Here is a 115,343-nt window from a genome sequence, read left to right as displayed (position 1 = left end):
AGTCGCGCCAGAATAAGTTGCGTTACAGGTGTAATAATGCGTGCGAGAACCTCGGTCAATAAAGACCAGACCGCCGCATGGCGCGCCTTCTCATTGATATTGCCAATCCCCGGTGTAACCATCAATCCGCCCTATAGACGCTTCCTGTCTTTGGCCGTCTGGACATGCTAGTAGACGGTAGTCCTTATTTCACCCTGCTGGGGACGGCTCGGCGCGCAACCTCTGCGTCTCGCATGGTGGAACTTATCGCAGTTGCCGGGAAGCCGTGAGCTAATTCTACTGCCGCAATTAGTTGCGAGCCACCTAAACGTCGCCAGCTCCGGCGCGGTATTCCTGGAACCAGTCAATAAAATTGCGAACGCCCTCGGCTAGTGGTGTGACGTTCAATTGCCCTATTAACTCCCGCAGTAATGTGGCGTCTGCGAAAGTCTCGACCATGTCACCGTCTTGCATTGGCATAAAGTTCATTTGTGCTTTGATAGCCAACGCCTCTTCGATTTCAGAAATAAAATCCATCAACCCCGTGGGTTTTCCGCCGGCTATGTTTACCGTCCGAAATGGAGCGACCGGGCTTACCGAATCAAACTTCCCTACGGCAAGTCCTGCAGTCGGAGGATGATCAATAAGCCTCTCAATAGCCCCCACCAGATCATCGATGTATGTGAAGTCTCGGCGCATCTTACCGTTCCCGTAAACGTCGATGGGCTTGCCTGCAAGCATCGCCTCAACGAACTTGAAGAGTGCCATGTCGGGACGGCCCCAAGGTCCGTATACCGTGAAAAAGCGAAATGCCGTCGTCGGCAGCCGATAAAGAGAAGAATACGAGTGCGCTAAAGCCTCTGTTGCTTTTTTGGTTGCTGCATATAGGGACACCGGCGAGTCGGTGCGGTCCACTTCAGCAAACGGAACATGCTGATTGCCGCCATACACAGATGATGTCGAGGCGATCAAGAGATGCGAGGTACGCGTGACCTTGGCAGCTTCAAGAACTGAGAATGTGCCGTCGACGTTGGAACTTAGATAAGCAGTCGGTTGCTCGATGCTGTAGCGCACACCCGCCTGAGCGGCCAGATGAATGATGACATCGGGCCTAAACTTTGTCGCCTGTTGAATAAATTCGTCGCGGGCCTCGAGCATCAGGTCGATGTGCGTATAGGAGCTCGTTCGGCCGAGCTGAGCGAGTCGACGCTTCTTCAGGTTGATGTCGTAGTAGTCCGTCATCCCATCAACCCCTAGGACGACGGCGCCCGCCGCGAGCATTCGCCTCGCGACATGGAAACCAATAAAACCTGCATCACCAGTCACTAATACGCGCGGCGCCATTGTTGCCCCCTTCAACTGCGGACGTCACGGGACACAGCTACTTGCTGTAGGCCCTCACCCGTGTTCGCGAAATGCCCGAAGCCCTGCCCATTCATCTAGCAAATCGCTCGCCTACGCCCCGCTCCTCAGCGAGTGAGCCCTTAGACGGTCGCTTCTTAAAGTCTTCCGCCAGCGTTCCCTTCTTCGACTCGATCTCGTTCCGCTGATTCGACACCAACTTGGGCGTGTCGCTGCCGTAGTAGGAGTAGCTGTAATCGTACGACGACCTGCCGCGAATTGGCATCATGGTGAAGACGGCTCCAAGAAGTGGTGCACCGACACTTTGTAGATTGTCGACCGCATGTGCCAACTGGTCTCGCTTCGTCTGTCCGTGCCTCGTCATGATCAACACCCCGTCCGCACCGGCAGCCAGTATGGCAGCGTCCGTTACTGCTAGCAGAGGTGTGGAATCGAGGATTACATAGTCAAACTGCGACCTCAGTTCAGACAGCACTCTCCTTGCAGATTGCGAACCCAGAAGTTCGCTCGGATTCGGTGGAATCGCACCCGATGTCAGCACGGTCAATCCAGGAAATCGCGTCTTTTGCAGCGCATCGTCGAGGGACGCCCCTCCGCTAAGCACTGTACTAAACCCGACCGTCCCGACTAGATCCAAATATTTCGCCAACGTGGGACGTCGCATGTCTCCGTCGATAAGCACAACCCTGTGTTCTGCTTCGGCCAGGGCCAAAGCGACATTTATCGCGGTAGTGGACTTACCCTCATGCGGCATTGAACTTGTCACCACAATCACCCGAGGTGGGTTGTCGACTGCAAGGAACTGCAAATTTGTTCTTAGTTTACGGAAAGCCTCTGCAATTGCTGTGTTGTCTCGGTCGAACGCGATTGCTGGTTGCTTGCGGCGCTCCTTGTCCATTGGTATAGCGCCGACCAGACTTACACCCGCAACCTGTTCAATCGTTTCTGGGCTGGTGACGGTGTTATCCAGCATATCTCTTACTACGGCAAGCCCCACTCCCAGCAGGACACCTAGACCCATCCCAATGGCAATGTTGCGTGGGACTTTCGGGACCACCGGACTCTCAGGTACCGTCGCCCGCTGTTCGACGACGACACGAACATCCGGCGCAGATGCTTTGTCTGGAGCTTCCAGTTCGCTGACCATTGCGACGAACTCGTCGGACAGAGCATTTGCGATATCCCGCGCCCTTACGGCGGATTGGTCAAGAACTTGGACATCTATCAGGACAGTATTCGGCTTTGCCTCCGCTTTTATCTTACTTTGCAGCTCGCTCGACTCCATATTTAAACCAAGTTTGTCGATTGTCCGTTGAGCGAGCGTTGCACCCGTGATCAGCTCTGCATACGAGATCACTCGCTGCTGCGAAAGATTGCTGCCTTGGTATAGATCGGACAGCGAAGATCCCGGCCTTGTCGACACGAAAAGCCGCGTTGACGCTTGATACAGGGGCGTAGTCAACAGCGATAGAATGACAGCTGCCAAAGTCGCCAGAACTATAGTAGCGCTGACAACAATCCAGCGCGCCCTTATAAGTTTCACAAAGTCTTGCAGTTTCACAACTGCCCCTCTCGTGAAGGCCTCGACAGGCTCTGCGGATCACTCGTCTGCCAAGCGCTCAATTCGACTAACCCGCACATGCAGGCACCAGCACCTTCGGATTGACGGTGTCGACCATTGGCTGAGTCAGCACTGTGGGCGCTCCCGGCCGAACAGGCTCCGACAACTGGAAGCTGACGTCAGCCGGTTGCCCTGGCGGAATGATGACTTGAACTTCGAAAACTGGATGGCCACGTTCCAACCCAATAATTGCCGGCACACGTTGTCCGTTCAAGATCGCCGCCGACAACTTCGCGTCCTTAGTTGCGTACAAACGCACCGAAGTGATGTTCGTTCCCCGCGGCACGGCAATCTGAACATCTGGCGAAAGTCCAGCCATCGCAGCCACATAGTCCGGCAGTGGCTCATTAGGCACGGTGTTCGCCAATTTGACAGTAACGGTAGAAGCTCTCGTGTCGCCCTGACAAGGATCTGCCGCATATTCGATTTGCGATCGCAGATAGTAGTCCAGCTTATTACCGCCCAGGTTGTTTATCACCACCGCGGCGAAAGGAGCAGAGTCTTCGGGCATTGTATGCGCGAGCGACGTCTCCTCTAGCAGCTTCTGCTCCGCGGGAACCGCACTCCAAACTGCAATACGCCTTTCACTGACTGCTTTACCCAGCGCGTCCAGTAGTCGTCGCGGCGATTCGACAGGGCCGGTCATCTTTACGACCACCGCATTCGCGATGTCCTGCAGATACTGCTTACGCGCCAGCTGATCCTCTGGAAAACGCTTGTAGGCGGTAGATTCGGTCAGCTCGACCACGTTGTCCTTCGAGATGCGCTCACCATCGGCCAGGGTCACCGGACCGACAGCGCCGAGTATGAAGCTGAGTGCGACCGGGTCGATGGCAATCACTCCGTCGACATTCGTCCCAGTCTCGACAGCCCACATGGACTGCCAAATCTGAGCGGCGTAGGGAAAATGAGGGCTGAGATTACTATTGCGGAAGTCGGTGAAGGCGTTGGCGTAGCCGTACATCTTGTCGTACTCGGGCCCGAGATCGACAGGCGCAATGGCGTCGGCGAGATCGTTGTTCGACGCTAACGTATCGACTGTCGGTTTGCCTTTGTCAAAGCTGATGATGCCAAACCCGCCAAGTAGACCGCCTGTTCCGCGAGCCTCCGCGTTGGTCTGAAAGCCCATGAAATAGGTTCGGGGTCCGTCGGCACCCATCATCGATGGAACCAACTTTGCCGCCAAGGCGGTGTTTTCGAGAACCGATGTTAGGTCACCGATTTGGCTCTGCAGCTGGGATCGCGCATCGCTCATAAGCGATACGTAGCGAGGGTCGGTAATTGCGCTAGCCGCATCGTTCAAACGCCTGGCATCAGCAGCCAGCTTGCTCAGCTGTGGCTCCTGGCCACGCAGCAGATCCACGTCGACCCGACCATCCTTGTACAGCCGATCAGGCGAGAGGGTCACTCCGACATTAGTCGCCGGCTGGAGAACGTCTGCGGCGAGACCGAGCACGACGTCGGTGATCTGCTGCCCTGCCTGGAATGGACTGCCTATCCACGGCAGCGCCGAAACAATGTTCCATGCTGCAGAATGCGTCGCGTCACGCGCAGCTTGTGCACTGGACCGAGCGTCACTCGCGGAGGCAGCCGCAGCCTTCGTATCTGCTTCCAGGAGCTGATCTTTGGCTGCAGTAGCGCTTGCACGAGCCGACTCGAGGTTCGACTTGGCCTGAAACGCTCCGATGGTCACCCAGCAGCCAAGCGCTACAACTACAAGAGCAACGAAAAGCGCGCTCCAAACAAGTAGGCGGCGACGAGGTCGGCCATCATCTTCGCCGGAGCCATCGTCAGCTTCTGCAGAATCATCGGTATGCCGTCCGGGAAAGAAGCGCACTCAGACTGTCCTGTGAATGACCAAGGCCTGCACGTCTTGCGACGGGCAGGCCTCAGTGCGATTGATGATTGGCAAGTCGGACGATCAGCAGCTGCCGCTTGTGACTGTGCCGTAGGGCCCGATTCCAACGGAAGAACCACCGAGGCAGACATCGAAGCTGATGTTATTTGTGATCGCCTGGGCTGAGCGAATCTGCGCGGCGCGTGTGGCCGCGAGCTGTCCGAAGAAGGTGTCGGGATGCGCCGCAGCGTAAGCCTCGAGCCGGCTAGAACGCCTCTCCTGGGAGGCTGCGCTTTGCTTGATGAACACCGAGTACAGCTGCAGCGACGCCGCCGTAACGACGTAAACAGGCCCCTTGGGCTGCAGCGGCAGGTCGGCAAAGCTCGGCGCTGCCGGCAGCTGAATCTGCGGTGCCGCGTTCGCGGCAACCGGTACGAATGCAGCACCAGCCGCAACCGCGGCAGCAGCAACCGTCACCTGGAATTTGGTAGCAATGGTGGTCATTTCCCCCCACTTTCTCGAGTCCCCATCTCGGAACAAGTTGCTGGAAGCATCGCAGACGCCGGGGGTGCTGTCAAACGATCCGGCGATGTTTCTTCACCTTTCTCTGCAATTGCAGAAATACGTCATAACCTGCACGTCGGCATCCTGCGGCTACGCCGCCTCGCTACCCGATCCGGACCGGTTCCGGCCGAGGAATAGGCCCGTACGTAACACCGCAGAAACGTTTGCTGAGAGCGCTGTTTCTAGATGTTTGTCGTGGTCCAACCTTCGATCATGAATTACTGGCAGATGGCTAACAGCGACCATTTGCGCACGGAAGGGGTTGGGGGCTCACAGCGGGCGGGCGATTCCGAGGCGTTCTTAAGGGACTAGTAAGACCCCCGCGCGACTCGCGGGAGCCCCGCCGTTAGCATCAAGAACCATGACGAGCGTGACTGAGCCCTCCGCCGAGCACGAGATCGATATTCACACCACCGCCGGGAAGCTGGCCGATCTGCGCAAGCGCGCCGAAGAGGCACTTCACCCGGTCGGCGAGGAGGCGGTCGAGAAGGTTCACGCCAAAGGCAAGCTCACTGCGCGCGAGCGCATCCTCGCACTGCTCGACGAAGATTCCTTCGTCGAGCTCGATGCGCTGGCCAAGCACCGCAGCAAGAACTTCGGTCTCGACAAGATCCGCCCCACCGGCGACGGCGTGGTGACGGGCTACGGCACCATCGACGGCCGCGATGTCTGTATCTTCAGCCAGGACGCGACCGTGTTCGGCGGCAGCCTCGGCGAGGTCTACGGCGAAAAGATCGTCAAAGTCCAGGAACTCGCGATCAAGACCGGCCGCCCGCTCATCGGCATCAACGACGGGGCCGGCGCGCGCATTCAAGAGGGCGTGGTCTCGCTCGGCCTTTACAGCCGAATCTTCCACAACAACATCAAGGCCTCTGGCGTCATCCCGCAGATCTCGCTGATCATGGGCGCGGCCGCCGGCGGCCACGTGTACTCCCCCGCACTCACCGACTTCGTCATCATGGTCGACCAGACCAGCCAGATGTTCATCACCGGACCCGACGTCATCAAAACCGTCACCGGCGAAGACGTCACCATGGAGGAGCTCGGCGGCGCCCAGACCCACATGTCCAAGTCCGGCACCGTGCACTACGTCGCCTCGGGCGAGCAGGATGCCCTGGATTACGTTCGCGACCTGCTCTCGTACCTGCCGCCCAACAACTATGCCGAGCCGCCGCGCTACCCGGCGCCGCACCCGGGCCCCATCGAGGAGAGCCTCACCGAGGAGGACCTCGAGCTCGACACCTTGATTCCGGATTCGCCGAATCAGCCGTACGACATGCACGAAGTCATCACCCGCATCCTCGACGACGACGAATTCCTCGAAGTCCAAGCCGGTTACGCGCAGAACATCATCGTCGGCTTCGGCCGCATCGACGGCCGGCCCGTCGGCATCGTGGCCAACCAGCCCACCCAGTTCGCGGGCTGCCTGGACATCAACGCCTCGGAGAAGGCCGCCCGCTTCGTGCGGACCTGCGACTGCTTCAACATCCCGATCGTCATGCTCGTCGACGTTCCGGGCTTCTTGCCGGGCACCGGCCAGGAGTACAACGGCATCATCCGCCGCGGCGCGAAGCTGCTCTATGCCTACGGCGAGGCCACCGTCGCCAAGGTCACCGTGATCACCCGCAAGGCCTACGGCGGCGCGTACTGCGTGATGGGGTCCAAGGACATGGGCTGCGATGTCAACGTGGCCTGGCCGACCGCGCAGATCGCGGTGATGGGCGCCTCCGGTGCCGTCGGGTTCGTGAACCGCAAGGAACTCAAGGACGCCGCGCAGAATGGCGAAGATGTCGACGCGTTGCGGCTGGAGCTGCAACAGCAGTACGAGGACACACTCGTCAATCCGTACGTCGCCGCCGAACGGGGTTACGTCGACGCGGTCATCCCGCCCTCGCACACTCGCGGCTACATCGGGACAGCACTGCGGCTGCTCGAGCGCAAGATCACCCAGACGCCGCCGAAGAAGCACGGCAACATTCCGCTGTAGATCGAACCGGTTGCCAGACAAGGAGTTCAGCAGTGGACCATGATGCCGACATCATCGAGGTGTCCGACCCGCGGGACATGACGATCGACAACCCGCCCGCACCCGACCCGCACTTCCAGGTCGTCAAGGGCAACCCCAGCGCCGAGGAGATCGCGGCGCTGGTGACCGTGCTGGCCGGCGCGGGCGGCGCCGGGCATGCCGAGCCGGGCCCACAGGAGCTCAATCCATGGGGCCATCCGATCGACAAGCTGCGCTACGACGTGACCAGCTGGCAGCGCGTCACGCTGCTGGAGCGGATGCACATGCGGCGATGACAACCCGCCTGCGCGAGGGACCGAGATAGTGACGCACCTGGTCCTCGGTTCCGCTTCCAGCGGTCGGCTAGGCGTCCTACGCCAGGCCGGGATTGAACCGCTCGTTGTCGTCTCCGACGTCGACGAGGACGCACTCATCGAGTCGCTTGATCCCGAGACACCGCCCGAAGCGGTGGTACTGAAACTGGCAAATGCCAAGGCGCTCAGTGTGGCCGCAAAGCTGCCAGCGGACGTCGCGGCTGATTGCGTTGTCGTCGGATGCGATTCGATGCTTTACCTGGACGGATCGCTACGCGGAAAGCCTGGCTCCGCCGAGGCGGCGCGTGACCAGTGGTCAGATATGTCCGGCGCTATCGGGCACCTCTTGACTGGGCACACACTGCTTCGCCTCACTGAGGGCGTCATCACCCACACCCAGGGCGAAACCGGCAGCACAACAGTGCATTTCGGGAGACCGTCGAGGGATGAACTCTCCGCTTACCTCGAGACGGGCGAGCCCATCCACGTTGCGGGAGCTTTCACGCTCGACGGATATGGCGGATTCTTCGTAGATCGGATCGAGGGCGACCCGTCGAATGTCATCGGCATCAGCTTGCCACTGATCCGACGGATGATCGCGACGACAGGGGTATCACTCGTCGATCTGTGGGCGAACTAGCACTTTTCGTTGAGGCGCCGCAGCGAGAAGATCACTCGCTTGGTCTTCTGCGAAATGTTCTTACCCGCGCTCGGAGACGTCGCGCACACGGCCCAGTTCGAGTAGTTATACACAACTTGATTGACGCTGCGAGGGACGAACTGGAGGTTGAGTTCGGCGCCACCCGCAGCAGCGTTTACATCGTTGATAGCAGTCTGCAGGATCTCGCCCCTCGTAGTGGGCATGACCCACTGGTCCTCAGCCGCTGCCGCGGGACCCGCGAGCCCCGTCATCGCAACAACCACAGCAGCCGTCGTCGCTCCCGCCGCAATGATGCTATTGCGCATCGTCCACCCCTTTGGTCTCGTCGAAGCCACTAGGACATTAGCCCATCGAGCGCCGCGACGGTGGGCATCGCCTGTGTCACGGGCGTTTTCATAGGCCAACGCTGCTCGAACACTTTGCGGCCGACTCGCAAACAACTAACGTGACGCAGGTCACTTTTGCTTGCTCTATGCACTAGGTGTGAAGATCAGCGATCATTAGCCTCGACCGTCAAAAGTGCGCCGGGGGGCAATCATGGTTACTGCGCTGGACCGTTACCGAGAATCGTCACTGCGTCGGCGTCGCCGTGCAGAACGAGCAAACTATCGTCTTGACGTTCAGGGTTTGCGAGCACTCGCAATCATCGCGGTGTTCGCACGCCATCTCGTCGACTCGCCCCGCGGCGGCACCGTCGGCATCGACGTCTTCTTCGTCGTCTCGGGCTTCTTCGTCACCGACCTACTGCTGCGCACAACCGAGCCCACCGGCTCGGTGCCTCTGGGCCGCTTCTGGCTCGACCGGGCTCGCCGCATCCTGCCCGCCGCGATCGTGGTCGTGCTCGCCACCTTCATCGCGGCGAGCATGCTGCTCCCCGACACCATTCACCAGACCGGCGTCGACGCCCTCTTCTCCCTCGCCTTCCTCGCCAATTGGCACTTCGCTTCTCAGGGCGCCGACGCATCCGCGGCCGTAGACGCCGCCTCGCCGCTTCTGCACTACTGGGGGCTCGCCATCGAGGAGCAGTTCTACCTCGTCTGGCCGCTGCTCATCCTCACGATCACTGCCGTCGTCGCGCGCCGCGCCTGGAGTCGCGAAGGCTGGCTCGGCACCATCGCCGCCGCCACCGGCCTCGTCACTGCCGCATCCCTCGCGTGGGCCACGTACGAGACGGCCGCAGCACCACACTGGGCGTTCTTCAACACCTTCGCCCGCGTCTGGGAACTCGGCGCCGGCGCCCTGCTCGCCACCGCCGTTGGCACGCTCGCCCTGATCCCGATGTGGGTGAAGCCGATCCTCTCGTGGCTCGGCGTGGCGCTGATCGTCGCCGGCATGGTCGTCATCGATCCCGAAGCCGGCGGCTTTCCCGTGCCGTGGGTGCTGCTCCCCGTCGCCGGTACCGTCCTCGTGATCGCCGCCGGCGTCGGCACCGAGCCACTGTTCCAGCCGCTGCTGCGCAACCGCGTCGCCACCTACCTCGGCGACCTCTCCTACGCGCTGTACCTCGTGCACTGGCCCGTCATCGTTCTGCTCGCGACCGCGATGCACACCGACGTCTACTACTACGTGGCCGTGTTGGCGCTGTCGTTCGGGCTCGCGATCGCACTGCATCACTTCGTTGAAGAACCGCTACGCCAGTTCAGCTGGGACGCCGTGCGCCAGGCCCGACAGGACATGAAGCACGGGCTCTTCCACGTCGAGCGTGCCACCAAGGTGGCCGGCGTCGCCGCGCTCGTCCTGATCACGCTGGCCGTGATCGCCTTCGCCGCGCGTCCTGACCGCTTCGAACCGGCGCAGCACGCGCTGCCGTGCTGCGGCCACGTCGGCTAAGCCAGCGCGTCCGCCACCGCCTCCGCGGCCGGTTTCAGCGACAGACCCTTCTGCCGCGCCGTCACGTGCGCCCAGCCCCGCTCGGCCAACCGAGTTCGAGCCTGACTGTCACCGCACAGCGTGCGCAGCAGCTCGGCGAGCCCGGACCGATCCAACGGATTGAAATACTCCGCACCATCGCCACACGTCTCCCGCAGGGCGGGGATATCGGCGGCGATCACCGCCGTGTGCGACGCCATCGCCTCGATCGGCGGCAATCCGGCGCCCTCGTGCAGTGAGGGCATCACCAGCAGGTCCGCACTGGCCACCAGGGCGCGCAGCACGTCGAAGTCCAGCCGGCCCATCACCTCGACCCGATCGCCCAGTGCCGCCGCCAGCGCCGGCACCCGCTCGTCTCCCCCACGCAGCGCCTCACCGCTGCCCGCGATCACCAGCCGGTGCGGGATGTCGCCGGTGACGTCCCCGAACGCCATCAACAGCAGCGGTAAGTTCTTGTGCCACTTGGCGTTCCCCACATAGAGCAGATACGGCTCCGCTACCGGCGAGAGCGCCCGATCGACCGGATCGAACCACTGGTCGTCGACGGGGATCGGCGTCGCCGTCGTGCGTGCCCGCGGCGCGATCGCCGCGAACGTCGCCGACGTCGCCTCCGACGGCGTCAGCACCAGCGTCGCGAACCGGCCGTCCAGCGTGAACATCGCCCGCGCGTATGCGCGCCGTGCCGCACTCTGCCCGCTGATCTCCCGCTCGCGCACGTGCATGGTGTCGTGCACCGTGACGAACAGCCGCATCCCCCGATGCCGCAGCGTCGCGAACGGAAACGGGTAGTGCGGCACCCAGAAGCCGCGCGGCCGCACCTCGTCGAGCGCCCGGCCCCACACCCGCTGCTCCCCCACCGTGTACATCGCGGCCGGCGCCGCCGTGACGATGCGCGCGTGCCACACCTCCGGAACCGCATGATCGTTCACCAAGACCGCCAACGACAGCCCGCGTTCCGCAAACGTCTCCTCCAGGCTCGGCAACAACGTCGCGATGTACGTGCCGATCCCGCTCTGCCGGATGTGCCGTGCGTCGAACAGCAGGTCGACCCGGCGGTCGGTCAAGTCAACCGGCCTTCCAATTCCGGCAGCAGATCAGGATTGGCCCACATCCGCTTCAGCGTCTCGTCGAGCTCCCACTTCGGCGACCAACCGAACAGCTCCTCGATCCGCGAGATGTCGGCACCCAGATACGGCCGGTCCACCGCACGCATCCGGCTCGGATCCTGGCGCACCTCGAAGTCCAAGCCGAGCACCGAGCGCATCCTGTCGACGATGTCGTCCACCGAATACTGCTGTCCGCTACCGAGATTGACGATCTCGACGCCGCCCGGGCCGGGTGTGCTGCCCAGTGCGGCCGCCGCGAAGCCACCCGCAGCGTCCTGGACGTCGATGTAGTCCCGCTTGGGCCAGGTGTTGCCGAGGCTGATCGCCTCCGGATTGTCACGCAACTGCACGACGATCGCGGGCAGCAGGTGCGGATTCGTCTCGCCGGGTCCGATCACGTTGAACAGCCGCACGATCACGCCCGCGATGTCGCGGTTCGCCGCGAACATGTGCACGTAGTCCTCGCCCTGATCCTTGGTGATGCCGTAGATGTCCACCGGCTTCACCACCGACTCGAGTTCCCGATGCGGCGCCTCGTCCGGCTCGTACACCGCGCCGCTGCTGGCGAACACGAACCGCGTGCCCGGGGCGAGCGCCGAGAGCACGTTCACCATGCCGGTCACATTGGTCGCGACCGCGTTGGCCGGATCCGCGTCGCACTCCGGGATGTAGTGGATGGCCGCCAGATGCACGACGACCTCGGGGGCGAAGCGCTCGACGACGGCGGTGACCGCGGCCGCGTCGCGGATGTCGACCCGCTCGAACGCGAAACCGTCGGGCTCGCCGGAGAGCCAGTCCGGCGTGCCGTACCGCAGCAGGTCGGCGACGAGCACCTCGTTGCCGTCCTTGAGCGTCTGTACCAGCTCCTTACCGACGAAACCGGCGCCGCCGGTGACCATGATGCGCATGCCAATTACCCCCGAGTTGTGTCTGCTGAGCGTGCTTTTCGAGCTTTTCCGCGATGTGCGTCCAGTCCAGATCCACCGCGCCGGCGCGACCGGCCTGCGCGTAGCCCTCCCAGCCGGCCTGCGCGTCGAGCAACGCGTCGGCGAACGCGACGGGCGTCTGGCCGCACACGATTCCCGCGCCGTACTGCTTGACGACGTCCTTGCCGCCGTTCTCCGTGAAGTCTGCCGTGACCACGGGCAGGCCGCTGGCCATGGCCTCGGCGATCACCCGGGGGAAGCCTTCGCGCTTGCTCGGCATGCCCAGCACCGACGACGTCGCGAGCAAGTCCAGCTTGCGCGCCTCGTCGACCGACCCCAGCACCTGCACCCGATCGGCCACGGGACTCTGTCTGACGGTTGCCTTCACATCGTCCAGCGACGGACCCGCCCCGGCGATCACGAGGTCGCCGACGAAGCCGCGCTCAGCCGCCAGTCCGAAAGCATCGATGAGCAGCGGCAGATTCTTGTGCGGAGCAAGCCGGCCGACATACAGCACGCCCGAGCGTTCGGCACCCGCAGCCGCGCGGTACCGGGAGGCCTCGATGCCGCTGGGCAGCACCCCACACTCCCGCCCGGACTGCTCGGTGATAGCGGCCGCGACGGCCTCGCCGACCGCGAAGTTCGAGCCGACCAGCTTCGGGAACTGCGCCTGCAATGTGCGCAGCAGTAGATCTTCGCGAATCTCGCACCAATGCAACGCGCTTCGCGGACGCGCCGAGGCCGGCAGCGCCAGCACGTGCATCAACGGCCACTCGTTGAGCAGATAGAAGTCGTGCTCGCCGCGCGCCGCGACGCGCCGGATACCTGCGCTGTACTTCGCGATGTCGGACCAGTTGCGGCGCAGCGCCTTGATCTTCGGCGTCTTGTAGCGGCCCGAGTTCGCTTCCCGGTGCACGGTGACACCGTTGATCACCTCGACGTCGGGGAGGTCGGGCACATGGCCGATGCAGTACACGTCGACGGTGTGGCCCCGGCGCACCAGCGCCTCGCCGAGCTCTTGGAAGAACACCTCCTGGCCACCGACGCTCGGAAAATAGAGCTCGGTCAGGAATGCAAACCGCATCTCCAGCGCCCCCCATGCTCGATCCGTGGCTGGGCAATCTGGGATGCCATGGCCAAATGACGCCTCAACTCCGATGACGTGCGACGAAGGCCATCGTATCGGCTCCCGCCAGTTCACGATGTTCGTTTGCCTGCCGAATACCGGCGTCGCTCCACTACGCTCACGGCCATGGGAGGGGAGCCACCGCGGATCGGCGTCGCGGTCACCACGGTGGGACGCTGGGATGCGCTGCGCGAACTGCTGGCCGACCTGGCCGGCCAGACCCGGCCCGTCGCCGCGGTGGCGATCGCCCATCACGACCCGGCCGGCGCAGCGGCACTCGACGCCGTCGTCGCCGACTTCACCGACACCCTGACCATCCGGACCACCCTCAGCACCCGCGGAATCTCCAACGGCCGCAACGCCGCCGCGGCGCTACTGCCCGACGATGTCGAGTGGCTCTGGTTTCCCAACGACACCAGCCGCGTCGCATCCGATTTCATCGAGCACGTCAGCCGGCACTGCACACCGTCGGCAACCGTGTGCGCGGGCCGACTGCTCGACACCGAGGGCCCGCGCAATCCCCTGCCCGCGCCCGGAACGCCACTGACGAAGCGCAGCGCATGGTTCGCCATCGAACCGGCCACCGTCTTCCGCCGGGATGCCTTCGTCGCCGCCGGCGAATTCGATCCGGGCCGCGGCTCGGGCGCCGAGACGCCGTGGCAGTCAGCCGAGGGACCCGACCTGCTGCTGCGCATGGCCGAACTCGACGGATTCGGCATCGTCTGGGCAGACGACGTCATCGTGCAGGCACAGACGGAGTTCGCCCATCTACCGCCGCAGGAACGTCGCCGCAAACTGCGCAACTACGGTCGTGGTGCCGGAAACCTGTTGCGCACCTGGCACTATCCGCTGTGGTACAAGGCGGCACACCTCGTCGCCGCAGCGCTGATGCCCGTCCGCAACCCGGCGAAGTTCACCCCGCGCGACGGGGTGGCGCTGCTGGTCGGGCGGGCCGAGGGCCTCGCCGGTCGGCCGTTCACCCGCGAGACCGACACCCGTGCCGTCCTGCGCTAGCCGGCTGCTGCTGAGCCTCCTTCTGATGGCCGGACTGGTCACGTCGTGCCAATCGCAGGCCACGCACGTTCCGATCGGGATGACCGTGCACTACCGCGGCGCCGACGCGCAGTCACTGCAGACGCAGTTCGACGCGATGGCCGCCATGAACGTCCGGTGGGTCCGCGTCGACGTCGACTGGTCGGTCATCGAACCCGTTCAGAGTCAACTGGATTGGACATCGGCCGACACCATCGTCGACCGTGCGCTCCAGCGCGGGATGCAGGTGCTGCTCGTACTCGCCTTCGCCCCGCCGTGGACCAAGGGCGAGGCGACCTCCAATCGTGATCGCCCCGCCGATCCGGCGGCCTTCGCCAACTTCGCCCGCGTCGCGGCACAGCGCTACGCCGCCCGCGGCGTGCACAACTGGGAGGTCTGGAACGAACCCAACACCGGGAAGTTCTGGCCGCCCGACCCTGACCCCGCCGAATACGGGCGGGTGTTCCGCGCGGCTGCGGCGGCGGTGCGCCAGGTGGACCCGCGCGCCACCCTGCTGATCGGTGGACTGTCCCCCACCTACGGCAGCCCGGGACCCGATGTCGATCCGACCACCTACCTCGCTCATCTGTACGACGACGGCGCGGCACAACTGGCGGACGGTATCGCCGTGCACCCCTACACGTTTCCGTCACAGCCGATGGACCGCACCCAACGCACGACGGGCGGTTTCCGCGATCTCCCCGCACTGCACGCGCTGATGACCCAGCGCGGTGACGACGCCAAGAAGGTGTGGATCACCGAGTACGGCGCCCCCACCGGAACCGGCCCCAGCGCAGTATCGGAGCAGGATCAGGCCGCGACGCTGCTGCTGGCCCGGCAACAGGTCGCCGCCTGGGACTGGGTGGGCCCGCTCATCTACTACGAACTGGTCGACGGCGGAACCGACGCGAACGAGATCGAAGACAACTTCGGGGTGCTCCGCGCCGACAACAGCCGCAAGCTCGCCGCCATCGCGTTGACCGACACCGCCGACGGATCCGCTTAAGACGGCGTGTTCGAGGTCGGCAGCTTCAACAGCTTGCGCACCATCGGCCGCCGATGTTCGGGCATGCGCTCGACGAGGCGGTTGACCAGTCCCTGATCGATCATCGAGGCCACCGACAGCGTCCGCAGCACCGCGACGTAGACGATGATCGCGGCGGGGATGGAGACGACGAGCGACAGGGCCGCGCCCCACTGTGCGCTGATCACATCGGCGACCGCGGCCGCCGCCACCGCGGCGGCCATGATGGCGCCGAGCACCCGGTACGGCGGCCGGAAGCTCAACTTGACTGTCACGTACCAGGTTTCGAGCAGAACGACGAGCACCTGAGCTATCGCGCGTGACCACGCCGCGCCCATCAGCCCGTACCGCGGAATCAGCACGAAGCCGAGCGCAATGGTGACCACCAGGCCCAGGCCGTTGGAGATCACGAGAAACGCTGTCTTGCCGGTGCTGTACAGCAGATAGAGCGTAGTGACGCCCAGGGCGGAAATGGCGGCAGCGATCAGCAGCACCACCGCCGCGGGTACCGCGCCCCCGTACTCGGCGCCGAAGAGAGCCGGAACCAACACCGGCGCCACCGCGGCAAGACCGAGGCACAGCGGCACGATCACCATCGCGATCAACGCGGTGGTGGTGCGATACAACCGCACCATGTGATCGTGGGCACCCATGCCGTGCTGCTCACTGAACCGCGGCAGCAGCGCAGAGAGCAGCATCGGCGGCAGCTGTACCGCCATCTCGGCGATAGTGACTGCAGCAGCGAACAATCCGACAGCAGTCAACCCGCTGTAGTGCTCGAGGAACACCACCTGCGTGCGGCCGAACACCAGCGTGCCGATGACACCGACCGCCCAACTGCCCAGCGCGAACTTCACGACCTCGCGACGCAGGGTCGGCTCCACTCTGGGCTTCTTGCGCAGCAACCGGTACACCCTGCCGGCCGGCATCAGGCTGCCGGCGATGTAACCCGCCAGCGCACCGGGTATTCCGAACAGCCACGCACCCACGGCGAACGTCGACACCTTGAGCAGCGCCGACACCGCCGACAACTTCGCGACCTCGCCGAACCTCTGCTCACCACGCAGATAGAACAGGTAGAGATCGCCCAGTTTCCAGGTCACGAACCACACGGCCGCGACCCCGATCACCAGACCGGTCGACGTGCCTTCGAGCGCGCCCCTGCCCGGCAGGAGCAGGTAGCCGACGAGCACGATCCCGACCACCGTCATCGCCGAGATCGACACGCGCGTGGTCGCCCCGATCAGGCCCTCGGCCTCCTCCCCACGACCCTCAGCGCGCAGATTCGGGATGAAACGTTGCTGCACGACGTCGATCCCGAGCGAGGCGATCGTCGCCGCGACCGTCACACACCACACGACGTAGGCGAAGACACCGAGCCGCTCCGGACCCAGCAGCCGCGCCACGACCGCATTGCCGACGAAACCCGCCAACGCCACCGCCGCGCCGGATGCGAAGCCCAGCAGCGTGTTCTTGGCGAAGCTCGGCGACATCAGCGCTGCCCGCGGGTCAGACGCTGCGTGCCCAGCCTCACCAGAGATTTCGCCGCGCTGGCCCACGCCAGCGAACCGGGACGGCCGTACCGGACCCCCGCCGCGATCGACCTCGTCACCCCGCGCACCGAACCTGCGCCCAGCGCCGATCCCACCGCCGAGGTCAGCATGTAGTCCCCCCGCACGCGCGGCGACTCACCGCCCAGTTCTCGCACGCCCCAGTCGATGTACTCCGCGCTGCGATCGATTCCCGCCCGCGACACCGAGACCGCCGTCCACACGATGTCGACCAACGGGTCGGGCAACTGGATGACCGGCAGGCGTGGGTACGCGCGCCGCACCTCCATCAGCCACTTGGGGTCGTCGTGAATAGATCCTGCCGCCACCGACAGCGGGACCTTCTGCGTCAACGCCCGCGGGAACACCAGGGTGGAGGTCTGCACCATGTTGAACGCCTGCCGCTCCCGCATCTCGAACAGGTACGGCGCGATCGGTTCGAACGGATCGAGAAGGGTGCGCGGGCCGATGACCGGTTCACCGCCGTCGAGCAGACGCCGGAAACGACACGACAGGACCCACTCGGCATCGGCCGGTGCGGCCGCCAATTGCCGCTCGAGCTTCTCCGGCCGCCACACATCGTCGTCGTCGAGCAGCGCGATGACATCGCCACGTGCCGCCTCGACGCCCAGATGTTTGGCCCGGCTCGGACCCTGTGCGCCCGAAGGCTTGATCACCCGCACCGCGTCCGTGTCCGGCACGTCGGGCACACAGTCGCGGTCCAGCACGACCACGACCTCGGCCGGCGGAACCGTCTGCCGCAGCGCCGATTCCACCGCCTGCCGAAGGCTCGACCGCCCGATCGTCGGAATCACGACACTGACCGCGTCGCCTCGGCGGGTCATGCCGGCTTCCCGAACCGGTTCAGCACCAACACCGCGAAGATCATCCCGCTGATCGGGAACAGCTGCAGATTCGGTAGCAGTGCCCACACCGCCTCGGTCGAGGCGGCCACGAAAAAGGCACCGAGATAACCGAACAACGCGATCTGCCGACTCAGCTGCAGCGTCCGCGCGCCCAGGATCGCGACCACCAGCACCGGCGCCAGCACCGCCAGGCCGATCACCCCCGACTTGACCAGGGTGTCGACCACGAGGTTGTGCCCTGTGCCGACATACGCCCACGCGGCCACGTTGGCGTTGTGCTGTGCATCGATGAGGAACCAGTTGACCCCGAGCCCCACCAGCGGGGACTGCTGCCACTGAGCCAGACTGGCCGCCCACACCGCGGCGCGATCGGTGAAGGCATGCGGATCCCACGGTAGGAACGGCAGAATCAGCATTCCCACCGCGGAGCCGCTGACGAACACCGTCCCCGCGAAGCGGACGTTGATCACCGACCGCACGCGGCAGATGCCCCACCACAGCAGCACCATGACCGCTGCGATCACCGCGGTCCGCGACGCCGAGGCCAGGATCGTGGCCAGCAGCACGGCACCGCAGAACAGCTGCCAGCGGCGGCCGGGGACCAGGGGAACCAGTGAAAACGCCACCGCGCAATACATTCCGAGGACGTTGCCGTGACCGAACGGGCCGGCCAGCTCCCAGCCGGCGACGATCGCCTTCACCGAGACGATGTTGTACATCATGTAGGCCGGGGCGAGCAGTCCCCCGATCAACGAGTAGACCCCGATCCCGGTGGCCAGGATCGGCAGCCACTTCAGCGCCTCGATGGACGCACCGGTCTTCCACAGCGCGATCACGAAGAGGTTGGCCAGCAGGATCTTCGGCCAGTCGGCGGTAGGCGGCAACGACGGGCTGATGACGTACGGCACGTTGACCGCCAACAGCAGAACCAGGACACCCCCGACCGTTCGGTCCGGGCGTCCGCGGGTCAGCAGCACCACCGCCGACGTGTACACCAGCAGCACCGCCGAACCACCCAGCCGCGCCAGGTGTGCCAGCGGAACCTCTGCCGTACCGCCGGATTCCTCCAACGGCGGCAGATCAGGTGAGTGCTTGACGAACACGTGGTTGATCGCCTCCGGAACCACGACGAGCGCGATCGCCAGGATGATCAACCCGGCCAGCGCGTGCCGCTCGAACCGCGGGTACCGGACGGCGTCTCCCGCGACGCCCACTCCGGTAGGCGCGGGCACGAACACGGTGGGGCGCATCGACGGTGTCTGCTTACTTCTGGTGCGTCATGACGACAGCGCCCGTCAGCGGTGCACCCGCCCGCGTCAGCGCAGCGACGGTGCCGGCCAACTGCTTACGCGAACTGGAGCCGTACCGCACGACCAGCAGCACGCCCTCCATGTACGCGCCGACCATCGCCGCGTCCTTCACCGTCCCCGGCGGGGAATCCACCACGACGTAGTCGAAGCGCTCCCCCAGCTCGGCGAAAACCGTTCTCGCCCGCTGGGTTCCGAGGATCTGGGTCGGGTTCACCGTGACATCGCCGGCCGGCAGCGCGGTCACTCCGGAATACTGCGTCTCCTGCAGGGCATCCGACAGCTCCGCTGCACCGGTCAGAACCGTGCTCAGCCCCACCGAACCGGTGATGTCCAGGCTCGCCGCCACCGTGGACTGACGCAGGTCGGCGTCGACGACGACCACCGAATGGCCGGCTTCCCCCAGAGCGACGGCGAGATTGACCACCACGGAGGTCCGGCCTTCCCCGGCGACCGAGCTGGCCACCAGCAGCATTCGCGGACCGGGCGCCACCTCCAGTGACTGCAGATTGGTGCGCAGTTCGCGGAACGCGTCGGCCGCGGTCGGATCATCCTGCTCGACTGCAACGACCGATTGCGCGCCCCGGCCGCCCCTGAGGGGGATCTCACCGATCACCCCGACACCGGTGACGTCCTCCACCGATTCCGGCCGCCGGATCGCAGGATCGAGGCGGTCACGGATCAGGGCGGCCAACAGTCCCAGCAGCAGGCCGACGACGACCGCGACGGCAAGGATGCGCGCCTTCTTCGGCGACACGGGGTGCTCCGGCACACCCGCGCGTTGCTGCACGACGACCTGAGCGTTCGGCCGTGCACCGAGATCCGGTGTCTCCAATGCCGCCGCCATCACGACGAACTCGTCGCACAGAGTGTTCGCGATGTCGCGGGCCCGCGTCGGAGATGGGTCCTGCACCGTGACGTCGATCAGCACCGTGTCCGTCGGCGCGACCGCCGTCACCTCCTTCTGCAACTGCTCGGAGGTCATGTCCAGGCCGAGCTTGTCGATGGTGCGCTGAGCGAGCAACCCACCCTGCAGCAGCTGGGTGTAGGACAGCACGCGGCGCTGGGCGAACAACCCTCCATCGTTGGTCTGCGTGTTCGTGCCATCGGATGTCGTCGAGACGAACAACCGCGTGTAGGCGACATACTGCGGGGTCGCGAGCAACAGGTATGCCACGGCGCCGGCAATCGCGACGACCAGAATGCCGCAAATGATTTTCCAGCGGGTCCGCAGAATCCGAGTGAAGTCGTGGACCGTCAATGGTGACCTTTCAACGCAGCGACCTTTCCTGTGTCCCTCGTTTGCGCATCACCTGGCACACCGGTGGGCTCACGCTATCTCAGTTCCGAAGTTGCCGACGGTGTTACGGCCCCTCTTCGACGACGAATTCACGTCACGAAACGGTGACCCGGCAGCGAATCGATAAACCGTCCACCCCGCTGATGCGCCGGTATAGTCCACCACTGCTGCCATTCCGTCTCTCGAACTGCGGGAAAGAAGAAACGCGTGCGACGACGATCGCCTTCCATGGACACCGCACCATTTGTCCTGTGCCGCGGCACAATTGCTCGGACCTGGAATGGTGTCGCCACAGACGGGATTCGGGAATGAGGGGTGCGCCGCTGCGGCGGATTCTCCTGGCGGCTGTCCTGTGTGTGGCACCAGCAACGACGTTTGCCATCGCCGCACCGCATGCGGTCGCTCAACCCAGCAATACCGCAGACCAAGCGTCAGTGACACTGCCCTGGCGCACGCTCGGAGTCAGCGACGGCCTCTACCTCGGTCCCGACAGCCCCACGACCGTCACGGTGCCGGTTCCCCCGGGACTGCAGGCGGTGCGACTGCAGGGCACCATGCAGGCACCGATGAACGTCGACTCGGGCTTCCTCGAGATCAGCGACGCCAATGGCGTGCTCCTGGCCGACATTCCACTGCCGCCTGCAGCCACTGCCCCGCCGCAGACTCCACTCGACATCGACATCGCGGCCGTGCGCGCGCGCTCCTCGTCGATCTCGCTGACCTTCACCCTGCGCGCCACCGACAACCGCGACGGATTCTGCGGCCCGCTGCAGCAGCTCGCCCTCAGCGGCCTCACCACGGTCTTCACCGGCGCCGAAGCCCCCGCCACGACCGTCGCCACCTTCTTCCCGCCGGTTCTGGAGCGGGTGAGCATCTACACCCCGACCGACGCCAACACCGCCGAACAACAGTCGGTGCTCACCATGGTGTCGACGCTGACGCGGCTCTATCACTCCCAACCGCTGGCCGTCGACGTCATCAGCCAGCCCCGCGGCACGCGACCACCACCGGCCGGGCAGTTCGGCCGCACCGTCGTCGTGGAATCCGGCGGCCGCGCCGGCCTGGCCATCGAAGACCCCGGAACCGACACCGCACGGTTGCGGGTGAGCGGCAACGGCGACGAATTGACCACGCAGGTAGGCCTACTCGTCAATCAGCTGCAGTCGCTGGTGCAGACGCCGTCCGCACGCATCGACCAGGCCGGCGCCACCCCCACCCCCACCGCAGGCAGTGACACGCTGACCTTCGAACAGTTGAAGATCACCGGCAAGACTGACGTGCTGCGCACCGGAACCGTCACTGTCGGCGTCGACCGCTCGGCACTCGGCATCGGACGCGTGGACGCGGCAACCGTGCACCTGCTCGCCGACTACACACCGGTACCCACCGATGACGCGGCCAGCATCATCATCCGGTCCAACGACCGGGTGCTGTACAGGGCCGCCCTCAACGACAGTGGCCGCCTGGACGCGACATTCGACATCCAAGGCAAAGCCCTCACCCAGTACCTCGGGCTGGACATGGCGCTCACCTACACCCCGCACCAGACGTGCGGCCCCCTGATCGCGCCCATCACCTTCCAGGTCGACCCGCGTTCGACGCTGACACTGAAGCGCGGAGGCGTTCCGGCCGGCGGATTCACCTCTCTGCCTTCCGAATTCAGCCCGAGCTTCATGGTCGCCATGGACGGCAGCAGCCCCGGACAGCTGGTCTACGCAGCGCGCACCATCAACGCCATCGCGCGCCTGACCAGTCAGCAGCTGACGCCGCAAGTCGTCGACGTCAAGACCGCCGCAGATTCCCGCTCCGGCGCGCTGATCGTCGCGAAGTCGGCGGCCATCGCCGACACGACGCTCGACCCGCCGGTCGGCGGCGACGCCAACACCGTCGACATCGGCCTCCCCACCGAGCTCCGCGCTGACGTCGCCGACGGGCTCGGCTCGATCCAGGTGTTCGCCGACCAGCCGCGCGATCGCACAGTGGTGCTGATCAGCACCACCAACGACTGGCGGTTGGTGGACCCACTGTTCGACTACATCGAGGGCCAGCCGGGCGGCTGGTCGGCACTGTCCGGCGACGTTCTGGCCGCAGGTGCCGCAGGTGTGCCCACCAACGTCACCGTCCGCGCCGTCGGCGACGACGGATCCGCCCAAGCTCCGAGTACCGGCGAGCAGCCGAAGTGGCTGCACCTGGTGGCCATCGCGGGAGGCCTCGTGGTCGTCGCTGCTCTGATCACCGTGCTCGTGGCGCGCCGTCGCCGCGACAAGGGACGCCCGAGCTGATAAGTATCCTCGGGGAGGGCGATGACCGTCGCTACAACTCGATCATGCGCCACCACCGGACTAGGGGACCGATGACGGACCAGCTCACCGCGGCTGCGGCAGGCGTCGGCCTGGAACCCAGTTTCCAGCAGGTCGTCTCGCTGCCCGACGGAGCCGTTGTCGGCTACGAGGCGCTGGCCCGCTGGCCCGGCATGGACGGGCTCGGCCCGCTCGAGGTGTTCGCCCATGCCAAGCGGACGTGCCAGCTCGACGCACTCGATCGACACTGCATCCACTCTGCCGCCCGCGGCGCTCTCGACGGCGCCTGGCGCCCCGGCATGCTGCTGCTCATCAACTGCGAACCGACCACCTCGAACATCGACATGGAGGTGACCAGCGCGCTGGCCACGGCGGCCTCCGCCTTCGACGTGGTGTTCGAGTTCACCGAGCGCGGACTGCTGACCAACCCGCGGGCGCTCCTCGGCAAAGTCGCTTCGCTGCGCGCTCACGGTTTCAAGATCGCCATGGACGACCTTGGCGCGCATTCGGATTCACTCGCGCTGCTGGACATCATCCAGCCCGAGTTCCTCAAGCTCGACCTCAACCTGGTGCAGCGCCAGCCCGACCGCGTGCAAGCACGGACCATCGCCGGTGTCATCGCCCATCACGAACGCACCGGTGCGGTGATCGTCGCTGAAGGCATCGAAACCGAGGAACACCTCGAGCAGGCCCTGGCCTACGGCGCCACACTCGGCCAGGGGTACCGCTTCGGCCGGCCCGGCGCGCTGACCCACGCCCCTGATGCGTTCATCGGACCATCGCACGCCTCGATCGTTCCGCTGGCCGACGATGCATCGACCTTCGCGTTGGTCCGCGACCGTCTGCGGCCCCGCACGGTGCGTTTCGACACCCTGCACGAGCTGTCGCGGCACATCGAGCGATTGGCCACCACCGCCGAAAGTCCGCCCATGGTGCTGGCCACCGTCCAGGACCAGTCGAAGCTCAGTGACGCGACGATGCGTACCTACACCAAGCTCGCGCGACGGGCGCCGCTGGTCGCGATGTTCGGCGCCAACGTGCCCGACGACCTGGGCAACGGTCTGCGCGGCGTCCACCTCGCCGCCGGCGATCCGCTGGTGCACGAATGGACGATCCTCGTCCTCGGCCCGGACATCGCCGCCGGCCTGATCGCCCGCGAAGTATCACCCCCGGGCACTCCGCAAGCCGACCGCCGCTTCGACATGGTGATCACCTTCGATCGCTCCCTCGTCACCCTGGGCGCCCGCTGCCTCCTGAGCCGCCTCGCCGCCTAGACACACCGCCTCGTCACCCGAAAGACGTTCCCGCGCGGAGGATCTTGGCCCGATACATCGCCGCGTCCGCGTCACGCAGAATGTCCTCGACGGTGCGCTCGTCCTCCGCCGACAGCTCCGTTACTCCCATGCTGACGCTGACCTTGCGAAGCCTGCCACCGAAGTGAATCGGCTTGTCGAACTCGCCATGCATGCGCGCGGTCAGCGCTTCCAACGCCGGACGGTCCAGAGATCCGTACAGCAACACCACGAATTCGTCGCCACTGAGGCGGCCGACGAAATCGTCGTCCCGCACACTGTTCCGCAGTCGCCGCGCGGTTTCGCGCAGTGCCTCATCACCGGCGTGATGGCCCAGATCGTCGTTGATGGCCTTCAGGTTGTCGAGATCGACGAACAGCACCGCCGCCGGTGACCGGGCGTCCGTCGTCACGGCCTGCACGAGCCTGACTTCGATCTGAGCGCGGTTGGGCAGCCCCGTGAGCGGGTCGTGGTGGGCCTGGTAGGTGAGGTCGGCTTTGACATTGTGCTCTTCGGTGATGTCGGCGAACGACACGAGCAGCGCTGAATTCTCCGCATCGTCCGGGTCGAGCAGACAACAGTTGACCGACAGCCACGCACGTGAACCGTCCGCCCGCCCGATTCCCACGACCATGTTCTCCAGCGGCGCGTTGGCGAACATCAGCTTGACGGAGCCCAGTTCGTTGTCGCCGATCTTGACGCCTCGGCGATTGAAGACCGGAAACGTGAGAGCGCCGCTGGTGTAGTCGGCAACCAATCCGTCACTGCCCAACCGCAGGATCCGCCGGGCCGCCGGGTTGATCGACTGGGGTTTTCCACGTCGATCGAGAACGACGACTCCGTCATGCAGGGACCGCACGACCGACTCGAAGTGAACCTCTGCTCGCCGCCGCGCGGTGTAGTCCGAACACAGCACCACGTGACCGTCGCCCATCGGGGTGACCGACAGCCTCACGTTGACCGGGCAGCCGTCGGCGGAGCGGTGCGTGGCGTGCACGACCCCTCCGCCGGCGACGATGCCGGCCAGATCGACATCGCCATCGACAGCTTCGTTGATCGGCAGGCCCAGAGCGCGCTCGGCCGGACGCCGATAGATCGCCGCTGCGGCCGCATTCCAACTGACGACGACTCCGTCCGCCGTCGTGGCGATGATGGCGTCACTGACATGATTCACCAACGCCGCCTGGTAGCGCAGCGTCGCCTCAGCGGCCTTCTGCGCGGTCAGGTCGCGGAAGATGACCTGGTAGGCGGGCTCGCCATCCCAGCTCGTCAACACCGATACCGCTTCTACCTCCAGCGGGCTGCCGTCGAGACGCCGAAGAACGGCTTCTGAGGCCGGTGAGCTGTCGCCTTCCTCGGACAGCGCGAGAATCCGCGTCAGCATCGGGCCGATCGAGTCGGGCTGCACGAAATCAGTGATCGGCCGCCCCACCAATTGCTCGGCGCTGTCCGCCCCGAATCCTCGCGCCCCAGCCGGGTTGACGTAGACCACGCGACCATCGGAATGCACGCACATCGGGTCAGGGCTGACGTCGACCAGCCGCCGGTAACGCTCTTCCGCCGTGTCGACGTGGCGTTCTGAGTTGCCCGTGGCGCTCGATTCCGCCGTTGTACTCACACTCCCCCCGGACAATCCGTTTGCTGCGCAATCACATTCAGCAACTACGGCAGAAGCTGTCACGACGTGCGCTGCTCCTGAGTATGGCCGCGACCTGGCGATTGGGCTAGTGCTCTGCCGCGAATTGGGGGCTAATCAAACCAAGGCCCCGCCGGGGCACGACGACCACAGAGGGGAATCACATGAGTACTGCACATATGGGTATCGCGGGAATCGGGGCTGTCACCGGCTACGGCTGGGGCCGGAAGGCTCTGTGGAACGGGCTGGCCAGCGGGAAGCCCGCCGCCACGCTGTACCCAGGTTTCGGGCCTGGCGAGAACGACGACGCCTGGTTGGCCCGGGTCCCCGACGAGGGCGACCCCCGCGACGGTTTGACCCGCTTCGCCCAGGCGATGCGCGCGGCAGCGCGCGAAGCCATCACCGACGCCCGCCAGCGCGGCTGGACCCCCGGGCCGAGAGTGGGCCTGTTGCACGCCGTCGTGATCGCCGAGGTCGAGGGCTGGCGCGCGTTCTATCTGGAGGATCACGCCAATCGGCGTATCCGCGACTACCTGGCGTTGATGCCGTCGACTCCGGTGTCAATGCTGATGCAGGAGTACGGCTTTCACGGTCCTGCGATGAACGTGTCGGCGATGTGCGCGTCGGGGAATGCCGCGCTCATCACCGCCAAGATGTGGTTGGACACAGGCATGGTCGACGACGTCGTGTTCGTCTCGACCGACCTGTCGCTGACGCCCGAGAATGTCGAGCATTTCGTCCGACTCGGCGTGGGTGTCGTCGACACCGACCCGCTCGACGCTTGCCGTCCGTTCCAGCACGGCAGCCGGGGATTCCCGGCCGGCGAGGCCGCCGTGGCGTTCGTGCTGTCCCGACGAAGTGACGCGCCGTATGTGCACGTGCTGGGCGGCGCGATGACGCACGACGCCTTCCACCTCACCTCGGTGGACCCGTCCCGAAGCGAGGTGGACCGCTGCGTCCTCGACGCGTTGGCGTCCTCCGGGGTCGACGCATCCGATATCGCTTACCTGAACGCGCACGGCCCCGGCACCCAGCAGTGCGACACGGTTGAGGCGGCTGTTCTCGACGAGGTACTCGGCGGCGCCGCCCAGATCTATTCGGTCAAGCCACTGACGGGACACTGCCAAGGCGCGGCGGCCGCCGTCGAGGTCGCCGCCGCGGCGCTGGGTTACGCCGAGGAACAGGTGCCCGCCCCGCCGACCGTCGCGCCCGGCCATCCCCGACTGCTGGACGGCCTCACCCCGATGCTGTCCGGGCTGACCCTGAAAACCTCGCTGGGCATGGGAGGCCACAACGCGGCCGTCGTCCTCGCCCCTGCTGAGTGAGGGTGCCTGCGGCACTCACCGGTAGGCTGTCTGACGTGCCGCTACCGCCTGATCCCAGCCCCGCGCTGCAGTCCTACGCCCACCCCGAACGGCTCGTGACCGCCGACTGGCTGTCGAGCAATCTCGGACGGCCGGGTCTGGCCATCGTCGAATCCGACGAGGACGTACTGCTCTACGACACCGGCCACATCCCCGGTGCGGTGAAGATCGACTGGCACACCGACCTCAACGACCCGAATGTGCGTGACTACATCACCGGCGAGCAGTTCGCCGCGCTGATGGATCGCAAGGGCATCTCCCGCGACGACACCGTGGTGATCTACGGCGACAAGAGCAACTGGTGGGCCGCCTACGCGCTGTGGGTGTTCACGCTGTTCGGCCACCCCGACGTCCGCCTGCTCGACGGCGGCCGCTCGCTGTGGATCAACGACCACCGCGACACCACGCTCGACGTGCCGGACAAGCAGACCACCGGCTACCCCGTCGTCGACCGCAACGACGCCCCCATCCGCGCCTACAAGGACGATGTCCTCGCCGCGCTGGGGAAGGAACCGTTGATCGACGTGCGCTCCCCGCAGGAGTACACCGGCGAGCGCACCCACATGCCCGACTACCCCGAAGAGGGCGCACTGCGCGGCGGCCACATCCCGACCGCGGTGTCCGTGCCGTGGGCCAAGGCCGCCCAGGACAACGGAAAGTTCCGCAGCAGAGCCGAACTCGACGAGCTCTACGGTTTCCTCCCGGCCGACGGGAACACGATCGCCTACTGCCGCATCGGTGAGCGCTCCAGCCACACCTGGTTCGTGCTGACCCATCTGCTCGGCCGCGAAGGTGTGCGCAACTACGACGGTTCGTGGACCGAGTGGGGCAATGCCGTGCGGGTGCCCGTGGCCGTCGGGGAAGAGCCGGGCGACGCACCGTGAGCATGCCTCCGGCGCTGGCCGAGGTGGTCTCCGATTTCGGAGAGGTCGAAGGCCAGGACAAGCTCGCCATGCTGCTGGAGTTCGCGAACGAACTCCCCGAGCTGCCTTCGTCTTTGGAAGAGGCGGCGATGGAACCGGTCCCGGAGTGCCAGTCCCCGCTGTTCCTCCATGTCGACGCTGACGACCGCGATCACGTGCGGCTCTACTTCAGCGCGCCCGCAGAGGCACCCACCACGCGCGGGTTCGCCGCGATCCTCGCCGCGGGCTTGGACGGCCAGTCCGCTGACGACATCCTCGCCGTCCCCGACGACTTCTACACCGACCTCGGCCTCGGCGCTCTGATCAGCCCGCTGCGGCTGCGCGGAATGTCGGCGATGTTGACTCGCATCAAACGCCGGCTTCAGAGCTGATCCCGTTTTATTGTTGATCGGGAAAATAAGCTCGCCGTGAGGGGGTCTGGTGTCAGCAGAGGCGTTGCCGATCCCCTCTGCAGGGCCCCGGTTCGCCGAAGCTGACTACGTGCGGGGGATGACGCGGCTCGCCGACGTCATCCAGCAGCTCTCCCTCGCGCGCACGATGGATGAGGTCCAGCGCATCGTCAGCGCCACCGCCCGAGACATCACCGGCTGCGACGGAGCCACCTTCGTGCTGCGCGAAGAGCACATGTGCTTCTATGCCGACGCGGACGCGATCGCTCCCCTGTGGAAGGGCCGACGCTTCCCGATGCACAGCTGCATCAGCGGATGGACCATGCTGCACAAGCAGGCCGCGGTCATCCCCGACATCTACCTCGACGACCGCATCCCGCACGACGCGTACCGCCCGACCTTCGTCAAGAGCTTGGTCATGGTGCCGGTGCGCCGCCGCGACCCCGTCGGCGCCGTCGGCGCGTACTGGGCCGAGCAGCGCACGCCCACCGAGCACGAAGTGGCGCTGGTGCAGGCGCTCGCCGACGCCACATCGGTGGCGATCGAGAGCGTGAAGATGCACGCCGCCCTGAAGCAGATGACCGCCGAACGGCAGGATTCGGCGCCCGCGGCGCCGTCGGGCATGGACGCGACGTTCGCCGCGGCGTTCGCGAACTCGCCGCTCGGCATGGCCGTCGTCGGGCTCGACGGCAGCTTCCAGCGGCTCAACCGCGAGTTCTGCCGCATCACCGGATATCCCGAGCATGAGCTGATGCGCCTGACGTTCCAGGACATCACGCATCCCGACGATCTCGACATCGACCTTGCCGAGGCGTCGCGACTGCTCGCCGGCGACATCGCGAGCTACCAGATGGACAAGCGCTACTACTCCCGCGACGGACACGTCATCTGGGTCCGGCTCTCGGTGTTCGTGGCCTACGACGACTCGGGCCAGCCGCTGGCCTTCATCTCCCACATCGAGGACATCTCGGCGCGTCGCCGGGACGAGGAGATTCTCCGGCGCCGAGCCACACTCGACGCGCTGACCGGCGTCTACAACCGCAGCAGGTTCGACGAAGAGCTTGCCAAGTACGCCGCGCAGGCCTCGCCGCACGCGACCGCCGACCCGGCCGCCGTGTTCATGATCGACCTCGACGGTCTCAAGCAGATCAACGATCGACACGGCCACATCGCGGGCGACGCCTACCTCAAGACCGTCGCCGACACCATCAGCCGTCGGTTACGCCTCTCCGATGTCGTCGCGCGGATCGGCGGTGACGAGTTCGCCGTCCTGCTGCCGCACACCACCGTTGCGCACGCGCAGCAGCTGGCCCAGACGCTGGTCGACCAGGTCGGTGCGCTGTCCCCCGGCGGCATCTGCATCGGGATCGCGATGGTTACGCCGGACACCGTTGACGATGCCCTGGAGCGTGCGGATCAAGCCATGTACCGCGCGAAGAGGTCGGGCGGAAGTGACTGGTGCGGGCCCGAGCCCTACCTGACGGACTGATCCGGCGTCAGCACGATCACCGGGATCTGCCGCGTGGTGCGCTTCTGGTACTCGGTGAAGTAGGGGTACATCGCGACGAGGCGTCGCCACAGCTCGGGCCGCTCCTGCTCGCCGGCAAGCGCAGCGGTCACGCCGATCTTCTCTCCGCTGACCTCAAGCGTCGCCGACGGATCGGCCTTCAGGTTGCGCCACCAGACCGGGTCGGTGTCGCTACCCGAGTACGCCGCCGCGATGACGAATCGGCCGGCGTCGCGGATGTAGATGACGGGCACCGTGCGGGGCTTGCCTGTCTTGGCGCCGGTGACGGTCAGCAGCATCGTCGGATACTTCGCGTTCTGGGCGCGACCGCCGGTGAGTCGATACGCCGTCGCATGCAGCGAGCTGAACGTTCGGGTCACCGGGCGCATCGCCGGACGACGCAGTACGTCGCTCACCGCGTTGAAGACGTGCGCCGCGATGCTCATGGCTGCAGCATGCCAGGTCTGCTCGCCGGCGTTACGGCCGAGATTGCGTTCAGGGTTACCGGCGCGACCCTCAGCGCAATCTGGCCCAGAGGCACTCCGAACATGCATCCCTCGGGTAACGTCTGCCACTCGGGGGACGACGTGTGAAGCAACACCTAACTTGGGGGGACCCTTGGCAGTTCTGACGATCAAGACCATCTCGATGACGAAGCGTTCGGCGCTGACGCTGGCCGCGCTGGCCGCCGCGATGACGGCGGGCGCCATGAGCTTCGGCGCAGCCATGGCCCATGCCGACGACATGCGGCCCAGCCCCTGGGTGAAGAGCGGCGGTGCGGACGAGGTCCGCAGGGACGCCACGCAGGGCGAGGTGCGCGACGGTTACATCCTGGCCCCCGCCGGCGGCGCGATCCGCCAGTCCCCGATCGCCACCCCCAGCACCAAGGCCGGCGGCTTCAGCGGCGTACGCGTCGGCCCCGGCATCGGCGGCTGGTAGACCGGCTCTACGGCAACGCTTTTCCGGTCTCGGCGTCGAACAGGTACGTCTTCTGCCGGGGAACGATCAATCCGATCGGCGCGCCCGCGTCGTATGCCGCACCCGCCGGCGCCTGCGCGATCACCCGCGTCGGCTCCGGGGTGTCCACCACCGCTGTCACCAGGGCGTGGCTGCCCAGCGGTTCGACGAAATCGACCCGCGCCGGAACAGCGCCCTCGGCATCGGCACTGCCCAGCTGCAGATGCTCCGGTCGCACCCCGACCGTCACCGGGCCGTCAGCGCACTGCACCGAGTGCAGCTCCGCGCCTCCCAACTGCAGCCTGCCCGCCTTGACGATCCCGGGCAGCAGATTCATCGGCGGGCTGCCCATGAACGCAGCCACGAATGTGTTCGCCGGACGGTGGTACACGTCGTCGGTGCTGCCGATCTGCTGCACCTCACCGGCGGCCATCACGCACAGCCGATCTCCCAGCGTCATCGCCTCCACCTGATCGTGGGTGACGTAGACCGACGTGACCGGCACCTCGCGATGCAACCGCTTCAGATCACCGCGAACCTGGTTGCGCAGCTTGGCATCCAGATTCGACAGCGGTTCGTCGAGCAGGAACGCCTGCGGCTCCCGCACCAGCGCCCGGCCCATCGCCACCCGCTGGCGCTGCCCACCGGAGAGCTGACCAGGCTTGCGGTTCAACAACTCCCCGATCTGTAACAGCTCCGCGGTGTCGCGGACCCGCCGCTCGATCTCCGCCCGCGGCGTCTTGCGTTGCTTGAGCCCGTACGCCAGGTTCTTGTACACCGTCATGTGCGGGTACAGCGCATAGTTCTGGAACACCATCGCGATGTCCCGCTGCCCCGGGCCCAGCCCGTTGACCACCTGCCCGCCGATGCGGATCTCACCGTCACTGGGTTTGTCCAGACCCGCCAGCAGCCGCAGCGCCGTGCTCTTGCCACACCCCGACGGGCCCACCAGGATCAGGAACTCGCCGTCGGCCACCGTCAGGCTCAAGTCCTTGAGTGCGGCGACGCCACCGGCGTAGCGGCGGGACACATTGCGAAACTCGACCTCTGCCAACGTCCTACCCCTTGATTCCGGTACTGGCGACCGACTGCACGAAATACCGCTGCGCGACGACGAACACCAGCAGCATCGGCAACAGGCTCATCACGTTGGCGGCCATCAGCAACGGCCACTGCACGTGGTGCGCCCCTTGGAAATAACTGAGGCCCAACGGGATCGTCATCTGATCCTGGGACGTGATGACGATCAGCGGCCACAGGAAGTCGTTCCACGACGTCAGCACCGTCAGAGCCGCCAGCGTCGACATCGCCGGCATCGACAACGGCAGCACGATCTTGAACAGCACCCCCAACCGCGACGTACCGTCGACGCGCGCGGCCTCTTCGAGTTCGACCGGCACGGTCTGGAAGAACTGTCGCAGGAAGAAGATCCCGAACGCGGTCGCAAGATTCGGCAGCATCAACGCACCGATGTGGTCGATACCCAAGCCCTCCCACACGTTGTCACCGAACCACTTGACGATCAGGAACACCGGGATCATCGTCACCTGGAACGGCACCATGAGAGTGGCCATCAGCGTCACGAACAGCGCTCCGCGGCCGAGGAATCGGATACGCGCGAACGCATACCCCGCGAGGCTGCACACCACGAGATTGCTGATCAACACCACCGCGGTGACCGTCAGGCTGTTGAGGAAGAAATGCCCGAACGGCGCCTGCGCCCACGCCTCGGTGTAATTCGCGAACCGCGGTGACGCCGGGAACAGCACCGGCGGGAAGTGATTGGCCTCCCCCTCGGTCTCCAGCGACGTGATGAGCATCCACAGCAGCGGCACGATCAACAGGAAGCTCAGCGGGATCAGCACCAGGTGCCACGGACTGAACGGCAGCCGCCAGCGGGTCGTCGTTGTCAGCGTGGCCGTCATGGGTGGTGCGCGAATCTGCGAGCCAGCCGGAACTGCACGGCCGTGACGATCAGGATGACGACGAACAGCGCGTAGGCCATCGCCGCCGCGTAGCCGGCGTCGAAGTGCACGAACGCCTGGTCCCACAGGTAGTAGACGATCACGGTGGTGGCGCGCAGCGGGCCGCCGCGGGTGGTGGCGTACACCTCGTCGAACAGCTGCAGCGCGTTGATCGTGAGCCACACCAGCAGGAACAGATTCGCCGGACCCAGCAGCGGCACCGTGATGGTGCGGAACCGGGTGACCGCACTGGCCCCGTCGATGGCCGCCGCCTCGTGCAGTTCCTGTGGAACACCCTGCAGCGCAGCCAGATACACGATCACCGAGAAGCCCGTCCAGCCCCAGATGGTCATCGCGACGATCACGTAGATCGCCTGCGACGGCGAGGCCAGGAACGGCTGCGACGGCACCCCGACCGCGTTCAGCGCGGCGTTGACCAGACCGTAGTCACGGTCGGTGAGCCACAGGAAGATGATGCCCTGGCTGATCGTCGACACCGCCATCGTGATGTAGGCCGCCGTCCGGTACACCGAGATGAAGCGCACCGAGCGGTTCATCGCCGCCGCGACCAGCAGCCCGACGATCATCGTGCCCGGCACGAACAGCGCCGTGTAGATGATCGTGTGCTTGATCGCATCCAGGAACACCGGATCGTCGGCCATCTTGCGGTAGTTGTCGAACCCCACCCACGGCGTTTCCGGCGTCAGCAGGTCGGACTTCTGGAACGACAGCTGCAGCGACATCAGCACCGGCAGCAGACCGAAGATCCCGATCAGCACCATCGCCGGAGTGACCAGCGCCCACCCGGTCAGCCCGTCGGTGCCTTGCGGTCGCCACCGGCGCCGTGGCCGGGCGGGTGGCGGCGCGGGCGGTGCCGCCACCCCCACATCCGAACCGGCGTCAGTGGTCACCATCTCCAGCTACTTCTCGGCCAGCTTCGCGTCCGCCGCCTTCGCGGCGTCGTTCAGTGCGTCCGCGGGCTGTTGCTTACCGAGCATGACCCCGACGATCGCCTGCCCCAGCGCGTCGGAGACGTCGGGGTACTGCTCGACGGTGGGGCGGACCTTCTTCACGTTGTTCAGATTCTCCACGAACGCCGCTGTGCCCGGGACATTTTGGTTCAGCTTGTCGAGCACCCCCTGGTCCCTGCCGACCGACTGCCGGATCGGCAGATCGCCGGTGCCCAACGAGAACGCCTTGACCTGCTCAGGAGCCGAGAGCCACTTCACGAAGTCGACGGCCGCCTGCTTCTTCTTGTCCCCGTTGTTGAACACCACCCAGTTGTCCGGGCCGGCGATGGTCTGATGACCACCGGGTGACCCGGCGAAGGTGGGCATGACCTGAACGTCGTAGTCGATGTCGGTGAGCTGCGACAGATCCCACGGACCGGTGACGAGCATCGCGACCTTGCCGCTGTTCATCAACTTCGGGCCGTTCTCGTTGGTGGTGTCCAGGTACAGCGACTTGTCGGTGACGGCCATCTGCTGCAGCACGCTGAGCGCCTTGACGCCTGCCTCGGAGTTGAACACGGCCTTCTCGTTGTCCGGAGACAGGATGTCCCCACCGGCCTCCCACAGCATCGGGATGTAGTGCCAGACGGTGTCCTCGCTGCCGTCGGCCGGGATCAGCCAGCCGTACTGCCCCTTACTGGGAATGGTGAGTTTGGCTGCGGCGGCGCGGAAGTCGTCCCACGTCCAGTCCGGGCTGGGCGGCGCGACACCCGCGTCGGCGAACAGCTTCTTGTTGTAGACGATCGCGAGGTTGTCCACCAGCGCCGGCACCCCGACGACCTTCTCGCCGACCGTGGCCGCTTCGCGCTCGGCGGGATAGAAGTCGTCCCACTGCCAGTCCGGCTTCTTCACCTCATCGGCCATGTCGACCACCTGAGGGATCTGCGCGATGTTGGGTGACCACGAGCCGAACATGTACGCCACATCGGGCGCACTGCCGCCGCGCACGGCGGTCAGCACCTTCTGCAACACCAGGTCGTTGCTGGAATACAGCTCGTTGACCTTCACATCGGGATGGTCCTTGTTGTATTGCGCGATCAGGCCTTTGAACACCTCACCCTCGGTGTCCTGGTAGCCGTGCCACACCGCGATCTCGGTGGGACCGGACGACGACGATCCCCCGCCCCCGCACCCGGCGAGGACGAGCGCGATGACGGCGAGCAGTGCAATGCAGAGGCGGCGTCTGATCACGGTGGACACTCCTTAGTGGTGGGCCTTAGTGGTGGATACGCAACGATTCGGGTAGCAGATCTGAATGCGCGGCGCTCAGTTCGTCACACAGATCGGCGATCTGATCGACGCTCAGCGACGCGGCGGTGTTCGGGTCCACCATCGCGGCCGCGCGCACCAGTCGAGGGTCGCCCTCGACGGCGGCGCGCACGGTCAGATCGACAGGGCCGAGGAAGTTCCGGTTCAGCGCCGCGCACTGCGGCGGCAGATCGCCCACCGCCATCGGATGCGCGCCGAGCGAGTCGAGCAGCGTCGGCACCTCCACGGCCAGCCCGTCGGGCAGGTTGGAGATCAGGCCGGCGTTCGCCACGTTGGCCGAGATCACCCGCGGCGTGCCGGTCTCCAGCGAATGGATGACCTGCGGGGCGTACTCGGTGGACTCCGTGTCGATCGGCAGGGTGTCGGTGCCGGCCAATTCGGTTCGCACACGGTGGTATTCGGCGATGTTCGCCTCGCTGATACCGACATACTCACCGATGTTGAGCCGCAGCCGCTCGACTTCGTCGGGGTTGTGCAGGTACCACGGCACGTACTCGCTGCTGTGTTCGCTGGTCTCAGTCGGGTAGTAGCCGAGCCGGCGGTACATGTCGACCCGCACGCGGCGCTGCAGTTCCGGATCGGCGGCGATGCGCTCGTCGAGCAGCGGGTAGAGATTCTGGCCACCGCGCTCCCAGCGCAGCACCCACGCCTGGTGATTCACGCCCGCCGACCAGTAGGACACCTCGTCGTAGGGCACGTCGATGAGCTCGCACAGGCCGACCATCGTCCAGTACACCGAATGGCAGAGCCCCAGCACCTTCAGGTTCGGCGCGACCCGCTGCAGGTAGGTCACGTTCATCGCCATGGGGTTGGTGTAGTTGAGCAGCCATGCGTCCGGGCACATCTCGGCCATGTCGGCGGCGATGCCGGCGAGCACCGGGAAGGTCCGCAACCCGCGGAAGATGCCACCGACCCCGATGGTGTCGGCGATGGTCTGGTTCAGCCCGTACTTCGCGGGAATCTCGAAGTCCCGCACCGTGGCCTCGTGCCCGCCCACGGCAATCGTGTTGATGACGTAGTCCGCGCCGTCGAGCGCGCGGCGGCGATCCGTGGTGGACACCACCTCCGGCTGCGCGCCGGCCGCCCGGGCGGTGGCCCGGGCGATGCTCTCGGCGGTCTCGAGCCGTTCGTCGTCGATGTCGTGCAACACCACGCGCACCGAGCCGAGTTCAGGGAACGACAGGATGTCGCCGAGAAGCTCGCGGGTGAACTCGACGCTGCCCGCGCCGATGATCGCGATCGTCGGCTTCACTGACGGGTGCCCTTCGTGGTGGGCTCCAGCACGGCCGCCGTCGGCTCCTCGCCGCGCTTCTCGTCGGCATAGACCATCAGCGTCGAGCCGACCAGAGCCAGCACGATGCCGATGGCGCCGTAGGGGCTGGGCAGCGTCTGGTAGGCGATCAGCGACACCACGATGGTCAGCGCCGGGGCGAGTGCGTTGGTGGTCGGCGCGACGATCGAGGCCTTGCCGCGGGCCAGCGCCATCACCAGGAACAGCGCGCCGACCGCGTTGAGCAGCTGGGTGCCGGCCGTCAACAACGGCGCCTTCCACCCGAAGTCGAGCGGTAGGCCGCCCATCGAGAGGATCGCGACGGGGATCAGCGCGAGCCCGCTGATCGCCATCCAGCCGAACGTGGTGGCCTCGTTGACGCCCAGGGTCGCGGTCTTGCGCATGAAGTAGGCCTGCACGCCCCACGCCACGCAGATCACGACGGCCAGCAACAGCCACGGACCCGTCGAGGCGTCGGAATCGCTGCTGGTGATGCTGAACAGCACGATCGCGGCCAGGGCGCAGATCAGCCCGACGATCGCCAGGCCGCGAATGCGTTCGCGCAGTAGCACCATCGCCATCAGCACGGTGATCGCCGGGGAGATCGACACGATCGGGAAGATCAGGTAGGCCGGGCCGATCGTCAGCGCCTGGAACAGCAGCAGCTGGCCGCCCGCGCCGGTGAGACCGATCAGCAGACCGTAGATCGTCGCTTCCTTGCGGGTGTCGAACTTCTGCCCCTTGAGTGCGAACGCGGCCGGGATGATCATCGTCAGCGCCCATATGCAGTAGATCATCTCGTCGGGGTAGCCGTACCAGTTCGCGGGCAGCGCGGAGAACGCGCCCCACACACCCCAGAACAGGATCAGCAGGGTGGCGTAGAAGATCCAGCTGCGGGCCGGCTTGGCGGTGGTATCGGTCATGGTGTGCTCACCTTCTCGGATGTGGTTGCAGTCGTCGACAATTCGGCGATCGCTGCAGTGCTCAACGCGTGGCCGCTGTGTTTGGCCGCGTACAGCGCGGCACCGACCGCCGGGTCGAGCAGCGGCTGCCGCAGGTCGTAGTGCGCGGGAAGGGAACGCAGCGCGGTGGTGAAGCCTTCGCGGAGCGTCGGGTCGGAGAACATGCCGCCGGAGTACGACACCGGAACCGTCTCGCCGTCGGTGAAACCGACTAGCTGTCGGGTGGTTTCGATCAGCGCGACGAGTTCGGCGACGGCGTCGTCGAGGATCAGCGACGCGGCGGTGTCGCCTTCCTGCGCGGCCTGGCAGACCGTGGTCGCCAGCGCGGCGATGGAGCCGCGGCTCCCCTTCCACGTATCGATGACCAGGCTGACCACGTCGAGATCGCCCCCGACCTCCAGGCGCGCCTTGAGCAGATCGTAGAGCGGGCCGCGCGGCATGCGGCCGTCGCTCATCCGGCTGAACGCGTTCAGGCCGCGGGTGGCGACCCAGTAGGCCGACCCCTCGTCCCCGAAGAGCTCACCCCAGCCGCCGACACGGTGCCCGACACCCTGGCGCTCGCCGTAGGTCATCGACCCGGTGCCGCTGATGACGTTGATGCCGTCCTCGCCGCCGAGCGATCCGGCCCAGCCGCACACCATGTCGTTGTCACAGCTGTACCGGTCGTGGCCGAGGACCCCGGCCGGTACCGCGTCGAGTGCCGCGATGTCGGCGCTGGCCTCGCCGTAGCCGGGCAGGCCGAAGAACGCGGCGTCGATTGCGGCGGTGTCGATACCGGCCTGGGTACAGATGTCGGTGATGCCCTGGCGCAGAACGCGTTCGACGACATCGAAGCCGTCGTTGAAGTAGTAAGACGTCGGAGCGGTGGCGCGGGCCAGCACGTGGCCGGCGTCGTCGATCAACACGAACGCCGTCTTCGACCCGCCGCCGTCCACACCGAGGTAGCGGGCCATCACCGGGCTCCGGCCATTGGATAGATCGTGACGCCGCGCACGACCCGGCTCACTTCGCCCGACGGGAACGGATTGTCGGGCGTCTTGCCGTAGTCCAGCGACGTGAACAGCGCCAGATACTGGCCGAACACCAGATACGGCAGCGCGACCAGCGCGTCGGGCAGATCGTCGAGGCCGGGTAGCACCAGCGCCGCGCCGTACTCGTCGGGGATCGGGACCGCGGAGATCACGCGGACCGCGTCGGCGCCGAGCTGGCTGCGCAACTCGGCGATGATGTCGAGGTCGTAGCGGCGGGTGTAGGGGTCGGTGGACACGTACACGACCGCGAGGGTGTCCGCGTCGAGCACCGATTTCGGTCCGTGCCGGAAGCCGAGCGGCGAATCGAAGTAGGTGACCACCTCACCGGCGGTCAATTCCAGCAGCTTGAGGGCTGATTCGCGCGCCAGCCCCTCCAGCGGCCCACTGCCCAGATAGACGAATCGCTGCTTCTTGCTCTGCGCGAGCGCACGGATGTCGTCCTGCAGGCCGGCGACGTGTTCGGCGGCGCGGGCCAGCGCCTCGACCTGGTTCGACTGCGCGGGACCGAGCATCAGCAGGCAGGTGAGCAGCATCGAGGTCAGGCTCGAGGTCATCGCGAAACCTGAATCGTTGGTGCGGTCGGGCATGTAGACCACCAGCGAGTCCGGGCGGTCGGCGTGGGCGCGGCCCAGCTTGCCCTCGCGATCGCACGTGAGCACCAAATGCCACACCTGATCGACGAGCTGGTCAGCCAGGGCTGTGGTCGCCAGGCTCTCCGGACTGTTGCCGCTACGCGCGAACGACACCAGCAGCGTCGGGGTTTCGGGCTCGAGGTGATCGAGCGGGCTGGCCACGATGCTGGTGGTGGCGATCGGCTCGACGCGCCGGTGCAGGTGCCGGCGCAGCAGCGGGGCGGCGATCTCGCCGGCGAACGCCGAGCTGCCCGCCCCCGTGAGGATGATCCGCAGATCGGGGCGAGCCAGCAGCTCCCGAACGAAGGTCTCGGCGTGCTCGTCGGAGCGGCCTGCCACCTCCCGCCACGCGTCGGGCTGCTGGCCGATCTCGAGAATGGTTGCGCCGCCGTCTTTCTGGTCGGGCACAGACGTCTGGGTCATCGTGGGTCACCTCCGGGGTTGTCGGCGCGGCACGCGGCGGCGTAGGGCCGCAGCGCGTCGCGGACGCGGTCGACCACGAGGGCCTGGGCGTCGTGGTCGAGCAGGCCGGCGCGGATGCGCTCGTATTGCATGGGCAGGAATTGACTGATCAGCGGCAGCGGGATACCGACGCGGTCGAGGTTGGCCAGCAGTGTGCGCCGTGCGGCATCGACCTCCTCGTCGGCCCAGTAGTAGCGCAGCCGATCGCTGTAGCTGTAGCGCCGGGCGGTGCGCTGCGCGACAGGATCGCCCTCGTAGTAGTCCTGCCAGTACCTGGGCTCGGTGAGCATGCGCCGCTCGATCACCTCGATGAGGTTCGAGCGCGAGGGCCGCGGCACCAGCTCGGTCTCGATCATCGCCAATGCGAACAGCGCCTCGCGCATCGCAAAGGTCAATCCCGGTCCGACTTTGAGGACCGCCCAATGGTCCTCGACGAGCTCGCGAAGCTGTTGGGGGCGTTGGTAGTCCGTCGAGTGCGCTTCGAAGACAAGGTGTCCCTCGTCGTCGAGCACTCTGCGAAGGTCCGCGGTGGCTGCGCGCTCGTAGTCGATGACCTGAAGATGGTCGAATTCGACGCCGGGCTGCACGACGAGTGCCATCACCCGCGGCCACACGTCGTCGTGGCCGACGGCGGCGAACGCGCTGCGGTGGGCGGCCAGCGTGGCGCGCGCCGCGTCGGCGGGTGTCGGGGTGAGCCGGTCCAGCGTCTCGTGGGCGCCACCGGGGACGGGCACCTCGGTGCCGATCACGTAGACCGGCGCGTCGACACCGGCCTGCCGCGCGGTCTTCTCCGCGACCGCCAGCAGCCGCGCGCTGCGCTCGGCGACGACCTCGTCGGAGAGCACGGCAGGATCGTCGGCGCAGCGCATGCTGCAGTCCAGATGGATCTTGCGGTAGCCCGCCGCCACGTACGCGGCGATCAGTGTCTCCGCGTGCCCCATGGCGACCTCGGCGCTCTCCCGCTGCCACCGATTCGGGCCGAGGTGATCACCGCCCAGGACCACGCGGTCGCGAGCGAAACCCTGCGCGTCGGCGATGCCGACCACCAGGTCACGGAAGTCGTTGGGCCGCATGCCCGTATAGCCGCCGAACTGATCGACCTGATTCGACGTCGCTTCGATCAGCACGAACCCGCCGTCGGCGGCCGCCTGCACGATCGCGGCCTCCAACACCGTGGGGTGCGCCGAGCACACCGAGTAGACCCCGACGGGCTCGCCGGCCTTGTGCCGCTCGATCATGTCGGCGAGCCAGTCGACCCGCAGCATCTGAGCGCCCATCACACCTGCACCTCCGCGACCACGCGGCACAGGTGGGCCACGGTCTCGGCCACCGCCTCGCGGGCCGGCACCAGATACTTGCGCGGATCGGTCAGTGCGGCATCGGACTCCAGCACGCCACGCACCGCTCCCGTGTAGGCGATGTTGAGCGCGGTACCGACGTTGACCTTGCGGATACCGGCGGCCACCGCGGCGCGCAGGTTGTCATCCGACACCCCCGACGAACCATGTAGCACAAGCGGAATCGGTACCTTGGCGGCGATGTCGCGGATCAAAGCCATGTCGAGTTCGGCGTCACGGGTGGTCATCGCGTGCGAGCTGCCGACGGCAACCGCCAGCGCGTCCACCCCCGTCTGCGTCGCGAACGCCTCCGCCTCGCCGGGATCGGTGCGGGCACCGGGCTCGTGCGCGCCGAGCACACGGCCGTCCTTGCCGCCGACCTGACCGAGCTCCGCCTCCACGAACAATCCGGCCGCGTGGGCTCGCTCGGCGAAAGCTGCTGTCTGACCGACATTCTCGTCGGCGTCGAGGTGCGCCGCGTCGATCATCACCGACGTGACGCCGAGAGCAGGTGCTGAGCCGATCACCTCGTCGAGCAGAGCGGCATCCTGGATGTGATCGAGATGGACGGCCAGAGTTGCCGCCGACCTGCCGGCGATCTGCGCGCACGCGGCCGCGATCGGGGCGAGCGCCCCGCCGTGGAACCGCACGGTGTTCTCGCTGATCTGGATCAGCGCGGCCGCCCCCGCACGCTCGACGCCCGCGGCTATCCCCTCGGCATGCTCGACAGTGATGGCGTTGAAAGCCAAGACAGCGCAGCGATTTTCGATCGCCGCGGCGACGAGGTCGGAGGTCGACGCCAGGGTCACGCGGTGGTTCCCTTCGCCAGATGTGTGCGGTGCATCACTCGACTATGAGAAGCTCCCTGGCGAACGCGCAATACCAATCGGTCAAACGATCAGGAAAACTGATCGCTCGCTCATTCCGAGGAGTTCCCCGATGTCGATCAAGCGCACCGACCGGATGCGGGAGGTGCTGTCCGTACTGCGGGACCGCGGCGAGGTCGCATCGACCGTGCTGTGCACCGAACTGCGCATCTCCCCCGCCACACTGCGCCGCGATCTGGCCGAACTCGAGGAGCAGGGCCTGCTGGTCCGCACGCACGGCGGCGCGAAGGCTCTCGACCCCAGCGGCAGCGAGATCCCCGTGCGCTTGCGCGACCACCGCATGGTCGCGATCAAGCGCCGCATCGCCCAGCACGCCGCCGCGCTCATCCCGCCCGGTCCGCAGGCCGTCGCACTCACCGGCGGCGTCACCACCGGTGAAGTGGCCCGCGCCCTCAAGGGGCGACGCCACATCACCGTCGTCACCAACTCGTTGACCATCGCCGCCGACTGCGCCGTCGACGCCCACATGAAGGTGATCGCGACCGGCGGGCTCGTCCGCGCGAATTCACTGGAGGCCGTCGGCCCGATGTCCGAGCACGCGTTCCAGGTGATCACCGTCGGCACCGCAGTCCTGGGCGCCGACGGAATGTCGGCCGAGATCGGCGCCACCACCTACGACGAGGCCGAGGCCCGCACCGCGATCGCGATGGCATCCAACGCCCAGCGCGTCGTCGTCGCCGTCGACGGGTCCAAGATCGGCAACGTGACACTGGCCAAGATGGTCGCACCGGCCCAGATCGACCACCTCGTCACCGATTCCACGGCCGACCGCGACCAACTCGAACGCATCTCGGCCGCCGGCGTGCAGGTGCACGTCATCGACGTGGAGTGACGGAGGGGGTATCGGTGAGCGCGGCGCAGCAGTGGTGGGCACTGCCCGACCAGTACGACTGGCTGTCGGGCTACCTGCACGCCCGCCGTTTCGACCGTCCGGTCCGCATCGGAATGGCCATGATCTCCGGCGCGGCAGTCCTGTTCCCGCTCAACGCCCTTTACGACCCGGGCCAAGTGCACGGCCGCGTCTTCCTCGTCGTCAGCGTGGTCGTTGCGGCCGTGCATCTCGGCTGGCTGGTGCTGTGGCTGGCGCGCTGGCCCACCCGCGGCCAGTCGATCGCCTACGGCCTGTGCTTCTCGGCCAGCGTCGCCGCGTCGACCTGGATTGCCGGCGTACCGAGCATCGGCCTCGTCGGATGCACGGCGCTGGCGCTGCCGGGCATCTACTTCGCGTTCTTCCATTCCAGCCGGCTGGTCGCCGTCAACTTCGCGGTCGCGCTGGCCGTCGCGGGCTACCACTCCGTCGACCTGATCCGCGACGGGCAGGCGATCCTGGCCGCCTCGATGATCGTCCTCGTTCTGCAACTCAATGCCGTTGTGCCGCTGGTCTTCCAGATCGCCGTCCACGCACTCGGAATCGACCTCATCCAATCCGACCGTGACCCGCTGACCGGACTACTCAACCGCCGCTCGTTCGAGCGTGAAGTCGTCAGAGCGGTCCTCGACGGTCAGCACAGCGGCTCCCACCTCGTACTGGTGATGATCGACCTCGATCGCTTCAAGGCGCTCAACGACGCCAAAGGGCACAGCACCGGTGATGACGCGCTCGTCTCGATCGGCCACGCGCTCACCGCCGAGATGCCCGCATCGTCGGCCATCGGCCGGGTCGGCGGTGAAGAGTTTCTCGTCGCCGACATCGTCGCCGCCACGCAGATCCCCGCACTCGCCGAGCGCGCCCGACACGCCATCACGTTGGGCAGACATTCGTTGACGGCCAGCGTCGGTACGGCCGCCATCGACACCGCCGGCATCGACAGCACCAACATCGTCGACACCCTGCAGCGGCTCACCGCGCAGGCCGACGTCGCGATGTATCAGGCCAAGCGTGCCGGCGGAAACCGCGTCCACCACTACGTCTCCGACGCAAAGTGACCGATCCGTCACGGCGACCGCCAGACAGCGACGATTCGAAAGCGTCACACTGGTCAGATGTCGATCTCGGAGCCGCCGCGGGGTCTGCGGCACCGCAAGAAGATTGCCACCCGCCGCGCCATCCGGCGGGCCGCAATCCACCTGTTCGAACAGCAGGGGTTCGCCAACACCACCATCGAGCAGATCGCCGCGGCGTCCGACGTCTCGGCCCGCACCTTCTACCGCTACTACGCCACCAAAGAAGCCGTACTGATCTGCGACCAGGCCGAACCGATCGTCGCCGCGTTCCGCGATGCCCCCGCCCACCTGTCCCCCGTCGCGGCGTACCGGCACGCCGTCAACGCCTACTTCGCCGGCTTGAGCGACGACGACCGGCACGACACCATCGTCGCCCAGCACATGCTGTATTCGCTGCACGAGACGCGCGGCGTGCTCTACGCCGAATACACCGAGCTGATGGCTCTGATGACCGACGCGTTGCAGTACCGCCCGGGACCGTCACTGGGCCTGGCGGAGCGCCGCGTCATCGCCGGCGCGATCATCGGCGTGCTGATGGCCGTCTCCGACGGAGAACCGCTGCCCGAAGAGTCGCTCGGCAACGCCCTGGACATCCTCGAGTCCACCCTCGCGCCGCCGGTCCGCTGAGAGTTACTGGCGGGTAAGGGACCGGCTCGCCGAGACTCGGATTGCGGCGCTTAAACTCCCTCGGGATACATTCTTTAAGACGCTCTTAGAATCGACATGCCATCAGGAGGCGCAGTGGCCACTCACGCCAGCTCAAGGATCTCCAAGGTGCTCGTCGCCAACCGCGGGGAGATCGCCGTCCGGGTGATCCGAGCATGCAAGGACGCCGGACTCGAGAGCGTGGCGGTGTACGCCGAGCCCGACTCCGACGCCCCGCACGTCCGGTTGGCCGACGAAGCGTTCGCTCTCGGCGGGCAGACCTCTGCGGAGTCCTACCTGGTGTTCGAGAAGCTGCTCGATGCCGCCGCCAAATCCGGCGCCAATGCCGTGCACCCCGGCTACGGCTTCCTGTCCGAGAACGCCGACTTCGCCCAGGCCGTCCTCGACGCCGGGCTGATCTGGATCGGGCCCAGCCCGCAGTCGATCCGCGACCTCGGTGACAAGGTCACCGCCCGCCACATCGCCGCCCGCGCGGAAGCGCCGCTGGTGCCGGGCACCGCGGAGCCCGTCAAGGACGCCGACGAGATCCTCGCCTTTGCCGATGAGCACGGCCTGCCGATCGCGATCAAGGCCGCGTTCGGCGGCGGTGGACGTGGCATGAAGGTGGCCCGCACCCGCGAAGAGATCCCCGAGCTGTTCGACTCGGCCACCCGTGAGGCCATCGCGGCGTTCGGCCGCGGCGAATGCTTCGTCGAGCGCTACCTCGACAAGCCACGCCACGTCGAAGCCCAGGTGATCGCCGACCAGCACGGCAACGTCGTCGTCGCCGGCACCCGTGACTGCTCGCTGCAGCGCCGCTTCCAGAAGCTCGTCGAGGAGGCGCCAGCGCCGTTCCTGACCGACGCGCAGCGCAAAGAGATCCACGAGTCCGCCAAGCGCATCTGCAAGGAAGCCGGCTACTACGGCGCAGGCACCGTCGAATACCTCGTCGGCCAGGACGGCCTGATCAGCTTCCTCGAGGTCAACACCCGCCTGCAGGTGGAACACCCCGTCACCGAGGAGACCTCGGGCCTGGACCTGGTGCGTCAGCAGTTCAAGATCGCCAACGGCGAGCCGCTCGACATCACCGAGGACCCGACCCCGCGCGGCCACTCGTTCGAGTTCCGGATCAACGGCGAGGACGCCGGCCGCGGCTTCCTGCCCGCCCCCGGCCCCGTCACCCGCTACGACATCCCCACCGGCCCGGGCGTGCGCCTGGACTCCGGCGTCGAGGCGGGCTCGGTGATCGGCGGCCAGTTCGACTCCATGCTGTCGAAGCTGATCGTCACCGGCGCCACCCGCGAAGAGGCGCTCGAGCGCTCGCGGCGCGCCCTGGCCGAGTTCCACGTCGAAGGCCTCGCCACCGTGATCCCGTTCCACCGCGCCGTGGTCTCCGACCCCGCGTTCATCGGTGACGGCACCAAGTTCGACGTGCACACCCGGTGGATCGAGACCGAATGGAACAACACCGTCGAACCGTTCACCGGCGGCGACCCGATCTCCGAAGAAGACACGCTGCCCCGGCAGACCGTCGTCGTCGAGGTGGGCGGCCGTCGCCTCGAGGTGTCGCTGCCCGGCGACCTCGCGCTCGGCAACGGCGGCGGATCGCCGTCGGGTGCCATCCGCAAGAAGCCCAAGCCGCGCAAGCGTGGTGGCGGCGGCGGAGCGGCCGCGTCGGGCGACTCGGTGACCGCACCGATGCAGGGCACCGTGGTCAAGGTCGCGGTCGAGGAAGGCCAGACCGTGGCTGCCGGCGAGCTGATCGCCGTGCTGGAAGCCATGAAGATGGAGAACCCCGTGACCGCCCACAAGGACGGCGTCGTGACCGGCCTGGCCGTCGAGCCCGGCGCCGCGATCACCCAGGGCACCGTCCTCTGCGAGCTCAAGGGCGAGTGACCCTCGCGCCGAACGCGCGGTTTTTGATGGATTTCCGCGGATTTCCGTCAGAAACCGTGCAGTCGGCGAGCTGACCCGTGGAGCCCGTCGAGATCAACGCCGGCACGTGGTACCTGCGCGCGCTGCGGGCCGACGATCGAGTCGACGACCGCCCAGCGCTCGCCGACCTCGGCGAACACCGAGCTGACTACGTGTCGCAGGCGAATGCCCAGTGGACCGCGGAGACTCTGTTCACCTGGGCGATCTGCGAGCCCACGACCGGTGAGCTGCTCGCCGAGGTGACCCTCGACCCCGCCAGCCACACCGTCGCCACCCGCGCGCGCCCCGGCCACGAGCAGGCCGCACAGACCGGGGCCGAGGCGGTGGCCCGCTTCGCCGAGGCGATGCTCAGCTGATCGGCGCAGGCCGCAGCGTGAAGCCGATGTCCTGCAGCATGGCGTATTCGATCGGGCTGATGTAGCGCACGTCGTGCCATCCCGACCCAGGACTCTTGTCGTTCATCAGCTTGAAGTCGTCGCCGGAGAACACGAAGCGGTCCAGGTGAGACGGCAACCCCGCCTTCGAGAGCGGGATCGGCTTGCCGTAGGCGGCGATCGCGTGCGGGCCGCCGAAGTAGGCGCCGCCGTTGAGACCGTCGATGTACTCCTGGGCGTCGGGGCGGAGCTTGCCGTCCGGACCGAAGAGCGAGGTCCCGTCCTCGGTGGTCAGGAAGCTGTCGTAGACCGACCAGTATCCGATGTCCGAACTGATCAGCGAGTAGATGCCGAACGAGTGGAGCAGCTCGTGGCGCGCGGTGTTCTGGAAGTCGTACTCGTCGTCGGCCACGACATCACCGGTCGCCCATTTCCAGGCGAAATTCCAGTTCATGAACGCCTGTGTGGCGCCGGCTTCGACGTCGACGCCGGTGATGATCTCGTGCTGGATGGAGGTCTGCAGAAAGCCGGGGGGTTCGGTGAAGGCGGCGAGTGTATCTGCGGTGACGTCGTAACCGGGATCGTTGATCGCAGTGAGCTCGTAGGACAGCACGATCGGCGTTCTCACCACGAAGAACCCCGCAATGTAGTCAGCCGCCCGTTGGAACGCCGCCTTGCGATCCGCCGTCCATTCGTCGAGACCGGCATAGGTGAACGCGAACGTGATCGCCCGATGGTTGATGATCGATTCCGCGCGGGTGACTGCGGGGCGGAACCAGTTGAGCAGGTTGACGTGCAGCCCGAGGTCTCTGGCGGCGACGACGAACGTGTCGACACCGGTGAAACCCTCACCCGGTGTGTAGGTGTACGAACCGTCCTTGCCGATCGTCACCGTGCCCGTCGACGGACCCTTGACCAGTCGATACCTCAAGCGGTCCCCGTCCGGGTCCTCCGCGCCGACCGTGCCGCTGATCGGCCCGTCCATGACGCCGCTGACCTGCACTGGATTGACGGTGGGCGCCTGGTTGAAGAACGTCCGACGGGTGTTCGCGAGTCTTTTCTCCAGCTGCTCCTTGCGCTCGTCGCTGACCGGCCTGTCGTCGATGCGTTCGAGTGCTGCGGCGGTCATCTGGTTGATCACCGCCGCGGCGCGCTCCTGCCGCGCCTGCCGGGGGGTGAGCGCGGGTTCGTCGGCATCGTCGACGTCGGCGTTGCGCCTGTCGAGCATCTGCTGCCGCCGTGCCTCGGACTTCTCGGCTCGTTCGGCTCGCGCCTTCTCGATCCGCTCGGCTCGCGTTGCTCGCGCCGTTGCCGACGGCGGGCCCGTCGTCTCACCGGCCGGTGCCGACACCGATGTCTCCGTGTCCGCCGAGGCCACGCCGACCTGTGGCCCGGCCAGGGATGCGCCCCACAGCGCCGCACCCACCCCCGCCGACGCGGCTCCCAGGGTCAGCCAGCGCCGCACCGCGAACTGATCCGACCTACCCAGGACCTGTCCCCCTCTTCCCCTCATGACACCGCCGCGGTGACGGTCACCGGCGCCACGACGACATAACCGAGATCGCGCAGAATGCCGATCTCGATCGGACTGAGCACCCGAACGCCGAGCTGACCTTGGCCTTTGATGGCATGGTTCATCAGCTGGAAGTTGTCGCCGGTGAAAGTCTTGGTGTCCAGGTGCGAGCCGGAACTGCCCTCCGCCCACGTCGTCGGCGAATAGACCGGCACCGGCCTGCCGTAGGCCGCCACCGCGTTGGCGCCCCCGAAGTTGAGACCGCCGGCCGCACCGAGCAGATAGGGATCCGAGCTCGCCGGCCAGGTGAAGTCCGTCTGGATCAGCGCGGTGCCGTCGGCGGACACCATGAAGCTGTCCCACACCGACCAGCTGCGGCGGTCAGTGTTGGTTCCCGGCGGGCCGGCGACCCCCAGAATGCCGAACGAGTGCATCAGCTCGTGCATGACGATGCTGGTGAAGTCGTAGTCCTCGCCCGTGACGACATCGCCGACGGCGGTCGGGAAGGCGAAGTTCCACGCGATCCGGCCGTCGGCTTCGTCGCCGTTCGAGTCGACACCGGCGATGATCTTGTTCTGCACCACCGTCCGCCAGAAACCGGGGTCCTGGCTCACCAGGTCACTCTCGGCATCGGCCAACCAGCTGTCGAGCGGATCGTTGGCACCGGCGATCCGGTAGACGAGAGTCACGGGCGCGGTGACCCGCAGGTACTCGGTGATGTTCTCGGCGACCCGGTTGAGCGCGGCCCGCCGGTCCGGCGTCCAGTTCTCCGCACCCTCCTCGTAACGGAAGTCGAAGGTGACGGCGCCCTGGTTGATCAGGCTGTCGGCCACTGTGACGCCAGGCCGGAACACGTTGAGCAGGTTGATGTTCGACCCCACATCACGGGCCGTCACGACGAAGGTGTCGACTCCGGTGAAGCCCGCACCGGGCGTGTAGGTGTACGTCCCGTCGCGGTTCAGCGTCACCTCGCCCGCCGCGGGACCCTTGGCCACGCGGTACACGATGCGGTCACCGTCGGGGTCGACGCCGCCGACGGTTCCGGTGATCGGCCCGTCGACGACACCGCTGACCTGGACCGGAGCGACTGTCGGCGCCTGGTTGAAGAAGGTTCGCTGCACGCGAGCCACGCGGTCTTTCAGCTGAGCTTTCCTGGTGTCGCTCGCCGGCCGCGCATCGATGCGGGCCTCCGCGCCGGCCACCAGTTCATCGATCTTCTTCGCCGCGCGATCGGCCCGCTCCTGCTGAGCCTCTGCCCGGCGCGCGGCCCGGTCCTCGGAGGGCGACTCCGCATCGACGCCAGTCCGTTCGTTGCGAGCGCGCTGCGCCGCAGATCTGCGTTCGGCGATCCGTTCCCTGCGATCGGCCTTCGCCGACGGGCCCGCGGCACCATCGGCTGACGCTGACGCTGACGCCGACGTCTCGCCGGAGTCCGCCGCTGCTGATCCGATCTCAGACCCCAGCAGCGCGAAACCCAGAAGACCCGCGCCCACCCCCGCCGACGCCAAACCCAGCCGAACACTGGCACTGACAGCACTCACCGACAAACCCCCCTCATTTGGTTGTGCGACGAACTGTACAGCTAACTATTAGCTGACATACAGACTTCGCCAGATCCCGGAATATCGTTTGTGGGTGTACTGATTGATCGGGAGATGGTCACGGGCGACCTAAACAGCAAACCTCACGGAATGGCGCGGGTAACAACGACTGACTTGGCCGTCAATATCAGGTCGGAGCCTACAGCAAATTCGTTTACCATCACGTGCTTCCGGCGAGGTCAGTGGCTCTGCTGGATCGACCAGCTGGGCGTGGAGAAGCTCTGCTGCGGCCAGTAGTAGTAGCCGTAACCCACCCGCGGCCACCCGACCCACGGCTGCGCGACGGTGTCCGGCGTAGCGACCATGCTGCCGTCGTCGTTGACGGTCATCGCGGCACTCGCGGGGCCGGCCAAACCGAGTGCGGCGCCGCCGATGATTCCCGCCGACAGCAGGGGCAGGGCGAGGGTGCGGGCGATGCGATTCATGGTGAGTCTCCTTCGTTGCGGTGATGACTCAACCTTCGCCTGCCGAGAGCCCGAAGTATGTCCGGTGATCAGGCCATATACCGGTGGATCGTCATGTCCCCCGATCGGTGGACATCACCGGCTGTCGATGTCGGCGCCGGAGCACAGATCGGCGCAGTCGACCATGACGACGTCGTCGCGGGACCGCAGGAACGGGCCCGCTCCTTCGTCCCCGGCCAACGTGTCGAGCAACGCGGCCCAGTGCCGGCGCGCGATGACGACCGGGTGTCCGGGCCTGCCCGCATAGCTCGCCCGCGCCAGGCCGGCGCTCCGAGCGGCAGCGAGCACGCGCCGCACCGCCGCGGCGTTGACGTCGGGAGTGTCGACCGGCAGGAAAACCGCGTTCTCGACCCTCTCATCCTCGAGCGCGAGCACGCCCGCGCGGACCGATGCGCTCAATCCGTCGGCCCAGTCGGCGGCGACGACGGCCGACGCGGACTGCGGGATCGCCACCCCGTCGACCGCCGCACCGAGGACCACGACAACCTCGGCGCAGCCACCCTCTCGCAGAGCCGCCACCGCCGACACCAACCACTCGCCACTGTCAGCAAGCACCTTGGGCATGCCGAAGCGTGTTCCGGCACCCGCTGCCAGAACCACACCGGCGTCCGAATGTTGTTGGCTGTCAAACACTTTCGCTACAGCCCCTCGATAGTGTGACAATTTTGACATCTACCTGGCCGGCAATTGTGAACAACTGCTGAAAGTCATTGTCCAAGATCACCGCGTGCGCGTATGGTCGAGACCACGGGTTGACGAACCAGCCCTTGTGAGGAAACGTCATCGTCACGCGGGTCTGCAATTCCCGCGCAGGCTTCTTTGTCTCTCTGCCCCCTTGGCGCGACCACAGACCCGAATCCCATTTCGACTGATGGAGCCGACGTGGCTGAAGCGCCCCCTGTACCGCCGGACGCGGAACTCGACACGCACACGTGTCACTCCGCGCAGTTCCAGACCCGGCGACCACAGCCGTCGACGGCGGTCGTCTCCGCGTACGGTGAACTCGACGCCGCGAACGGCAACTCCTTCGTCAAGTACGCCCTGCGGGATGCAAAGCAGACCCAGTGGTTGGTGATCGACCTCAGCGGATTGAGCTTCTTCGCGACCGCCGGCTTCTCCGCCCTGCACACCCTCAACGTGCAATGCGCCGGCGAGAACATCCGATGGGCGCTGATCCCGAGTCTTGCCGTCGACCGCCTACTGCGCCTGTGCGATCCGGACTCCACGCTGCCGATCTGCGTCGACGTCGCCACTGCGCTGACCACGGTGCACAGCGATCCCCCGCGGTTACTGAAGCTGATCTCGCAGCCGCGTTAGCGACTTCGCCAGCAGCCGGGACACGTGCATCTGGGAGATGCCCACCCGCTCGGCGATCTGCGTCTGCGTCATCGACTCGAAGAACCGCAGCACCAGCACCATGCGCTCCCGCTCCGGCAGGGCCTCGAGCAGCGGACGCAACGCCTCGCGGTTCTCGATCTGATCGAGAGTCATGTCGAAGTCACCGAGCGTGTCCGCGATCGCCGGGGCGTCCTCGTTGCTCCCGCTGCCGCCGCTGTCGATCGACAACGTGTTGTAGGAACTGCCCGCGACCAGGCCCTCGATGACCTCGTCGCGATCCATCTCCAGTTCGGCGGCGAGCTCAGTCGCCGTCGGCGCGCGGCCGAGACGCTGCGAGAGATCCGCCGTCGCCGCGCCGAGCCGCAGATGCAATTCCTTGAGCCGGCGCGGCACCTTCACCGACCAGCTGTTGTCCCGGAAGTGGCGACGGACCTCACCCATGATGGTCGGCACGGCGAAGGACACGAAGTCTGAACCGGCGTTGACATTGAACCGGATCACTGCGTTCACGAGGCCGACGCGCGCGACCTGGACGAGGTCATCGCGCGGCTCGCCGCGTCCGTCGAAACGGCGGGCGATGTGGTCAGCCAACGGCAAGCAGCGTTCGACGATGGCGTCACGCTGACGCTGGAAGGCGGGAGACCCTGCCTCAAGGCCTTCCAGTTTGCGGAACATGGCGACCACGTCCGCATATTCAGAGCTCGATCGCGAAGACGAACCCTGGGAGGACGATCGGGTCACTGCAACGAACTCGCTCGCCTTGTCGTCATCGAGATGCCGAAGACCTGGCCTTCCGGTGACTGTCCGTCGGAGAACGTCGTCACCTCATCGGTCAGAGAGCTCAGAACATGCCAGCTGAAGCTGCCTGGTGCGAGGATGTCGGGGCTGTCGCAGGTGGTCGACGCGTGGACAACCAGCGCCTCCGGCTGCGGGTCCACGATCAGCAGCAGCGTCGACTCGGGCACGGCAGAGCGGATGAGCCGCGTGCAGGCCTCGTCGACAGCGAGGCGCAGATCGGCGACGGCGTCGAAGTCGAGATCCTCGAACGTGCCGATGGCGGCGACGAGGGTGCGCAGCACCGCCAGGTTCTCCAGCGTCGCGGCGACCCGCAGCTCCACGGACTGGGCGCTGTGTTGCTTCCCGTTGACGTGGCTCGCGCCCTGCGCCATCTGACCTCCCGAAAACTTCCCCGAGAGACTACCCCAGGGCGCGTCGCCGCTACTCATGGGTGCTCCGGCCGGTCTCGACGAGCGTGGAATCTGTGTTCGGGCGCCGCCGAAGAACTGTTACTGACATGGTGCGCAAGCCATACCCCAGGCTCCAAAACCGCAAACTCGGGCTCCAAAAGCGTTGCGTCACCGCAATTCTGTGTGTACGCGGTGAGACGCGCGTCACCTGTTTAGGTGCGTAACCGAGGGGAAGCCCAGGCCGGTCGGCGCCTGATTCGGGCGCCAGTTGCCGATATACCAGCTGAAAGGTGATCATGAGCGACGAGAACAGCGGTCCCGCAGAGGGCATCAAGGGCGTCGTCGAGGACGTCAAGGGCAAGGCGAAGGAGACCGTTGGCACCGTCGCCGGCCGCGACGACATGGTGCGCGAGGGCAAGGCTCAGCAAGACAAGGCCGAAGCCGAGCGCGAGGTCGCGCAGAAAGAAGCCGAGGCCGAATCGGCCCGTGCCGGCGCCAAGGCTGCCGAGAAGCGCCAGGAAGCCAACCAGTAAGACGACTCTCTCGACGGGCCCGACCGGACATGACCGGTCGGGCCCGTTGTCTGTCGGGTCAATTCCGTTGAGTGCCACCCCGGCGACGCTCATAGCCCTGCTGATCGAGGGCCAGACCAACGCGACCGAGTACCTCACCGAATGTGCTCTGGCGATGAAGGACCACGAGAATCCACCCGAATTCCTTCGAGTAGCGAATCTTGTGCGTGATCTCGGGGCGGTACTCACTGCCGTACGGCAACTTGACGAAGAGATCGACGCCATCCATGTCTTTGACGTCGATGGCGATCTTGAGATCTTCATAGCCGAGATCGACGAAACCCCAAGCCGCCGATCCGACACGCACCCCTGCCCGGGGCACCATGGGCCAGTGCTTGCGCAGAATGAGCCGCACCCGCGTGACCGCCGGCGTGCGCGACCCGCCGTCCATCAGATTCACAGTGTCGCGCGCGTGGTCCAGCAGACGGGCTGACGGATAGCGGTCGGCAAGCGCCTGTACCTCATCGATCTCGACACCCGTGGCGCGAGCGAGGTCGTCGAGGCAGATCACGGCCTCGACGCGGGGGTGGTGACGGGCGAGATCGAGCGCGGTGCGCTGCGGAGTAGTGACCTGAACTCCGTCGACTGAGCAGATCTCGTCGGGCTCGATGCTCTCGTTGCGAACGATGATTCCGTGTGGCGGCCGGGGGAAACGACGGATCATCTCGATCGGTGCGTCGTCGCCGATCCACCGGGCGCCGTGCAGGGCGGCAGCCGCACGGCCGGCGATGACGCCCTGTCCGCGAGACCAGATCGACGCGGCATGGATACGGTCCATCAGCGTGGGCGCCGTGGTGGCCGGCATGTAGACATCGGGGAAAAGCCTGCGGTATCGGCTCCGAAGCACACCGCGGGTCAGCGCACCGGTGGATAGCGCTTCGCTGCCGCGAACGATGTCTGTCACGCAACAAATCGTGGCCGAAGACACCGACATCAGGTGTCAGGCGCAGGCCAGGGAGCACCGCTGCTGGGTGTTGTGGGCGAGATTGCCTTGAGGGTCGCGCGAACGACCCTGACGGCAATCTCGGTTACAGCATCCGGCAGCAGGTCATGTCAGAGCGTCGATCAACTCCCCGACGGTGTGCGCCGATTCGACCGGGTGCCTCATCCGACCCTCGCGGTTGACCGTGTAGCTGTTGCGGCGCCCGACCTTCGATTTGTCGACGTACCCATCGGCGATGAGATCGGCGAGGATCGTCTGAACCGACCGTTCGGTGATCCCGATCAACACACTCAACTCGCGCGCTGTCAGGGATCGCCCTTGCGCCAGGCACAGCAGCACGTGCCCGTGATTGGTCAGGAAAGTCCACGTCCGCGTCGCCTGCGCGGGCTCGGGTGCGGGAGGGGCTGCCGCCTTGCGCGGTGCCACCTTGCCAGGGCTTCTCCGTGTGGCGGGCATCGGCCACAGCATAGGTGATTCGCGTAGTCGGTTTCGGCAATTGGGCCACGTCACAATTTACGAAGCTTGACACGTGAGACTTAATACACGTAATTTACTTCGCATGTTAGACACCTTCGCGGCTCCAGCTCCGACGACACTGATCGTCGCCCCTGCGCTCATGGCCCTGGTGTCCGCGACGCTCGGGCGGCGCGCACCCCTCATCTCGGCGCGCCTCGGAACCGCCACTGCGGCGGTAGGACTGCTGATCGCCGCCGTCACGGCGCCGATCGCAGGCGACCACCTGGCCACAGCTCTGCTACTCCTGATCTTCGGAGTGTCCGCCATCGCACAGGGTTTCGCGGTCCGCTATCTGGCGGGCGACGATCGTGCTCCCTGGTTCACCTGCGGCGCACTGCTTCTCACTGCCGCAGCGGCAGCAATGGCCATGGCCACCACGCTCGTCGGGCTCGCCATCGGCTGGACCGGTGTCGGCGTGGCCCTCTGCTTCTTGCTGGCCACCTACCGAGAGCTGCCGACCGCCCGCGACGGGGTACGGCGCACGGCACTTGCCTTCGGCATCGGTGACAGCGCACTGTGGATCGCGGTGGGACTCCACGAATTCGCCATGGAGACAACGCAACCCCTCGTCGCCGTGCTGATCGTCATCGCCGCACTCTCCCGCTCCGCGCAGATCCCCTTACACCGCTGGCTGCCGGCCACGCTGGCGGCGCCGACTCCGGTGTCGGCGCTGCTGCACGCCGGTGTGGTCAACGGCGGTGGCGTGCTCCTGGTGAAGCTCGGCGCGCTGGGGACTCCCCTGGCGTCCGGAGTCGTGATCGCCGCCGGCATGGCGTCGATGGGCTACGGCGCGGTACTGATGCTGGTGAGGCCCGATATCAAAGGGGCGCTGGCCTATTCGACGATGGCGCAGATGGGCTTCATGATGCTGACCTGCGGCCTGGGGCTGTGGGCCGCCGCGGTGATCCATCTGATCGGACACGGCTTCTACAAGGCGACGCTGTTCCTGTCCTCCGGATCGGCGATCGCACGGCGCCGTCGCCACCACATGCTGCCTCCGCCGCCCGACCTCACCCGCCCTCGACGGTGGACCTTCGCCGCCACCGCGATCCTGTTGCCGCCGCTCACCCTTGCCCTCTGTGTCGTGCTGGCGCCGACCTGGCAGGAAGGGCACGCCGCGGAATTCGCCCTACTGCTCTTCGCCTGGGTGACCGGATCGACCGCACTGTGGGGCTGGCTGCGCCGCCGGCCGACGATTGGCGGAATCGCAACCGCCACAGCACTGGTGGTACCCGCCGCGATCGCCTACGTCGCGGTGGTCAGCATCCTCAGCCGGTACCTGCAACCGGCGCTGCCCCCGCCGACGGCGTCACCGGCCACAGTGTGGGCAGTGCTCGCCGCGGCCCTGATCCTGCTAGGTGCGATCGCGAGCCTGCGCACCTCACCGCGGCTCTACACGCACGCCCTTTCCGCCGGAACCCTCCACCCGACAGGAGCACCTCGATGACCACCGCCCTCGCCACCCGGCGTGCCCAGCTCCGCAGCGACATCCGATTGGCCGCCCGCGCGCTGCCGACCCACTATCCGCTCGGCACCTTCATCGCGGTGAACCCACTGGCAGGCCTGCAGACAATGCCTTTCGAGCAGGCAGTGCGCCGCGCAAGTGACGTGTACGGCATGCGCGGCACGCTGCCCGAAGAGCTCTACCGGGCGCTGTACCGGCAGGGCCGTGTCACCGACGCCGACCTCGACGACGTCCTGATCCGCCGCCACCCCAACCTGGCCGACGAACCCGACCTGAACGTCGGCGGCGCCACGACGACCGCGATCGAACTCCTGCGCGCCGATCTGCTGCACGGGGACACGGCCCCACAACCACTGCGCCGCTTCGTCACCCACGCGGAGCGGGCTTCCGCGGCCATCGCCGCCGACATCGATGCGCACGCGGCGACCTGGTGCGCCGCATTCCTCGGCGGCGGCAGCTGGCCGATGCCGGGCCGCGACAAAGGTTTCTATCCCGCGTGGCGCGACCTGGTCCGCACCGAACGCACGCTGCCACGCGCGGTGCGCCGGCAGATGATCGCCATTCCCGAGCGCGCCGACGACGCCATCCTGCGCGCGCTCGACGCGCTGGGCGTCGGTGACGACGAGCGAGTCACCTACCTGCAGGCACACCTGACCCGGTTGCCGGGCTGGGCCGCGCACATCCAGTGGGGCGCGGACCGGGCCACGGGCATCGACCTGCTCCAGTATCTGGCGATGCGGTTGAGCTACGAGGCCGCGTTCGTGCGGGAGCCCTCGCCCGCACCGGCCCAGGAGCCTCGTCGGCCCTCGACTCCCACCGCACGCGATCGCGCAGCTCTGCTGCTGGCCACCTCGATCGGCGCCGCGGTGCCGGAGAGTGAATTGACCGCGGCCGCACGCATTCTGGCTGCGATGCCGGTCGCGGCCCGTGAAATGGTGTGGCAGCAGGCGTTCGAGAGCCACTACCAGAATCGGCTGCTCACGGCGCTGGCGGATGCGACGCTGCCCGCCCGTACAAGAGCCCACACGCAGCTCGTCACCTGCATCGACACCCGCTCGGAAGGGTTGCGCCGGCATCTCGAGAGTCACGGCGGCTACGAGACCCTGGGCTTCGCCGGTTTCTTCGCGGTCGCCATCCGGTTCACGGGCCTGCTCGGCGGGGACTCGGCCGACCTGTGCCCGGTGCTGATCTCGCCGAACCACGACGTCCACGAGCACGCCGCAGCCAACCCTGCACGCCAGATCCGCGGCGCCACCGAGCTCGCCGCCGCCGAGACCGCATTCCACCATGCCAAGCACTCCCTGACGGGGCCCTTCACGCTCGCCGAAGCGGCCGGCTGGCTGGCCGCGCCACTCGCGGCGGCGAAAACCGCGGCACCGGCCACCGTTGGCAAGTTTCGGCATCGCCTGCGGGATCTCATCGCTCCGTCGACCGCGACAGTCCTCGCGATCGACGGCATGCCGCTGGGCGAGCGAGTCCTGTTCGCGCAGACGGTTCTCCAGTCGATAGGGCTGGTCCGCGATTTCGGCCGCCTGCTGGTGCTCTGCGGGCACCACAGCACGACGGAGAACAACCCGTATCAGGCGTCGCTGGACTGCGGTGCGTGCGGCGGGCAGGGCGGCGGACCGAATGCCCGCACCGCTGCGTTGATCCTCAACGATCCCGCGGTGCGCGACGAACTGCGGGGCGCAGGGATCGACGTCCCGGCGCAGACCCTGGTCGTCGCAGCGGTCCACGACACCGCCACCGACCGGGTCACGGTGCTGGACCACCACCTGATCCCGAGCAGTCATCGCGACGACATCGCCCGGCTGGAGGCCGATCTCGCCCGCACGGGTGAGGCACTGGCTGCCGAGCGCTGCGCCGAGCTCCCCGGTGCCCCGCGCCGTCGGTCCTCTGCCAGAGCTGCGCGTCACGTCGCCTCGCGATCACTGGACTGGGCGCAGGTGTACCCCGAATGGGGACTGGCGGGCAACGCCGCGTTCATCGTCGCCCCGCGTGAGATCAGCGCCGGAATCGACCTGCAGCGCCGGGCTTTCCTGCACTCCTACGATGCGGACGTCGATGTCGACGGCACCGCGCTCGAGACGATCATGACCGCACCGCTCGTCGTCGCGCAGTGGATCAACTGCCAGTACTACTTCTCGACGGTGGCACCGGATACATTCGGCGCCGGAAGCAAGACGATCCACAACGTCGTCGGCGACGCAGGGGTGCTCTCCGGACACGTCGGCGATCTGCGCCTCGGGCTGCCCCGGCAATCGGTCCGGTTCGGCGACAGGCTGATTCACGAACCCCAGCGACTGCTCGCGGTGATCCAGGCCCCGCTCTCCCGCATCGACACCGTGATCGAACGCAACCCTGCGCTGCGGCAACTGTTCGACAACGACTGGGTCGCCCTCGCCGCACGCGAGAACTCCCACGACAGCTGGCGGCGTCGTACCCGAACAGGTTGGCGCAGTTGGCTCGACACCCGCGACACCACCACCGAAGACAAGGAGATGATTCCGTGACACCGTCTGAGACACCCCCCACGACACCCAGCACTCTCACCCGGATGACGAAAGTCGAGGTCGTCGTCTCCGGGAACGACGCCGCCGCAGTGCGAGACCTGATCGCCGGTGTCGGCGCCACCGGTTTCACCAGCCTGTCCGGGGTGTCCGGCCTCGGCCACCACGGCTACCACCAGGGCCGGCTGCTGTTCAACCAGCAGGCGACGCTGGAACTGATCATCACCGTCGTCCCCGACGACAAGGTCGAGGCGCTGCTCGCCGGACTGCGCCGCCTGCTCGACTCCTCCCCCGGTGTGCTGTTCGTGACCGAGACCTACGTCAGCCGCCCCGAGTACTTCAGCTGAAACCCACGAAAGGAAACAGAAAAATGGCACATGACAGCAGTGACGCGACGACCGTCTGGCAGAAGCTGAAGGCCGGTGTGCCCGCACCCGGCGACGGGCCCGTGGCGGCGGTGTTCCGCTGCGCCGACGCAGGCATCAGCAGCGAGACGGTGTTCGGCCAGTCCGCCGGCGCGCTGCTCGATGTCAGCACGTGGGGGCACACAGTTGACACCAGTGTCCTGGCCAGCCTCGAGTACGCGGTCGAAGCGCTCGGCGTCCCGCTGGTGGTCGTGCTCGGCCACGACGACTGCCCCGCGATGACTGCGGCGCTGCGGGCGTGGCAGCAGGCCCAGCTTCCCGACGGTGCGATGCGTGCCGCGGTAGAGCACGCGCTGCTGTCCGTGGTGCGTCGGGGCGCGGCGGCCGATTCCGTGGCGTCGGTGGCCTCAGCCCACATCGTCGAAACCGGGCTCGGTCTCACTCAGCGCTCACCCGCGCTGGCCCGCAGGGTCGACCGGGGAGAGTGCGGCATCGTGTGTGCGACTGTTGATCCCGCGGACGGCACGATCCGGGTGCACGCGACGCTCGGCGTCGAAGAGACCAACGGCGTTCTGGTGGAGATGGTCTGACAGCAGGCGGGGTCAGGGCAGCGCCGGGAGGGCGGTGATCACCGTCAGTGCGATCAGCGTCCACCCGGCCCCCTGCCACGCCCACCACGCCGACGTGTCGCGCTGCACCCGAGCTCCGCGCAGCAGTGACACGGCGCCGCCGAACAGCAGGATGAGCGGCGCGCCGACCGCGGCGCCCGCACGTTGGGGTGCGCCGCACGCGATCGCATCGATGGTCGAGCCCGTGCAGGTGCCCATCCACAGCGACGCCGTCACGAGAAAAAGCAGACCCGCCACGGCGAAACCCAGGCCCGTGCGCAGCGCATCGCGCACGCCTCGATCTGCGAGCTGGCTCCCGAGCCGGCGCTCGTGGCCCGACAGGTCCGTCATGCGATCGTGACTTCCCCGTGATCTGCGCTGGTAAACGTCCTGTCGGGGCCGAGTCCTACGATCCGGTGGTGACGCGGACTCGGTGGCGATGGGCGGGTGCACTCGGCCTCGCCGCCGGAGTCACCGCAGCGCTGTGGGGCGTGCCGCCGTGGTGGTGTCTGGCCATCGCCGTCGCCACGCCGCTCGTGCCGGGGTTTCTCACCGCCGTCGTGGTCGGGGCCGCCACCCCGGGCACGCGTGAGACCGACGCCCGAGACCAGATGTCGGGCACCGAGTTCGAGGACTACGTGGCCCGCATCGCCCGCTCGGTCGGGGTGCCGGTGATCATGACGCCGCTGTCCGGCGACTGGGGTGTCGACCTGATCGTCGGGCATCGGCCGAACCGACTGGCGGTGCAGTGCAAGCGTCAGTCACGCCCGGTCGGCACCGGCGCCGTCCAGGAGGTGGTGGCCGGCGCGCCGATGCAGGACTGCACCCGCACGATGGTCGTCACCAATCACCAATTCACGCCCGCGGCAAGGAAACTCGCCGAGCGTCACGGGTGCGAGCTGGTGGGCGGTGACGAGCTGCCGCGGCTGCGTTCGACGATCCGCCGACTCACCCGGCCGATGGAACCGACATCGACCTGAGCACCGCACGCACCGCGTCGACAGCGGCGTCGATCTCCCCGCGAGAGACCGTCAGCGCCGGCCGGAAGCGGACACTGTCGGAACCGCACCCCAGCATGATCACCCCGGCGTCCCAGAGCCGGGCCACCAGCGTGTCCCGCTGCGCGGACCCCGGCAGACTGAACGCACACATCAAGCCGCGGCCGCGCACGTCACGCACCAACGCCGGGAACGCCGCAGCCACCTCGTCGAGCCGCGAGAGCAGGTAGCGGCCGTTGTCGGCGGCACGCTCGAAGAGCCCGTCGGACTCGATGACCTCCAGGATGCGGCGCGCGCGCACCATGTCCACGAGGTTGCCGCCCCACGTCGAGTTGATCCGCGAGCTCACCGCGAACACGTTGTCCGCGACCTCGTCGACCCGGCCGCCGGCCATCACCCCGCACACCTGAGTCTTCTTACCGAAGGCGACCACGTCGGGCTGCACACCCAATTGCTGGTAGGCCCAGGCGGTTCCGGTGATACCGCAGCCGGTCTGCACCTCGTCGAAGATCAGCAGCGCGTCGAACTCGTCGCACAGCTCGCGCATCGCGGCGAAGAACTGCGGCCGGATGTGACGGTCGCCGCCCTCGCCCTGGATCGGCTCGGCGATGAAGCAGGCGATGTCGTGCGGCGCGGCCTCGAACGCGGCGCGCGCCTGCCGCAGCGACTCCTGTTCCAGCGCTTCGATGCCGGCCCCGGACCGCAGGTACGGCGCATCGATCCGTGGCCAGTCGAACTTCGGGAAGCGTGCGACCTTATTGGGGTCGGTGTTCGTCAGCGACATCGTGTAGCCGCTGCGGCCGTGGAAGGCACCACGCAGATGCAAGACCTTGGTGCCCAACTCGGGGTCGCGACCGTGCGCCTCGTTGTGGCGGCTCTTCCAGTCGAACGCCACCTTGAGCGCGTTCTCGACGGCCAGCGCCCCGCCGTCGACGAAGAACAGATGCGGCAGCGCCGGATCGCCGAGGACGCGGGCGAACGTCTCCACGAAACGGGCCATCGGCACGCTGTACACATCGGAGTTGCTCGGCTTGTTCAGCGCGGCCGAGGTCAGCTCCGCGCGGAACTGCTCGTCGTCGGCCAGCGCCGGATGGTTCATGCCCAGCGCCGACGACGCGAAGAACGTGAACATGTCCAGATAGCCGCGGCCGGTGCGCGCATCGATCAGATAGGACCCGTGGGAGCGCTCCACGTCGAGCACGAGGTCAAGGCCGTCGGCCAAGATGCTGCGAGCCAGAACCGGCCGCACCTGGTCGGGGGTGAGGTCAGGAGTGATCCGGGATGCGACAGCGGGAGCCGCCAGGACGTCGGTCATTCGCCGACTATAACGCAAAAATTCCGTCAATAAATGGTCTGCATCCGAAAGTTTCCCGTCAACGGCAGCTACACGCGACTCTTTTCCGGGTCGAGCGCCTCTTCGGCTGCCCGCCGGCGGATATCGATGGTCCCGCCGATCTGCCGCGCCAGACCGGGGTGGCTCTGCACCACCGGCGCGACGACATCGCGCGGAATCGACAGCACCGTCGTCTCGGCCGCCGCCACCGCGCCGGTCAGCACCCGCTGGCGGGTCAGCGCCGTGGCCCCGATGAAGTCGCCGGTCTGCACCAGCCCGATCGGCATGCGCGCGCCGTCTCGCGCGGTGGCCGTCAGCTGCAGCTCACCGTCGAGCACGAACCCCAGGGCCTTCGGAATCGACCCCGTCGCCTGCACGATCTCACCCTCGGCATAGGACTCGAGGCGGCCCGCTTCGACCAGTGCGGCCGTCGTCTCGTCGTCGAGCCCCAGCCTCGCCCCGATCCGCATCGCCTGCGCGGCGAGGTGCGGCGTCATGTCGTCCTGCGGCTCCACGCCGTCCAGGCGCACCCCGGCGCGCCGAGCCGCATACCAGACTCGATGCAGCAGAAGGTTCTTCGTCGGGGACTCGTCGGACGGGCCGATCACCGGGACCGACACCCGGTACTCCCCCGCGCCGAGCGCGCTCACCTTCGACGGTAGATCGGCGACTTTAGAGGGCAACGCGTCGGCCACCGCGCGCAACATCTCGACGACGGTGGCGGGTCGGTCACCCGGGCTGAATGCCAACGTCGCCGTCGCCTGGAACGCGGCACCGGTCACCCGACTCAGGTTCGTGAAGGACCCGGTGGCCAGCGACGCGTTCGGCACGATCTTGATCCCGTTGCCGGTGTCGATGTGCACCGACCGCCAGTTGACCTCGAGGACCCGGCCGCGGGCCTCGGACGTGTCGAGCCAGTCACCGATCCGGAACGGCTGCTCGAACAGCAGGAACAACCCCGCGATCACAGGGCCCACGGCCGACTGCACAGCCAGACCGATGACGATCGAGGTCACTCCGACCGCTGCGAACAACCCCCCGACGTCCGTACCCCAGACCCAGGAGAACAGCAGTCCGAGACCGATCACGATGACGACGAGCCGACCGAGATCGATGAAGATCGTCGGCAGCCGCTCGCGCCAGCTGCCCGGCCGCGCTTCCCCGAACAGCGCCGCGTTGGCGCCCGAGAGGGCGAACAGGATGAGAAGGAAGCCGAAGACGGTGGCGGCGATCCGCGGCCAGGTGGCCTCGACATCGGAGTCGTTGAGCTGGTCGATGAGGATGTACAACGCCAGCGCCGGCAGAACCGCATTGCGCAGCAACAGAACCGGCCTGGCGTAGCTGCTGCCCCGTCGGGCCAGCCACTGATAGACCTCGGTCAGGACCAGCAGCGCCACCGGCAGCGCGACCACGACCGACAGCGTCGGCCAGAACCAGGGCTGGGAGGTCAGCTCGGTCACGCCGACCTCGCCGGAACGCGCAGTGACCACACCGGCTCCTCACCCTCGGGACCGGCCAGCCTGCCCTCCTCGGTGAAGGTGTAGAGCGCCGTGAGATTCGCGTGCACACGATCGCTGACGAAGATCCCCGGCCGATCGGTCGCCGCGTGCACGCGGTGCGCCAGATCGACCGCTTCACCCCACAGGTCGTAGATCCTGGTGCGCTGCCCGATCAGACCGCTCGAGACCTGGCCGCTGTCGATGCCGATCCGCAGGGCCAGCTCCGCATCGTGTCGATCGTTGAACACGTTGATCACCTCGACGAGGTCGACGGCGAAAGCGGCTGTCCTGCTGGCGTGGTCGACACGGGGCACCACCAACCCGCAGGTGGCCAGGAAGCCGTTGTGCAGGTTGCGCACTCGTTCGATGCCGTGCCGCTCGGCGGCCGCGTCGAACGCCTCGATGAGATCGTTGAGGGTGCGCACGGATTCCTCGGCCGACAGCGCGCGGGCGAAGTCCTGGAAGTGCAGCAGCTCGGCATAGATCACCGAGACGTCGCGGTGGTCGCCGCCGATGGCCTGCTCGCCCTGGCGGAACCGCTGCGCGACCGTCTCGGGCATCAGGGTGGCCAGCAGATCGTCGATCTCGCGCCGCTGCTCGTCGATGAGCTCCTGCTTGGTGCGCAGGCTCTCCGACATGTCGTTGAATTCGGCTGCCAGATCGCCGAATTCGTCCTTGGTGGTGACCGGGATGCTGACACCGACCTCGCCGCCCCGAACTCTGCGCACAGCGTCGGCGATGCGCGCGACCGGGCGAGTCAGCATACGGCTCAGGAGGAGCGCGAGGATGCAGACGACGAGGACGATCGTCGCTGTCGACAGGGCGATGTTGCGCGCGAACTGATTGACCGGGGCCAGCGCCTCGTCCTCGTCGATCTTGGCGACCAGCACCCAGTTCAGTCCCGGGATGTCGAGCGGCATGTAGGACACCAGCGAGGCCGGACCGATGTAGTCGTTGTCGGTCACCGTGCCCGATTCACCCTCGAGCGCTCGATCCACCGCGACGGTGTTCACGGGCTGCAACAAGGTGCTGCCCTTGACGGCCACCTCACGTTCGGCCACCTCGGTGGGCGTGCCGTTGTCGACGACCTCCCCGACGAAGGCCTGGGGGTCGGTGAGCAGCCGCCGCGACACCGACCGCATCAACCGGTCCGGCCCGGCGAGGTAGGTCTCGCCGGTGGCGCCCAGTCCGTCGGCCTCCCACTCGCGGTTGCCGGTCATCACGTCGTTGATGCCGTCGATCGACAACTGCAGGGCGAGCACACCCTGGATGGCGCCGCCGTCGCCGATGGGCGAGATCACCCACAGCGTCGGCTTGTCGTACGCCGGCGGGTACCGCTCGAAGTCGGTGATGAAGGTCTGGTCGACCGAGGTCGCCTGCAGCGCCTTGCGGTAGCTGTCCGCCAGCAGGGTCGCCTTGTAGGGCCCGGTGAACAGGTTCGTGCCGAGATCGGCGCCCTTGTACGCGGTGTAGACGACGTTGCCCGACGTGTCGATCAGCAGCGAATCCTCGAACGCGAATCGCGTGGTCAGGTCGGCGAAGAAGCGCTGATAGCGATCGTTGGCCTCCGACCAGGCATCCGGCGGCCCCGCTGCCCGCAGCGTCAGCGCCTTCTCAAAGTCACCGCCCGCCGGCACCGTGTAGGCGTTCTGCAGCGCGATCGCGGCGTTGCCGTTGGGAACGAACAGCGTCGGGTCCGCCGGTTGGCCGGACTGCTTGCTCAGCTCCGGCGCGAACACGGTGTCGTAGTAGCGGCGCACAGCGTCGCGATCCTCCGGTGTCGGAGGCGTCGCGTCCAGCTCGCGATAGGCGGCTGCGAAATCGCGGGTCGCATTCACCGTCGTCGCCCCGTGCGTCACGATCGACGCGGCATCGCTGACAGTGCGGAAGTACTGGGTGATCTCGCGGGCCCGCGACTCCCGCACCTGGGTCATGTTCTTGAACTCGGCGGAGCGGAGCGAATTCGTGCCGGAGACGTAGCCGATGGATCCGGTGACCAACACCGACAGCACGCTGACGAGGAGAAGAGCAATCAGCACTTTGGACTGAACGCCGAGCCCGATCCGTCCGCCACGTCTCCTGAGCAGGCTCATTCGGCCACGCCCTCCCCTCCGTCAGGTGGCTACTGTGGCACGAGGCAAACACCTCAGCCCGATTCGTTACCGAACCGAGCTGCACCCAGATCGGGCCGCGAGGGACGGCGTTTACGGACAGTCGACATTTCTGATCTTGAAATGTTCTGCTTCTAGGCCCGACTACAGGAACTAATCCGGCACAGAGCGTCTATCGCTGTAAAATTTATGTAGGATGATCGTGCTGCGGGTCTTGACGTCGGCCGCGGTACGGATGCGTTGCAGCAGGCCTTCCAACGCCTTGGCCGACTTCACGTGGACCAGCAGCACATAGTTGTCGTCACCGGCCACCGAGTAGCACGCCTCGATCTCGGAGATGTGCTCGAGCCGGGCGGGGGCGTCATCGGGTTGCGACGGATCGAGAGGGGTGATGGCGACGAACGCCGACAACATGTTGCCGACCGCCTCGGGATTGATCCGGGCGGTGTATCCGGTGACCACGCCTCGCGATTCGAGGCGACGCACCCGCGACTGGACCGCCGACACCGACAGGCCCGCCGTCGCCGCAAGGTGCGCCAGGGTGGCCCGGCCGTCGGCCACGAGTTCGCGCACCAGCACACGGTCGATCTCGTCCAGCGGCTGGCATTCGTCGGGCCCGGTCATGGCCGCACTGTATCGGAGGACCGGTGGCTGACGTCCAAACCTGGCAACTGCGGGCGCAATTCGCCGCCGGGCTGTCCGCCATGTACGGCGCCGAAGTGCCCGCCTATCACACCCTGGTGGAGGTCAGCTCCGAGGTGAACCGGGGCGTCGTCGCCGCCCACGGCGACGCGGAGCGACTCGGCTCCCTCGACCGCGTCACCGCCGAACGACACGGTGCGATCCGCGTGGGCAACGCCGCCGAACTGGCCCAGGTCGCCGATCTCTTCGCCGCATTCGGCATGTTCGGTGTGGGCTACTACGACCTGCGAGAGGCGGCGTCCCCGGTGCCCGTGGTGTCGACCGCCTTCCGGCCGATCGAGCCAGAAGAGCTGGCCCGCAACCCCTTCCGGGTGTTCACGTCGATGCTGGCCGTGGCTGACCGACGGTTCTTCTCCGACGACCTGGCGCAGCGAGTCACCGGCTTCCTCGACGCCCGGCAGCTCTTCGACCCGGCCCTGATCGAGACCGCCCGCCGCATCGCCGCGCACGGCGCCTGCCCGTCGGCCGACGCGCGGAATTTCGTCACCGCCGCCGTCTCGGCGTTCGCGCTGTCCCGCGACCCCATCGACCGTGGCTGGTACGACGAACTGTCAGCGGTGTCGGCGGTGGCCGCCGACATCGCCGGCGTGCGGTCCACCCACATCAACCACCTGACGCCCCGGGTGCTCGACATCGACGCGCTGCAGCAGCAGATGACCGCGCGCGGTATCACGATGATCGACCACATCCAGGGCCCGCCCCGCACCGTCGGCCCGCAGGTGCTGCTGCGCCAGACGTCTTTCCGGGCGCTGGCCGAACCACGGCGGTTCCGCGAACCTGATGGTTCCGTCGTGGACGGGACGCTGCGCGTGCGCTTCGGCGAAGTCGAGCAGCGCGGCGTGGCGCTGACCCCGCTGGGCCGCGAGCGATACGACGCGGCCATGGCCGGCCCGGATCCCGCCGCGGAGTGGGACGTGCACTTCCCCACCACCGACGCCGAACTCGCCGCCTCCGGACTGGCCTACTACCACGGCGGCGATCCGGCCCGTCCCGTCGTCTACGAGGACTTCCTGCCCGCCTCGGCAGCCGGCATCTTCCGCTCCAACCTCGACGGCGACTCCGCAACCGCAGAAGGCGCCGACCACACCGACTACAGCCGCGACTGGATGGCCGCCACGATCGGCCACCACATCCACGACCCCTATCACCTCTACGAGAAAGCAGCCTCTTCATGACCTCGACCGTCACCTCGACGCTCCCCACATCGGACGCGCTGCGCGCCCGCGCGCAAGAGGCGCTGGCCGCGGTGGGCGCCCAGGTCCAACTCGGCGCGCCGAACGCCGGCGGCGTGACCGCCAGCTCCCCGGTGAACGGCGACGTGCTGTTCACGGTCGCCGAATCCTCCGCCGACGAGATCGACGCGGCGGTCGCCGCGGCCGCGGATGCCTTCACCACATGGCGCACGACACCGGCCCCGGTCCGTGGAGCGCTGGTCGCCCGGCTCGGCCAGCTGCTGGTCGAGCACAAGGAGGATCTGGGTGCGCTGGTGACCATCGAGGCCGGCAAGATCACCTCCGAGGCGCTGGGCGAGGTCCAGGAGATGATCGACATCTGCGAGTTCGCCGTCGGCCTCTCGCGCCAGCTCTACGGCAAGACCATCGCCTCCGAGCGGCCCGGGCACCGACTGATGGAGACCTGGCATCCGCTCGGCGTGGTCGGCGTCATCACCGCGTTCAACTTCCCGGTCGCGGTGTGGGCGTGGAACACGGCGGTGGCGCTCGTCTGCGGTGACACCGTGGTGTGGAAGCCCTCCGAGCTGACCCCGCTGACCGCGGTGGCCTGCCACGCGCTGCTGGCCCGCGCATGCGCCGACGTCGGCGCGCCCGCCGGCGTCTCCCAGCTGGTGCAGGGCGGCCGCGAGGTGGGCGAGCAGCTGGTCGACGACCGCCGCGTCGCGCTGCTGTCGGCGACCGGCTCGGTGCGTATGGGCCGCGAGATCGGGCCTCGCGTCGCGCAGCGCTTCGGCAAGGCGCTGCTCGAACTCGGCGGCAACAACGCCGCCGTCGTCACCCCCTCGGCCGACCTCGACCTGGCGGTGCGCGGCATCGTGTTCTCCGCGGCGGGCACGGCCGGACAACGGTGCACGACGCTGCGCCGGCTGATCGTGCACTCGTCGATCGCCGACGAGTTGGTGGGCCGCATCGTGGCGGCCTACGAGCAGCTGCCGGTGGGCGACCCGTCCGCCGAGGGCACGCTGGTCGGGCCGCTCATCCACGAGAGGTCCTACCGCGACATGGTCGGCGCGCTGCAGCAGGCCCGGGCCGAGGGTGGCGAGGTGATCGGCGGCGATCGGGTGGACGTCGGGGACGAGGGCGCGTTCTACGTGCGCCCCGCGGTGGTCCGCATGCCGGCGCAGAGCGAGGTGGTGACGCTGGAGACCTTCGCGCCGATCCTCTACGTGCTCACCTACGAGACGCTCGACGAGGCCATCGCGTTGAACAACGCTGTGCCGCAGGGTCTCTCGTCGGCAATCTTCACTCTTGACGTGCGCGAGGCGGAGCGCTTCCTGGCTGCCGACGGGTCGGACTGCGGCATCGCCAACGTCAACATCGGCACCTCGGGCGCCGAGATCGGCGGTGCGTTCGGCGGCGAGAAGGAGACCGGTGGCGGCCGCGAGTCCGGTTCCGACGCGTGGAAGGCCTACATGCGCCGGGCCACCAACACGGTGAACTACTCCTCCGAGCTCCCCCTGGCCCAGGGCGTCCACTTCGGCTAGGCCCCTTGTTCCGCGAGCGAGCGGGTTTGTCCGCCGACACGCCGCGTCCGGCGTACATTCCGCGCGCGCTCGCGGTCGAGAATCGTCGGTATGGAACTGGACGGCAAGGTCGCGATCGTCACCGGCGCGGCATCGGGTATCGGCGCTGCGCTCGCGAGCGGGCTCGCCTCGCGCGGCGTACGCGTGGTCATCGGCGACCTCGACGAGGCGGGTGCGCACGCGTGCGCCGAGGCGATCCGGTCGGGCGGCGGGCAGGCCATCGGCCTGAGGGCCGATGCCTCCGACGTCGTCGACATCGAGGGCATGATCACGTTGGCGAGCCGCGAATTCGACCCCGTCGACATCTACATCGCGAACGCCGGGATCATCGGCCGGCCGGGGCTCGGCACGGAACAGGACTGGGACACCATCCTCGACGTCAATCTGCGCGCCCACATCCGGGCCGCGAGAGTGCTTGTGCCGCACTGGCAGTCGACGGGCTCGGGCTACTTCGTGTCGGTCGCCTCGGCGGCAGGGCTGCTGACCCAGCTCGGCGCGGCAGGCTACGCGGTGAGCAAGCACGCCGTCGTCGGCTTCGCCGAATGGCTGGCGATCAGCTACGGCGACGACGGGATCGGGGTCAGCTGCGTGTGCCCGCTCGGCGTGGAAACACCGCTGCTGCAGGCGGTTCGGAGCACTGACGACCCCGACGCCCGACTCGGTGCATCATCGATCGAACAATCCGCCGCGGTACTGTCCGCCGACGACGTTGCGACAGCGACGATCGAGGCGATGCTCGCCGACCGCTTCCTGGTGCTCCCGCACGCCGAGCTGTTGGACATGTACCGGCACAAGGGTGGCGACTACGACCGATGGATTTCGGGGATGCGTCGCTACCAGCGGGCGCTACGCGCACAGAGCGAGACGTAAGAATCCCGTCATCAACATCGTCCCGCGACGACGGACGAGCCGCTGACGCTCGGACGAACCACTCACAGCAAAGTCGCTGACACCTGTCAGAGCAGCTAGATTGCCGCTCTCTCGGCGGCCGCTAACCCATCCGCGGGACACCTGTCCCAACCGACAACGGCCGGGTACCTCGCAGCGCGGCCACCGGCACCGCGGGCCACCTGCGCGACCTGCGCATACCGGCCGGTCAGGTCGTTTCATCGCCCGCGAGGGCACCCTCGCCGCGTGTAATCTCCGAACTCTGGCCACCCGTTTGGGCTCTACGAGGAAAGGACGAGTGTGGACGTCCGCGCGCAATTGTCACAACTCGACGAGACAGCGCGAGACGCCCTCGCGCGCCGCATCAAGACCCGACTCGCGGCTCGCGACGACGACACCAGCGATCACCACGTCGCGATCATCGGCGGCGGTGTCGCAGCCTTGACCCTGGCGCTGGAACTGCGTTCCGCCCGCCCCGGCACGCGCGTCCTCGTCGTCGAACCCACCCCGCACCCCGTCCCCGAGATCACCCACACCGTGGGCGAGTCGACGGTCGAGATCTCCGCGCACTATCTGCGCGACCGCCTCGGACTGGCCGACCATCTGCAGAACCACCAGATCCGCAAGATGGGCCTGCGAATGTTCTTCAGCCAGGACGACAACACCGACATCAGCCGCCGTGTCGAAGTCGGCAGCAGCGCGTTCGTCCCACAGACCACCTATCAGATCGACAGGGGCCGGCTGGAGAACGAACTGCACCGCCGATGCCTCACCGCCGGCGTCGAATTCGCCACCGGGCGAGTCCGTGCCGTCGCGCTGGGTGACGATGCGACACCGCACCGGGTGACGATCCAACGCGATGGCGACGACATCGAGAGGACGGCCCGCTGGGTCGTCGACGCGTCCGGGCGCAATCGGCTGCTGCCGCGCGAGCTCGACCTCAAGCGCGCCAACGGACACCACTGCAACGCCGCCTGGCTGCGTATCGCCACCGAGATCGACGTCGGCCAGTGGAGCGACGACCCCGCCTGGCACGCCCGCCTGACCGAGGGACGACGCGAATACTCGACGAATCATCTGATGGGCGAGGGCTACTGGGTGTGGCTGATCCGGTTGGCCTCGGGTGCCACCAGCGTCGGCATCGTCGCCGACCCGGCCTTTCACCCCTTCGACGGCTTCAACACCCTCGACAAGGCCATGGTCTGGCTGCGTGAGCACGAACCGCAGTGCGCCGCGGTCCTCGACGAGAACGCCGGGCTGATCAAGGACTTCCGCGTCATGAAGCAGTACAGCCACACCGTCGAGAAGGTCTACGACGGGCAGGCACGCTGGTGCCTCACCGGCGATGCGGGGGTGTTCCTCGACCCGCTCTACTCCTCCGGTCTCGATTTGGTCGCCATCGGCAACGGCCTGGTCACCGACATGATCACCCGCGAACTCGACGGGGCAGACGTCATCGCCCGCGCCGCGATCGGCGACTCGATGTTCCGCTCGCTGACCGACATGTGGTGCAACATCTACCGCGACCAGTACGTGCTGATGGGGTCACCGACGGTCATGTCGGTGAAGGTCATCTGGGACATCGCGTTCTACTGGGGCTTCATCGGATTCCTCTACAGCAACGACCGTTTCACCCAGGTTGCCGACGACCCCGAGCTGGTGCCCTATCTGCAGGGTCTGATCGATCTGAGCAATCGCATGCAGCTGTTCTTCCGCGAATGGGCCGCCGTCGAGCGCGATCCCGCCCCCGCCCGGTTCGTCGACCTGTACGTCCCGCTCAACTTCATGCCCACGCTGCACCACGCGATGATGGGGACCTCCGACGCGGTCCGCGAACAGTTCGACGCCAATGCGTTGCTGCTGCGCCAGATCGCGGGCCAGGTGATCGACACCGTCGTCGCCGACAAGGCCTCCCGGTTCTCCGACGACGACGTCATGGTCCAGGCGCAGGCATGGCAGCGCGACGGGCTGCTGCGGGAATTGCGCACCATCTTCCGTGAGCAGCAGGAGATCGATCCCATCTCCACCGGCTGGGTGCTGTGCGCCGCGGCAGCCCGATGACGACAGCTGACCACGACGATCGCGAGGCACTGGCGATCGTCGGCATCGGATGCCGGCTACCCGGGGGCGTCGACTCCCCCGACCAGTTCTGGCGGCTGCTGCTCGATGAAACCGACGCCACCCGCGAAGTGCCCGAATCCCGCTGGCACGCCCCGCGATTCCACGACCCCGCACCCGGCAAGGCCGGCAAGATGGTGACCCGCCGGGGCGGATACCTCGACGAGATCGACCAGTTCGATGCGGCCTTCTTCGGCATCTCTCCCCGCGAGGCCAACCTGCTCGACCCGCAGCAGCGACTGCTGCTGCACGCCACCTGGGAAGCCTTGGAAGACGGCGGAATACCCGCCGACACGTTGGCCGGCACCGACGTCGGCGTGTTCGTCGGCGGCTTCACGCTGGACTATCAGCTGCTCCAGAACCAGGGCCGCACCAGCAGATTCCGCTTCAAGCCGCATTCGGCGACCGGGATGATGATGACGATGCTCGCCAATCGCATCTCCTACGCGTTCGACTTCCGCGGTCCGAGCATGGCCGTCGACACGGCGTGCTCCAGCTCGTTGGTCGCCGTTCACCTTGCCGCACAGAGCATCTGGAACGGCGACTGCCGACTCGCACTCGCCGGCGGCGTGAACATCATCGTCGGCCCCAACACGGCGATCGCCGAATCCAAGAGCGGCTTCCTCGCCGGTGACGGCCGCTGCAAGGCCTTCGACGCCTCGGCCGACGGGTACGCCCGCGGCGAGGGCGGCGCCGTCGTCGTCATCAAGCCGCTACAGCAGGCCGTGCGCGACGGTGATCGGATCTACGCGCAGATCCTCGGTACCGCGGTCACCCAGGACGGCCACACCGACGGCATCACGGTGCCCAGCGAAGACGCCCAACGCGCCGCGATCAGCACGGCGCTGCGGCGCGCCGGTGTCGCACCCACCGACGTCGGCTACGTGGAAGCCCACGGCACCGGCACGCCGGTCGGCGACCCGGTCGAAACCCGCGCTCTGGCAGGCGCACTCGCGACCGACCGGACACCCGAGAATCCGCTGCTGATCGGGTCGGTCAAGACGAACATCGGCCACCTCGAAGCCGGCGCCGGGGTCGCGGGACTCATCAAGGCCGCACTGACCCTGCAGCATGGCCAGATTCCCGCCAGCCTGCACCTGAAAACCCCGAGCAGCCCGCTCGCCGAGCTGAACCTCGACATCCCCCGCACGACGCGCCCGTTCCCGCCCGGGCAGCGGCGCATCGCCGGGGTCAACTCCTTCGGCTTCGGCGGCACCAACGCCCACGTCGTGCTGGCCGAACCGCCCACCGCCGCAACATCGTCCGACGGGCGCGCGACCGACGAGCTGACCCTGCTCCCCGTCTCCGCCCGCTCCCCGGAGGCGCTGGCCGCAACGGCGCGCCAGCTGGCCGACCACCTGCTGGCCCACGCCGACATCCGCCTCACCGACCTCGGCTACACCCTGAGCCGGCGCCGCAGCCATCTGAGTCATCGCCGAGCGCTGACCGTCGCCGGGGTCGACGAAGCCCGCGAGCAGTTGCTCGAACTGGCCGATACCGGCGGGGAATCGGCGATCGGTCGCACCGGCGCCGACGCCCCGAAGCTGGCGTTCGTCTGCACCGGCATGGGCCCGCAGTGGTGGAAGATGTGCCGTGGCCTGCTCGACACCCACCCGGTGTTCGCGGCCAGCATCGAGCGCACCGATCGCGAACTCTCGCGCTACACCGACTGGTCGCTGCTCGCCGAACTCCGCCGTGACGAAGCAGATTCGCGGATGGGTGAGACAGAGGTGGCGCAGCCGGCCAACTTCGCCATCCAGATCGCCCTGGCCGAGCAGCTCGCCCACTACGGCGTGACGCCCGATGCGGTGATCGGGCACAGTGCCGGCGAAGTGGCTGCGCATTACCTCGCCGGCCTACTCACCTTCGAGCAGGCCGTCGAGGTGATCTACCACCGCAGCCGCCTGCAGCAACGCACCACCGGCATGGGACGCATGCTCGCGGTGGGCCTCAGCGCCGAGACACTGATGCAGACTCTCGACGCCGATGCTGCCGCCGAATTCGGGCACCGCGTGTCGATCGCCGCGATCAACAGCCCGTTCGCCGTGACGGTGGCGGGCGAGCAGGACGTGCTCGCCGAGATCGTGCGCCAGCTCGACGAGGCGGAGGTCTTCAACCGCTATCTCGCGGTCAAGGTGCCCTACCACACGCACTACATGGACCTCGTCCGCGACGACCTGTTCGCCGCGTTCGACGGATTGTCCTCGGCACAGAGCCGCATTCCGCTGTACTCGACCGTCACCGGGGAACGGCTCACCGATTACGCGGCAGGTGCCGCGTACTGGTGGCAGAACTGCCGTGCCACAGTACTTTTCGAGGCCGCCGCCCGACGGATGCTCGACGACGGTTACACCCACTTCATCGAACTCGGGCCCCACCCCGTGCTGGCGTCGTCGATCCTGGAGATCGCCGGGTCGCAGGGTGTCGCAGTGGTGGCGACCCAGCGCCGAGGGGACGACGACGCCCGCACCCTGCTGGGTGGTCTGGCGGCGCTGTACAGCCACGGCCACGACATCGATTGGCAAGCATTCCACCGCGACGGCGATGCCCATCTTCTGAGGCTGCCGACCTATCCGTGGCAGTCCAAACGCTTCTGGCACGAAACGCGGGAGGCGGCCGAGGACCTCCACTACACGCCGGTGCACCCACTGCTCGGCCAGCCCGTGGCCGGTCCCCACCCCACCTGGGAGGTCGAGCTCAGCGTCGTCTCGCAGCCCTTCCTGGCCGACCATCAGGTACAGGGTGCGGTCGTGGTGCCCGGCGCCGTCTACCTCGAGATGGCGCTCGCAGCCGCCAGCGAGACCTATGGAAGCGCCTGTAGCGTCGACGATCTGGTGCTGCATCGCGCTCTCCTGCTCGACGACACCTGCGATCCGCTGGTGCGGACCACACTGAACGAGGACAACGGGAAGATCGAGTTCACCGCGTTCACCGGGATCGGAGACGGGGACTTCGGCTGGATCGTCACCGCGACGGCCGAACTCAACACTCTTCCCCCCGTCCCGACCCACGACCACGGGGCCGAAGACCACTCCGTCGCGGCGTTGGACGCCGACGAGTTCTACGCGCGCACCACGACTCTCGGGTTCGCCTACGGAGACGCTTTCCGGCCGGTGCGCGACGTCACCGGTGGCGACGGCTGGGCACGAGCGCGGTTGCGTCTGCCCGCCGTGGTGGCCGACGAGATCGACATGTTCTCCTTCCACCCGGCGCTGCTCGACGGTGCCCTGCAGGGCTTGTTCGGCACGTCGACCGTGGCCGAGAATGCCACGCAGGCAACGTATCTGCCGACCCGAATCCGGCACTGTGCGGTCTACGGGCGTCCGGAGTCCGACATGACCGTGCACGTGCGGGTGGTCGCCGCCACCCGGGAGGAGATCGAGAGCGACATCACCGTCGTCGATCGACTCGGGCAGGCACTGGTGGTCCTGCAGGGGTTCACGGTGCAGTCACTGAGCGCCTCGTCGGCGATGTCGACCGAACGCATCGACCGGGGCCTCTACAGCGTCCAGTGGCGCGACAGTGCACCCGCGCAGATGCCTGCCGAGCCGACCACCGGAACCTGGTTGATCCTCTGCGACACCATCGGATTCGGCTCGGCACTGGCGCGTGAGCTGTCCGGGCACGGGCACCGGGTCATCGAGGTGGCCCACCAATCGGTGGCCGACCTCACCGAAACGGACACGGGATACGCCGTCGATCCGCTACGCGGAGAACAGCTCCGCGAGCTGATCACGCAGATACACCAGCGCGAGGGCGGGCTGAGCGCCGTCGTCGATCTGTGGCCGGTCGACATCTACTCCGGTTCCGATCACCGCCTCGGGGTGCACGCCCTCCTGCACGCGATCAACGCGCTGGCCACACGCGACGGCTCACCGCCGCGCGTGCACATCGTCACCGCGAATGCGCAACCCGCCCTGGGGACCGAGGACCTGGCCGTGGATCAGGCCACCGTGTGGGGACTCGGCCGAGTGGTCGGGCACCAGGAGTTCCCCGAGATGTGGGGCGGTCTGGTCGACATCGACGACGCCGACGATCCCGACGTGGTCGCCGGGCGCCTCTACGCGCACCTGCTCGACGAGGACGCCGAGGACCAGATCGCGCTCCGCGGTGACCGCACCCTCGCGCCGCGCCTGCTTCCGTGCCCGGGGCTGACAAAGCCCTTCCCCACCAAGCTCAATGCCACCGCGACCTACGTGGTGACCGGTGGCACCGGTGCGCTGGGACGCAGTGTGGCGCTCTATCTCGCCGAGCGCGGGGCTCGACACATCACGTTGCTCAGCCGTCGTGAGCTGCCGCCGCGCGCCCGCTGGTCGCACCTCGACCCCGCAGACGCCCAGCACGCCACCGTCGAGACGATCCGCCGCATCGAACGGTTTGGCGCCCAGGTGCGCTGCGTCGCAGTCGACATCACCGACGCCGAGCACGTGGAACGCTGGCGCGACGAGCACGACCGGGCCGGTTGCCCGCCGATCCGTGGCATCGTGCACGCCGCCGGATCGGTCGACGACCGCCTCCTGGTCAGCATGACCGAAGACGACTTCGCCACCGTCATGGCGCCCAAGGTGATCGGTACCCGCCTGCTGCACAACGCATTCGAGAAGGAAGATCTCGACTTCTTCGTGATGTTCGGCTCCGCCGGTTCGGTGATCGCGTCCCCGGGGCAGGCCAACTACGCCGCAGCGAACGCCTTCCTCGACGCCTTCGCCCACTTCCGTCGAGCCCGCGGCTTGCCGGCGCTGACCATCGGCTGGGGACCGTGGTCGGTCGGGATGGTCGAGGAACTCAAACTCGAGAAGATCTACGCCAACCGGGGTATCGAATTGATCACCCCGCGGGCCGGGGTTCGGATACTCGACCGTCTGCTGTCCCAGAAGGTGGCCCACGTCGTCGCGATCACCGCGGACTGGAATCGCGCCCGCCAGGGTTTCGGCGCGCACCTGCCGGCGATCTACCGGGACCTCGAGACCGGCGGCGACGCGTCCGGCGAAGCCGGGGCGGCGTCCCTGCTCGACGCACTCTCCGCACTTCCCGACGCCGAGCGGCTCCCCGTGGTCACCGAGCACGTCCGAGGCATCGTCGCCGCGGTGTTCGACTGCGCAGCAGACGATGTCGAGCCCGATGCCATGCTCGACGATCTCGGGTTGGACTCGATGATGGCAATGGAGTTCCGTGTCCGCATCAACACGATGTTCTCGATCGACCTGCCGGTACTGGAGATTCTGCGCGGGGTCAGCGTGAACTCGCTCGCCGCGCGAATTCTGGCCGAGCTGAGGGCGATCCACGCCGAGAGTGTCGAGAACGAAGCAGTCACCGTGCCGTCTGAGACGGCAGCCTCCGATGATCTCGACAACCTCATCGCCACCCTGTCCGACGACGAGCTGCGGGCGCTGCTGGCCGATATCGAAAGCGGTGCCGAAGGAAGTCCGGACACGCAGTGACCGCAGCAGAACTCGCACCGGCCGTGCACGTCCGGGGACTGAGCAAGTCCTACGGCCAGTTGCAGGCCGTCCGTGACCTCGACCTCGACGTCGCCTACGGCGAGGTGGTCGCGATCCTCGGGCCCAACGGGGCGGGCAAGTCGACCACCATCGAGATCCTCGAGGGCCACCGCAGACGCGACGCCGGGGAGGTCCGGGTGCTCGGCGAAGATCCCGGCACCGCCGACCGGGATTGGCGCTCGCGCATCGGCATCGTCCTGCAGGACGCGAGTGATTTCGGCACCTTGACCGTGGCCGAGACCATGCGCATGTTCGCCCAGTGCTACGGCAGAGCCCGCCGACCCGGGGACGTCCTGGACCTCGTCGGGCTGTCCGCCAAGAGCGCGGCGCGGGTGCGCACCCTCTCGGGTGGGCAGCGGCGCCGGCTCGACGTCGCGCTGGGGATCATCGCCAGCCCGGAACTGCTGTTCATGGACGAACCGACCACCGGCTTCGACCCCGAAGCGCGACGCCAATTCTGGGATCTGATCCGGGTTCTCGCCGCCGACGGCACCACGATCGTGCTCACCACCCACTACCTCGAGGAAGCCGCCGCGCTGGCCGACCGCGTCGCGGTCATCGCCGCCGGGCGGCTGGTGGCCGTCGACACCCCCCACCGGCTGACCGCGGCGCACACCACGGCGACCGTACGTTGGGTCGAGCGCGGGCAGGAACGCATCGTGCACACCGACCGTCCCACCGAGTTCATCAGAGCCCAGGCCGCCGGTGGCGGTGAACTCACCGAGCTGACGGTCACCCGACCCAGCCTGGAAGACGCCTACCTGCAGCTGATCGGGGCGACGTGATGACGACATCGTCGCAGTCGTCACGGGCCCGCCACAGCTCACGGTCCACCACGGCGCTACCGTCGCCGTTGCGCATCGGACTGTCCCGCGTGATCCCCGAGTTGAAGATGTTCTACCGGCGTCCCGAGCAGCTGGTGCTGACCTTCTCGATGCCCGCGATCATCTGCCTGCTGCTGGGATCGATCTTCTCGGCGAAGATCGCCGGCACCGACACGACGACCAGCGCGGTGATCGCCGCCAGCATGCTGGCCTACGGCATCCTGTCGACGTCGTTCATCAACCTCGGCATCAGCGTCGCTGCCGACCGCGAAACCGGTGCGCTGCGGCGGCTTCGGGGCACGCCCGCGACCGCGACCTCCTACTTCGTCGGGAAGATCGCCCTCGTCGCCGTCGCCAGCATCGCCGAGGCCGTCATCCTGCTCGCGGTCGGACTGTTCGCGTTCGGGCTGCGACTACCCGCCGGGATCAACGAATGGCTCACCCTCGGGTGGGTGTTCGCGCTCGGCATCACCAGCTGCTCCCTGCTGGGCATCCTGATCAGCAACGTCGCCAACAACGCCGTCTCGGCCGCGGTGCTGACCAACGGCCCGGCGGTCAGCCTGCAATTCATCTCGGGCACCTACGTCCCGATCATGGTGTTGCCGGTGTGGATGCTCACCATCGGTTCACTGTTCCCGGTCAAGTGGATGGCACAGGGTTTCCGATCGGTGCTGTTGCCGCCCGAGATGGAGGCCTTCGAACCGGCCGGCAGCTGGGAGCACGGGCGCATCTTCTGGGTGCTGACGGCGTGGACCGTCATCGGACTGCTGGCCTGTCTCAAGGTGTTCCGGTGGGCGGAGAAGCGCTGACATGCCGCCGCTGCTGACCATCACCTACCAGTTCTTCCTGCAGATCGTCGTGATCCTGGCGACCTACCGGCTGCTGTGGCCGCTGTTCCGCCGCCTGGGCCAGGTGCAGGTGGTCGCGATCATGGTCGCCGGGTTTCTGCTGGGTCCGTCTGTGCTGGGGGCGATCTGGCCGCAGGCCCAGAAGTGGCTGTTCCCGACCAAACTGACCATCGGCACCGAGACCGTCACGCATCCCAACCTGATCGCGATCTACGTGGTCGGGCAACTCGGGTTGGTGCTCTACATGTTCCTGGTCGGCGCGTCGTTCAAGCTGGACATCCTCGGCGCCCACACACGCCAGGCAGGTGCCACGTCGGCCGCCGGCATCGGCGTACCGCTCGTCCTCGGCGGCGTCGTCGGGTGGTGGATGGTCGACTCCGGCGGCTACTTCACCGACAAGGTCGCGCACTGGCAGGGCGGGCTGTTCGTCGCTGCGGCAGTGGCCATCACCGCGTTTCCGATGCTGGCGTGGATCGTCTACGACTCGGGGCTGCTCAACACCCGGCTGGGCACCATGTCACTGTCGTGCGCGGCGGTCGACGACGCGTGCTCATGGGTTCTGCTGGCCACGGTCGTCGCGACCGCCAAAGGCAGCGTGTTCGGCGCCGTGATCGCCGTCGGCGGCGGTCTGTTCTATCTGCTGTTCATGATCTACCTCGGCCGGCCGCTGCTCGCCCGCCTCGACACATGGACGCCCCGCCGCGATTCCGAACGCACCGGCGGCCTGCCGATCGCCAAGCTCTCCATCGTCCTGCTGGTGCTGCTGACCGCGAGCTGGTTCACCGATCTGGTCGGGATCTACTCGGTGTTCGGCGCTTTCGTCGCCGGGCTGATGATGCCGCGCGGCGAATTCCTCGACAGGATTCGCGAACGCTTCGAGCCACTGACCGCCTACCTGCTGCTGCCCGGGTTCTTCATCTACTCAGGGCTCAACACACAGCTCAGCCTGATCCTGGACGGTTCCACGCTGGTGATGGCGGGTGTCGTGCTCGTCGTGTCGTTCGCCGCAAAGTTCGGGGCCATCGGGCTCGCCGCACGATGGCAGGGCATGAGTTGGTACGAGGCCGGATCGATGGGGGCGCTGGCCAACGCCCGCGGCCTGATGGAGCTCATCCTGCTCAACATCGGGCTGGAAGCCGGGCTCATCTCGAGCAAGCTCTACACGATCCTGGCCGTGATGACGATCATCACGACGTTCGTCGCGACGCCACTGCAGCGGCTGTTCGCTCGCCGCCTGGAGCGCACCGGTAAACGGTTCGGCCCGAACGGAGTACAACCGCTCGAAACGGCCGCCGCCGGCACCTAGCCGCAGCGATTACGGAAATCGACCGCGGGTTGCCGGATTCCCTGAAGTTCGGCCTGCACCTGAGGATTCGCCGCGGCATAGTCGGCCAGCGCCGCCTGCCGCTGCTCCTTGGGCACATCCTTGAGCGAGGTGAAGAAGTCGTTCACCTGCGGATGAGTGAACAAATACGCCGACGTCGACGCGGTCACTCCCGCCATGATGCCCGCGAGATCGGCTGCGGTGCAGTTCGGTTGAGCCTGCGCCGGCGTCGCCATGCAGACCAGGACGGCACCCGCGCCGAGCGCGCCCGCGATAATCCGCCGCGCCGTGATGAGTGATGTGGCCACTGTCTTCTCCTCGGTTTCTCGGGATTCCGTCATCGTCGTCCGCCGCGCCCACCGCTGGGCCGGCCACCGCCACCGCCAGGCCGGTTGCCTGGCCGTCCAGGCGCACCGATGCCGACACCGGGATCCCAGTCCATGTTGATGTCCCACGTGACGCCGTCGTTGCAATACCAGTCGTAATCACACGGGTACGGGACGTACGGGCCTGACGACCCGCTGGGTCCGTTGCCCGTGTCCGCGCCACGGACCTCGCCCTGGGAGCAGATGGTCGTGCCGCCCGCGCTGGTGCAGTCGGCCGCCGCAGGGGGCGCCGCCTCCACCAGAGCGACGACGACGACGCCCGCCGCGAACACACATGCTGAGCGCATCATCGGCGGCCACCGTCGCCCCCGCCGCCACCGGGCCGATTACCCGGTGTCCCCGGCCGTCCGACATCTGGCCGACCAGGCCGGCCGATATCCGGCCTGTCCGGAGGCGGTGACGGCGCCACGTCGATGCCGAGGTCCCATGTCGACCCGTCGTAGCAGTACCAGTCCAGATCGCACGGATACGGCACCACGGGGCCGGTCTTGCCCGCGTCGTCCTGATCACAGACGGTGATTCCGCTGCTCTTCACGCATCCTGCGGCGGCCGTCGGTGCACTGACCGTCGGCGCGACGGCGAATGACGCCAGCGCGAGTCCTGATGCCCCGATGATCTTCACGCTTCTCATCGCCGGCCCCGCTTCCCGGTCCCCCGTCCAACGAGTAGGAACCACTACCGTGAACGCTAGGCATCCGTGCGCCGTCATAGCAGGTGGACAAGGGTGTCAAAGGAATTGTCGGAGGTCCTTGGCACCATGGACCGTGTGCCCTTGACAAGCAACTCACTCGAGCGTTTCAGCGCGCTGACTTGTGAGTGGTTCGCCGGCACCTTCGTCGAGCCCACCCCCGCGCAGGCACAGGCCTGGAACGCCATCGCCGACGGGGACAACACCCTGGTCATCGCCCCGACCGGGTCCGGCAAAACATTGGCGGCGTTCCTCTGGGCGATCGACGGCCTCGCCCGGTCGCCGTCGAGCGAGCCCACCACGCGGGTGCTGTACGTGTCGCCCCTCAAAGCGCTCGCGGTCGACGTCGAACGCAACCTGCGCACTCCGCTGACCGGTATCTCACGGATCGCCGAACGCGCCGGTCAGGAGCCGCCGAAGATCAGCGTCGGCGTGCGCTCCGGCGACACCACGCCGGCGAAGCGTCGGGAACTCATCACCAAGCCGCCGGACATCCTGATCACCACGCCCGAGTCGCTGTTCCTGATGCTCACCTCCGCTGCACGGGAAACACTCGCCGGGGTGCAGACCGTGATCGTCGACGAGGTGCACGCCGTCGCAGCTACCAAGCGCGGCGCGCATCTGGCGGTGTCCCTCGAGCGGCTCGACGCGATGCTCGAGCGGCCCGCGCAACGCATCGGTCTCTCGGCGACCGTGCGCCCGCCCGAAGAAGTCGCGCGATTCCTCTCCGGCGCCGCCCCCACGACGATCGTGGCGCCGCCCGCGGCGAAGACCTTCGACCTGACCGTGCAGGTTCCGGTTCCCGACATGGCGAACCTCGAGAACAACTCGATCTGGCCCGACGTCGAGGAACGCATCGTCGATCTGATCGAAGCGCACAACAGCTCGATCGTCTTCACCAACTCGCGCCGGTTGGCCGAGCGTCTCACCGCACGGCTCAACGAGATCCACGCAGAACGCCTGGGCATCGAGTTGGGTGGGCCCAACCCGGGGGTGGCCGGCGGCGCTCCGGCGCACCTGATGGGCAGCGGGCAAAGCTTCGGCGCCGAGCCGCTACTCGCCCGAGCACACCACGGTTCGGTGAGCAAGGAAGCCCGCGCCGATGTCGAGGATGCCCTCAAGAGCGGCCGATTGAAGGCGGTGGTCGCGACCTCGAGCCTGGAACTGGGTATCGACATGGGTGCTGTGGACCTGGTGATCCAGGTCGAGACGCCGCCGTCGGTCGCGAGCGGGCTGCAACGCATCGGGCGTGCGGGCCACCAGGTCGGCGAGATCAGCCAGGGCGTGCTGTTCCCCAAGCACCGCACCGACCTGATCGGGTGCGCGGTCAGCGTGCAGCGCATGCTGGGCGGGCAGATCGAGACGATGCGCGTGCCGGCCAACCCCCTCGACGTACTCGCCCAGCACACCGTGGCCGCCTGCGCGCTGGAACCCCTCAACGTCGAGGCCTGGTTCGACACCGTGCGGCGCAGCGCCCCGTTCGCCACCTTGCCGCGCAGCGCGTTCGAAGCCACGCTCGATCTGCTCTCCGGCAAGTATCCGTCGACCGAGTTCGCCGAACTCCGCCCCCGCATCGTCTACGACCGGGACTCCGGCACGCTGACCGCACGGCCGGGCGCGCAACGGCTCGCGGTCACCTCCGGCGGCGCCATCCCCGACCGCGGCCTGTTCACCGTGTTCCTTGCTTCCAGCGCTGACTCCGAAAAGCCCTCGCGCGTCGGAGAACTCGACGAGGAGATGGTCTACGAGTCCCGACCCGGTGACGTCATATCCCTGGGCGCGACGAGCTGGCGGATCACCGAGATCACCCATGACCGCGTCCTGGTGATCCCCGCTCCGGGCGAGCCGGCGCGGCTGCCGTTCTGGCGCGGCGACGGCGTGGGGCGGCCGGCCGAACTGGGCGGAGCAATCGGCGCCTTCAACGGCGAGCTGGCCCGTCTCGACCGACCGGCGTTCGAGAACCGGTGCAATGACGTCGGTTTCGACACGTACGCCACCGACAACCTGTGGACGTTGATCGACGAACAGCGCAACGCCACCACCGCGGTCCCGTCGGACACCACGCTGGTGGTCGAACGGTTCCGAGACGAACTCGGCGACTGGCGAATCATCCTGCACTCCCCCTACGGCTTGCGGGTGCACGGTCCCCTTGCCCTCGCGGTGGGCAAGCGGCTCTACGAGCGTTTCGGTATCGACGAGAAGCCCACGGCGTCCGACGACGGCATCATCGTCCGGCTGCCCGACACCGACGACACCGCCCCGGGTGCGGACATCTTCGTCTTCGAACCCGACGAGATCGAGCCGCTGGTCACCACGGAGGTCAGCTCGTCGGCGCTGTTCGCCTCGCGGTTCCGGGAATGCGCGGCGCGGGCGCTGCTGCTGCCCCGCCGCCACCCCGGGAAGCGCTCCCCGCTGTGGCACCAGCGCCAGCGTGCCGCCCAACTGCTCGACGTCGCGCGCAACTACCCGGACTTCCCCATCGTCCTGGAAGCCGTTCGCGAATGTCTGCAGGACGTCTACGACGTGCCGATGCTGACCGACCTGATGTCCCGCATCGCGCAACGCCGCGTGCGCCTACTGGAGGTGGAGACGCCGACCCCGTCCCCGTTCGCGGCGTCACTGCTGTTCGGATACGTGGGCGCGTTCATGTACGAGGGCGACAGCCCCCTCGCCGAGCGCCGCGCGGCAGCGCTCGCGCTGGACCCCACGCTGCTGGCCGAGCTGCTCGGCCGGGTCGAACTGCGGGAGCTGCTCGACGCCGACGTCATCGCCAGCACCACCCGCCAGCTCCAACACCTCACCGACGAGCGGAAGGCCCGCGACGCCGAGGGCGTGGCCGATCTGCTGCGGATGCTGGGTCCGCTGACGGTCGAGGAGATCGTGGCGCGCTGCACCGTCGACGACGTCGGCGGCTGGTTGGAAGGACTACTGGGCGCCAAGCGACTGGTCACGGTGTCCTATGCCGGGCAGACGTGGTGGGCATCGGTGGAGGACATCGGGCGGTTGCGCGACGGCGTCGGGGTGGCGGTGCCGGTGGGCGTTCCGGTCGCGTTCCTCGAACCCGTGATGGACCCGCTGGGCGAGCTGCTGTCCCGCTTCGCCCGCACCCGTGGACCCTTCACGACGGCCGAGGCGGCGACGCGCTTCGGCCTCGGGGTACGGGTGGCCGCCGACGTGCTGGGCCGACTGGCCGCCGACGGAAAGCTCGTGCGCGGCGAGTTCACCGACGTGCCCGGTGACACCGGCGACCAGTGGTGTGACGCCGAGGTGCTGCGCATTCTCCGGCGCCGCTCGCTGGCTGCACTGCGGGCGCAGATCGAGCCCGTCAGCACCGCCGCGTTCGGTCGCTTCCTCCCGGCCTGGCAGCAGCTCGGTAGCGACCGCGTGTCCGGGGTCGACGGTCTCGCGTCGGTGATCGATCAGCTCGCCGGGGTGTCGATACCCGCCTCTGCGGTCGAGCCGTTGATCTTCGGGCAGCGGGTGCGTGACTACCAACCCGGCATGCTCGACGAACTCCTCGCCTCCGGCGAAGTGTTGTGGTCCGGAGCGGGCGCGCTCTCGTCTGCCGACGGCTGGGTGGCGTTCCACCCCGCCGACACCGCTCCGCTGTCGCTGACACCTCCTGGCGAGCTCGACTTCACCGACACCCACCACGCCGTCCTCGGCGCGCTCAGCGGCGGTGGCGCGTACTTCTTCCGCCAGCTCGCCGTCGACGGCGTGACCACCGAGGCTCTCAAAGAAGCTCTGTGGCAACTGATTTGGGCAGGCTATGTCGGCGGGGACACGTTCGCACCCGTGCGCGCACTACTGGCGGGCACCCGCGGCCCCGGTGCCCGCCGCTCGGCGGCCCCATCGCACCGGCATCGCCGCGCACCACGGCTGAGCCGCTACAGCATCAGCTCCGCCGGGCTCGGTGCGCACCGGGACACCGATCCGACGGTGGCGGGGCGGTGGTCGGCGCTGCCCACTGCCGAGGTCGACACCACGCTGCGGGCCTCCTACCAAGCCGACCAGTTGTTGGCACGCCACGGCGTGCTCACCAAAGGCGCGGTCGCCGCGGAGAACATCGCGGGCGGGTTCGCCTCGATGTACAAGGTGCTCAGCACGATGGAGGAAGCCGGGCGCTGCCAGCGGGGCTATTTCGTCGAATCACTCGGCGGTGCCCAGTTCGCGACCGCGAGCACCGTCGATCGGCTGCGCAGCCACGCCGACAGCATCGACGACAAGCAGCAGAGTCTGCGCGCGGTCGCGCTGGCGGCGACCGATCCGGCCAACCCCTTCGGCGCGGCGCTGCCGTGGCCCAGCCAGGGCGAGGGCGCCCACCGCCCCGGGCGCAAAGCAGGCGCCCTGGTGGTGCTTGTCGACGGCGAGCTGGCATGGTTCGTCGAACGCGGGGGCAGGTCGCTGCTCAGCTTCACCGAAGACGCCGGCGTGCACAACGCCGCGGCTGCCGCACTCGCCGAACTGGTGACCCGACAGCGTGTCCCGGCGCTGCTCGTCGAACGCATCGACGGGGTCCCGGTGCTCGAGAGCCGCGAGTCGATGGTGGTCGAATCACTGGTCCAGGCGGGATTCTCTCGGACGCCACGCGGGCTGCGGCTGCGCTGATGCCCGAAGGTGACACTGTTTTCCGCACCGCGGACAAGCTGCGAAAAGCGCTGCAGGGCAAGACGTTGACGCGCTGCGATGTGCGGGTGCCGCGCTATGCGGCGGTGGACCTGAGCGGACAGGTCGTCGACGAGGTGCTCAGCCGCGGCAAGCATCTGTTCATCCGGGTCGGACAGGCGAGCATCCACTCACACCTCAAGATGGATGGTGCCTGGATCATCGGCCGGGTCAGAGTGCCGGCCTACAAGATCCGGATCGTTCTCGGCACTGCCGACTCGGTGGCCTCAGGCATCGACCTCGGTGTGCTCGAAGTGCTGGAACGCGACCACGACATGGATGCCGTCGCGCACCTGGGCCCCGACCTTCTCGGCGACGACTGGTCGGCAGCGTCGGTGAGAGAGGCGGCGGCGAATCTGACGAAAGACCCGGATCGCCCGTTCGCGGAGGCACTGCTGGATCAGCGGGTGATGGCCGGTGTCGGCAATGTGTTCGCCAACGAACTGTCGTTCGTGTTCGGGTTGCAGCCGACCACCAGGGTCGGCGAACTCGCCGATCCACTGCGGGTGGTCACCCGAGCGCAGCAGATGTTGTGGCAGAACCGGTTACGGATCAACCGCACCACCACCGGCAACACGAGGCCCGGCCAGGACGTCTGGGTGTACGGCCGGGCGGGGTTGCCGTGTCGGCGCTGCGGCACACGCGTCGAGACCGACAAGGACGGCGACCGGGTGACCTACTGGTGCCCCACCTGCCAACGCTGAGTGGACTCGCTCCCGAGAAAATTGCCGGAGCCGTCAGCTACGTCGCCGAACAAGCCCTAAGCTGCGCGGCATGACCGAGTTCTGCCCCTCCGAACCGCCGGTTCTCGACGACGTTCCGGTCGCGACGCTGCCGGGTGCCGAGCAGCTCTCCGGCCGGCCCTACGCGTTGCCCGTCGACGTCCTCGCCGAACTCCACGGCCCGATCTTCTACGGCGAGTGGACCGGGACGCGCAAGCTCTACGCCTGCTCGCTGGAGTTGGTCGAAGAGCTGTGCGACGAGAGCAGGTTCGCCAAGAACCTCACCGCGTCGCTCGCGCGGGTCCGGCCGCTCGCCGGTGACGGCCTCTTCACGGCCTACCACGGAGAACCCACCTGGCAGACGGCCCATGACGTGCTGCTGCCCGGCTTCAGCTATGCCGGACTGCGCACGTATCACGACGCGATGCTCGACATCAACAACCAGCTGATCGACCGCTGGGATGCCCGCGCAGGCGCCGAGCCGGTCGACGTCTCCGCCGATCTGCAGAAACTGGCGATGGACACCGTCGCGCTCGCAGGCTTCGGCGCCCGCTTCGACTCCTTCGAACACGACGGCCTCGCGCCGATCCCCCAGGCGTTCACCGATGCACTGACCGAAGTGGTGACCCACGGCGAAACACCGGCATTCCGCGACGAACTCGCGTCACTGCACGCCTCGTTCGACGAGATGATCGCCGACCACTCCGCCGGCGGTACCGGGGACCTGCTCTACGTCATGCTCGACGGGCATCTTGACGCCGACAACATCCGCAACCAGATCATGACGTTCCTGATCGCCGGACAGTTGACGACGTCAGAACTGATGCCCAACACCGTCTACAACCTGCTACACCACCCGGCTGTCCTCGCCCGCGTCCGCGCGGAGGTGGACGCGGTGTTCGGCAACGACGACGATCACGTGCCGACCTTCGACGACATCGGCAAGCTCACCTACCTGCGCCAGGTGATCAGTGAGACCCTGCGCCTCTCGCCCCCCGTCCTGATGTTCGACCGCATGGCCCTGGCCGACACCGTTCTCGCCGGCCGCTACCCTGTCGCGCGCGGCGAAGCGGTGACCGTTCTGACCGGTGCGCTGCATCGTCAACCGCAATGGGGGGACAACCCCGAGGTGTTCGATCCGGCGCGGTTCGATCCCGCTGTCGCAGAATACCGTTCGACCGCCCTGTTCAAACCGTTCGGCACCGGGGAGCGATCCTGCATCGGCCGCCAGTTCGCCCTGCACGAGGCGGCCCTGCTCGTGGCGCGCGTCGTGCACCGCTACCGTCTGATCGACTCCGCCCATTACGAACTGCGCTGGGACGGGCTCAGCCGGCGACCGGTCGGCTTCACCGTCGACCTGCTGCGCCGCACGCCGGCCGACCGGAATGCCAACGCCGCGGCACCCGCGGTGGTGCCCGCCTCGTCTACGTCCGCTCTCCTACCGGTGAAGGCCGGCACGACGCTGGCCATCCTGCACGGATCCAATCTGGGTACGTGCCGGGCTCTGGCCAAGCAATTGGCCGACGACGCAACCGACTTCGGCTGCACGGCCACCGTCGCACCGCTCGACACCGCCGCGGGCGGGCTGCCCGCCACCGACGCCGTCGTGATCGTCGCGTCGTCCTACAACGGCCAACCCACCGATGACGCACGGGAGTTCACCGCGTGGTTGCAGTCCGAAACCACCACGCTGCAGGGTGATCCGCTGTTCGCCGTGCTCGGCGTGGGCGACCACAACTGGGCCGACACCTACCAGGCCATCCCGATACTCATCGACGACCGGCTGCACGCCCTCGGCGGAGAGCCCCTGGTACCGCGGGCCTCTGCCGACACATCCGGCGATCTGACGGCGACGGTCGAGCAGTTCGAGGCCGCGCTGTGGGCAGCACTGGCTGAACGCTTCGGCGATCCGGACGCCACGCCGCTGACCGCCGCGGACGAACCGCTCTACGATCTGCGCCTCATCTCCGGACCGGTGACCAGTGCCCTCGACGAGCGCTTCGCGGTGCAGCCGATGACGGTCACCCTCAACGACGAGCTGGTGGACGTGCCGGGACAGCAGAAACACTATGTCCGGGTGGCACTTCCAGACGGTGTCGACTACTCGACCGGAGACCACCTCACGGTGCTGGCCGACAACCCACCCGACGTCGTCGACACGGTGCTGGAGATGCTGTCCCTGGACCCGGAGCTGCGGCTGTCGGTCAACCCGCGACGGTCCTCGCGGCGATCGATCGCCCTCGACCGCGAGGTCAGCGTCCGCGAACTGCTCACCCACTTCGTCGAACTGCGCAAGCCGGCCACCAAGAGCCAGCTGCGCCGCCTGGCCGCGACGAACCCCTGCGACCCCGAACGCGCGGCGCTCGAACAACTCGCGGACTCCGACGAACCCTGCTGGCTGAGCCCGGTGGAATTGCTGCACCGGTACCCTGCCTGCGCGCTGACCGGCGCACAACTGCTGGAACTACTGGAACCGATGACCCCGCGCCACTATTCGATCGCCTCGTCGTCGCAGCTGTCGCCGCGAGAGGTGGCACTGATCGTCAGCGTGCTCGACACCCCGGCGCGATCAGGCTACGGATTGTTCAAGGGTGTGGCGTCGAACCACCTCGCGACGATGCCTCCCGGGACGTGCGTGCGGGCGCGAATCGATCCGGCGCGTCAGGCGTTCCGGGCCGGAGCGGACCCGCAGCGCAATGTCATCCTCGTCAGCGCGGGCACCGGCGTTGCCCCCTTTTGCGGATTCCTGGGCGACCGGCTCGCCGCCAAACAGGCCGGGGAACCCTTCGCCCCGGCGCTGTGCTTCTTCGGCGTGCGCGACCCGGACGTCGACTACATCTTCCGAACGCAATTCGAGGAGGCCGAGCGCGAGGGCATCGTGGCGATGCGACCGGCCTTCTCGCGGGCGCCGGAGCACGGTGTGCGCTACGTGCAGGACAGGATCGCGGCCGACGCCGACGACGTCTGGGAGCTGCTGGGCGATCCGTCGAAGAACGCCCACGTCTTCATCTGCGGCGACGGCGCGCGGATGGCGCCGGCGGTGCGGGCCGCGTTCCGTGACATCTACCGGTCGCGCACCGGGTCCGATGAGGCCGCGGCCGTGGCCTGGCTCGACGGCCTGGTGGCCTCGGATCACTACGTCGAAGACGTCTGGGCCGGCTGAGCATCGAGAGAGACGCCGAAGGCCCCCGGCTCTGTCGCCGGGGGCCTACGACGGTGTGTCAGAGGTCAGTTCCAGGGCATCGCCAGCTTGACGATCTTGCGGACCACCGTCGCGAACTGCCGCGGCAGCGGGCCCGAGTTGTAGGGCACTCCGTAGCGCTCGCAGATGTCGCGCACCTTGGGCGCGATCTCCGCGTGGCGGAACGCCGGGATGTCCGGGAACAGATGGTGCTCGATCTGGAAGCTCAGGTTGCCGCTGAGGATGTGGAAGAGCTTGCCGCCGGTCAGGTTCGCCGAACCCAGCACCTGCCGGAAGTACCACTGGCCCCGAGTCTCGGCCTTGGTCTCCTCGATCGAGAACTCCTGCACGTCCTCAGGGAAGTGACCGCAGAAGATGATCATGTAGGCCCACACGTTGCGCATCAGGTTCGCCGTCATGTTGCCCGCGAACACCCAGGGCGCGAACGGCCCGGCCAGCAACGGGAACGCCACGTAGTCCTTGAGCGTCTGCTGCTTGTTCTTGCGCCAGATGCCGTCGAGGATCTCGCGCTTGTCCCGCAGCGTGATCTCACGCGATGCGATCTTCTCGCTCTCGAGTTCGTGCAGCGCGACGCCGTACTGGAACAGCACCATCAGCAGGAAGGCCCACAGCGGGTTGCCCAGGAAGTAGGGCTTCCACTTCTGGTCGGCGCTCATCCGCAGGATGCCGTAGCCCACGTCGCGGTCCATGCCGACAATGTTGGTGTAGGTGTGGTGCATGTAGTTGTGCGAGTGACGCCACTGCTCGGCCGGGCAGGCAGTGTCCCACTCGAACCCGCGCGACGAGATGGCCGGATCGCCCATCCAGTCGTACTGGCCGTGCATGACGTTGTGGCCGATCTCCATGTTGTCGATGATCTTCGACAAGCCCAGCATGGCCGTGCCGGCCAGCCAGAACGGCGGGATGATGCCACCGAAAAGCAATGCGCGTCCGCCGATTTCGAGGCCGCGCTGCGCTTTAATCATGCGGCGGATGTAGGTGGCGTCACGCTCGCCGAGGTCAGCGATCACGCTTTCCTTGAGCGCGTCGAGCTCGCGGCCGAAGGCTTCGGCCTGCTCGGGGGTCATCGTGATCGTGCGGCCGCCGACCGTCTTCGACAGCGTCTTGGGCTGCGGCGCAGTGGTTTCCGGAGTTTCAGCGGTTTTCAGGGTTTCGGTGGTGTCCAAGGTCTCGGTCATCTCGGTTCCTTTCGCAGGGAGTGACGAACTGGGTCAGGTCTTTTACAGAGCTCAGGTCTTCTACAAAGCGATGTCGACGTCGCCGACAGGAGCGGTGACGCAGATCTGCACGTCTTCCTCGTCCGGGGACGACACCGCACCGGTGACGACATTGCGCACCACGCCGCTGTTCTTGCGTCGCGTGCAGGAGAAGCAGATGCCCATCCGGCACCCGCTCTCGGGAGTCAGGCCCGCGTCCTCGGCCTGGTTGAGCAGCGGTCGGCCGTCGTCGGTCAGCTCGAGTCCGCTGTCACTGAACGTGACCTGCCCACCGGAGGCTTCGCCGTCGAACACCGGCGGGACGAAGCTCTCGTGGAGAGCGTCGGGGAACATCTCGCGGACCGCGTCGACCAGGGCCGGCGGACCGCACACGAACACCGCGTCGGGGTCGACGAACGGCAGGTGGTCGGCGCCGAACCGTCCGGTGAGGTCCGAACCCTCGGCGTCGCGGGTGAAGCCGTGGCGCACCGTCACGTTCGGCATCGTGGCCGCGGTCTCGGCGAGCTCGTCGCGGTAGCACGCCTCCTGCGCCGATCGCGCGTAGTGGACGAACGCGACCCCACCTCGATGGCCGCGTGCACGCAGCGTGCGCAGCATCGACATCACCGGGGTGATGCCGCTGCCACCGGAGACGAAGAGCATCCGATCGGGCAGCGTCTCCGGCAGGGTGAACTCGCCGGCCACGGAGTCGAGGAAGGCGACCATGCCGGGGCGGGCGTGCTCGTAGAGGTAGGTGGACACGAGGCCACCGTCGTGCCGGCCGACCGTCACTTCGATGTGTCCGTCGGTTTCGGCGTTGGCCGGCGAGTAGGGCCGTGTGCGACGGCGACCGTCGATCTCGACCGACAGGTTGATGTGCTGCCCGGCCCGGAAGCCGGCGAAGGCGCGATTGGGCGCGAGAGTCAGAGTCACGCTGCGGGGTGTGCTGCGGCGCACCGCCACGACCCGGGCACGAGCATCGCCACGAGTCCAGGTCGGGTCGACCAGTTCGGTGTAGCGGTCGACGCCGTGCGGTCCGGTCAGGAGGTTCAGCAGCCTCGACCGCCGCGTCCGGGTGGTCAAAGTTTGAGTGAACATGTGTATACCGTGCGCGCTTTCCGACCCCTCCGTCAAGAGATCGGTGCAGCGTGTGGTAGGTTTCACAGACAGTGAACAGTCGTACGCCCAGGTCACACTCTGACCGATCCGGGAGGTCGAGCAGGTCACGCGAATCGTCTCGGACCAGGGAAGACGACAAATCCCTGTCCCGCGAGGAGCGCAAGGAAGCGACCCGCCGGGCGATCGTCGATGCCGCACTGCACCTGCTCGCCGAGCGAAGTTTCAGCGCCTTGAGCCTGCGGGAGGTGACCCGCGAGGCGGGTATCGTGCCCGCCGCCTTCTACCGGCACTTCGAGTCGATGGAAGCGCTCGGCCTGGTGCTGATCGACGAATCCTTCCGTACTCTGCGCGACATGCTGCGCGGCGGCCGCGCCGGCAAGCTCGACCCCAACCGCGTCATCGAGTCCTCGGTGGACATCCTGATCGAGGGTGTGCAGGCCCGGCGGGAACACTGGCTGTTCATCGGGCGGGAACGCTCCAGCGGCGTCACCGTGCTGCGGTATGCGATCCGCACCGAGATCCGGCTGATCACCTCCGAGCTGGCCATCGACCTGGCCCGCTTCCCAGGGCTGAACACCTGGAGCGGCGAAGACCTCAACATCCTGGCCAGTGTCTTCGTGAACTCGATGATCTCGATCGCCGAGGCCCTGGAAGACACCACCGACCCGGTGGCGGTGGCCGAGATCCGCCGGATCGCCGTCAAACAGCTGCGGATGATCACCATCGGAGTGTCGGAGTGGCGCAGCAGCTAGCGTGACGCCCATGGCGTCCGTTCTGGAAGTGACACGACCGCAGCCCGAGATCACCGTGCTGACGCTCAACCGGCCCGATTCGCTGAACGCCCTGTCCTACGAACTCGTCGAGGCGGTCCACACGGCGCTCGACGCCGTGGCGGCCGACAACACGTGTCGGGTCGTCGTGCTGACCGGTGCGGGACGCGGCTTCTGCGCAGGACTCGACCTGCGCACCACGAACCCCGAACAGACCGGTGGCGGCCTGGAATTCCCCCGGTCAGGGATGCGCTGGCAGGAACGCATCGCCGATCTGACCGCGAAGATCCACCGGCTCCGGCAGCCCGTGATCGCCGCCGTCAACGGCGTCGCCTACGGCGGCGGACTGGGCATCGCGGCCGCATGCGATCTGCGCGTCGCCGCCCCCTCCGCCCGATTCTGCACGCAATTCATCAAATTGGGTCTCGGCGGCTGCGACATCGGCGTGAGCTACACGCTGCCCCGAATCGTCGGCGCCGGGCAGGCGTTCGACCTCATCCTCACCGCCCGCGTCGTCGACGCCGATGAGGCGCTGCGTCTCGGCCTGGTGTCCCGGCTGGCCGACGACGCCCTGGCCGAGGCTCTGACGATCGCCGAAACACTCTGCGGATACGGCAGATTCGGCGTGGAATCGACCAAGCAGGTGCTCTGGGCGAACCTCGATGCCGGCAGCCTGGAGGCCGCGCTGCACCTGGAGAACCGCAGCCAGATCCTCGCGACCACCAGCGGTGAGATGCGCGAGGCAGCCGCGAAGGTGTTGCGCAAGAGCTAGCGCGGTGTCCCGCCGCCGTCGACGATGATGACCTGGCCCGTCAGGTAGCTGCCCGCACCGGAGGTCAACAGCAGTGCGGGACCGACCATTTCGTCCGCACTGGCCAACCGACGCATGAGCGTGGCGCCGACCATGCCGTCGATCGCCTCCTGCGGGTTCTTGCGCATCATGTCCGTGTCCACCGGTCCTGGCGCGAGCGCGTTGACGCGGATGCCGTCATGCGCCAACTCCGCAGCCATCGACCGCGTGAACGACATCAGCGCCGCCTTCATCGACGCATAGATCGCGAGCATCGGCGCGAAGACGAACGCCCCCACCGACACCATGTTCAGCACCGCCGCGTGCTCGCTGGCCCTCAGGTGCGGCAGCGCCGCTTGCACGAGGAACACCGGTCCCCGCAGATTGACCTCGAACGACTTCGTCAGCCCGTCGGCGGTCATCTGCCCGAGCGGTTGGGCCAGCGCGTTCGCGGCGTTGTTGACCACGACGTCCACCCCGCCGAATTCGGCGACAGTGCGCTCGACGAGCGCGCCGAGGTCGTCCACCTCACCGAGATGGGTGGGGACACCGATCGCCTCACCCCCGAGTTCCCGCAGGTGCGCGGCGGCCTGCTCACAGGCCTCGGCCTTGCGGCTGGCCACCACCACGCGCGCACCGGCGAGCACATAGCCCTGCGCCAGCGCCAGCCCGATGCCGCGGGTACCGCCGGTCACGATGACAATCCGGTCCGACATGTCGAAGAGCCGGTCGAAGGTCGGTCGGTCCATCACACGCACCCGCTGACGCTGATCCGTCGGCCGACATCGGCGCACACGCTGACGTTCGGCGTCCACGCCACCGGCGGAGGCGGCGGAGGCGGCGGAGGGGGCGGTGGCGGTGGCGCACCCGGCGGAGGCGGGGGCGGCGGTGGTGGCGGAGGGGGCGGCGGCGTCAGGACGCCGTTGAGCTCCCACAGCGGGTCCGAGCACCCCGTGACGTCGACGATCCTGCCGCTCACCGAGCCGCAGATCGCCTGCGCGGGCGCGGCCGGCACCAGCAGAGGGCCGACACCCACCGTCACCGCTGTCGCCACAAGCCAACCGATGCGCACACGCGCTCCTCCCAGTCCGACGAACCCCCGCGGGCCAGCGTCGATTGTGGCAGTCCCCACCCTGCCGCGCGGCCGAACGCGCCCAACCCCCCCGCGCCGCACCGGCCTCCGGATTTGCCAGCATCGCCGGTCCACGTCGCGCCACAGACCATCGACACAGCACACGGGCGCCGTCGCGACGGTGACCCCACGACCGCCTGCCGTAGCGGTCAAATGCGTTACCGAGCAAATACTCAATCACGGGTCATCCCACACAGAACTCCACGTCCAGCAATTTTTACCGTTTTCAAGTATTCGGCCAGCGAACTCATTGACGATGTCGTACATTTCCTGGGTGCGCCCTCGACGGCGCACAGTGTGCGTTCAGATCGCAGCCGCGGATCGCAGTTCGAGGGGAGTTGCGATCTGGACGCACACTAGGGCTCCAGGGCCCGCTCGCTGGTGAACTGACGCCGCCGTCCCGTGAACGGATCGTCGAACGCGATGCGGTGGGCGAGCAGACACAGCGGAGTCGAGAAGTCGTCCGGCGCCACGTCGATCACCTCGGGGTACAGCGGATCCCCGGTGATCGGCACCCCCAATGACGCCATGTGCACCCGCAACTGGTGCGTACGGCCCGTGCGGGGAGACAGCCGGTACAGCGCGTTCTCCCGCTCGATGCGCGTCTCGGCGTTGGGCTCTCCCTGTTCCTCCACCGCCTGCAGACAGCCCCGCCGCTTGACGATGCGGCTGCGCACCGTGATCGGCAACTCGGCGTCGGTCGCCGGAGCGTGCGCCAGGTACGTCTTGTCGACCTCTCCCCGCGCGAACAGCGTCTGATACGCACCGCGCACCTCGCGGCGCGTGGTGAACACCAGCACCCCGGCGGTCAGCCGGTCCAATCGGTGCGCAGGGCTCAGCTCAGGAAGATCCAACTCCCGACGCAGTCGGACCAGAGCGGTCTGCGCGACGTGCCCGCCGCGCGGCATCGTCGCCAGGAAATGCGGCTTGTCGGCGACAACGAGGTTGTCATCGGCGAACAGGATCGGGATGTCGAACGGAACGACCACCTCGTCGGGCAGGTCCCGATACAGGAACACGTGCGCGCCGGGCGGCAGCACCGTCAACCCCGTCACCACACTGCCGTCGGCGCAGTACACCTCTCCAGCAAGCACTTTGGCCGCTGCCGCTTCGCCGAACCGGTCGGCCAGCTCGACGAGCACCGCACCTCCCCGCAGTCGCACCCGGGCCGGACCGAGCCCGTCGCGCACGGGAAGCGGTGCGGGGCGCCTCAAGTCAGCGGGACCGGCTCGAGGATCTCGGCGCGAGCCTCCGGTGCAGCAGCGCGCAATGCGTCAGCGGACTCGTCATCGGGCTGCGTCTGCGACCGCACCTCGGCCTCCACCCGCGCCCGGTACGTCTCGACCTCGCGGTCGATGTCCTCGGCCGACCAATTCAGCACCGGTGCAACGACTTCGGCAACCTCGCGAGCGCACTCCACCCCGCGGTGCGGATACTCGATGGAGATCCGCATGCGCCGGGCGAGGATGTCCTCCAGGTGCAGAGCCCCTTCCGCGGCTGCGGCGTAGGCGGCCTCCACCTTGAGGTACACCGGGGCATCGGTGATCGGCTCGAGCAGCTCGGGCTTGCCGTCGGCCATCGACAGCACCTCGTCGATCAGCGAGCCGTACCGGTCGAGCAGATGCCGGACCCGGTACGGGTGCAGGCCGTATCGCTTTCCCACACTCTGCGTTTGGTTCACCAGCGCGAAGTAGCCGTCGGCACCCATCAGCGGCACCTTCTCGGTGATGGACTTCGCCACCCGCGTGGGCACGAACTCCGCCGCGGCGTCGATCGCGTCCTCGGCCATCACCCGGTAGGTGGTGTACTTGCCGCCGGCGATCGCGACCAGCCCGGGTGAGGGCACCGCGACCGCGTGTTCGCGGGACAGCTTCGAGGTCTCTTCGCTCTCCCCGGCGAGCAGCGGCCGCAGCCCGGCATACACGCCGTCGATGTCGTCGTGAGTCAGCGGGGTGGCCAGCACCGTGTTGACGGTGCCGAGGATGTAGTCGATGTCGGCCTTGGTGGCCGCCGGGTGCGCCAGGTCGAGGTTCCAGTCGGTGTCGGTGGTGCCGATGATCCAGTGCGTGCCCCACGGAATCACGAACAGAACGGACTTCTCGGTGCGCAGGATGATCGCGACCTCGCTGACAACGCGGTCCCGCGGCACCACGATGTGCACGCCCTTGGACGCCCGCACGCGGAACCGGCCGCGCTGCTTGGACAGTGCCTGGATCTCGTCGGTCCACACCCCCGTCGCGTTGACCACGACGTGAGCGCGCACATCGGTGACCGAACCGTCCTCGGAGTCACGCACCCGGACACCGGTGACCCGGTCCCCCTCCCGTCGCAACGCGACCACCTGCGTCGACGTCCGCACCACCGCCCCGTAATGCGCGGCGGTGCGCGCCACCATCATCGTGTGCCGCGCATCGTCGACGACGGTGTCGTAGTAGCGGATTCCACCGATCAGCGCACTGCGCTTGAGCCCCGGCGACAGCCGCAGCGCGCCGGCCCGGGTCAGATGCTTCTGCGCCGGAACGGATTTCGCACCACCCAGGCTGTCGTAGAGGAAGATGCCGGCCGCGATGTAGGGCCGCTCCCACCAGCGGTTGGTCAACGGGAACAGGAACGGCAGCGGCTTGACCAGATGCGGCGCCAGCGTCGTCAGCGACAACTCCCGTTCGTGCAGAGCCTCCCGCACCAACCCGAACTCCAGCTGCTCGAGGTAGCGCAGCCCGCCGTGGAACATCTTGCTGCTGCGGCTGGAGGTGCCCGACGCGAAATCGCGGGCCTCGACGAGTGCCACCTTCAGTCCTCGCGTCGCGGCGTCCAGCGCAGCGCCCGCGCCCACGACTCCCCCGCCGATCACCACGACGTCGAACTGCTCGCTGCCGAGCTGCTGCCACGCCTGGGCACGCTGGTCAGGGCCGAGATCGTCCACCTGGTTGCTCACGTGCACCTTCCTTGTTACCGGTCAGTACGAAGTCCAGGGTACGTGGCATCAGTCCAGATCGTCGTGTGCCATCAACCGCCGCGCCGCCTCGACGATCGAACCCGACAGCGACGGATACACCGACAGCGTCTGCGCCAGGTCGGTCACCGAGATCCGGTTCTGCACAGCCAGCGCGATCGGCAAGATCAGCTCCGAGGCGATCGGCGCGACCACCACGCCACCGATGACCACACCCGTGGCCGGCCGGCAGAAGATCTTGACGAAACCGTGCCGCAGCAGGGACATCTTCGCGCGCGCATTCGTGCTCAACGGGAGCGTCAGGGTGCGGGCGGGCACGCTGCCGTCGTCGATCGCGGACTGCGGGATGCCGACCGCGGCGATCTCGGGACGGGTGAACGTCGCCGACGCGACCGTCCGCAACCGGATCGGAGACACCCCTTCGCCCAGCGCGTGGTACATCGCGATCCGACCCTGCATCGCCGCGACCGACGCGAGCGGCAGCAATCCCGTGCAGTCCCCCGCGGCGTAGACGCCCGGTGCCGGCGTGCGCGAGACGCGGTCGACGGGAATGTAGCCGCCCGGCTTCAGCTCGACGCCGATGCGGTCCAGACCCAGACCTGCGGTGTTGGGCACCGAACCGACCGTCATCAACGCGTGGGTGCCCTCCACGACGCGCCCGTCGGCGATCGCGACCCGCACCCCCTTCTCGGTGCGCGTCACCGACTCCGCACGCGCGTTCTTCACCAGCGTCACGCCGCGCTCGTTGAACACCTCTTCCAGCACCGCCGCAGCGTCGGAATCCTCGTGGGGCAGGATCTGGTCGCGGCTCGCGACGACGGTGACCGTGACGCCGAGCTCGGTGTAGGCGTTGCAGAACTCCGCGCCGGTCACCCCGGAGCCGACGATGACGAGATGTTCGGGCAGCTCTTCGAGGTCGTAGACCTGCCGCCACGTCAGGATCCGGTCGCCGTCGGGCACCGCGTTCGGCAGGACCCGCGGGCTGGCGCCGGTGGCGATCAGCACGATGTCGGCCTTGAGCACGCCGACCTTGCCGTCGGGGGTGGTCACCTTGACCCGGTGATGTGCCATGCCGGCGATGTCGTCGACCAGCTCACCGCGGCCACCGATGATCGTCACACCCTGATTGAGCAGCTGGCTGCCGATGTCGGCGGATTGAGAGGCGGCCAGCGTCTTCACGCGGTTGTTGATGTCGTGCAGGGAGATGGTCGCGTCGTCGATGCTGAGGTCGAAGCCCAGCCCCTGCGCGCGACGCAGTTCGGTGCGCACGCCCGTCGACGCGATCAGCGTCTTCGACGGCACGCAGTCGTAGAGCACGCAGCCGCCGCCGACGCCGTCGGAATCGACAACCGTCACCTGGGCGACCTCGCGGCCGCGACCCGCCGCGACCAATGCCGCCTCATACCCTGCCGGTCCACCGCCGATGATCACGATCCGCGTTACCACGCCACCAACCTATTGCACACAGATACGTTTAAGCTTCTCGCGTGCCGCTCTACGCCGCCTATGGCTCGAACATGCATCCCGAGCAGATGTTGCAGCGGGCTCCTCATTCGCCGATGGCGGGTACCGGCTGGCTGCACGGGTGGCGGCTCACCTTCGGCGGCGAGGACATCGGATGGGAAGGCGCCCTCGCCACGATCGTCGAGGACCCCGACTCCAAGGTCTTCGTGGTGCTCTACGACGTGACCAAAGAGGACGAGGAGAACCTCGACCGCTGGGAGGGTTCGGAGCTCGGCATCCACAAGAAGATCCGCTGCCGGGTGGAGCGCACGTCGTCGGACACCTCCACCGACCCGGCGCTGGCGTGGCTCTACGTGGTGGACGCCTGGGAGGGCGGCATCCCGTCGGCACGCTATCTCGGCGTGATGGCCGAGGCGGCCGAGATAGCGGGCGCGCCAGCCGAATACGTCTACGATCTGCGCACCCGCCCGTCGAGCAACATCGGCCCGGGCCCCGGGGGCTAGTTTTCTTCGGCGAGACTGCGGGGAGATCTCAGTTCAGCGTCGATTCGCGATCTGCCCGCAGTCTCGGTGCCTCAGGCGGAGTTGGCGACGATGTTGGTCAGCAGCCGCACCCCGACACCGAGGGCACGCTCGTCGAGGTCGAACGTCGGCTGGTGCAGGTCCAACTGCGGGCCCTGACCGCTCCACACGCCGAGCCGCGCCATCGCGCCCGGCACCTCCTCCAGATACCAGGAGAAGTCCTCCCCGCCACCGGATTGCCGGGTGTCGGCCAGCACATCGGGTCCGATCGCCTCGATCGCGTGGGTGAGGATGCGCGTGGACACCTCTTCGTTCACCACCGGCGGCACGCCGCGCCGGTAGTTCACCACATGCTCGATGCCCAACGGGGCGAGCAAGGACGAAATCGTCTCGGTGACAATGTCTTCCATGCCGACCCAGGTCTCGCGGCTGGCGGTGCGGATGGTCCCGGCCAGTGTGCCGGTCTGCGGGATTGCGTTGGCGGCCACCCCCGCGTTGACCGCCCCCCACACCATCACGGTGCTGTTGCGTGGATCGATGCGCCGCGACAGCACCCCCGGCAGACCGGTGATGAGCGTGCCGATGCCGTAGACCAGATCGCCGGTCAGATGCGGGCGCGACGTGTGCCCACCCGGCGAATGCAGCACCACCTCGAGCTGATCGGCCGCCGAAGTGATGGGGCCCGGCTTGACTGCGACCTTGCCGACCTCCAGGTGCGGATCACAGTGCAGTGCATAGATTCTCGAGACCCCGTTCAGCGCACCCGCCGCGATCGCGTCGATCGCACCGCCCGGCATCAGCTCCTCGGCAGCCTGGAAGATCAACCGCACCCCCACCGGCAGCTCCGGTGCCGAAGCCATGGCCAACGCCGCACCCAGCAGCACCACCGTGTGCGCGTCGTGACCGCACGCGTGCGCGGCACCGGGCACCAGCGACGCATACGGCGCATCGGTGCGCTCGGTCATCGGCAGAGCGTCCATGTCGGCGCGCAGCGCCACCCGCGGACCGTCGTCGGGACCGAAATCACACGTCAAACCGGTGCCGCCGGGCAGCACCTTCGGGTTCAGCCCGGCATCGGCCAGGATCGATGCGACGAACTGCGTCGTCGCGAACTCCTGGCGACCCAGCTCCGGATGCATGTGCAGGTGCCGCCGCCACGCCACCAGATCGTCGTAGCGGGCCGACAGGAAGCGCGCCGCGGCGTGCGCTAACACGCTCATGCGGCCCTCCGATGCTGCAGCTCGAGCACCCGGTCACGCTCACCGGCATCGGTGGCCAGCGCAACGACCGTGCGCGCCAACATGATCGCACCATCGATCACTGCGGTGTCCGCGCTCGGCCCCGCCGCCGCCGCCGCGAACTCCGGCTGGTGGATCGACGCGCCACCGGCGTCGATCCCGACGACCGGGTGGATACCGGGCATCACCTGCGTGACGTTGCCCATGTCCGTGCTGCCCAACGGCACTGACGCCTCGACCTCCTCGGGAACCGGGGTGCGGCCCAACCGCAGCATCTCGGCGCGGATCACCGACGACAACCAGCGATCAGGTTTCAGCTCGGCGTAGCCGGGTGCCGGCTCGCGCACCTCGTGCGAGCAGCCGGTGGCCACCGCACCCGCAGCGAAGCAGCCCGCCATACGAGTCTCCAACTCTCGCAACGACTCCGAGTTCGTCGCGCGCATCGTGTAGGCCATCTCGGCGTGGGCCGGGATGACATTGGCCGCCTGGCCGCCGTCGGTGACGATGCCGTGACACATCTGCCCCGGCGCCAGCTGCTGACGCAACAGGCCGATTGCCACCTGGGCGACGGTCACCGCGTCGGCGGCGTTGACGCCGAGATACGGCGCGACCGCCGCGTGCGACTCGCGCCCGGTGTAGCGCACCATGACCTCGGACAGCGCCAACGAGCGCGCGGCGGCGATGTCGATCGGACCGGGGTGCAGCATGACCGTCGCAGCGATGTCGTCGAACGCCCCGGCGTCGAGCATCAACGCCTTGCCTCCGCCGGATTCCTCGGCGGGAGTGCCCAGCAGCACGACCGTCATGCCGAGCTCGTCAGCAACCTCAGCCAGGGCCAGCGCGGTACCGACCGCCGACGCCGCGATGATGTTGTGCCCGCAGGCGTGCCCGATGCCGGGCAGCGCGTCGTACTCGGCGCAGATCCCGATGACGAGGTCACCGCTGCCGTACACCGCGCGGAACGCGGTGTCGAGCCCCGCGACCGCCGTCGTCAGCTCGAAACCGCGCTCGACGACCAAGGCCTGGGTCTTGGCGCAGCTGCGGTGCTCGGCAAACGCCAACTCGGGTTCGGCGTGGATCTGATGTGAGAGCTCCACCAAGTCCTGCCGGCGGCTGGCGATCACGTCAGCGACGGACGTGGCGGCGGCGGTGGGCATGCGGGCAAGTATCTCACTGCCGCGACACCCGCACTAAGCTGCCGGTCGTGGAGGATGCCGGGGCGGTCGCACAGCACGCCGCGCACGCGGTGGCGCAGCGCACCGGCGTCGGACACCACGACGTCGCCGTCGTACTCGGCTCGGGGTGGGCGCCGGCTGCCGAGCAACTCGGTGAACCCACCGCCGTCGTCCCGATGGCCGAACTCCCCGGGTTCACCCCGCCCACCGCCCAGGGCCACGGCGGCCAGGTCTTCTCGCTGCACGTCGGCACGCAGCGGGTCCTCGTGCTACTCGGCCGCAGCCACGCCTACGAGGGACACGATCTCCGCCACGTCGTGCACCCGGTCCGCACGGCGTGCGCCGCGGGCGCACACACCGTCATCCTGACCAACGCCGCCGGCGGGCTGCGCCCCGAGTTCAGCGTGGGTCAGCCGGTGCTGATCAGCGACCACCTCAACCTGACCGCGCGCTCGCCGCTGGTCGGCGCGCAGTTCGTCGACCTCGTCGACGCGTATGCGCCCCGCCTGCGCGCGCTGGCCCGTGAGATCGACCCGACCCTGGCCGAGGGCGTCTACGCGGGCCTGCCCGGACCGCACTACGAGACCCCCGCCGAGATTCGGATGCTGCGCACGCTGGGCGCCGACCTGGTCGGGATGTCGACGGTGCACGAGACCATCGCCGCGCGGGCAGCCGGAGCCGCAGTGCTCGGGGTGTCGCTGGTGACGAACCTGGCCGCCGGTATGACCGGGCAGCCGCTGAGCCACGACGAGGTACTCGAGGCCGGCCGTCAGTCCGCGACGCGGATGGGCTCTCTGCTCTCGGCGGTCATCTCCCGGCTCTGATCGCGGCCGAGGCGCCGGCTCGCCCACACCACACCGCGGGCCATCAGCGGGGCTGCGAACAGCATCAGCAGAATCCGCACGACCTGGGCGGCGATCACGAAGGTCACGTTCGACCCGGTCTCGACGGCGGTCGCCAACACCGCATAGACCCCGCCGGGGCTGGTCGCGAGATAGCCCTCCAGCGGAGTCAACCCGGTGAGGTGGGCCAGCAGCACACCCGAGCCGGCGGTCGCCACGCCGATCGCGACGATCAACGCGATCGCCGCAGGTAACAGCCGACCGACCGCGCGCAACGACGAACGGGTGAACGCCAGGCCCGCCTGCCATCCGATGAGCATGTAGCCGGCCTGGACCAGCAGCATCGGCACCGACAGACCGAACGAGAACCCGCTGACCTCCAGAGCGACCGTCAGCGCCAACGGACCGAGCAGGCCGGCGCCGGGCAACCGGATGAGCCGCCCGAGGGTCGCACCGGCGATCACCAACACGACGAGAATCGCCAGGCTCAGGTACCACGGCGCCTGGTCGGCGGGGACCCCGGCGGCTGCGTCGGCGCGGGACTTGTCAGCGTGGTAGATCAGCGTGACCACGACCGGCATCGACGCGGTGACCAGGCCGACGCGCAGGTACTGCACGACGGCGACGACGCGATCGTCACCACCCAGTTCGCGCGCGATGGCGACGAGGCCCGAGGCGCCACCGGCGACCAGAGCCAGCGAGCCGGTCAGCGGGGAGACGTCCCTGCGCAGTCCTAGCAGCGCTCCGGCGATGACGCTGAGCAGCAACGTGCCCACCGCGACACCGACGACGACGGGCCAGTGCCCACCCAGGGTGCCGAGTGAATCCTGCTGCACCATCGTGCCGATGTAGACGCCGAGTACGCCCTGAGCGGCGACGCCGAGCTTGCGGGGCACCCCGGCCGGACCGGCCGAGGACAGCGCCAGCGCGATGCCGACGACGAGCGCGGCGAACAGAGCCGCCGACGGTACTCCGACGAGGGTGAGCGGGACAGTGACCGCCACCGTCGCCGCCAGCAGCACTGTCCACCTGAGCATCTGTTTCCACCACGGCATCGTGATGACAAGTATGCGCTTACTAATTCAAGATCTCAACGTGCGAGTTCGGGTCGTGACTCGTGCAACTTTGCAAGGTATAACTTGGTAATGGGTATCGAGGCGTCGGCAGCCACAGAGCTGCGGGAATCGATGATGGCGGTGACGCGGCAGCTGCGCCGGCACCGGCCCGACAACGGGTTGACGTTGAGCCAGATGCAGCTGCTCGGCGAGGTCAGCCGCACTGGAGTCACCACACCCGCCGAGCTGGGTGTGCGCATGGGGGTCAAGGTGCAATCGCTCACCGACTCACTCAACGAACTCGAGTCGCGGGCACTGATCGCGCGCCGGCCCGACGCCGCCGACCGGCGACGCCAACTCGTCGAGATCACCCCCGACGGCTCCGTCCTGTTGGACGCCGACCGCGCCGAGCGCGATGCGTGGCTGCACACCACGATGCGCGAACGGCTGTCCACCCTCGAGTTCGACCTGCTCATGCTCGTCGCCCCCATCCTGCGCAAACTGGCCGACGCCGAGGCGGGCACACTGACGTAAGTGACGTCCGATCTGTTCGCCGCCGTCCAGCAGTGGCTGGCCCACGATCCAGACCCTCACGCAGCCGCGGAGCTGGCCGCCTGCAGCACCGAGGACCTGGCCGAGCGCTTCGCCGCCACATTGACATTCGGCACCGCGGGCCTGCGCGGGCCGATGCGCGCCGGGCCGAACGGGATGAACCTGGCCGTGGTGCTGCGTGCGACCTGGGCCCTGGGCACCGTGCTGACGCGGCACGGGCGGGGCGGCGAGCACGTGATCGTCGGCTACGACGCCCGGCACCATTCCGCGGAGTTCGCCCGCGGGGCGGCAGAAGTGCTTGCCGCGCAGGGACTTTCAGTGACACTGATGTTCGCGCCGGTGCCGACACCGGTGGTGGCGTTCACGGTTCGGCACACCGGGGCGGCGGCCGGGGTGCAGGTCACCGCATCCCACAATCCGGCGTCCGACAACGGCTACAAGGTGTACGCCGCCGGAGGACTCCAGATCGTCTCCCCCGTCGACACCGAGATCGAGGCTGCCATCGCTGTCGCGCCACCGGCCGACGAGATCCCACGGGGCGAGGTCACTGCGTCCGGAACCGAGTTCGTCACCCGCTACCTGGAACGGGCGTCGAGCGTCCGACGGGCGAGCGGATCGGTGCGCGTCGCGCTCACGCCGATGCACGGCGTCGGCGGCGACTACGCGCTCGACGCGTTGGCACTGGCCGGCCTCTCCGACGTCGCGGTCGTGGAAGCGCAGTTCGCACCCGATCCGGATTTTCCCACCGTCACCTTCCCGAATCCCGAAGAACCCGGGGCGACTGATCGCCTGCTGTCGCTGGCCGCAGACATCGACGCGGACATCGCGATCGCGCTCGACCCCGACGCCGACCGATGCGCGATCGGCGTACCCACAGCGAGCGGCTGGCGGATGCTCTCGGGGGACGAAACCGGTTGGCTCCTCGGCGATTACCTACTCTGCGACGCAGATGCCGGGAGCGCGGTCGTGGCCAGCACCGTGGTGTCGTCGCGGATGCTGGCGCGCATCGCCGCCGGATACGGCGCGCACCACGTCGAGACGCTGACCGGCTTCAAATGGCTCGCCCGGGCCGACGAGGGGCTCGATGCGACGCTGCTGTACGCCTACGAGGAGGCGATCGGCCACTGCGTGGATCCGGCTGCGGTGCGCGACAAAGACGGCATCAGCGCCGCGGTGCTGGCCTGCGACATGGTGGCCGCCCTGCGCGCACGCGGACTGTCGGTGACCGAAGCCCTCGACGAGCTGGCGCGCCGCCACGGCGTGCACACCACCACGGCCATCACCCGTCGCATCGAATCACCCTCTGCCGCAGCAGAACTGATGGCAGATCTCCGGTCTCGACCACCACAGCGGTTGGCCTCCTACCCCGTCGAGACCACCGACCTCGCCCCGCGCACCGACGCGCTGGTGTGCACCGGCGGTGACGCTGCCACGTCGGTCCGCGTCGTGATCCGCCCCTCCGGCACCGAACCGAAGCTCAAGTGCTACCTCGAAGTTCGGTGCGACGGCGACCTCGAGACGGCGCGGACCCGGGCCGCGCAGCTGCAGGCCACGCTCGCCGAGCAGGTCCGCGAACTGACTCAGCGCGGGCCGAACTGACGATCGCCGGCATCGCCCAGGCCCGGCACGATGTAGGCGACGTCGTTGAGGCCCGCATCGATGCTGGCGGTGAACAGCTTGATCTGCGGCGCCGCTTCCTCCAGTGCCGCAACGCCTTCTGGCGCGCACACCACGCACAGCGCGGTGATGTCGGCGGCGCCTCTGGCGAAGAGCAGTTCGAGCGTGTGCACCATCGAGCCGCCGGTCGCAAGCATCGGGTCCAGCACGATGACCGGCCGAGCGCTCAGATCGTCGGGCAGCGACTCCAGGTACGGCGTGGGCTGGTGGGTCTCCTCGTCGCGGGCCATCCCGACGAAGCCGACCTGGGCCTCGGGGATCAGCGCGTGCGCCTGATCGACCATGCCGAGGCCGGCCCGCAGCACCGGCACCAGCAGCGGCGGATTGGCCAGCCGCGCACCGGCCGTCTCGGCCATCGGGGTCCGCACCGGGATGGTCTCGACCGGCGACTCGCGCGTCGCCTCGTAGACGAGCATCAGCGTCAGGTCCCGCAGCGCGGCGCGAAACGCCGCGTTGTCGGTGCGCTCGTCACGCAGGGTGGTCAGCCGCGCCGCGGCCAGCGGGTGGTCGACAACGCGCACATCCATGAGAGTGGACCTTAATGGGAACCGGGTGAGCTTTCCCGGCGTCTAACTGTCTGTGTTCGCCCGTCTGTCCGTCGACGCCCTGTCTGTCGACACCCAAGCCGTCCGCGCCTATGGCCGTACCTCCGACGCGCACGCCGCCCTGCTGCGGGGCGCTGCCGCGCACCTCGCCGGCGCAGCCAGCGGCGCCACCGACTACGGGCCGGTCGGCACGCGTTTCCTCGCCGCCCTGCACCGGGCAGCCGAGGAGGACGCGGGCGCGCTCACCGCTCTCGGCGCTGCGCTCGCGGGTGCCCACGCCGCCGCCGGTGCGGCCGCGCAGTCCTACGACGCGGCAGACGCCGATGCTGCGCGCCGGATACCACTCGGATGACCAGCGGGCTGGTCAGCGCCCTCACGGCGCCGCTGCGACGGGTGCAGGCGCTCGTGGGGCCGGGCTGGTCGGGAGAACCGGCCGGCGACCCGGCGGCGGTGTTGAGCGGGGTCCGCGACACCCTGACCGATGTGGCCGACGCCGCGTCGCAGGCGTGGCGTGAGGCCGACGCGGACTGGTCGGGTTCGGGTGCGGACGCCGCGGCGGAGTTCGCGGCGACGACGACCGCGGCGATCGACGGCGCCGCGGAGCGGGCCGGGCGGCTGGGCTCGGTCGCGCGCGACGCCGCCGGGGCCGTGGCGGGTGCCCACCGCCGACTCGCCGACATCGTCGAGGAGTTCGAGGCGAAGGCGGCCGCGCTCGAGCCGCGGCTCGACGAACCCGGGGTGGCCAAGCAGTTGCTCACCGAGGCGCGGGACGCGTTGGGCCGGGCGATCGCCGTGGTCGAGGACCTTCTCGCCGAGCTCGACCGGCACGCCACTGCGGTCGAGACCAGGCCGCCGCCCGCGGCCACCCATACGGCGGGCTGGCCCGGCGCCGGCTCGGGCGGACTGTCCGGAAGCGGGTCCGGCGGTTCCGGCGGGGGCTTTCCGGGCGGCTTCTCGGGTGGGGAGCGCTCCGGGGGCGGCCCCAGCGCTGCGCCGGCGGCTTTCACCGCGGCCGAGACGCCGATGGACACCCCCGAGGCGGCGAGTTTCGGCGAGGGGGTGGCGATACGCCTGCCCGACGGCACGGTGGTGATGGCGCCCAACGCGGTGGCCGCCAGCGCCGTCCGCCATGCGCTGACCCAGCTCGGCGTCCCATATCAGTGGGGCGGCACCACGCCGGGGCAGGGCCTGGACTGCAGCGGTCTGACCCAATGGGCGTATCACCAAGCGGGGCTGGATCTTCCGCGACTGGCTCAGGAGCAAGACATCGGCCGCGCAGTCGCACCGGGTTCCCTGATGCCCGGAGATCTCGCGGTCTGGGACGGTCATGTCGCGATGATCGTCGGAGACGGCACCATGATCGAGGCCGGCGACCCCGTGAAGCTCTCCCCGATCAGGACGGCGAACGCCGGTCAGGGCTTTCAGGGGTTCTGGCGGCCGACGGCATAGGCGGCTTACCGCAACGCACCCACGTACCGGCGAGCCAGATCGTCGACCCAGCTCTCGGCGACGATCGGGTCGTCGGGCGGGGCCGCCACCACGACGAGCTCGTCGATACCGATGTCGGCCAACGCGACCAGATCCTCCGGCCTCGACTCTCTCAAGGAAACGGACAATTTCACGTCACCGAAGTCTCGGCCCACGCGGCGGCACATCCGCCGCAGCACGGACACCCGCTCGGCCACCTCTTCGACGTCGGCGAGATCGAACCCGTACCAGCCGTCTCCCCACTCGGCCACACGGTGCAAAGCACTGTCGGAGTTCCCACCACAGATCACCGGAATCGTGCGCCGGTACGGCTTCGGGTTGACGCGCACGCCCTCGAAGGACACGAACTCACCGGTGAAAGTCGCCACGTCGTCCCGCCACAACGTGCGCATCGCTGCGACATATTCTTCGGTGCGCTGGCCGCGGCGCTCGAACGGCACCCCCAGCGCCTCGAACTCATCCCTCGACCACCCCACGCCGACGCCGAGAGAGAGCCGTCGACCACCGGACAGGCGGTCGAGCGACGCCGCAGTCTTCGCCGCGATGACCGGGTTGTGCTCCGGCAGCAGCAACACGCCTGTCGCCAACCCGATCCGGTTGGTCGCGGCCGCGGCGAAGCTCAGTGCGATGAAGGGGTCGAGCCAGTCGGCGTCCGGCGGGATCGCGATCCGGCCGTCGGCACGGTAGGGGTATCGCGATGACGGCTCGTCGACCATGACGACGTGCTCGCCGATCCACAAGGTGGCGAAACCGGATCGTTCGGCGGCGGCAGCGACGGCGTCGATCACAGGCCGGGACGCTCCCGCGCCGATGCCCAGACCGTGCAATCCGAGGCTGACCACCTGGCCATCGTGGCAGCGCCGCCCACTGCTCCCAGCCTCGATCCGGTTGCGATCCGCTAACGACCCGCAGCGGGCGGCCGACCCGTGGACCACAGGTAGCGCCGAAGGGCGTGTCGTTAGGCTGTGCCGCATGGCTGCAGACATCGTGCCGATCGGGCTGAGCTTGACCAAGGGCGACGTGTACACGTTGTGGGCACCGCGGTGGCGCGCCGACGGGGACGAGTGGGAGGCGTTCCTCGGCAAGGACGAGGACCTCTACGTGCTCGATTCCGTGGCTGACCTGGCGGCGTTCGTGCGGACCAACGCCGACAACGACCTGAACGACCACCCGGCGTGGGAGAAGCTGACCACCGCGAACGCACACACGCTGGTTCCCGACGAGGAGCACTCCTACGACCTCGCCGGGTTCGAGGAGATCCTGTCGAACAAGCCGACCGAAGACAGCGTGCGCACCCTGCACCGCGCGCTGTCGCTCGTGTCGTCGATCGGGTCGGTGTGCGAACTGCCCGCGGTGACGAAGTTCTTCAACGGCAACCCGATCCTGGGCACCGTCGGCGGCGGCGCCGAGGCGTACGCGGGCCGGGCCGGGCGCAAGCGCTGGGCCGAGATCGAGAAGATCATCAACCGGGGCTGGGATGCGGTCATCGAGTCGATCGACGAGATCATCACCAAGCCCGAGGTCGACGGCGCGGCGGTCGAGAAAGCACAGGCGGAACTCGACGGGCCGGCACCTGAGCCCGAAGAGGACGACGTCGTCATCGACGACATCGTCGACACCGAAGAGGAAGCCGACGAGCTCGCCGCCGCGGCCGAGGACAAGGTGCTGGGCAGCGACGAGGACTTCTGGGCGCGGGTCGGCATCGATCCGGTCCGGATCATGACGAGCGGCGGCACCTTCTTCACGCTGCGCTGCTACCTCGACGATCGGCCGATCTTCCTGGGCCGCAACGGCCGCATCAGCGTGTTCGGATCGGAGCGGGCGCTGGCTCGCTACCTCGCCGACGAACACGACCACGACCTGTCCGACCTGGCGACCTACGACGACATCCGCACCGCGGCCACCGACGGCTCGCTGCGCGTCGAGGTGACCGACGACAACATCTACGTGCTGTCGGGGATCGTCGACGACCTCGCCGAGGGGCCGGACGCGCTCGACCACGATCAGCTCGAGCTCGTCGTCGAGCTGCTGCGCGACATCGCCGACTACGCCGAGGACACCAGCGTCGCGGCCAAGCTCGACAAGGACACCGCGCTGGGCCGCCTGATCGCCTATTCGCTGGAGCCGGGTTCGGTGTCGCGACCGAACGCGCCGTACGCCGAGGCGGTCACGCAATGGGAGTCGCTGGAGCGCTTCGTGGAGTCACGTCTGCGTTCGGAGTGACGTCCGCAGCACCTCCGCGAACGCCGCCGGATCGGTGAGGAAGCCGGCGTGCCCGCCGGGGAAGGTGTGTGCGCCGACGCCGAGCGCATCGGCGAGCGCCGAGGACGTCGCGGAGGTCAGCAACGGCGCCGAGTCGGCGCCGATCCCGACGACGATCCGCCCCGGCGCCGCGCTCAGGGCCGCGATGTCGGGCCGGTATCCGGCGGTTGCCCGCAGGTCGTGGTCGAAGAACCGGGCCGCGTGGCGCCGCTCCTCGTCGCTCGGCGGCGGGGCATCGCCGGCGCCCTCGGGCGGCTCGAACCCTGCGTTGACCATGAAGGCGCGCCACGCGGCGTGGACGCCGTCGGCGTGGAAGGTGTCGATGATTCGTTCGGTGCCGGCGCGGTGGGTCTCGGCATCACCGAGCATTTCGATCAGCGGCGGCTCGTGGGCGATGAGCGTCCTCACGCGCTGCGGCCACCGCGTCATCAGTGCCAAGCCCGTGACGGCCCCGCCGCTGGAGCCGAAGACGTCGGCGGTGTCCGCTCCCCTGCCGTCGAGGATCGCGATGACGTCTCGAGCGCGCAGGTCAACGGTCGACGGCTGATCCGCGTCGTCGATCGTGCTGTTGCCGTACCCGCGCGGGTCGAGGGTGACGACGGTGTGGTCGTCGGCCATGGCGTCGGCGAGCTGCTGGAACTCGCCGGCGCCCATCGGGTGTCCGACCAGGACCAGCAGCGGTCCGCTGCCGCGGACTTCGTAGTGCAGGACGGCGCCGGGAACGGAGAGCTGGTGGGTGGTCATGGTGGATTCGACTGCTGCGGCGCCGTGAACTCATCGCCTGGGCGCGATTTCGGCGTGTCAGTCGTCGGTGAGCGACGGCGAACACGCCGAAATCGCTAGCCGATCAGGACGGCGTAGCGCGGCTTGATCACCTCGTCGATGATCGAGAGCCGCTCGTCGAACGCGATGAACGCCGACTTCATCGCGTTGATCGTGAACCGTTCGAGATCGCTCCATCCGTAGCCGAACGCCTCGACCAGACGGAGCATCTCCTGGCTCATCGACGTGTCGCTCATGAGCCTGTTGTCGGTGTTCACCGTCACCCGGAATCGCAGCCGGGCGAGCCGGTCGAACGGATGCTCGGCGATGCTGCCGACCGCGCCGGTCTGCACGTTCGAGCTCGGGCACATCTCGAAGGGCACCCGCTTGTCACGCAGCAGGCTCGCCAGCCGACCGAGCCGCGGCGTGCCATCCGGGTCGACGGTGATGTCGTCGACGATCCGGACGCCGTGGCCGAGCCGGTCGGCCCCGCAGAACGCGATGGCTTCGTGGATCGACGGCAACCCGAACGCCTCACCGGCGTGGATCGTGAAGCGCGCGTTGTTGCTTCGCATGTACTCGAACGCGTCGAGGTGACGGGTGGGCGGGTATCCGGCCTCGGCGCCGGCGATGTCGAACCCGACGACGCCGCGATCGCGGAACCGGATCGCCAGCGCCGCGATCTCCCGCGAGCGGGCGGCATGCCGCATCGCGGTCACCAGGCAGCGCACCACGATCGGACGGCCCTGTGCCGCGGCCGCCTTCTCCCCGTCGGCGAAGCCCGCCAGCACTGCCTCCACGACCGCGTCGAGCGACAGCCCGCCGTCGATGTGCAATTCGGGAGCGAACCGGATCTCGGCGTAGACGACGTTGTCGTCCGCGAGGTCCTCCACGCATTCGAAGGCCACCCGGTGCAGCGCCTCGGGGGTCTGCATGACGCCGACCGTGTGGGCGAACGGCTCGAGGTAACGCACCAGCGAGCCGCTGTGCGCGGCGGTGCGGAAGAACGTCGCCAGCGCCTCGGAATCGTGTTCGGGCAGCTGGTCATAGCCCGTCTCCTCGGCGAGTTCGAGGACCGTCTGCGGACGCAGCCCGCCGTCGAGGTGATCGTGCAGCAGCGCCTTGGGCGCCTGCCGGATGTTCTCCAGCGTCAACGGTGTCGTCATCTGAGTCTCCTCACGTGATCCGGTCGATGATCAGCGGACGCGCGGGCGGCGCCTCGTCTCCCACCCGCCAGGCGCCGTCGAGTTCCGACAGCGCCGGGCCGAACCGCTCGGGAGTATCGCTGTAGAGCGTGAACAGAGTCTCCCCCGCGGTGACGGGTTCGCCAGGCCGGCGGTGGATACGCATCCCCGCGCCGAACTGCACACGCTCACCCGGGGCCGAGCGGCCCGCCCCGAGCCGCCACACCGCCAGTCCCACGGCCATCGCGTCGATGTCCCCCATCGTGCCACCGCGCGGGGCCACCACGGTCTCGCTGTGGGCACCGATCGGCAACGGAGCCGCAAGGTCACCGCCCTGCGCGGCGATCAGCGCGCGAAACCGGTCCATCGCCGTGCCGTCCTGCAATGTCTGCGCCGGATCGACGGCGTCCAAACCCGACGCGTCGCACATCTCGCGCGCCAGCGCGACCGTCAGCTCGACCACGTCCTCGGGTCCACCCCCGGCGAGGACGTCCAGCGACTCGGCCACCTCGACCGCATTGCCGACCGTGCGCCCCAGCGGTACCTCCATGTCGGTCAGCAGCGCGCGGGTGGCCACCCCGTGTTCTCGTCCCAGCGCGACCATCGTGGTCGCCAGCTCGCGCGACTCCGCCTCCGTCGCCAGGAACGCTCCGGAACCGACCTTCGTGTCGAGCACCAGCGCGGCAGCACCTTCGGCGATCTTCTTGCTCATCACCGAACTCGCGATCAGCGGAAGCGACTCCGTGGTGCCGGTGACATCGCGCAGCGCGTAGATCTTGCGGTCCGCGGGGGCCAGCTCCCCGGCGGCGAAGATCGCCGCGCCGAGATCCCGAAGTTGTTGGTGGATTTGCGGTTTGGTGATCTCGGCGGTGAATCCGGCGATGGACTCGAGCTTGTCCAGGGTGCCGCCGGTGTGCCCGAGCCCCCGTCCCGCCGCCTGCGGAACGGCACCGCCACAGGCCATCACCATCGGGACAAGGGGGATGGTGATCTTGTCGCCGACCCCGCCGGTGGAGTGCTTGTCGACGGTCGGGCGGCCGACATCGGAGAAGTCGAAGCGCTCCCCCGAGGCCACCATCGCCGCCGTCCAGCGCGCGATCTCGTGCCCGGACATGCCCTTGAGGAAGATCGCCATCAGCAGCGCCGCCATCTGCCCGTCGGTCACGCGGTCGTGGGTGTAGGCGTCGATCACCCAGTCGATGGCGGCGTCGGACAGCGCATTGCCGTCTCGCTTGGTCCGGATGACGGTGGGCGCATCGAATGTGTTCTGGGTCACGGCGTTTCCCCGGCCGGGGTGCGGGCCAGGTCGTCCGGCCCGAACGCGTCCGGCAGCAGCTCGCACAGCGGGCGCGGGCCCGCCGGATGGTCGACGAGCATGCCCGGGCCGCCGTGCTCGAGCAGCACCTGGCGGCAGCGCCCACACGGCATCAAGGTCGCACCGTCGGGACCGACACAGGCCAGTGCGAGCAGACGGCCACCGCCGCTGGAAACCAGGGCGCAGACCACTGCGCACTCCGCGCAGAGACCCAGGCCATATGAGACATTTTCCACATTGCAGCCGGTCACTATTCGGTAATCGTCGACCAGGGCGGCCGCCCCGACAGGAAACCGCGAATAAGGTGCATAGGCGTACGCAGAGACATCTATTGCCTTGCGCCGCAACAACTCCCAGTCGATTTCGGCGCTCACGTCCGGCGCGTCCAGCCGATTCTGAATCAATTCCGAACCCCCTGCTCCATGACCGGCGGTATCAGATAGGCGACCCTAATAACCGCCCTTTTCGGTGGGCATACGGCCACAGGCTAGTTCGTTCGACAGTACAAAGGAGATTAGAGTCGCTGCGAGGTTCGGAGAGCCAGCCGACGGGCACATCCTCCGAGCATCCACCGATGGCGTTGGAGGGGTCAGATGAGTACGGCAACATCATCGGACGGCATTGCGGCACCACGCTCGCAGCCGTCACGCCGACGAACCCTGTATCGCGGCGATCCCGCGATGTGGTCGTGGGTCCTGCACCGAATCTCCGGTGCCTCGATCTTCTTCTTCTTGTTCGTCCACGTGACCGACACCGCGCTGGTGCGGGTCAGCCCGCAGGCCTACAACGAGATCATCGAGACCTACAAAACACCCATCATCGGTCTGATGGAGCTCGGCCTCGTCGCCGCCGTGCTCTACCACGCGCTCAACGGTATCCGCGTGATCCTGATCGACTTCTGGTCCGAGGGACCGCGCCACCAGCGCAAGATGCTCTGGGTCGTCGCCGGCGTGTTCCTCACCGTGCTGATCGCCTCGGTGGGCGTCATCGGCATGCACATGGCGGAGAGGTTCCTGTGATGGCGGAGAACCCGTACGACCACATCAGCGATCGCGGCGGCAGTGCGCCGGTCATGCAGCGCAGCCACGACCGGCCGGCCAGCCTCGACAACCCCCGGG

At 67.6% G+C, this 115,343-nt stretch carries 104 protein-coding genes (2 of these 104 cut by a window edge); 47 read left to right on the top strand and 57 right to left on the bottom strand.

The window, feature by feature from the left end; genetic code table 11:
* The 5 genes from ACZ50N_RS07090 to ACZ50N_RS07070 form a co-directional block, all read right to left on the bottom strand.
* Nucleotides 1-122 carry the 5' portion of a lipopolysaccharide biosynthesis protein gene (locus ACZ50N_RS07090; RefSeq protein ID WP_464475002.1) on the bottom strand. It extends 1,357 nt beyond the left edge of the window, so only the first 122 of its 1,479 coding nucleotides appear in the window; the start codon lies at nucleotides 120-122; its stop codon lies off the left edge, out of view.
* A 181-nt stretch (nucleotides 123-303) separates the two neighbouring features.
* The gene (locus ACZ50N_RS07085; RefSeq protein WP_464475001.1) at nucleotides 304-1,323 is read right to left on the bottom strand and encodes an NAD-dependent epimerase/dehydratase family protein; all 1,020 of its coding nucleotides are present in this window, start codon (nucleotides 1,321-1,323) and stop codon (nucleotides 304-306) included.
* A 91-nt stretch (nucleotides 1,324-1,414) separates the two neighbouring features.
* Nucleotides 1,415-2,902, bottom strand: coding sequence for a tyrosine-protein kinase domain-containing protein (locus ACZ50N_RS07080; RefSeq protein WP_464475000.1), 1,488 nt, complete (start codon nucleotides 2,900-2,902; stop codon nucleotides 1,415-1,417).
* Nucleotides 2,903-2,969: 67 nt separating this feature from the next.
* Nucleotides 2,970-4,799 carry a DUF4012 domain-containing protein gene (locus ACZ50N_RS07075; protein WP_464474999.1) on the bottom strand — a complete coding sequence of 610 codons (1,830 nt, stop codon included), beginning with the start codon at nucleotides 4,797-4,799 and terminating at the stop codon, nucleotides 2,970-2,972.
* A gap of 84 nt (nucleotides 4,800-4,883) precedes the next feature.
* Nucleotides 4,884-5,303, bottom strand: coding sequence for a hypothetical protein (locus ACZ50N_RS07070; protein ID WP_464474998.1), 420 nt, complete (start codon nucleotides 5,301-5,303; stop codon nucleotides 4,884-4,886).
* A 421-nt stretch (nucleotides 5,304-5,724) separates the two neighbouring features.
* Here ACZ50N_RS07070 and ACZ50N_RS07065 point away from each other — a divergent pair, with 421 nt between their 5' ends.
* The 3 genes from ACZ50N_RS07065 to ACZ50N_RS07055 are packed head-to-tail and all read left to right on the top strand — an operon-like array spanning nucleotide 5,725 to nucleotide 8,322.
* Nucleotides 5,725-7,350, top strand: a complete 1,626-nt coding sequence (locus ACZ50N_RS07065) for an acyl-CoA carboxylase subunit beta (RefSeq protein ID WP_046362531.1) — start codon at nucleotides 5,725-5,727, stop codon at nucleotides 7,348-7,350.
* 32 nt (nucleotides 7,351-7,382) lie between these two features.
* Nucleotides 7,383-7,664, top strand: a complete 282-nt coding sequence (locus tag ACZ50N_RS07060; RefSeq protein ID WP_464474997.1) for an acyl-CoA carboxylase subunit epsilon — start codon at nucleotides 7,383-7,385, stop codon at nucleotides 7,662-7,664.
* 28 nt (nucleotides 7,665-7,692) lie between these two features.
* Nucleotides 7,693-8,322: a Maf family protein gene (locus ACZ50N_RS07055; protein ID WP_464474996.1), complete on the top strand. Its 630-nt coding sequence runs from the start codon at nucleotides 7,693-7,695 to the stop codon at nucleotides 8,320-8,322.
* Here the strand turns inward: ACZ50N_RS07055 and ACZ50N_RS07050 are convergent.
* A complete protein-coding gene (locus tag ACZ50N_RS07050) occupies nucleotides 8,319-8,648 on the bottom strand; it encodes a hypothetical protein (RefSeq protein ID WP_464474995.1) in 330 nt (109 codons plus the stop codon). The two genes, ACZ50N_RS07055 and ACZ50N_RS07050, sit on opposite strands and share 4 nt — an antisense overlap.
* A gap of 322 nt (nucleotides 8,649-8,970) precedes the next feature.
* On the opposite strand from ACZ50N_RS07050, the gene ACZ50N_RS07045 reads away from it, so the two are divergent.
* The gene (locus ACZ50N_RS07045; protein WP_464474994.1) at nucleotides 8,971-10,173 is read left to right on the top strand and encodes an acyltransferase family protein; all 1,203 of its coding nucleotides are present in this window, start codon (nucleotides 8,971-8,973) and stop codon (nucleotides 10,171-10,173) included.
* Here ACZ50N_RS07045 and ACZ50N_RS07040 read toward each other — a convergent pair.
* From ACZ50N_RS07040 to ACZ50N_RS07030, 3 genes are read right to left on the bottom strand one after another with little or no spacing between them, the layout of a single operon-like run.
* On the bottom strand, nucleotides 10,170-11,276 hold the full coding sequence (locus tag ACZ50N_RS07040) for a glycosyltransferase family 4 protein (RefSeq protein WP_464474993.1): 1,107 nt from the start codon (nucleotides 11,274-11,276) through the stop codon (nucleotides 10,170-10,172). The genes ACZ50N_RS07045 and ACZ50N_RS07040 overlap by 4 nt on opposite strands.
* Nucleotides 11,273-12,226 (bottom strand): NAD-dependent epimerase/dehydratase family protein, encoded by a 954-nt coding sequence (locus ACZ50N_RS07035; protein ID WP_133413450.1) that lies wholly within the window; start codon nucleotides 12,224-12,226, stop codon nucleotides 11,273-11,275. The genes ACZ50N_RS07040 and ACZ50N_RS07035 overlap by 4 nt, the downstream gene beginning before the upstream one ends.
* On the bottom strand, nucleotides 12,186-13,328 hold the full coding sequence (locus ACZ50N_RS07030; protein ID WP_464474992.1) for a glycosyltransferase family 4 protein: 1,143 nt from the start codon (nucleotides 13,326-13,328) through the stop codon (nucleotides 12,186-12,188). The genes ACZ50N_RS07035 and ACZ50N_RS07030 overlap by 41 nt, the downstream gene beginning before the upstream one ends.
* 168 nt (nucleotides 13,329-13,496) lie before the next feature.
* On the opposite strand from ACZ50N_RS07030, the gene ACZ50N_RS07025 reads away from it, so the two are divergent.
* Entirely contained in the window at nucleotides 13,497-14,384 is an 888-nt protein-coding gene (locus tag ACZ50N_RS07025; protein ID WP_464474991.1) for a glycosyltransferase family 2 protein, read from the top strand.
* 25 nt (nucleotides 14,385-14,409) lie between these two features.
* Nucleotides 14,410-15,408 (top strand): cellulase family glycosylhydrolase, encoded by a 999-nt coding sequence (locus ACZ50N_RS07020; protein ID WP_464474990.1) that lies wholly within the window; start codon nucleotides 14,410-14,412, stop codon nucleotides 15,406-15,408.
* Here the strand turns inward: ACZ50N_RS07020 and ACZ50N_RS07015 are convergent.
* From ACZ50N_RS07015 to ACZ50N_RS07000, 4 genes are read right to left on the bottom strand one after another with little or no spacing between them, the layout of a single operon-like run.
* The gene (locus ACZ50N_RS07015; RefSeq protein ID WP_073682734.1) at nucleotides 15,405-16,919 is read right to left on the bottom strand and encodes a flippase; all 1,515 of its coding nucleotides are present in this window, start codon (nucleotides 16,917-16,919) and stop codon (nucleotides 15,405-15,407) included. The genes ACZ50N_RS07020 and ACZ50N_RS07015 overlap by 4 nt on opposite strands.
* Nucleotides 16,919-17,821: a glycosyltransferase family 2 protein gene (locus ACZ50N_RS07010; RefSeq protein ID WP_464474989.1), complete on the bottom strand. Its 903-nt coding sequence runs from the start codon at nucleotides 17,819-17,821 to the stop codon at nucleotides 16,919-16,921. The genes ACZ50N_RS07015 and ACZ50N_RS07010 overlap by 1 nt, the downstream gene beginning before the upstream one ends.
* Complete coding sequence (locus ACZ50N_RS07005) at nucleotides 17,818-19,092, bottom strand: O-antigen ligase family protein (RefSeq protein WP_464474988.1); 1,275 nt, start codon at nucleotides 19,090-19,092, stop codon at nucleotides 17,818-17,820. The genes ACZ50N_RS07010 and ACZ50N_RS07005 overlap by 4 nt, the downstream gene beginning before the upstream one ends.
* A 13-nt stretch (nucleotides 19,093-19,105) precedes the next feature.
* Entirely contained in the window at nucleotides 19,106-20,410 is a 1,305-nt protein-coding gene (locus ACZ50N_RS07000) for a tyrosine-protein kinase domain-containing protein (RefSeq protein ID WP_464474987.1), read from the bottom strand.
* A gap of 473 nt (nucleotides 20,411-20,883) precedes the next feature.
* On the opposite strand from ACZ50N_RS07000, the gene ACZ50N_RS06995 reads away from it, so the two are divergent.
* Both ACZ50N_RS06995 and ACZ50N_RS06990 read left to right on the top strand, forming a co-directional pair.
* The gene (locus ACZ50N_RS06995; protein WP_464474986.1) at nucleotides 20,884-22,731 is read left to right on the top strand and encodes a hypothetical protein; all 1,848 of its coding nucleotides are present in this window, start codon (nucleotides 20,884-20,886) and stop codon (nucleotides 22,729-22,731) included.
* A 71-nt stretch (nucleotides 22,732-22,802) separates the two neighbouring features.
* The gene (locus ACZ50N_RS06990) at nucleotides 22,803-24,023 is read left to right on the top strand and encodes an EAL domain-containing protein (protein WP_464474985.1); all 1,221 of its coding nucleotides are present in this window, start codon (nucleotides 22,803-22,805) and stop codon (nucleotides 24,021-24,023) included.
* Between the two features lie 13 nt (nucleotides 24,024-24,036).
* Here ACZ50N_RS06990 and ACZ50N_RS06985 read toward each other — a convergent pair whose 3' ends face one another.
* On the bottom strand, nucleotides 24,037-25,659 hold the full coding sequence (locus ACZ50N_RS06985; RefSeq protein WP_464474984.1) for a sensor domain-containing protein: 1,623 nt from the start codon (nucleotides 25,657-25,659) through the stop codon (nucleotides 24,037-24,039).
* A gap of 182 nt (nucleotides 25,660-25,841) precedes the next feature.
* Here ACZ50N_RS06985 and ACZ50N_RS06980 point away from each other — a divergent pair, with 182 nt between their 5' ends.
* From ACZ50N_RS06980 to ACZ50N_RS06965, 4 genes are read left to right on the top strand one after another with little or no spacing between them, the layout of a single operon-like run.
* On the top strand, nucleotides 25,842-27,002 hold the full coding sequence (locus tag ACZ50N_RS06980; RefSeq protein ID WP_464474983.1) for a beta-ketoacyl synthase N-terminal-like domain-containing protein: 1,161 nt from the start codon (nucleotides 25,842-25,844) through the stop codon (nucleotides 27,000-27,002).
* Nucleotides 27,003-27,037: 35 nt separating this feature from the next.
* Nucleotides 27,038-27,925 carry a sulfurtransferase gene (locus ACZ50N_RS06975; protein ID WP_046362559.1) on the top strand — a complete coding sequence of 296 codons (888 nt, stop codon included), beginning with the start codon at nucleotides 27,038-27,040 and terminating at the stop codon, nucleotides 27,923-27,925.
* Entirely contained in the window at nucleotides 27,922-28,335 is a 414-nt protein-coding gene (locus tag ACZ50N_RS06970) for a SufE family protein (RefSeq protein ID WP_046362546.1), read from the top strand. The genes ACZ50N_RS06975 and ACZ50N_RS06970 overlap by 4 nt, the downstream gene beginning before the upstream one ends.
* Nucleotides 28,336-28,384: 49 nt before the next feature.
* Nucleotides 28,385-29,842 carry a sensor domain-containing diguanylate cyclase gene (locus ACZ50N_RS06965; RefSeq protein ID WP_464474982.1) on the top strand — a complete coding sequence of 486 codons (1,458 nt, stop codon included), beginning with the start codon at nucleotides 28,385-28,387 and terminating at the stop codon, nucleotides 29,840-29,842.
* Here ACZ50N_RS06965 and ACZ50N_RS06960 read toward each other — a convergent pair.
* Nucleotides 29,827-30,306, bottom strand: coding sequence for a nitroreductase family deazaflavin-dependent oxidoreductase (locus ACZ50N_RS06960; protein ID WP_464474981.1), 480 nt, complete (start codon nucleotides 30,304-30,306; stop codon nucleotides 29,827-29,829). The genes ACZ50N_RS06965 and ACZ50N_RS06960 overlap by 16 nt on opposite strands.
* Before the next feature lie 172 nt (nucleotides 30,307-30,478).
* Here ACZ50N_RS06960 and ACZ50N_RS06955 point away from each other — a divergent pair, with 172 nt between their 5' ends.
* Nucleotides 30,479-30,799 (top strand): hypothetical protein, encoded by a 321-nt coding sequence (locus tag ACZ50N_RS06955; RefSeq protein ID WP_046362547.1) that lies wholly within the window; start codon nucleotides 30,479-30,481, stop codon nucleotides 30,797-30,799.
* A gap of 7 nt (nucleotides 30,800-30,806) precedes the next feature.
* On the opposite strand, the gene ACZ50N_RS06950 is transcribed toward ACZ50N_RS06955, so the two are convergent.
* Genes ACZ50N_RS06950 through ACZ50N_RS06905 form a run of 10 tightly spaced genes read right to left on the bottom strand, consistent with a single transcriptional unit; the run spans nucleotide 30,807 to nucleotide 41,563 of the window.
* A complete protein-coding gene (locus ACZ50N_RS06950; protein WP_464474980.1) occupies nucleotides 30,807-31,871 on the bottom strand; it encodes an ABC transporter ATP-binding protein in 1,065 nt (354 codons plus the stop codon).
* A 4-nt stretch (nucleotides 31,872-31,875) separates the two neighbouring features.
* Complete coding sequence (locus ACZ50N_RS06945; protein WP_111510440.1) at nucleotides 31,876-32,742, bottom strand: carbohydrate ABC transporter permease; 867 nt, start codon at nucleotides 32,740-32,742, stop codon at nucleotides 31,876-31,878.
* Nucleotides 32,739-33,695: a carbohydrate ABC transporter permease gene (locus ACZ50N_RS06940; RefSeq protein WP_464474979.1), complete on the bottom strand. Its 957-nt coding sequence runs from the start codon at nucleotides 33,693-33,695 to the stop codon at nucleotides 32,739-32,741. Before ACZ50N_RS06940 ends, ACZ50N_RS06945 begins: the two co-directional genes overlap by 4 nt.
* A gap of 6 nt (nucleotides 33,696-33,701) precedes the next feature.
* Nucleotides 33,702-34,982: an ABC transporter substrate-binding protein gene (locus tag ACZ50N_RS06935; protein WP_464474978.1), complete on the bottom strand. Its 1,281-nt coding sequence runs from the start codon at nucleotides 34,980-34,982 to the stop codon at nucleotides 33,702-33,704.
* Nucleotides 34,983-35,007: 25 nt separating this feature from the next.
* Complete coding sequence (gene melA / locus ACZ50N_RS06930; RefSeq protein WP_464474977.1) at nucleotides 35,008-36,312, bottom strand: alpha-glucosidase/alpha-galactosidase; 1,305 nt, start codon at nucleotides 36,310-36,312, stop codon at nucleotides 35,008-35,010.
* Nucleotides 36,309-37,253 carry a DMT family transporter gene (locus tag ACZ50N_RS06925; protein WP_046364300.1) on the bottom strand — a complete coding sequence of 315 codons (945 nt, stop codon included), beginning with the start codon at nucleotides 37,251-37,253 and terminating at the stop codon, nucleotides 36,309-36,311. Before ACZ50N_RS06925 ends, melA begins: the two co-directional genes overlap by 4 nt.
* Nucleotides 37,250-38,245: an N-acetylglucosamine kinase gene (locus tag ACZ50N_RS06920; RefSeq protein ID WP_048422299.1), complete on the bottom strand. Its 996-nt coding sequence runs from the start codon at nucleotides 38,243-38,245 to the stop codon at nucleotides 37,250-37,252. Before ACZ50N_RS06920 ends, ACZ50N_RS06925 begins: the two co-directional genes overlap by 4 nt.
* Nucleotides 38,245-39,378: an SIS domain-containing protein gene (locus tag ACZ50N_RS06915; RefSeq protein ID WP_073682746.1), complete on the bottom strand. Its 1,134-nt coding sequence runs from the start codon at nucleotides 39,376-39,378 to the stop codon at nucleotides 38,245-38,247. The genes ACZ50N_RS06920 and ACZ50N_RS06915 overlap by 1 nt, the downstream gene beginning before the upstream one ends.
* Complete coding sequence (locus ACZ50N_RS06910) at nucleotides 39,375-40,694, bottom strand: D-tagatose-bisphosphate aldolase, class II, non-catalytic subunit (protein WP_464474976.1); 1,320 nt, start codon at nucleotides 40,692-40,694, stop codon at nucleotides 39,375-39,377. The genes ACZ50N_RS06915 and ACZ50N_RS06910 overlap by 4 nt, the downstream gene beginning before the upstream one ends.
* Nucleotides 40,694-41,563 (bottom strand): class II fructose-bisphosphate aldolase, encoded by an 870-nt coding sequence (locus ACZ50N_RS06905; protein ID WP_464474975.1) that lies wholly within the window; start codon nucleotides 41,561-41,563, stop codon nucleotides 40,694-40,696. Before ACZ50N_RS06905 ends, ACZ50N_RS06910 begins: the two co-directional genes overlap by 1 nt.
* Nucleotides 41,564-41,693: 130 nt before the next feature.
* Between ACZ50N_RS06905 and ACZ50N_RS06900 the strand changes: the two genes are divergently transcribed.
* The 5 genes from ACZ50N_RS06900 to ACZ50N_RS06880 all read left to right on the top strand — a co-directional run bounded on the left by ACZ50N_RS06900 (nucleotide 41,694) and on the right by ACZ50N_RS06880 (nucleotide 46,521).
* A complete protein-coding gene (locus ACZ50N_RS06900) occupies nucleotides 41,694-42,473 on the top strand; it encodes a DeoR/GlpR family DNA-binding transcription regulator (RefSeq protein ID WP_046364305.1) in 780 nt (259 codons plus the stop codon).
* 14 nt (nucleotides 42,474-42,487) lie between these two features.
* A complete protein-coding gene (locus ACZ50N_RS06895) occupies nucleotides 42,488-43,567 on the top strand; it encodes a GGDEF domain-containing protein (protein ID WP_073682747.1) in 1,080 nt (359 codons plus the stop codon).
* Nucleotides 43,568-43,624: 57 nt separating this feature from the next.
* Complete coding sequence (locus ACZ50N_RS06890) at nucleotides 43,625-44,212, top strand: TetR/AcrR family transcriptional regulator (RefSeq protein ID WP_133413469.1); 588 nt, start codon at nucleotides 43,625-43,627, stop codon at nucleotides 44,210-44,212.
* Between the two features lie 114 nt (nucleotides 44,213-44,326).
* Entirely contained in the window at nucleotides 44,327-46,126 is a 1,800-nt protein-coding gene (locus tag ACZ50N_RS06885; RefSeq protein ID WP_046364308.1) for an acetyl/propionyl/methylcrotonyl-CoA carboxylase subunit alpha, read from the top strand.
* A 77-nt stretch (nucleotides 46,127-46,203) separates the two neighbouring features.
* Nucleotides 46,204-46,521, top strand: coding sequence for a hypothetical protein (locus tag ACZ50N_RS06880; protein ID WP_464474974.1), 318 nt, complete (start codon nucleotides 46,204-46,206; stop codon nucleotides 46,519-46,521).
* Here ACZ50N_RS06880 and ACZ50N_RS06875 read toward each other — a convergent pair.
* From ACZ50N_RS06875 to ACZ50N_RS06860, 4 genes are all read right to left on the bottom strand, one after another.
* Complete coding sequence (locus ACZ50N_RS06875; RefSeq protein WP_464474973.1) at nucleotides 46,514-48,004, bottom strand: Ig-like domain-containing protein; 1,491 nt, start codon at nucleotides 48,002-48,004, stop codon at nucleotides 46,514-46,516. The genes ACZ50N_RS06880 and ACZ50N_RS06875 overlap by 8 nt on opposite strands.
* 44 nt (nucleotides 48,005-48,048) lie before the next feature.
* Entirely contained in the window at nucleotides 48,049-49,593 is a 1,545-nt protein-coding gene (locus ACZ50N_RS06870) for an Ig-like domain-containing protein (protein ID WP_464474972.1), read from the bottom strand.
* 239 nt (nucleotides 49,594-49,832) lie between these two features.
* On the bottom strand, nucleotides 49,833-50,078 hold the full coding sequence (locus tag ACZ50N_RS06865) for a hypothetical protein (RefSeq protein ID WP_048422308.1): 246 nt from the start codon (nucleotides 50,076-50,078) through the stop codon (nucleotides 49,833-49,835).
* A 114-nt stretch (nucleotides 50,079-50,192) separates the two neighbouring features.
* A complete protein-coding gene (locus ACZ50N_RS06860) occupies nucleotides 50,193-50,789 on the bottom strand; it encodes a nucleotidyltransferase family protein (RefSeq protein WP_464474971.1) in 597 nt (198 codons plus the stop codon).
* Nucleotides 50,790-50,999: 210 nt separating this feature from the next.
* On the opposite strand from ACZ50N_RS06860, the gene ACZ50N_RS06855 reads away from it, so the two are divergent.
* Nucleotides 51,000-51,434: an STAS domain-containing protein gene (locus ACZ50N_RS06855; protein ID WP_046364314.1), complete on the top strand. Its 435-nt coding sequence runs from the start codon at nucleotides 51,000-51,002 to the stop codon at nucleotides 51,432-51,434.
* Here ACZ50N_RS06855 and ACZ50N_RS06850 read toward each other — a convergent pair.
* The gene (locus tag ACZ50N_RS06850) at nucleotides 51,405-52,130 is read right to left on the bottom strand and encodes an RNA polymerase sigma factor SigF (protein WP_413783376.1); all 726 of its coding nucleotides are present in this window, start codon (nucleotides 52,128-52,130) and stop codon (nucleotides 51,405-51,407) included. The genes ACZ50N_RS06855 and ACZ50N_RS06850 overlap by 30 nt on opposite strands.
* 62 nt (nucleotides 52,131-52,192) lie before the next feature.
* The gene (locus ACZ50N_RS06845; RefSeq protein ID WP_046364316.1) at nucleotides 52,193-52,624 is read right to left on the bottom strand and encodes an ATP-binding protein; all 432 of its coding nucleotides are present in this window, start codon (nucleotides 52,622-52,624) and stop codon (nucleotides 52,193-52,195) included.
* Nucleotides 52,625-52,938: 314 nt separating this feature from the next.
* Between ACZ50N_RS06845 and mbp1 the strand changes: the two genes are divergently transcribed.
* Nucleotides 52,939-53,175, top strand: a complete 237-nt coding sequence (gene mbp1, locus ACZ50N_RS06840; RefSeq protein ID WP_046364325.1) for a microaggregate-binding protein 1 — start codon at nucleotides 52,939-52,941, stop codon at nucleotides 53,173-53,175.
* A gap of 58 nt (nucleotides 53,176-53,233) precedes the next feature.
* On the opposite strand, the gene ACZ50N_RS06835 is transcribed toward mbp1, so the two are convergent.
* Together ACZ50N_RS06835 and ACZ50N_RS06830 are read right to left on the bottom strand one after the other, a co-directional pair.
* Nucleotides 53,234-54,118 (bottom strand): type IV toxin-antitoxin system AbiEi family antitoxin, encoded by an 885-nt coding sequence (locus tag ACZ50N_RS06835; RefSeq protein WP_464474970.1) that lies wholly within the window; start codon nucleotides 54,116-54,118, stop codon nucleotides 53,234-53,236.
* A gap of 144 nt (nucleotides 54,119-54,262) precedes the next feature.
* A complete protein-coding gene (locus ACZ50N_RS06830) occupies nucleotides 54,263-54,613 on the bottom strand; it encodes a helix-turn-helix transcriptional regulator (protein ID WP_236693894.1) in 351 nt (116 codons plus the stop codon).
* Between the two features lie 103 nt (nucleotides 54,614-54,716).
* Here ACZ50N_RS06830 and ACZ50N_RS06825 point away from each other — a divergent pair, with 103 nt between their 5' ends.
* The 4 genes from ACZ50N_RS06825 to ACZ50N_RS06810 are packed head-to-tail and all read left to right on the top strand — an operon-like array spanning nucleotide 54,717 to nucleotide 59,603.
* A complete protein-coding gene (locus tag ACZ50N_RS06825; RefSeq protein WP_464474969.1) occupies nucleotides 54,717-56,120 on the top strand; it encodes a proton-conducting transporter transmembrane domain-containing protein in 1,404 nt (467 codons plus the stop codon).
* On the top strand, nucleotides 56,117-58,651 hold the full coding sequence (locus ACZ50N_RS06820) for a DUF2309 domain-containing protein (RefSeq protein WP_464474968.1): 2,535 nt from the start codon (nucleotides 56,117-56,119) through the stop codon (nucleotides 58,649-58,651). Before ACZ50N_RS06825 ends, ACZ50N_RS06820 begins: the two co-directional genes overlap by 4 nt.
* Nucleotides 58,652-58,695: 44 nt before the next feature.
* Nucleotides 58,696-58,995, top strand: a complete 300-nt coding sequence (locus ACZ50N_RS06815) for a P-II family nitrogen regulator (protein WP_046364320.1) — start codon at nucleotides 58,696-58,698, stop codon at nucleotides 58,993-58,995.
* Between the two features lie 23 nt (nucleotides 58,996-59,018).
* Nucleotides 59,019-59,603, top strand: a complete 585-nt coding sequence (locus ACZ50N_RS06810; RefSeq protein ID WP_048422312.1) for a carbonic anhydrase — start codon at nucleotides 59,019-59,021, stop codon at nucleotides 59,601-59,603.
* Nucleotides 59,604-59,615: 12 nt separating this feature from the next.
* Here ACZ50N_RS06810 and ACZ50N_RS06805 read toward each other — a convergent pair whose 3' ends face one another.
* A complete protein-coding gene (locus ACZ50N_RS06805) occupies nucleotides 59,616-59,972 on the bottom strand; it encodes a hypothetical protein (RefSeq protein WP_048422313.1) in 357 nt (118 codons plus the stop codon).
* 68 nt (nucleotides 59,973-60,040) lie between these two features.
* On the opposite strand from ACZ50N_RS06805, the gene ACZ50N_RS06800 reads away from it, so the two are divergent.
* Nucleotides 60,041-60,601 carry a restriction endonuclease gene (locus tag ACZ50N_RS06800; RefSeq protein WP_048422353.1) on the top strand — a complete coding sequence of 187 codons (561 nt, stop codon included), beginning with the start codon at nucleotides 60,041-60,043 and terminating at the stop codon, nucleotides 60,599-60,601.
* Here ACZ50N_RS06800 and lat read toward each other — a convergent pair.
* The 4 genes from lat to ACZ50N_RS06780 all read right to left on the bottom strand — a co-directional run bounded on the left by lat (nucleotide 60,570) and on the right by ACZ50N_RS06780 (nucleotide 66,186).
* A complete protein-coding gene (gene lat / locus ACZ50N_RS06795; RefSeq protein ID WP_046364321.1) occupies nucleotides 60,570-61,934 on the bottom strand; it encodes an L-lysine 6-transaminase in 1,365 nt (454 codons plus the stop codon). The two genes, ACZ50N_RS06800 and lat, sit on opposite strands and share 32 nt — an antisense overlap.
* A gap of 68 nt (nucleotides 61,935-62,002) precedes the next feature.
* Complete coding sequence (locus ACZ50N_RS06790) at nucleotides 62,003-63,442, bottom strand: mechanosensitive ion channel domain-containing protein (RefSeq protein ID WP_464474967.1); 1,440 nt, start codon at nucleotides 63,440-63,442, stop codon at nucleotides 62,003-62,005.
* Nucleotides 63,409-65,544 (bottom strand): adenylate/guanylate cyclase domain-containing protein, encoded by a 2,136-nt coding sequence (locus tag ACZ50N_RS06785; protein ID WP_046364322.1) that lies wholly within the window; start codon nucleotides 65,542-65,544, stop codon nucleotides 63,409-63,411. The genes ACZ50N_RS06790 and ACZ50N_RS06785 overlap by 34 nt, the downstream gene beginning before the upstream one ends.
* Before the next feature lie 171 nt (nucleotides 65,545-65,715).
* Entirely contained in the window at nucleotides 65,716-66,186 is a 471-nt protein-coding gene (locus tag ACZ50N_RS06780; protein WP_073682757.1) for an Lrp/AsnC family transcriptional regulator, read from the bottom strand.
* A gap of 23 nt (nucleotides 66,187-66,209) precedes the next feature.
* Between ACZ50N_RS06780 and hglS the strand changes: the two genes are divergently transcribed.
* From hglS to ACZ50N_RS06740, 8 genes are all read left to right on the top strand, one after another.
* The gene (gene hglS, locus ACZ50N_RS06775) at nucleotides 66,210-67,439 is read left to right on the top strand and encodes a 2-oxoadipate dioxygenase/decarboxylase (RefSeq protein ID WP_464474966.1); all 1,230 of its coding nucleotides are present in this window, start codon (nucleotides 66,210-66,212) and stop codon (nucleotides 67,437-67,439) included.
* A complete protein-coding gene (gene amaB, locus ACZ50N_RS06770; RefSeq protein WP_277243329.1) occupies nucleotides 67,436-68,980 on the top strand; it encodes an L-piperidine-6-carboxylate dehydrogenase in 1,545 nt (514 codons plus the stop codon). Before hglS ends, amaB begins: the two co-directional genes overlap by 4 nt.
* Nucleotides 68,981-69,070: 90 nt before the next feature.
* A complete protein-coding gene (locus ACZ50N_RS06765; RefSeq protein ID WP_464474965.1) occupies nucleotides 69,071-69,889 on the top strand; it encodes an SDR family NAD(P)-dependent oxidoreductase in 819 nt (272 codons plus the stop codon).
* 318 nt (nucleotides 69,890-70,207) lie between these two features.
* Nucleotides 70,208-71,968, top strand: a complete 1,761-nt coding sequence (locus ACZ50N_RS06760; RefSeq protein WP_053079297.1) for an NAD(P)/FAD-dependent oxidoreductase — start codon at nucleotides 70,208-70,210, stop codon at nucleotides 71,966-71,968.
* Nucleotides 71,965-77,466: a type I polyketide synthase gene (locus ACZ50N_RS06755; RefSeq protein ID WP_464474964.1), complete on the top strand. Its 5,502-nt coding sequence runs from the start codon at nucleotides 71,965-71,967 to the stop codon at nucleotides 77,464-77,466. Before ACZ50N_RS06760 ends, ACZ50N_RS06755 begins: the two co-directional genes overlap by 4 nt.
* Nucleotides 77,463-78,311 (top strand): ABC transporter ATP-binding protein, encoded by an 849-nt coding sequence (locus ACZ50N_RS06750; RefSeq protein WP_464474963.1) that lies wholly within the window; start codon nucleotides 77,463-77,465, stop codon nucleotides 78,309-78,311. Before ACZ50N_RS06755 ends, ACZ50N_RS06750 begins: the two co-directional genes overlap by 4 nt.
* Nucleotides 78,311-79,159, top strand: a complete 849-nt coding sequence (locus ACZ50N_RS06745) for an ABC transporter permease (RefSeq protein WP_046364764.1) — start codon at nucleotides 78,311-78,313, stop codon at nucleotides 79,157-79,159. Before ACZ50N_RS06750 ends, ACZ50N_RS06745 begins: the two co-directional genes overlap by 1 nt.
* 1 nt (nucleotide 79,160) lies before the next feature.
* On the top strand, nucleotides 79,161-80,504 hold the full coding sequence (locus tag ACZ50N_RS06740; RefSeq protein ID WP_464474962.1) for a cation:proton antiporter: 1,344 nt from the start codon (nucleotides 79,161-79,163) through the stop codon (nucleotides 80,502-80,504).
* Here ACZ50N_RS06740 and ACZ50N_RS06735 read toward each other — a convergent pair.
* Genes ACZ50N_RS06735 through ACZ50N_RS06725 form a run of 3 tightly spaced genes read right to left on the bottom strand, consistent with a single transcriptional unit; the run spans nucleotide 80,501 to nucleotide 81,539 of the window.
* Nucleotides 80,501-80,830 (bottom strand): heme-binding protein, encoded by a 330-nt coding sequence (locus ACZ50N_RS06735; RefSeq protein ID WP_236693896.1) that lies wholly within the window; start codon nucleotides 80,828-80,830, stop codon nucleotides 80,501-80,503. The genes ACZ50N_RS06740 and ACZ50N_RS06735 overlap by 4 nt on opposite strands.
* A 29-nt stretch (nucleotides 80,831-80,859) precedes the next feature.
* Complete coding sequence (locus ACZ50N_RS06730) at nucleotides 80,860-81,198, bottom strand: hypothetical protein (RefSeq protein ID WP_413783377.1); 339 nt, start codon at nucleotides 81,196-81,198, stop codon at nucleotides 80,860-80,862.
* Nucleotides 81,195-81,539, bottom strand: a complete 345-nt coding sequence (locus ACZ50N_RS06725) for a hypothetical protein (RefSeq protein WP_046364768.1) — start codon at nucleotides 81,537-81,539, stop codon at nucleotides 81,195-81,197. Before ACZ50N_RS06725 ends, ACZ50N_RS06730 begins: the two co-directional genes overlap by 4 nt.
* A 141-nt stretch (nucleotides 81,540-81,680) precedes the next feature.
* Here ACZ50N_RS06725 and ACZ50N_RS06720 point away from each other — a divergent pair, with 141 nt between their 5' ends.
* The 3 genes from ACZ50N_RS06720 to ACZ50N_RS06710 all read left to right on the top strand — a co-directional run bounded on the left by ACZ50N_RS06720 (nucleotide 81,681) and on the right by ACZ50N_RS06710 (nucleotide 90,146).
* The gene (locus ACZ50N_RS06720) at nucleotides 81,681-86,204 is read left to right on the top strand and encodes an ATP-dependent helicase (protein ID WP_464474961.1); all 4,524 of its coding nucleotides are present in this window, start codon (nucleotides 81,681-81,683) and stop codon (nucleotides 86,202-86,204) included.
* Nucleotides 86,204-86,965, top strand: a complete 762-nt coding sequence (nei2, locus tag ACZ50N_RS06715; RefSeq protein ID WP_048422320.1) for an endonuclease VIII Nei2 — start codon at nucleotides 86,204-86,206, stop codon at nucleotides 86,963-86,965. Before ACZ50N_RS06720 ends, nei2 begins: the two co-directional genes overlap by 1 nt.
* Nucleotides 86,966-87,035: 70 nt before the next feature.
* The gene (locus ACZ50N_RS06710) at nucleotides 87,036-90,146 is read left to right on the top strand and encodes a cytochrome P450 (protein ID WP_464474960.1); all 3,111 of its coding nucleotides are present in this window, start codon (nucleotides 87,036-87,038) and stop codon (nucleotides 90,144-90,146) included.
* Nucleotides 90,147-90,211: 65 nt separating this feature from the next.
* Here the strand turns inward: ACZ50N_RS06710 and ACZ50N_RS06705 are convergent, their stop codons facing one another.
* A complete protein-coding gene (locus tag ACZ50N_RS06705) occupies nucleotides 90,212-91,363 on the bottom strand; it encodes a fatty acid desaturase family protein (RefSeq protein ID WP_464474959.1) in 1,152 nt (383 codons plus the stop codon).
* Between the two features lie 60 nt (nucleotides 91,364-91,423).
* The gene (locus ACZ50N_RS06700) at nucleotides 91,424-92,479 is read right to left on the bottom strand and encodes a ferredoxin reductase (RefSeq protein ID WP_464474958.1); all 1,056 of its coding nucleotides are present in this window, start codon (nucleotides 92,477-92,479) and stop codon (nucleotides 91,424-91,426) included.
* A gap of 71 nt (nucleotides 92,480-92,550) precedes the next feature.
* Between ACZ50N_RS06700 and ACZ50N_RS06695 the strand changes: the two genes are divergently transcribed.
* Together ACZ50N_RS06695 and ACZ50N_RS06690 are read left to right on the top strand one after the other, a co-directional pair.
* Nucleotides 92,551-93,252 (top strand): TetR family transcriptional regulator, encoded by a 702-nt coding sequence (locus ACZ50N_RS06695; RefSeq protein ID WP_046364774.1) that lies wholly within the window; start codon nucleotides 92,551-92,553, stop codon nucleotides 93,250-93,252.
* A 10-nt stretch (nucleotides 93,253-93,262) separates the two neighbouring features.
* Entirely contained in the window at nucleotides 93,263-94,042 is a 780-nt protein-coding gene (locus ACZ50N_RS06690) for an enoyl-CoA hydratase/isomerase family protein (protein ID WP_048422325.1), read from the top strand.
* Here ACZ50N_RS06690 and ACZ50N_RS06685 read toward each other — a convergent pair.
* The 5 genes from ACZ50N_RS06685 to ACZ50N_RS06665 all read right to left on the bottom strand — a co-directional run bounded on the left by ACZ50N_RS06685 (nucleotide 94,039) and on the right by ACZ50N_RS06665 (nucleotide 99,591).
* Nucleotides 94,039-94,809 (bottom strand): SDR family NAD(P)-dependent oxidoreductase, encoded by a 771-nt coding sequence (locus ACZ50N_RS06685; protein WP_464474957.1) that lies wholly within the window; start codon nucleotides 94,807-94,809, stop codon nucleotides 94,039-94,041. The genes ACZ50N_RS06690 and ACZ50N_RS06685 overlap by 4 nt on opposite strands.
* Nucleotides 94,809-95,132 (bottom strand): RNA-binding protein, encoded by a 324-nt coding sequence (locus ACZ50N_RS06680; RefSeq protein ID WP_110797846.1) that lies wholly within the window; start codon nucleotides 95,130-95,132, stop codon nucleotides 94,809-94,811. Before ACZ50N_RS06680 ends, ACZ50N_RS06685 begins: the two co-directional genes overlap by 1 nt.
* A gap of 416 nt (nucleotides 95,133-95,548) precedes the next feature.
* Nucleotides 95,549-96,406 carry a pseudouridine synthase gene (locus ACZ50N_RS06675; protein ID WP_464474956.1) on the bottom strand — a complete coding sequence of 286 codons (858 nt, stop codon included), beginning with the start codon at nucleotides 96,404-96,406 and terminating at the stop codon, nucleotides 95,549-95,551.
* On the bottom strand, nucleotides 96,403-98,127 hold the full coding sequence (gene glpD / locus ACZ50N_RS06670) for a glycerol-3-phosphate dehydrogenase (protein WP_236693920.1): 1,725 nt from the start codon (nucleotides 98,125-98,127) through the stop codon (nucleotides 96,403-96,405). The genes ACZ50N_RS06675 and glpD overlap by 4 nt, the downstream gene beginning before the upstream one ends.
* Before the next feature lie 48 nt (nucleotides 98,128-98,175).
* Nucleotides 98,176-99,591, bottom strand: a complete 1,416-nt coding sequence (locus ACZ50N_RS06665; protein ID WP_464474955.1) for an NAD(P)H-quinone dehydrogenase — start codon at nucleotides 99,589-99,591, stop codon at nucleotides 98,176-98,178.
* Nucleotides 99,592-99,632: 41 nt separating this feature from the next.
* On the opposite strand from ACZ50N_RS06665, the gene ACZ50N_RS06660 reads away from it, so the two are divergent.
* Nucleotides 99,633-100,112 (top strand): gamma-glutamylcyclotransferase family protein, encoded by a 480-nt coding sequence (locus ACZ50N_RS06660; protein WP_046366355.1) that lies wholly within the window; start codon nucleotides 99,633-99,635, stop codon nucleotides 100,110-100,112.
* Between the two features lie 71 nt (nucleotides 100,113-100,183).
* Here the strand turns inward: ACZ50N_RS06660 and ACZ50N_RS06655 are convergent, their stop codons facing one another.
* Together ACZ50N_RS06655 and ACZ50N_RS06650 are read right to left on the bottom strand one after the other, a co-directional pair.
* Complete coding sequence (locus ACZ50N_RS06655; RefSeq protein WP_464468771.1) at nucleotides 100,184-101,350, bottom strand: amidohydrolase; 1,167 nt, start codon at nucleotides 101,348-101,350, stop codon at nucleotides 100,184-100,186.
* The gene (locus tag ACZ50N_RS06650; protein WP_048422328.1) at nucleotides 101,347-102,525 is read right to left on the bottom strand and encodes a M20 family metallopeptidase; all 1,179 of its coding nucleotides are present in this window, start codon (nucleotides 102,523-102,525) and stop codon (nucleotides 101,347-101,349) included. The genes ACZ50N_RS06655 and ACZ50N_RS06650 overlap by 4 nt, the downstream gene beginning before the upstream one ends.
* A gap of 47 nt (nucleotides 102,526-102,572) precedes the next feature.
* On the opposite strand from ACZ50N_RS06650, the gene ACZ50N_RS06645 reads away from it, so the two are divergent.
* Entirely contained in the window at nucleotides 102,573-103,367 is a 795-nt protein-coding gene (locus ACZ50N_RS06645; RefSeq protein ID WP_464474954.1) for a purine-nucleoside phosphorylase, read from the top strand.
* Here the strand turns inward: ACZ50N_RS06645 and ACZ50N_RS06640 are convergent.
* Nucleotides 103,313-104,422 carry an AbrB family protein gene (locus ACZ50N_RS06640; protein WP_464474953.1) on the bottom strand — a complete coding sequence of 370 codons (1,110 nt, stop codon included), beginning with the start codon at nucleotides 104,420-104,422 and terminating at the stop codon, nucleotides 103,313-103,315. The two genes, ACZ50N_RS06645 and ACZ50N_RS06640, sit on opposite strands and share 55 nt — an antisense overlap.
* Before the next feature lie 108 nt (nucleotides 104,423-104,530).
* On the opposite strand from ACZ50N_RS06640, the gene ACZ50N_RS06635 reads away from it, so the two are divergent.
* Nucleotides 104,531-104,974 carry a MarR family winged helix-turn-helix transcriptional regulator gene (locus ACZ50N_RS06635; protein WP_111512483.1) on the top strand — a complete coding sequence of 148 codons (444 nt, stop codon included), beginning with the start codon at nucleotides 104,531-104,533 and terminating at the stop codon, nucleotides 104,972-104,974.
* On the top strand, nucleotides 104,975-106,591 hold the full coding sequence (locus tag ACZ50N_RS06630) for a phospho-sugar mutase (protein WP_464474952.1): 1,617 nt from the start codon (nucleotides 104,975-104,977) through the stop codon (nucleotides 106,589-106,591).
* Here ACZ50N_RS06630 and upp read toward each other — a convergent pair.
* Nucleotides 106,573-107,196: a uracil phosphoribosyltransferase gene (gene upp / locus ACZ50N_RS06625; protein ID WP_133413500.1), complete on the bottom strand. Its 624-nt coding sequence runs from the start codon at nucleotides 107,194-107,196 to the stop codon at nucleotides 106,573-106,575. The two genes, ACZ50N_RS06630 and upp, sit on opposite strands and share 19 nt — an antisense overlap.
* A 52-nt stretch (nucleotides 107,197-107,248) precedes the next feature.
* Here upp and ACZ50N_RS06620 point away from each other — a divergent pair, with 52 nt between their 5' ends.
* Entirely contained in the window at nucleotides 107,249-107,566 is a 318-nt protein-coding gene (locus ACZ50N_RS06620) for a type VII secretion target (RefSeq protein WP_237165500.1), read from the top strand.
* A complete protein-coding gene (locus tag ACZ50N_RS06615; protein ID WP_464474951.1) occupies nucleotides 107,563-108,663 on the top strand; it encodes a C40 family peptidase in 1,101 nt (366 codons plus the stop codon). Before ACZ50N_RS06620 ends, ACZ50N_RS06615 begins: the two co-directional genes overlap by 4 nt.
* 5 nt (nucleotides 108,664-108,668) lie before the next feature.
* Here ACZ50N_RS06615 and ACZ50N_RS06610 read toward each other — a convergent pair whose 3' ends face one another.
* The gene (locus ACZ50N_RS06610; RefSeq protein ID WP_464474950.1) at nucleotides 108,669-109,544 is read right to left on the bottom strand and encodes an LLM class F420-dependent oxidoreductase; all 876 of its coding nucleotides are present in this window, start codon (nucleotides 109,542-109,544) and stop codon (nucleotides 108,669-108,671) included.
* Between the two features lie 130 nt (nucleotides 109,545-109,674).
* Here ACZ50N_RS06610 and satS point away from each other — a divergent pair, with 130 nt between their 5' ends.
* Nucleotides 109,675-110,925, top strand: coding sequence for a protein export chaperone SatS (gene satS / locus ACZ50N_RS06605; protein WP_046366030.1), 1,251 nt, complete (start codon nucleotides 109,675-109,677; stop codon nucleotides 110,923-110,925).
* On the opposite strand, the gene ACZ50N_RS06600 is transcribed toward satS, so the two are convergent.
* The 4 genes from ACZ50N_RS06600 to ACZ50N_RS06585 form a co-directional block, all read right to left on the bottom strand.
* Nucleotides 110,905-111,708 carry an alpha/beta fold hydrolase gene (locus ACZ50N_RS06600; RefSeq protein WP_464474949.1) on the bottom strand — a complete coding sequence of 268 codons (804 nt, stop codon included), beginning with the start codon at nucleotides 111,706-111,708 and terminating at the stop codon, nucleotides 110,905-110,907. The genes satS and ACZ50N_RS06600 overlap by 21 nt on opposite strands.
* 95 nt (nucleotides 111,709-111,803) lie before the next feature.
* Entirely contained in the window at nucleotides 111,804-112,892 is a 1,089-nt protein-coding gene (locus tag ACZ50N_RS06595; protein ID WP_046366032.1) for an adenosine deaminase, read from the bottom strand.
* A 10-nt stretch (nucleotides 112,893-112,902) separates the two neighbouring features.
* The gene (locus ACZ50N_RS06590) at nucleotides 112,903-114,186 is read right to left on the bottom strand and encodes a thymidine phosphorylase (RefSeq protein WP_046366033.1); all 1,284 of its coding nucleotides are present in this window, start codon (nucleotides 114,184-114,186) and stop codon (nucleotides 112,903-112,905) included.
* Nucleotides 114,183-114,599: a cytidine deaminase gene (locus ACZ50N_RS06585; protein ID WP_046366034.1), complete on the bottom strand. Its 417-nt coding sequence runs from the start codon at nucleotides 114,597-114,599 to the stop codon at nucleotides 114,183-114,185. Before ACZ50N_RS06585 ends, ACZ50N_RS06590 begins: the two co-directional genes overlap by 4 nt.
* A gap of 219 nt (nucleotides 114,600-114,818) precedes the next feature.
* Here ACZ50N_RS06585 and sdhC point away from each other — a divergent pair, with 219 nt between their 5' ends.
* Both sdhC and ACZ50N_RS06575 read left to right on the top strand, forming a co-directional pair.
* Nucleotides 114,819-115,244, top strand: a complete 426-nt coding sequence (gene sdhC / locus ACZ50N_RS06580) for a succinate dehydrogenase, cytochrome b556 subunit (protein ID WP_073684233.1) — start codon at nucleotides 114,819-114,821, stop codon at nucleotides 115,242-115,244.
* Nucleotides 115,244-115,343, top strand: the beginning of a protein-coding gene (locus tag ACZ50N_RS06575) for a succinate dehydrogenase hydrophobic membrane anchor subunit (protein WP_046366036.1). Its footprint extends 374 nt past the window's final position; only the first 100 of its 474 coding nucleotides appear in the window; its start codon is at nucleotides 115,244-115,246; its stop codon lies beyond the right edge, outside the window. Before sdhC ends, ACZ50N_RS06575 begins: the two co-directional genes overlap by 1 nt.

The organism is Mycolicibacterium obuense, assembly GCF_055397605.1.
This window is presented reverse-complemented; position numbering and strand designations above follow the sequence as displayed.

Coding starts and splice junctions, on each gene's coding strand:
- ACZ50N_RS07085 (WP_464475001.1), bottom strand. CDS start 1,323: ATGGCGCCGCGCGTATTAGTGACTGGTGATGCAGGTTTTATTGGTTTC.
- ACZ50N_RS07070 (WP_464474998.1), bottom strand. CDS start 5,303: ATGACCACCATTGCTACCAAATTCCAGGTGACGGTTGCTGCTGCCGCG.
- ACZ50N_RS07065 (WP_046362531.1), top strand. CDS start 5,725: ATGACGAGCGTGACTGAGCCCTCCGCCGAGCACGAGATCGATATTCAC.
- ACZ50N_RS07050 (WP_464474995.1), bottom strand. CDS start 8,648: ATGCGCAATAGCATCATTGCGGCGGGAGCGACGACGGCTGCTGTGGTT.
- ACZ50N_RS07035 (WP_133413450.1), bottom strand. CDS start 12,226: ATGCGCATCATGGTCACCGGCGGCGCCGGTTTCGTCGGTAAGGAGCTG.
- ACZ50N_RS07030 (WP_464474992.1), bottom strand. CDS start 13,328: ATGCGGTTTGCATTCCTGACCGAGCTCTATTTTCCGAGCGTCGGTGGC.
- ACZ50N_RS07025 (WP_464474991.1), top strand. CDS start 13,497: ATGGGAGGGGAGCCACCGCGGATCGGCGTCGCGGTCACCACGGTGGGA.
- ACZ50N_RS07020 (WP_464474990.1), top strand. CDS start 14,410: ATGGCCGGACTGGTCACGTCGTGCCAATCGCAGGCCACGCACGTTCCG.
- ACZ50N_RS07015 (WP_073682734.1), bottom strand. CDS start 16,919: ATGTCGCCGAGCTTCGCCAAGAACACGCTGCTGGGCTTCGCATCCGGC.
- ACZ50N_RS07010 (WP_464474989.1), bottom strand. CDS start 17,821: ATGACCCGCCGAGGCGACGCGGTCAGTGTCGTGATTCCGACGATCGGG.
- ACZ50N_RS07005 (WP_464474988.1), bottom strand. CDS start 19,092: ATGCGCCCCACCGTGTTCGTGCCCGCGCCTACCGGAGTGGGCGTCGCG.
- ACZ50N_RS06990 (WP_464474985.1), top strand. CDS start 22,803: ATGACGGACCAGCTCACCGCGGCTGCGGCAGGCGTCGGCCTGGAACCC.
- ACZ50N_RS06980 (WP_464474983.1), top strand. CDS start 25,842: ATGAGTACTGCACATATGGGTATCGCGGGAATCGGGGCTGTCACCGGC.
- ACZ50N_RS06960 (WP_464474981.1), bottom strand. CDS start 30,306: ATGAGCATCGCGGCGCACGTCTTCAACGCGGTGAGCGACGTACTGCGT.
- ACZ50N_RS06945 (WP_111510440.1), bottom strand. CDS start 32,742: ATGACGGCCACGCTGACAACGACGACCCGCTGGCGGCTGCCGTTCAGT.
- ACZ50N_RS06940 (WP_464474979.1), bottom strand. CDS start 33,695: ATGGTGACCACTGACGCCGGTTCGGATGTGGGGGTGGCGGCACCGCCC.
- ACZ50N_RS06925 (WP_046364300.1), bottom strand. CDS start 37,253: ATGACCGATACCACCGCCAAGCCGGCCCGCAGCTGGATCTTCTACGCC.
- ACZ50N_RS06920 (WP_048422299.1), bottom strand. CDS start 38,245: ATGGCCCGCTACCTCGGTGTGGACGGCGGCGGGTCGAAGACGGCGTTC.
- ACZ50N_RS06915 (WP_073682746.1), bottom strand. CDS start 39,378: ATGACCCAGACGTCTGTGCCCGACCAGAAAGACGGCGGCGCAACCATT.
- ACZ50N_RS06910 (WP_464474976.1), bottom strand. CDS start 40,694: ATGGGCGCTCAGATGCTGCGGGTCGACTGGCTCGCCGACATGATCGAG.
- ACZ50N_RS06900 (WP_046364305.1), top strand. CDS start 41,694: ATGTCGATCAAGCGCACCGACCGGATGCGGGAGGTGCTGTCCGTACTG.
- ACZ50N_RS06890 (WP_133413469.1), top strand. CDS start 43,625: ATGTCGATCTCGGAGCCGCCGCGGGGTCTGCGGCACCGCAAGAAGATT.
- ACZ50N_RS06865 (WP_048422308.1), bottom strand. CDS start 50,078: ATGAATCGCATCGCCCGCACCCTCGCCCTGCCCCTGCTGTCGGCGGGA.
- ACZ50N_RS06860 (WP_464474971.1), bottom strand. CDS start 50,789: ATGTCAAAATTGTCACACTATCGAGGGGCTGTAGCGAAAGTGTTTGAC.
- ACZ50N_RS06850 (WP_413783376.1), bottom strand. CDS start 52,130: ATGTTCCGCAAACTGGAAGGCCTTGAGGCAGGGTCTCCCGCCTTCCAG.
- ACZ50N_RS06845 (WP_046364316.1), bottom strand. CDS start 52,624: ATGGCGCAGGGCGCGAGCCACGTCAACGGGAAGCAACACAGCGCCCAG.
- mbp1 (WP_046364325.1), top strand. CDS start 52,939: ATGAGCGACGAGAACAGCGGTCCCGCAGAGGGCATCAAGGGCGTCGTC.
- ACZ50N_RS06830 (WP_236693894.1), bottom strand. CDS start 54,613: ATGCCCGCCACACGGAGAAGCCCTGGCAAGGTGGCACCGCGCAAGGCG.
- ACZ50N_RS06825 (WP_464474969.1), top strand. CDS start 54,717: ATGTTAGACACCTTCGCGGCTCCAGCTCCGACGACACTGATCGTCGCC.
- ACZ50N_RS06820 (WP_464474968.1), top strand. CDS start 56,117: ATGACCACCGCCCTCGCCACCCGGCGTGCCCAGCTCCGCAGCGACATC.
- ACZ50N_RS06815 (WP_046364320.1), top strand. CDS start 58,696: ATGACGAAAGTCGAGGTCGTCGTCTCCGGGAACGACGCCGCCGCAGTG.
- ACZ50N_RS06810 (WP_048422312.1), top strand. CDS start 59,019: ATGGCACATGACAGCAGTGACGCGACGACCGTCTGGCAGAAGCTGAAG.
- ACZ50N_RS06805 (WP_048422313.1), bottom strand. CDS start 59,972: ATGACGGACCTGTCGGGCCACGAGCGCCGGCTCGGGAGCCAGCTCGCA.
- lat (WP_046364321.1), bottom strand. CDS start 61,934: ATGACCGACGTCCTGGCGGCTCCCGCTGTCGCATCCCGGATCACTCCT.
- ACZ50N_RS06785 (WP_046364322.1), bottom strand. CDS start 65,544: ATGAGCCTGCTCAGGAGACGTGGCGGACGGATCGGGCTCGGCGTTCAG.
- ACZ50N_RS06780 (WP_073682757.1), bottom strand. CDS start 66,186: ATGACCGGGCCCGACGAATGCCAGCCGCTGGACGAGATCGACCGTGTG.
- amaB (WP_277243329.1), top strand. CDS start 67,436: ATGACCTCGACCGTCACCTCGACGCTCCCCACATCGGACGCGCTGCGC.
- ACZ50N_RS06765 (WP_464474965.1), top strand. CDS start 69,071: ATGGAACTGGACGGCAAGGTCGCGATCGTCACCGGCGCGGCATCGGGT.
- ACZ50N_RS06755 (WP_464474964.1), top strand. CDS start 71,965: ATGACGACAGCTGACCACGACGATCGCGAGGCACTGGCGATCGTCGGC.
- ACZ50N_RS06745 (WP_046364764.1), top strand. CDS start 78,311: ATGACGACATCGTCGCAGTCGTCACGGGCCCGCCACAGCTCACGGTCC.
- ACZ50N_RS06740 (WP_464474962.1), top strand. CDS start 79,161: ATGCCGCCGCTGCTGACCATCACCTACCAGTTCTTCCTGCAGATCGTC.
- ACZ50N_RS06730 (WP_413783377.1), bottom strand. CDS start 81,198: ATGATGCGCTCAGCATGTGTGTTCGCGGCGGGCGTCGTCGTCGTCGCT.
- ACZ50N_RS06725 (WP_046364768.1), bottom strand. CDS start 81,539: ATGAGAAGCGTGAAGATCATCGGGGCATCAGGACTCGCGCTGGCGTCA.
- nei2 (WP_048422320.1), top strand. CDS start 86,204: ATGCCCGAAGGTGACACTGTTTTCCGCACCGCGGACAAGCTGCGAAAA.
- ACZ50N_RS06710 (WP_464474960.1), top strand. CDS start 87,036: ATGACCGAGTTCTGCCCCTCCGAACCGCCGGTTCTCGACGACGTTCCG.
- ACZ50N_RS06705 (WP_464474959.1), bottom strand. CDS start 91,363: ATGACCGAGACCTTGGACACCACCGAAACCCTGAAAACCGCTGAAACT.
- ACZ50N_RS06700 (WP_464474958.1), bottom strand. CDS start 92,479: ATGTTCACTCAAACTTTGACCACCCGGACGCGGCGGTCGAGGCTGCTG.
- ACZ50N_RS06690 (WP_048422325.1), top strand. CDS start 93,263: ATGGCGTCCGTTCTGGAAGTGACACGACCGCAGCCCGAGATCACCGTG.
- ACZ50N_RS06685 (WP_464474957.1), bottom strand. CDS start 94,809: ATGGACCGACCGACCTTCGACCGGCTCTTCGACATGTCGGACCGGATT.
- ACZ50N_RS06655 (WP_464468771.1), bottom strand. CDS start 101,350: ATGAGCGTGTTAGCGCACGCCGCGGCGCGCTTCCTGTCGGCCCGCTAC.
- ACZ50N_RS06650 (WP_048422328.1), bottom strand. CDS start 102,525: ATGCCCACCGCCGCCGCCACGTCCGTCGCTGACGTGATCGCCAGCCGC.
- ACZ50N_RS06640 (WP_464474953.1), bottom strand. CDS start 104,422: ATGCTCAGGTGGACAGTGCTGCTGGCGGCGACGGTGGCGGTCACTGTC.
- ACZ50N_RS06635 (WP_111512483.1), top strand. CDS start 104,531: ATGGGTATCGAGGCGTCGGCAGCCACAGAGCTGCGGGAATCGATGATG.
- upp (WP_133413500.1), bottom strand. CDS start 107,196: ATGGATGTGCGCGTTGTCGACCACCCGCTGGCCGCGGCGCGGCTGACC.
- ACZ50N_RS06615 (WP_464474951.1), top strand. CDS start 107,563: ATGACCAGCGGGCTGGTCAGCGCCCTCACGGCGCCGCTGCGACGGGTG.
- satS (WP_046366030.1), top strand. CDS start 109,675: ATGGCTGCAGACATCGTGCCGATCGGGCTGAGCTTGACCAAGGGCGAC.
- ACZ50N_RS06600 (WP_464474949.1), bottom strand. CDS start 111,708: ATGACCACCCACCAGCTCTCCGTTCCCGGCGCCGTCCTGCACTACGAA.
- ACZ50N_RS06595 (WP_046366032.1), bottom strand. CDS start 112,892: ATGACGACACCGTTGACGCTGGAGAACATCCGGCAGGCGCCCAAGGCG.
- sdhC (WP_073684233.1), top strand. CDS start 114,819: ATGAGTACGGCAACATCATCGGACGGCATTGCGGCACCACGCTCGCAG.